This window comes from Microbacterium sp. G2-16M (genome assembly GCF_055809115.1).
In genome coordinates, this window is record NZ_CM147897.1 from 1,644,149 (window position 1) to 1,758,743 (window position 114,595).

Sequence of the window (114,595 nt, forward strand, 5' to 3'; positions counted from 1 at the left end):
CGCCTAGGTTCCAAGCCTGCGGGGGTCCCCTCGATGGGACGGCCGCCGGTGAGTGGCCGGTCCGGTCCGCCCTCCCGGTGGCCGAAGACCGGGGGCGTGTCAGCACCTGCCGGAACGAAACGGACCTCGACGAGCACCGCCCCGCCCACCCAGCGGGCCCCCTCTACGTCCACCCGGCAGTCCGGACCCACGCCACAGACGTCTGCACCAGCGAAACCTCGCCCACAGGGAAACACGGATGGAGGCAAATGATGAGCATCGCGGATGACGACACCCGGCCGGTGCGTCTGCCCCGGCGGTCTCGGCAGGGCATCGTCCTGGGCCTTGACGGCTGGCAGGTCAGCTGCCTGACGATCGCTGCGGCCGCGGCCCTGACCGGTGTGATCCGGCTCGGCCCGGTCGGACTGCTGGCGGCCGCCCCGGTCTACCTGTTGTTCGGCGCCGCCGCCCTGGTGACCGCCCACGGATTGACTGCACCGAAGATGGCGGGACTGTGGCTGTCCAAGCAGATCCGACACGCATCCGGCGCAACCCGGCATACGTACCGGCCAGAGCGAATCCAGCTGCAGGGCACGATCAACCTGCCGGGAACCCGTGCGTCGGTGCAGGTGTGGGACGTGGACGGGTTGGCCTCTTTGTACAGCCCGCACGAGCGCACCGTCTCGATCACCGCCGAGTTGGAGGTGCAGGGCTTCCTGATGAAGGATGTCCCGGAACGGTACGACCTGGCCGAACAGTGGGCGAAGGTGCTGGCCTCGTTTACCCAGCGCGCCGGGATCAAACGGGTCACGCTTCAGGAACGCACCACCCCCACGACGATCCGTGCCGCGCGCGAGCACTACCGGACAACGATTCGCCGGCTGCACATGGACACGACCATGCCCGCCGCGACGAACTACCAGCAGGTAATGGATGACGCGGAACGGTTCGCGGTCGCGCACCGCAACTACCTGACGCTGACGCTGGATCTGGTCGCGCTCGGTGCGCAGCTGAAGGCCCTCGGCGGCGGCAAGGACGCCATCCAGGCGGTCGCCGCAATCGAGGCCGGGAACGTGTCCGACGCGTTGCAGGCTGTGAAGATCAAAGTGCGCCGGTGGCTGACACCCCGCGATATCGCGGGGCTTGCGCGGACCGCTTTCGACCCGGACTTCCTCTCCATCGTGCAGAACCGCGACGAGGCGCACGCGGGCGTGGACCTGGCTGGGATAGGCCCGATGTTCCTGGAGGAGCCACGCCGGCGCAACGGCATCGTGATCACCGATTCCGGAGTACACACCACGATGTGGATCCACGAGTGGCCCCGATCGGACGCTGCCGTGGGCTTCATCTCCCCCATCGTGTTCGCGCGGCACCCGATCACGGGCGACGCTGTCACACACATCCTCTCGATCGTGCTCACCCCGGTGCCGGTGTCGAAAGCCCTCAAACGAATCCGGGATGAGAAGCGCATCTGGCGCGGTAACGAGCGGTTGCGTGCCCAGCGCGGCGCGGACGGATCCGCCGCCGATGAAGCCGACTGGCTGGCCTTGGAGAAGCAGGAACAGGAGATCGTCGCCGGGCAGGGCGAGTTCCGATACGGCGCGTACTTGACCGTCACCGCCGGGGACGAGGAAGCGCTGGACCAGTCCGTCGCCGGCGTGCGCAATGCGCTCTCGCGTGCCGGCATGGAGGCGCAGATTCTCTACTGCCAGCAGGCCGAGGCACTGATGGTCAACGCCCTCCCCCTGGGAATGGGCATGAAATGAGTCCCCGCCGCACCTTCACTGTGATCCCCGCGCAGCAGACCGCGGCCGAACGCCGCGCGATGCGCCAGCGGATCGCCGACGCCAGCACCCAAGAGCGTCCGCGGCGCACCCGCAAACGCGACCGACACCTGCCCGAACCGGCCGTCGCGGGCCCGTTCGGACCCGGCATCGTCCAGGGCGGCTACTGGAACCTCGCGAAGGTGACCATCCCCGCCCACCAGGCAACATCTCAGCCGCTGGCCGGCATCTACCCGTTCGTCGCGGACGCCGGCCTCGGCCACCGCGGCCCGATCGTCGGCGTCGACCTGAACGCCGACGCACTGTGGCACTTCTCCCCCTGGGAGGCGTACGCCGACACCTCCGAGCGGGGCGCGTTCTCCACCAACATCCTCGTGCTCGGCGCTTACCGGTCCGGCAAGAGCGCGCTCATCAAAATGCTCACCACCCGCTCACTGCCGTTCGGCCACCAAGTGGTGCTGCCCTCTGATTCGAAGGGCGAATGGGTGCGGGTTGCCGAGGCGGTCGGCGGCTCCGTGATCCGGCTCGGTGCCGGTGGCGGCGCCCGGTTGAACCCACTTGATCGAGGACCTCGTCGCAGCGGGTCCACCGACGACCAGCACGAGAAGATGGTCTCCCAACGGCGCGCCACGACACTGATCTCCCTGATCGAACAGGCAATGGGCGGCACCAAGCTCACCGCAGTCGAGCACGCCGCGATCCATCTCGCCCTCAACCGGGCCATCATCGACACCGGTGACGCGCCGACGCTACGGGAAGTGCATCGGCAACTCGAGCGGATCGCCGGCGGTGAGACCGGCGGTGACCCGGCCCTCATCCCGGCATCAGCGCAGCCGAGGTTCGTGCTGCGCCGGTTCGTGGACGGCGACCTGTCCGGTCTGTTCGAGGATGCTTCGACCGTCGCATTCGACGACGAGTCCCCGATGGTCGTCGTCGACACCAGTGAGCTGTTCGCCCGCGGCGACCTGGTCGCGCAGCTGACCCAGGTGTGTTCGACCGCATGGATTCAGGCGGTGATCTCAGACCGTGACGCGCACCGCGCTCGCTACGTCGTCCGTGAGGAGGGCTGGCGGGACATGAGCTCGCTGGCCGCGTTGCAGATGTATCAGCAGTGGTTGAAGCTGTCCCGGCATTACGGCATCAGCAACATCGTCATCCTGCACAAGATGGGTGACCTGGATGCCGTCGGCTCGGCCGGTTCTCAAGAACGCAATCTCGCGTATTCGATCGCCGGCGACATCGAGAACAAGTTCATCTTCCACATCAACCATCAGGAGCGGGGGCCACTGATCGACCGGTTGAGCGTGCCCCCGGGGCACGCCGAGATGGCCAGGCAACTGGACCGTGGACAGTTCCTCGCCTACGTCGGGCAGTACTCCTACCTGGTTGATGCGTTCGCCACGTCCACCGATTGGGAGCACGATCTGTTCGCCACGGACGAAGCCGTCCTGCCCACCGGATCCGACACCCCCGATCCGCTGCCGCTGCCGGATCGGGTCGGGGATGCGTGGCCGAACGACACCGGGCGGGACGCGCCGGACACCAGCATCGACGGATGGCTCAGCCCGGAGAGGGGAACCGCATGAACCCGTCAACAAGCACGATCCTGCATGCGATCGTGCATCAGAACACCGCCACCCTGGTCGACGTTGATGGCGTCGTCGAATCGTTCGACACCGATGACGGCGTCGACGTCCGCCAGGGGGTGGTCGCGTACGCCGCCCGGCAGGCGCAGCGAGATGGCCGGCCAGTGGAGCTGACCACGTCCGGGGACCGCGGCACGCACAGGCTCCTGGTGCACCCTGACGGGAACGTCCGCTCCCTCGATGACCAAGAAGAGCAGCCGGCCGCGCGGACCACGCACGTCGTTGCTTCCGTGGTGGATGCGCCCGAGCACACCCCAGCGACACGGGCCAGCGCTGCCAGTTCGGAGCGGGAATCCTTCATTCCGTCCGACACCGACCCGACGCTGGTCCCCTCCACCGGGCTGCGCGGAGCCCTCCGCCACGCCGGACTGAGGCTGCGCCCGTCGGAGGGGGACCTGGCCCGGCATGAACGGAATCGCACCGTGGCCGCGCACTGGCCCGGCCCCCGCACAGTCGCCGTCGTGAACGGCAAGGGCGGGGTGGGCAAGACACCGACTACGGCGATGCTCGCCGCGGTGTATGCGCGACAGGGCGGCGGGGCCGTGCTCGCGTTCGACAACAACGACACTCGAGGCACCCTCGGCTGGCGCACCGAACAAGCCCACCACGAGGCCACCATCCGCGATCTCCTCGCCGCAGTCCCCCGCCTCACGACCGCCCCTGCCAATGAGCTGGCCGGGTACGTACACCATCAGACCGAAGACCGGTACGACGTGCTCCGGTCCAACCCGCGAGTACTCTCCGCCGAGCAGCGCCTGACCGTCGCCGAGTTCGACGACCTGGTCGGGGCGGTGCTGCGCGCGTACCGTCTGGTCGTGTTCGACTCCGGCAATGACGAGTCCGCCGACCGGTGGCTGCGGATGGTCGACTGGGTAGGGCAGCTCGTTGTGCCCACCCTCGCCTCTCCTGAATCCGCTGAATCCGCCGCCCTGCTGCTGGAGGCCCTCGCGACCCGCGACGAACACTCCGCCATGCTTGCCGCCGGTGCGGTCGTCGTCATCACGCATGCCGAACCCGCCCGGCCGGCACAGACGCGTCGCCTGGTGGACACGTTCTCCCGGCTCGCGCACGCCGTCGCGGTGGTCCCGTTCGATCCGGCACTGAAGTCCGGGCCGCTGCGGTTCGGGATGCTGCGCCCGGCCACCCAGCAGGCGTGGACCCAGGCCGCAGCCTTCGTGTCCGGGAGGTTCTGAGAAGGAGACCATCATGGACATCACCTTGATCCGGGCAGCCGGCGTCGCACTCACCCTGGCCGCCGCAGCCGGTGCGACCTTCGCGCTGTACCGCCGGGGACGCCGCGGGCCCGGACCGGTGGCCGCCGCACTGACTTGGACCGCGGTCGGGGCGATCGGACTGACCAGCATCGCCGGCACCATCTGGGTGGACCCGGAACTGGTGTGGTTGGTCGGGCTGTTGGCTGCGGGATGCTGCCTCGCATCCGCCGCTGCTCTCGCGCTCGTGCGGCGCCGGGATCTGGCCGCTGCACGCCGGCGGGATGCCGAGCTGGGCTACCCTTCCCTGCCCACGACGCCGCCGGGTGGGTTGGTGTTGTCGGTAGGCGGGCTCCTCGCCGTCCTGACCTCGACCCTGCTGATCGCACCGTGGATGCTGGTGCTGGCCGGTACCGCAGGACTGCCCGCCGCGGCCGTGCTACCCGGGCTGGCCGCGAACGTGCTCCTGACTTCCCCGGTGCTGTGGGTCGCCCTGGCCGTGACCTACCGTGTGCATTCCCGCCGTGGCGCCGCCCGGTACCGGCTCCTCGACCGCGGCATCACACGCCGTGTTGCCGACGCCCACACCGACGGGTACCGGGACGGGTACACGCGCGGCCGCAACGATGGCTACTATCGCACCGGCTTCGGGACGGGCGGGGGCCGACCATGATTCGCGGAGGGTGGCCGGCAAAGGCCCTGGCGGCGGCGGTCGCCGGTGCCGGCATCCTCGCCCTGCTGACCGAGTTCGTGGCCGAACTGCTGACAAGCTGGGCCTGCGGGCAGCGACCCGCCCCACGCACGTTCCTGTCCGGACTGGTCCTATTCTTCTCCGGCCGTGCCACCGCGTACACCCCCGCGCCCGGCTGCGCGATGCCAGTGACCGGCATCCGTCTGGTCGATCTCGGCCTCCTGCTCGTCTTCGCCGCCGGGATCACCGCCGCCGCGATCGCCGTGCACCGGCACCGCCAGTCCGACGGCGGGTTCGTCCGGGAGATCACCACCCGGCCCGGGTTGGCCACCGGCACCGAGATCCGCCAGCACCTGTCTTCCGCGGCGGTCCTGCGCCGGGGCAAGCAGCTACGTCCAGGGCAGCACCCGGTGCGGCCCAGCGATGTCGGCTGGCGGGTTGGCCGCTCTCGCGGGCTGGACGTGTTCGTCTCGATCGAAGACTCCGTTGCCCTGGAGGGGCCACCGCGGGCCGGCAAGGGTTACCGGGTCCTGATCTCCGCGATCCTGGACTGGGCCGGCCCGCTGATCACCACCTCCACCAGCAATGACAACCTCACCGCGACGATGCGGATGCGCGCCCAACGCGGAGATGTCCACGTCTTCGACCCGCAGGGCCTGTCCGGGATGCGCGACACGCTGCAGATCTCCCCCATCGTCGGCTGCGAAGACCCGCTCGTGGCGGTCCAACGCGGGCAGGCCGTTGTCACCGGCACCGCACTGGGCTCCTCCACCACGAATCAGGAATGGGCCGACGTCGCCGGCACGGTGCTGTCTCGGCTGCTGCACGCCGCCGCCCTGTCCGAACGAACCGTCGCTGACCTGTACCAGTGGGGATCCACCCCCGCCCTCGCCCACACGGCCGTCGACATCCTCCGCTCTGATATCCGCGCCGCCTCCGGCTGGGCGGACGGGCTGGAAGCGATCCTGGTCGGGGACGAGAAACTGCTGTCCTCCACCTGGTTCGGCGTGCAAGCCGCCGTCGCTCCCCTGGCAATTCCGCAGATCCGGGAAGCCCTGATGCCCGCACACGGCGCCGGGTTTGACCCGCACGAATTCTTGCACGGCGAGAACACCCTCTACTTGATCGGGTCCGGGGCCGGTGCCGGCGCGATGGGCGGGTTCCTGTCCGCGATCCTCGACGACGTCGTCGAAGTCGCCCGCCGTCGTGCCCTCGCCTCCGAAGGCGCACGCCTTCCGCTGCCACTCGGACTGATCCTGGACGAGATCGCGAACATGTTCCGTTGGGCAGCCCTGCCCCGGGTCATGGCCGAAGGCGGCGGCCGCGGGATCTGCACCTTCGTCGTCCTGCAAGCCCTATCCCAGGCCGAGACCGCCTGGTCGCGGGCCGAGGCCGACACGATCTGGTCCGCCGCGACCGCGAAAGTGCTCCTCGGCGGCGCCTCGCACGTCCAGCATCTACACGACATCGAGGCGTTGCTGGGGACCCGGCAAGAACACCGCACCGAACAATCCTGGAACACCAGCCAGCCCGGCCACTCCACATCCGAACATCACGACCGAGTACCGCTGATGACCGTGGACGAGATCCGCCGGATGCCCCCGACCATGGGTCTGCTCGCGTACCGGAACCGCCGCGGGGTGGTCCTGGACCTGGCCGGATGGGACCGCCGCAGCGACGCCCGGCACATCAAAGCCGGCAAAGCCGCCACCGAGACCGAACAACGCGACGTCTTCGAGGCCGCCTACCGCGCTCGCGCCGCGGCATCCGCCGCGCCCGCGGTGCGAGAGGAAGATGCGTCATGAGCAACCGTCGCCGCCGCAGCTGGGCGAACGCGTACCGCACCGGCTACCTCAAATCGCCGACCTGGTTCACGCGTCGCGACCGGTGGTTCCGGGAACAGTGCGCGACCGGCATCCCCCTGGGGTGCGCCGCGTGCGGTCGCGCAGCAGCACCTGCTCAGCTCGAGCTGCACCATGTCGATTACCGGGGGGTGATCCGAGGGAATCGCGGGTGGATCTCGCGGGAACGCAGTCAGGACCTGGTGCCGCTGCATCCGCTCTGTCACGAACTGCTGCACCGGCTCATCGAACGTGACAAAGTTCTCGCCCGGATGCGCGGCCGCGGCGATGCGTCCCGACTGGCACTGCTCCGGTTGCAAGCGAAACTGACTCGTCTGGAGCAGCCGTCATGACCGACGACGACGCCGACACCACCCCGATCGAAGACTTGGTCGCGGCGCTGCGCCTGGATGAGTTCGATCCGCTGAACCGGCGCGGCGCGTCCGACGCGCTCGGCGCGCATCCGGTGAACTGGCGCGACCTGCCCGACGATCAGGCTCGGGAAGAATGGGACGCGCTGCGGGACTGGGTGCAGTGGGTCACGACCCGGTACGACATCCCCGAAGTGATCATCCCGGTCTGCTGGTGGCGGCACGGCGCACTCGTCGAAGAGCTCTCCGCCCTGCACACCGCCTGGGAAGCCGCGTTCGACCAGACCGACGCCGGGTTCGGCCCGGTCGGCTGGCATGAACGGTTCGCGATCGCCAAACCGCGTCTGAAGGCCGCCTACCCGGGCTCCTGCCTGAACGGGCATCAAGACCGCAAACCCCGCACCTGGGACGACGTCACCGACGAGGCGAAATGGGACGCGTGGACCGAACAGGCCCACGCCGGATAGAGCACCTGCGGGTGCACAACAGAAGGGAACGACACATGTCGACCAAGATCCCCCTCACCATCGAGGGGAACCTCACCAGCGACCCGGAGCCCGGCACGTCCGACTCCGGCGTCGAGTACACCAGGTTCAGCGTCGCCGTCAACGACCGACGACTGAACGAGACCACCGGCACGTGGGAAGACGCCGGCACCGTCTTCCACCGAGTCACCGCGTTCGGGCGCCAGTCCCGCAACATCGCCCAGTCTCTGCGCAAGGGCGACACCGTCCTCGTGGCGGGCGACCTGAAGTTCACCACCTTCATGGACAAGCAGACCGGCAACCCCCGCGAGTCGCGCGAGATCCTCGCCGACACCGTCGCCGCGTCGCTGAAGTACAGCGGAGTGGACGTCAACCGCGCCCCCCGAGTGAAGGGCCCCGCAGCTGACGCGACGGGGCCCACGTCCACGCCGGTGGTTCAGACCGACACGAACACTCACACGCTGAGCTGAACGAACAGCGAGTACCGCCAGGGTACGCGCCCGCCACGTGCGGCGCGACCCTGGCGGTGCCCCTTACATCAAGCGCCGGCCGTTTGTACGAGACGCTTGTCGCCCAACCTTATTCGGCTCCACAGTCCAACACCAGCATTGGCCTGCTCCGTGTACCGAGCGCCCGCTAACCTCAATACCTTTCAGTTAGCAGCGCGGGATGGTGCAGCGTGGCGGGTGCTGGGGTCGCGGCCATTGAGGCTAGACGACACCGGCATTCAGCAGTGCAAAGAGCTTCTCGAAGTTCTCGATTGTCGCGCTCTCGATGTGCTTGACGAACTCTTCCTGATTGTCAGTCAACGCGTGTGCAGGGAGGGCGTGATTAAATTTTGCATCCTCGAACGACTCGATCCGCGAGATGATCCTCCCACTGGTATCCGCGATGCCCTCGTAAGTCAGCTGTTTCCTGAATGCCCAGTTGTAGAGCTTCAGATAGTCACCGACCGCGAATAAGTCCTCAATATCGCCGTCCTTCGGCAGTGACTGGTCAATCTCGCCTACTGCGACGATCCGACTGGCTGGCACACCGTTTTCTTTGGCTGCGTTGCGTGTCCGCCCAAGAACCGACGCAGATTTCTCCCCGTCGACTAGAACTGATACATTCAGCCGGCGTCCCATGAGCGCGACGAAAGCGGGCATGTTTGTTATGCCTCCGACGGGAACTATTGCTAGTTTTGGGCTGAGTGGCGTCTTGCCGCTCCGCTCCATGTAGGCGCTCATCCGCATGAGGTAGATGAAGTCGCTGCTCCCCTCGACCAGTAGGTGCTGGCCCGAGCCGATGAAAAGATGCTGACTGATCGAGTAGCCCAGAGCCGACTCGACGGGGAGCACGGTGTCTCGGTCGGCCTTGAGGTTGACCCGGCTCACTTCGACACCCGCCTCCTGATTGGCGCGGGTCGCCTTGTCGTGGACAGTGCGAAGCTTTTCGTAAACAGTTGGGTCAACCATGAACTGCGAATGCGTCGTGTAGATCGTCTGCTTGGACGCTCCCAGCTCGTTGAAGATGTAGTTGACGAAGTCTTTCTGCGCTTCACCATGAAGGCTCGTCCCAGGTTCGTCGAGGAGAACGACCACTGGACTGTCAGTGTGCTGGTACTCGCTGAACGCAGAGAAGAAGGAAAAGAACCACTGGAACCCAGTCGAGCGCGTCGCGAAATTCGTCTCGACATTCCCGTGTCTGCCGTCGCGCAACTCGATCTTCAGGAATCGGTGATGCACCACCTCGTTCGTTTGCGGATCCATCACAGGAACGTTGTCGTCGCCGAAGACAACCTCCAGGTCCGTATTGGCGGTCCAATACTTGAAGACCTCCCGACTGAGATCCACCGCAGCGGCCTGGAGTTCCGCCTTCCGACTCTCGTAGTTGGTGTCGAGGAAATCGGACGGTTTCACGCCCGCATGGGCAAGCAGCGATACGACGGTTTGATTCTGTTCTTCGATGGCCCCTCCCTCGGTTAGATTCGCCGCGAGTTGGGTGAGGTCGGTTTCACCCGGAAGAACGCTGTAGTTTGAGAAGTAGAAGAATTTGGGAACGCGGGCGCGGAGCGCCGCGATCTGCTCCTTGTCCAGATGCCCGGTCTCCAATAGGTATCGGTACTTCTCAGCTATCGAAGCGAATCCGCTGACTGCCTTCGCACGAGTCGGTTCGGACTCCTTCAATCTCTTGGCAAGGTCCTTGCCCTTTGCGATGGCGGCGTCCAGTGTCGTCTCGGTCCTGAGAGCCTCAATTTCCTCAGCCGCGATGGACGCGTCCGTCGCGGCCGCTTCGACGACCATGTCGAGGTCCATCTCGAAGTACACCGCGTAAGTGTTGGCATAGTTCTTCGCCGCCATGAGTTTGGCGCCGAGGGGCAGTCGAGTTGGGAGAGCTCCATCGAGCGCATCCACATCATCCTGTTCCACCCGGAACTGAGCGACTACTGGCCGCGTGTCGACCTCCAGATTCGGGTTCTCCCGCCGATCGCGGGCCAACCGCCATCTGGGATACTCGGTCACCAGATCGAAACTTCGACTCTCACCGTTCGCGGGATCCAGCCGGTGCAGTGCCTTCAGTACCGTGGTCTTGCCAGACTCGTTCTTGCCGACCAGGCAGGTCACATCGTCTTCAATCTCGATTCGCTGAGGCTCTACAAAGTTCCGGAACTTCTGGACGGTCACTGCGACGAGTTTCACGGGCTCTCCTCCGACGCCTTGGAGTGACTCACTCTATCGAAAGCCGCCGACACTCGGTGCAGTGCACTACGCAGGATCACGGCGAGGATTCCCGTGTCGTGTCTCGGTACGCGGTTGACCCAACCCGAGCCTGAGGCCAGCATGAGAAGCAGTTACCATCTCATCGCAACACGGCTACGAGCCATCGCAACCGCTGATCGACCTGACCACCAACGAGAGGCCGCGCGCCGTGTCACAACGCAGCTCGATCACTGCAGCATTCCTTGTGTTGCTCCTCGGGTTCGGTGTCATGACTTTGATGCAGGCCGTCATGGGCACACAACCCGGACTCCGAGGCCTGGACAGTTACAGATCTGCGACATTCGGAGACGGCGCTCTCCTCCCTGTACTCACTTACACGCTGATGCGGGCAGTGCCACGGCCTCGACTGTGGCCACCGCGGGTGGCGCGCAACACCTGCTGGGCGGCACTCCTTGGAGCGGTGACGGGCGCAGCCACTCAGGCTCAGTGGCTAATGTCCCCGACGACACCACTGAACTGGACACTTCCTTCAACCCACCACTTCAATCTTGCCGGGTGGTACCACGCGGTGTTTCTCGTATCAGCGTGCGCGTTCTTTGCCGCAATGGCCACGGCGCTCTGGCTGCTCGCACACCGCGCCGCGCACCATGTTGCGCTCACCCGTCTCACGGGATTCCACATGCTTGGCGTCGTGATCCCGATCATCGCGTTTGCGGGCCTCCTCGGCCTTGACAACAACACTGGATCTGGGCACTTCACGCTCGGTCGAGCGGTCATCGTGGGCGCCTACGTGACCTTCGCCAGTCTCGCAGTCCTCGTTGGAGTGTCGTCAGCGCTGCACTGGCGTGGCCAGATTCGCGTCGCGTGGCTGGTCGTGTGCTCGCTACTGCCCGCCCTCGGGCTCATCCTCGCATTCTGGCCAACGACTTCCAGCCGCGATGGCCTGGAGTTCTTGGGAATCGTCGCACTCGGCGCGGCCATCGCGCTCGCCTCATACTCCACTGACGTCGACGGCCCTCCGGGCAAGCGTCTCGCCATATCAATTGGTTCGACCGCAGTCTTCCTGCCGCCAATTCTTGGCCCGCTCTGGGTCGGAGCTGGTTTCGCGAGTCTGTCCGTCTGGTCAATCGCCGCAACCACAGCCCTGACAATCGGATTTGTGGTTTCAATGCTGGCTTGCATCAGACAGCTCGACACGCGCTGGAGACGGTCAAATGTTCTCTACGACGCGGCGTCGATAGGAACAGTCATCCTCATCAGTCTTATCAGCTTCTATCTGTGGGGGACGCAACTTGCGACGAACCCTTACATTGGCACCATTATGGGACTGGTTGTTTCGACAGCGATTGTCTCTGCAGTTACGCCATGGGTCAAACACCGGTTCGGGCCAGTCATTGCCGCGGAGGAGGACGCAACTGAGATCCTCAGTGAAGTGTTGTCGCGGCGCAAGTGGAGTGCCTACCAAAGCATACTCGGGATCACAATCGCCGGTATTGCCATGCTTGTATTGTCCATTCAACAGACAACTTCATCCACCAACTGGCGCGCAGGCACAGTCTCACCAATGCAAGCTTCACTCATAGTGTTCTCCTCTATACTCCTCGTGGGAATATTTATCGCCATCTACGCCGCAGCGTTGATCCGAGGGAACTTCGGCCTAACGCTGACGATTATGTTTCTCGCGGCATGGGTCGCATCTCAAATTGTCATGGTAGTTATTGCACGACCGAGCGTCGGATTCATAGTGGTCGGCATATATTTTGCAACAGTTGTCGGGCTGTTCATCACGGAAGCCATTTCCGGAAACGTAGCCTACTTTATCGGTCGGAGCGCGACCCACAGAGTGAGAGTCATCGCATCCGCATGTGGGATCGCAAGTGGCGTTAGTACGTTCACGATGTTCGGCTCCTCGATGGCTTGGCAGAATTCGCTCACTCCCTCCTGGCTCGCATTCTGCGCCATGTCCATATCAGCCGTGGCCGTCCTGTGTCTGCCATGGGCGGCGACCCGCGCCGTGATGAATGGCGAATTCAGTGAAGCTAGCGGGCGACGCGTTGGTGGTGGAATTCTCCAAGATTCGTTCGTGAGCCTCTTGCTCGCAGTGCTCGTAGGGTGGATTCCAACGCTCCTTCTAACGCACGTCAGCGTCACAGCTGGATCGGTGCTCACGCTTTTAGGCTATATTGGGTTCCTCTCCGTGATCTTCTTCTATGTTATGAACAACAATGTCAAACATGTGAGGAACCAAGAGGACATGGCGGGCAAGACACCCGACAACGAAATTCTGGAACAATTGGCTGAGCTTCGACGACATTGCCGTCGCCAGAACCGTTTGGGTATCTTCGCATTAACCCCATTTCTGGGATACATAATTCTGTTTAGGCTGGCTCAGGGCAATGGTGATAGTCCAAGGACCGCGATTCGTGGTATGTACAGCGACCTCATTATCCCTGCGGCTCGCACCCCCCCCAGACGCACAAATATGAGAACTATGAGTCTCAAATGGGTTCGCTTCGGGATTCAGACCCCAATGACTCTTCCACCTTCCGCAATCTTGACGCCCGAAGCGATCGTACGAACCCTGTCGCCGTGCGGTCCGCGGGCCGCGCGACCGAGCTCGGACCGCGCCGCTCCCCGCGACTCGCTCAGGGTGGTCTCGATACCTGCTCGCATCAGCGTCTCTACGATGTGCCGTCCGGCAGCACCGTCTGTTCGTGCGACAACGAGAGCCTCATTGCGGACGCGGCCCCTGGTCATCCCGACGTAGAGGCCGGCAGCATCCACGCCTGGGCCCACTATGGCCGCGTGCGCGGTCTCGCCCTGGATGCCGTGGACTGTCGACGCGTATGCGAGCTGAACGTGCTCACTCGCGTACTGCAACGGGACGACACGCACGTCCGCGCTGTCGCTGATCGATGCGAGTGCCACGGACTGGTCGTCGATCCCGTCGACGATCCAGACTGCTCGGTTCTCTACCCCGGACACGGCATCGTTGTGCCGGGTCTGAACCACGTCACCGACAAGAAGTCGATCCTCGTTCCGCCCGACTGCCACCCGGTCTTCGCGCAGCTGTGCCAGCTGGATCCGCCGCTGCTGAATTGCCTCGCTGATGGCTGCGGCATCCGCATTCGTCGCCGTCACCAGCGCAACCCGCTGCCCCCGCCGCGCATAGTCGAAGTACGCCTCGACCATCGCGTCGCGTGCGGCAGCCTCGTGGTCAACCCGGTGGATGAGGCCGCGGCGGGCAAGCTCGGCCGCTAACGCAGCGGCTTCCTCCTTGGATGCCGGGTTGCGCATGCGAAGGGTGAGTGCGGCGTACTCGGGGTCGCGGAAGCGGTGCACCGCGGTCAGCTCGACGACCGCGCCGGAGCGGCATGCCATGCACGCCATCGCCCCGGCGTGACCGACCGGTCGTGCTTGCAGGTCATCACCCACCATCGCGATCCCACACTCAGTCTCGGCCGCAACAACTGCGAGCGCATTCGCGGCCTGCAGGTCGACCATGCCGGCTTCGTCGACCACGATCCGGTCACCGCGGGCGAGGGGGTACCGACGCGGACCGTCATAGGCGCGCCCTGTCGTCTCGTCGATGTCGCCGGGGCGGAGCCGCCACCAGATGTCGTTGCAAGCATCGTCGATGCGGTAGCGCCAGCCGTGGTCGATCAAAAGTGCGTGCAGGCTCGATGCGGCGGTCCCGATCTCGCGGGCCGCGACGGACGCTGCTTTCTTGGTCGGTGCGACCACCACCATCCGTCTGCTTTGCCTGGTCAGCGCGGCCTGTGCCACCCGGAGCATGGTGGTCTTGCCACTGCCGGCGGGCCCCGTGATGGTGACCAGACGGTGGGTTCCCCCGATCGCCGCCGCGGCGTCAGCCTGCCCCCGGTCGAGCCGGACGCGCGGGCCGAACGTGACGCGCACCAGTTTCGCGACAGCATCCGGCGGGATCGCAACCCCCGGCTCGTTGAGTGCCTCGAACCGTTCGGCGAGGTCGAGCTTGAGCGCCGCGGTCTGCGCCGACATGAGGTGTTTGATGTGCGCGGGCACATCGGGCTCATCCTGCAGCATGTCCACGGTGTCACGCAGCGCCCGCGCAACCACATCGTCGATCACCTCCTGCAGCAGCGCACGGTGGGCGCAGGCACCGGATGCTGCGACCGCGCGCATCGCGCCGGCACGGACATCCATCGGACTGAACCGCCCGCCGCACGAGGTGGAGCGCTTGTCAGCGTCCGCAACCGCGCGCGCCGCGAGCAGGTCACGATCCAGGTCGACGAGCAGTGTCGCGGCGGGCGACACTGGGCCGCGCACGGCAAGAGCGTGTGAGTCGAGGTGATGGATCTCGTCCCGGATCATCTCCTCCCAGGATGCCTCATCCACCTCGGCGGGCTTGTTCGGCCGCCCGTACGCCCACGCCCACCGGTCAATCTGCTGCAACACATCCGGACTGGGCTCCTGCCGCGGGTGATCATGCCGCCACTGCGCCAGGTGCCGTGCCCGGTTCGTTTCGATCTGATTCGCACGGCGCGACAGCGGGCGCACCAAATGTGCGAGCTGTGCGATCTCGCCGGAGTCGTCGAGCGTGTAGCCGTGCTCGGCGAGCGCTGCGGTCCACTCCGGGTCGGTGCGGGCGGCGAGCTCACCCTCCGCGTTGATGACCGTGTGCAGTTTCATCGCCACCCGCGAGTCCACGTTCGACCACTGCCCGTCCCGACCCTGCACCTTCACGTTCAGCCACAGGTGCCGGTGGATGTGCGGGTCCAGGGCGCGTGATCGGCGATGCTGTAGTTCGACGACCTCGATGCGGTGCAGAGATTCTCGGATGCGGCCACCGGCGCCGCGGCGCGCGTTGAGTTTGCGCTGCCACATCATGATGACTCGATCACGCAGTCGGTCCTGCATCGCCTCGAAGTCGGCGGCGAGTTCCGGATGGATGAGCGCTGCCAGGCTGAACGACTTCGGTGCGTTGGTCGTGCCATCCAGGATCAGGTCGGCATCCGGGGACTCCAGCCGGCGCCCGCGATGCTCGCCGGTGCTGGGGTCGTCGCCGTTGACCCAGCGGGTGAGCGCGGGTGCATCTAGCTGATCAGTCCGGATGATGCCGTTCGTGACTGTAAACCGCCTCACCGTCGCACGATCGCTGTACCGGGACAGAGCGTCGACGCCACTGGACTGCGCGAAGTGCGAATCGCATGTTCCCTCGAAGGCGTAGCTCAACGCCTGGCGCACGCCCTGCGACGCAACGCCTCGCTTCCAACGCTCGAGACCCCCACGCACACCATCACGATACGTCGAATTTGCGTAAGTGCGTCATGGTTACGTACACATCACTGAAAGTGCCTGCGTGCATCGACGTCAATCGACGTCGATGCACCAGTTCATCGCGTCTTTGGGATCTGAATAGACCTACGTCGCCGACACGCGCGGGTGCGGCCTGGCCAGGGTTCTGCTCGCCAACGGGCGGCACCGAGGCCACCAGTTCGGACCGAACCACGATCACGCTACATGGCCTCGCTACAGACGACCAGTGACGCGGCTGCTCACATTGAGACATCGATGCCTGCTGCCACGACCCGCAAGGCCTCCGGCAAACCTGGCATGTCATTGGGGTGGCCGTGCTCGATACTCTTGATTCTGGCTGTCAGGCCCACAGTGGCATGAAGATAGTATGTCGCCCATTGCTTACAGCTGTCGCAACGATGCCCGAGCAGGTATGGGCGAAGTGGTGCCATCAACTCCTTGGAATCCTTCACACGGATATAGAGGCTACCTCGCTCAATTTCAGCGTCGTCGACGACCATTGTTCGCACCGGCACGATTGGATGATCTCCGACGAGTGCGCGGTACTTGACCGTGTTGCGTTTGAGGATGCCATCCCAGCTCGAGTCGACGATCTCAACCAATTCGTAGTCGGCCAGGAAGCGTAGCCCGTGGACAAGGGTCTCGACATCGACGAGAAGCGTTGTTGCAAGAGCCTCCTCGTCGCCCGCTTCAAGTGTGTGAGCTTCGGCTCGCCGATAGTCCATCAAACGTTCGACAGCTCGCGCCACTGCTTCGTCCTCTTGGAACGTCCCGAGGTGAACGAGGAGCGAGTTGTCTGTCTGGCCGCCGCTAACCTTCCGCGCTATCTGCCCGAAGATCGTTGTCCATGTCGTGACGTAAGTCCTGTACTCGTCGCTGGCGCCATAGCGGCGTAGTTCAGGCAGATTGAGTCCCTCATTGCGGGCGACAGCGGCGGCGATGCAGCCGGCGAACGCGAGGATGTGCTCAAATCCATGTCGAATCTCTCGGAGCGTGTCCTGCGCTTCACCCCTACTCGCGATTGAGTCAATCGAACGCCAGCGGTATGCCACAGGGTACGGGTACAGTGTTCGAACTATGAAGTCGAAGTCATCAGCGCTCCGCGCGGCATCGACCCGCAGGCGACTATCACGGCCACGCTCGATGAGCGCTGCTCGTGCGGCCGTGGGTGACTCCAGAGCGAAGATCGAGTCAAGAGCATCCACTGCATCGTCGCCCCACTGTCTGAGAAGCCGGTGTGCCTCGGCAATGGATGCGACAGCCGCGAGGAGCGACTCCTCAGCGACAGGGATATAGAGCCCCTGCAGAATTGACCGCGTGAGCCAGAGCTTGGCCCCCGAAGCGACGACGAGCTCCTTTGCGAGATCTGAGCGCAGGTAACGCGATAGCAGAAGTCGCTCGCCCTCCGAGAGCTCGCGTTTTGGCCGAAGTATGAGCACATGGTGCAACGCATAAAGAGGTAGATCCTCGTGGGTCAGCTCGGCGACGCGGAGCCCCCGGAATCCGAGTAGTTGAAGGGAGCGCGAATGACGAAGTCGCCCTCCTGTAGGGGCAGAGGCCGCGTACGCGGCGGGTCGACAACCTGCGCGATCTCGAGACGGCCGCTCATCCCGATCGAGCGGGGAGTTACATATCGCTGTTGATTGGGGTCAGGGCGGTCGGCCACGGGGAGCGGTGAACCTGATGGCACCCGAATCTCGAACAGCTCACCGAGTGTCGTTCCATCGCCCCAGCTCCGCAGCTCTGCCGCGCGGGAGCGAAGCGCCGGGTCATAGTGCTGATACGTCAGTGGTGCGAAGGGGTCGATCCCGCCAAGGTGAACGAATCCCGCCCCCAGAGCTCCGCCGGGCATCTTCAACAGCCGCCTGATGTCCTCAAGCACGTCTTGCGGCCGCGAACTGCGTCGCGGCAGCCGAACGAACCGCGTCAAGCACGCGTCGGCGGCACGCTCGGCGTGAAGTACGACCAGAGCGACGAGGAAGGAAGGATGTACACCCTCGAGGACGTCGTGGGCCTCGAGGACGAAGAGCGAGCGCTTGTGTCGGAGGAGAGCCTCGCGGAAGCGGTCGGATCGGGTCAGGCTTGAGAGGCTTGTGATTGGTACCAGCAGCCCGAGTGGTTGCTCCGATATCTGAACCTGCTCGATGAGCGTCTGCCCGATCGCTGGCGCGAACGGACTCCGATCACGATCAATGCCCCATCGCGGGATTGCGAGCACTGGACCATCGCGGAGAGCGTGTGAGACTGACTGCACGAAGGTGTCGGCGCTCCATGCCAGCGGCTCTCCTGGAAGGCTATTAGCCGAGCGATGAGGGGCGCTCTCGTCAAGGGTCCGGAAGGCTTCGCCGAGAATTAGGCGTATCGCATCGGTCAGGAACGCTATGGGCCTGAGGGTAGGGGCTTGGTCGGCAGGATGCGATTTCCGGGTTTCGTCTGCCATGACTCCATTCTCACGCATCCAGTGTCGGTGGGCGAACACAGCCAACCTTTCGCGGCGAGGTGCTTTGCGATCTCCGCCTCGAGCGTGACTTCGAGGTGGGCCTCCGCAATCCCCGTCATACTCACGAGTCCATCGACAGCACTCACAGTGCGACGCATCCAGCACCTCTTCCGGTTCGTTCACGAAGTCGAACACGTACGTCGTCTCTTTGCCCGGGTGCGTGCGGTCCAGCCGCGACAGGGATGGCGTGTGTGTTCGCGACTCTCGTGCGTGACGCTGAGGTTCGCCGGAGAGCCGCGGTCGTTTCCGCGTGCGCATGTCGCGCGCTCATCGGGCTTGAACGCGCGACGGTCTACTGAGACAGCCAATCCGCTGCTGACGCGGACTTGCGGAGTTCAGCCAGCGAGAGTCGACGATGTTGCGCACAGCGACCGGTGTGCGCGCCCTTACCTCCGCTCCTCATTGGTCCAAGGGAGGCCTGCTCCGACGGTCGGGATGAACACCAGGCACCATCGTCGCCGGCAACTGACGGAAACCCTCCACCACGACGGTGCTACGCTGCCGCCGGCTCAGCCCTTGGCATCGTCGTCTGCGTCGATCCCTTCCGAGATCGCTGGTCCGTTCTCATCGACTTCAAAGCGAAGTTGGCCACGCATGAAGAGCGGGATCAGAACGGGCGCGCCGAACACGCGAGACGTGTTCGTCATCACCGCCTCGCGCAGATATGGGTAGAGCTGCATCAGCGCGACATTGTTGATGAACTCGTACGCGACTTCCTTCGGGATCCGCACCGGCCGATCGGCCGCGTACTCTGCGGACACATCGACGGATGCGTGGCCGCGCACGGTTTCGAGTTCGACGCGGACGCGCACACCGAACTCATTAAGGTGGTGCCGCGTCTGGAAGCCGAACTCGGCGTTTACATGGTCATCCTCGCCATCGAACTCTGACGCATCGCTCTCGCGAAGCTCGGTGTTCATCGAGTAGTAGGTGATGCCCGTGAGGTTTAGCGCCTCCACGAGGGACTCAATCGTCTCGACGTCGCCCGAGGACTCGAGTGCAGTCGCATCGGAAGGAGCGGTGTATGACTTGGTCACGCGACCCACTCGTTCTCCATCGGCGCTGACCACCCGCTACGCACAACTGGCTTGTCGCGGAGTCCGCTCTGGAAATTAAGGTGTTGCGTGTTGCGCCATCCCGAATGGTCAATGTCCTGGCCGCGATCGAGTTCGACTGCGTGATCGATGATCAACCCCAGCGCGTACGCGTAGCGTCGAATAGTGGACAGCCTGGGGTCGTTGTCCTGGCTCTCAAAGGCGGCAAGGCTTGGCTGCGTGATCCCCATCTTGCGCGCGAGCTCGGTCTGTGAGATGCCGCGGTGCTCGCGGAAGTTGCGGAGTTGCCAAAGCAGGTGGAGGTCATTTTCGGTCAGGATGCGTGCACGCCGCTCGTCCTTGGTCTCCTCGCCCATCCCCAGTGGGTCGATCGGAGCGGAACGTTGGGTGTGCGCCCGCCCAGATGCGTTCGCCATAGACTGCAGTCTATGGCGAACTTGGCGAGGCGCGCAAGCCCCACGTCGTAGGGTGCCCTTCGAAGAACCGTTCCGAGGCGATCGCGATCTCCACGTCCTGCGCTCCGGCGACATCCTCGCCATCGGTGTCTTTGTGGTGCATATGCAGCCCGACCACGGCGCTTCCGACCCCGTTCGTCTTCTTCATTTTCGACGGCTCCGCGTGGTAGATGCGGACGCGGACGACGCGCTCCTCGTAGTCGTCGACGGCATGAACGTGGCGGAGAAGCACCTCGAATACGTTCAGGCGCGTCTCCTTGCGCATGGGGCCCTTAAGATTCTTCAGCGGCCGCAACTCTCCACGCTCGAGCATGCGCATCGTCGCGCGGAACTCGCCCACGAATTGAGACTTCGCGTCGTCAGGCAGGCCAGACGAGTCGATGACGCGCCGAAAGGTATCGATCAAACGCTCGCCGGACGATGAGTACCAGTGGTAGAAGATCGGCGCGTACTGCGGTTGGCAGCAGATCGACGTCTCGCCAGAGTCCGGGTCGCCGAGTTGGCTCATAGCTTCACATCATAGGGGCGGGGTTACGCCGGCTCGCGTAGCTCAGCCAGGCTCGACGCGACGAGGCCCGGATCCGCACTCATCTTCCGCTCGACAATACCCAGGCGGCATACTCTCGACCACTGGCAGTGAACTTCACCCCCACAGCCCGAGGCGTCCATCGATGCGCGCAACCATGGCCCTCCGAGTGAACGACACGGAGGGTCAACGCGAGCGTGTGAGGTGGTCACCGCCGAGCGCGTTGCCCGGATAAGGATCGCTTGCTTAGCTTAGCCGGTGACAGGCAGATCCCTGGCCCAGGACGCACGACGACGAACAATGCGTCGCGCCAGCCCGTTGTCCTATCTCAGCGGAACGTCACTCGCTCGGACGGTTGCAAGGATCCCCGCGCTCTCGAGTTCGTCGCGGAGACCACGTTCGACGGTCGGACTCCAGATACGCGGACTGACGATGAGTTCAGTAACCGGAAGAGGCAGATGATCTTCTTGGGTCTTTAGATGTTCGAGCGCGACGTAGGGCGTGTCTCCGTAATCACCCCCACGGCTTCTGACATCGTCAAAAGCAAGCTCCGTCATGACGAGGTAGCGCACTTCTGCCTCGGCTCGAAACCGCCGATCTTTCATTCCCGCGATCAGGTGTGAGTACCACCAGCCATACCAGTCAGTGAGAATCTCGTTCTTCTGCGGGACCCAACCGAGCTTGCTCTGAATGTGGGCAGCTACCTGACGGAAGTACGATTCGATGCGAAGGTCCTTTTCAGCGTCGTCGTATGCGACGTTGCGCCAGGCGGGTGCCAAGCTTCTGATCTTCAGGTTATTTGGGAACGCTGGTCGATTTGTAGGAGGATACAAGATCGCGCGCGAGTCGAGCTGAATCGCGACGGGACCGTAGCGCTCGAACTGGCTGACGTCCTCAAGCTCGTTGCTGGCGGACAGCACGAAGAATCGATCTGCAGCAAACAACTCGTGGACCAGAGGTAGCAGGGAGTCGATGAGATCGCGGAGATCCAACTCATAGGAGGACGAGTTCGCCGCCCACCATTCCCTAACACGGTCGGCTCCGTGCGAGAGCTCGCGTGAGTCGTTCAAGTACATCGCGTTCGTCGCCCAGAACGTACCTGAGCCAAGAATGTTGACCGCGCTTTCCGGCGACGTGTAGTGGGCAACCACGCCTTGATGAGGCGTGGCTCCCCGATATTCGGGGATGTCGAACGTGAGACTGAAGCTGTCACCGGATTTGTACATCGTCCCCATTTCCACCACCGACGTGTGCGCGCGGTCGTCGCGGCCTACACAGCCTCGAGCGTAGCCCTCTAGTCCTCCTCTAGTGCTCCGCGAAGCGGTGGCCGTTCCCCTCGTCACCGTGCACTGAGATCGACTCGATGACGGTTCCAAATCATGCTCGTTCGCCTACACACGGTCCTCGACGATGCATAGGACCGACCCGCACCTCTGACGCCCGCGGACGAGCCCGTTGCGCGCAGTGCCCGCATATGGATCGTTTCGCGAGCACTGTGTTCAGCTCCGTTGCGTGCTCTGGCCAACCTACGCGACGGGTGCCGCTCGGCTGCATGGTGGGCCGAACGTCACGTGCGACCAGGCGTCCGGTGCGCGAACTTGTCGCCCGCCGACATGTTGATCGTCGTTGGTCTGGTGCTGCCCGTGGACCTCTCCTACTTCGTGCTTCGTCTTGCGGTCAATCATGCGATGGGCGGCGCACGCTATGACGAGTTCATCGAAGAGAATCGCCCTGGGGAAGACGAGGCAGGCGCCGGACATCACGAAGAGGGAACGGCATGCAAGGCGAGCGATTTGCCTGGCGTAGGCCACAGTGCGATCGCTCATCGGAGATGAGCCGCATCCACCTCCCACGTGCTCCGCGCGAGGTTTCCCGGGTCGCGCGCACCATCACCCCGCCGCTGCCATCCGCTCCGCTTCCCCACGCGTCTTCTCGTAGAGCCCCATCGCCACGAGCACGTTCACGAGCCCGGCGAAGTCGCCGTTCTGTAGCAGCGCTTTCATCGCGTTGCTGTGTCCGGCCGCTGATGCGTAGATCACGTCCTCCAACTCGGCGACGATCGTCGGCGAGGTCTCGAAGTCGATGGGCGTGTTGGCCATGGCCTCGGCCTGGATCTTCGGGTTGTCGACGATGTGTCGCATGATCGTCTCGGCCGCGCTGACGCCGCTGTTCTCGTCGACGTCGGTGCCGGCGAAGAGAGCGTTGATCTTGTCGATGACCTCTTGCAGCAGTCCGTACTTCGCCTCGCGGGGCTGTGCTGATCCGGCAGCTGTGATCCCTGCCAGCTCGCCCGAAGCACCCGTAGTCAAGCCCAACGACCGGGAATCAAGTTTGCGCAGCCGGTAGTGGGTGAGCACGATGTCGTCGGTGTTGATGGCGGCGGGGTCGGCATCCTGCCGCTCGATCACGCGACGGTATACACGCAGGAAGATCGCCCACTTCTCGATGTCGGTGTCGCCGTAGTCCATGATCTGCGACAAGAAGTCGTAGGCACGCACGAACGCGAAGACGGTGCCCCGGAACTCCTCGAGTCGCCCCTTCTCCAGCTCGTTCGCCGACTCTTCAGCGGCACGCCAGCGGTCCCAGAACACGTCGCGGGATGCCTTGATGTGCGAGTACAGCGTGTTGTGACTCGACTTGCTGAGCCAGGCATCCACGACCGCGTCGATGTCGTGCGCATCGATGATGTTCATGCTGCGCATTTTCGTGAGCATCGAGTGGATGATGTTCGGATCGCTGGGCTGGGTCAGCTCGGCATCCTCGTAGTACGTCTGGAACGCCGCGAGGACCTCGGCCGGGTCGTTGACGAAGTCGATGATGTAGGTGTTCTCCTTGCCGGGGATCACCCGGTTCAGGCGTGACAGGGTCTGCACGGCGGTGATGCCCGACAGCTTCTTGTCCACGTACATGCCGACCAGCAGAGGCTGGTCGAACCCGGTCTGGAACTTGTTCGCGACGATCATCACCTGGAACTCGTCACCCCCGAACGCGACCTCAAGCGAGCGCCCCTTCAGCGTCGGGTTCATCGAGGACTCGGTGAACTCCTCCGGTCCGGAGTCGGCATCCGTCACCGATCCTGAGAATGCGACGAGCGCCCCCAGCTCGCTGTCGAGCTTGTGCTCCTTCAGATACGCGTCGATGACGAGCTTGTAGCGCACAGCCTCTTTGCGGGAGCCGGTAACGACCATCGCTTTGGCGCGGCCGCCGAGCTCGCTGCGCACGTTGGTGCGGAAGTGCTCGACGATCACCGCGACCTTCTGCGCGATATTCGTGGGGTGCAAGCGCACCCAGCGCATGACCTCCGTGCCGGCCTTCGCGGTGTCGATCTCGACGTCGAGCCCGGTGGCGGTGTCGGTGTGGGCGAGGCTGAACGCGAGGTCGTAAGGGAGGTAATTCTTGAGCACGTCGAGGATAAAGCCCTCTTCGATCGCCTGCTTCATCGAGTACAGGTCGAACGCGCGCTTGACCCCGGTCGCGTCCTCACGCCCGAACAGCTCGACCGTCTTGCCCTTGGGCGTCGCAGTGAACGCGAGGAACGAGATCGTGCCGATCCCGACTTTGCGGGCCATCACGTCGGCGAGCACATCCTCCGCATCGATCGTCGCCCCATCGGTATCGGAGGCGTCCGGTGTTCCGGCGGTAAGGACCTGCTTGAGGGATGCCGCGGCCTCGCCGCTCTGCGAGGAGTGCGCCTCGTCGGCGATCACCGCGTACCGACGCCCGGCGAGGCCGGTGTCCTTCTCGATGACATCCAGCGCGTGCGGGAACGTCTGCAGCGTCACGCCGATGATCTGCTTGCCGGCCAGCAGCGCTTCGGCGAGCTGGGCGGACTTGGAAGCGTCGCCGCCGCGGGTGATCGGCTGGAACACGCCGGCGGTGGTCTCGAGCTGCTCGACCGCACGCTGCAGCTGCCCGTCCAGCACCTGCCGGTCCGAGACGACGATGACTCCGTCGAACACTTTCGCCCCGTCGGGGGCGTGCAGTTGCGCCATCCGGTGCGCGGTCCACGCGATCGAGTCGGTCTTGCCGGAGCCTGCCGAGTGCTGGATCAGGTAGTTGTTCCCGGGGCCGTCAACGAGCACGGCGCGTTCGAGCTTCGACACCGCCCGCCACTGGTGATAACGCGGGAAGCGCAGCGACCTCGCGTACGACTTCTTGCCGTCGATCGGGTCGGTCTTCTCCTCGAACCGGTAGTGCAGGAACCGGCCGATCAGGTCGAGCCACGTGCCCCGCTCCAGGATCTCCTCCCAGAAGTACGCGCTCGGGCTGGTACCTGCGATCGCCACATTGCCGGCGCCGTTATTGTTGCCGCGGTTGAATGGCAGGAACCGGGTGTTCGCCCCGTCGAGCTTCGTCGTCATGTGCACCTCTTCGTTCGTGACGACGAAGTGCACAAGCGCGCCCCGCCCGAACGTGAGCAGCGGCTCCCCCTCAGGCTTGCGGTCCTGCGCGTACTGCGTCAGGCCGGCGGCGAGGTTCTGCGTGAGGTCAGTCTTCAGCTCGACCGTTGACACCGGGATGCCGTTCACGAACAACACCAGATCTATGCGGTTCAGGTTCTTGCCCGAGTACGTCACCTGCCGCATCACCCGCAGGCGGTTCGCCGCGAACCGCTCGACCGTCTTCGGATTGAGGGATGTCGCGGGCCGCGCCTGAAACAGCACGAACTTGGCGTTCAGCACCCCGATCGACGCCTTGAGCACGCTGAGCGTGCCGCCGCCGTTCATCGGGTCAGTGGCCTGCATCGTCACGATGCGGTCGAGGATCTGCTTGCGCCCGAGATCGCGGGACGCCTCGCTCGCACCCGGCTTCACCAGCTTGTCGAGCTGCTTCGGCTGCGTCGCCTCCAGCCACGCGAACACGTCCGCGGGGAACAGCGCCCGCCCACGGTCGTAGCCGGAGTCGTCAGGCGAGTACTCCCAGCCGTGCGCGGCGAGGTACTCGCAGATCTCGGTCTCGAACGCGTCCTCGTGCTGAATCGCCACAGGTGTGTCTCCCCTTAATTGCTGACGATGGCCTCGGCCGCGTCAAGCAGCCGTCGGGCGTGAAGAACAAGGCGAGCCGCGTCCGCGTGCGTGGGCAGGCGATCGCCGTACGACTGGGCGGACTTGGCCGCCAAGAGAGTGTCCAGATGCTTGGCGGTTGCGGCGTTAGAGGCCACGCGCAGGGCCTCTAACGCATCCCGATGCGACTCGGAAGCTACCTTGTAACCGAGCACGTGACCGCAGATCGCGTCACTCGCCTCTATTCCCACGCTGACGGCGATCTCGGCAGCATGCTTCCACTCGTGCGGACTCGCACCGCCCAGCTGCAACTCCGCAGAGACGAGGCGCGTTTGCGCGTCCCTAAACCGGATACGCACTGCGGCGGCATCCATCGGCTGGCGCCTCGCACTCACGCGCGGAGTCATGCGACCTCCCCGGCCGAGGCGCGAAGCGCCGGCCCGAAAGCGAGGATGCCATCGGCGAGCACATTCGCGATCAGCGGATCATCCTCATCGATGCGCTGGGCCACCTCCGCGCGTTCCATCGAGTACACCTGTGCCTCATTGCCGGTGACCCGCTGCGCGTGACCGGCGAGCTGATAACTGAAGTCTGCGCGCACGTCTTCATCGATGCCGTCGGGATACGCCACAAACAGATCAAGGTCAGAGCCGACGGTGGACTCACGACGGGCGACAGACCCGTAGACGACCACAGTCAGGTCGAGTCCGTCGGGCACGTTGTCCGCACAGAAGTCCCGGATGCTGTCGAACGCCCGGGATCGTGCCGACAGGCCCCGCTCGACCGCAGACCACAGCACATGCTCACGATTGGCGCGATAGATGATCGCCGGCGGCCGGGTCTCAGCCGTCACCAGCCCCAGCTGTACGAAACCCGTCAGTGCCCGGTGCACGCTTGAGGTGGAACCGACACCAGCCAGAGCGTGCACCTGGCGACCGGAGAAACCAGAGTCGGTGCGCGCAAGCACACGCAACACGCCGGCCTCGACACCGGTCGTCAAGCCCTCCAACGGCTCACTCAGGTTCATGTGACGATAGTGACACAATTGTAACGAGTATGGAACGGTTGTGACGGGTGCGAACCGACGACACTATCGGCTGTCTCGCCTGACAACACTGTCAGGCCGCCCCGCGCACGTCGATCTTGCCCGTCACCGCAGCCGAGATGAGCGCCGCCCGGCGCTCCCGCGACAACGCAATCGCCTCGCGCGCGTCCGCGATGGCGGCATCGAGCTCGGCTGTCTCGTTCTTGAGAGCTTGAAGAGCCCGGCTCTGCGTCGCCTGGTCCGGCAAGTCCACCTTTATTCGCATCAGGTCTCGGACATTCACTCGGGGCGTCCGTACGGCACCAGAGTCACTATCCCCAATGCCTCGCAGTCTCAGCTTGATGGCTTCCAGCATCGGTGATGAATGCAACAGCTCGCCAACGTAGGCCGGAACATTCGACGGCGCGATTGTGAAGACCGCATAATCGGGGCTCACCATGCCTTGTTGCTCAGCGACTCCCACAGCGCCTTGAAAAGCGCGCATCCGATTGAGCACTACATTCCCAGGCTCAACGAGCTTGTATGCGGCAAAGCTCTCTGCTTGTGGTTCCTTGTCGTGCATCTCCGACCACGGCAACAAGCCTCGATGAATAGATACCGACATCAGTTCACGCTCTGCTGTGCCTACTCGCGAATCACTTTCCGACATGCCAAGCCCAAGCGGCGTTCCACCTTGAACAAAACCAACGTGCACGACTTCTTCAAAGTGAGCCGTGTAGACGACGGCACGCCGCTCGGCGAGCAGCCCGATGAGTTCCTCCTGATCCGCGATGAACGCGTCAATCTCCGCCGTCTCCCGGTCGAGGAAGTCCGAGATGAGCTTCGCGTCAGCAGGAGGCGGGGTCGGCACGCGGAGGTATCGCACGGTGTTTTGGCTGAGCCCCACACGCGTGACGCCAAGCGTGCGCGTCTGAAGCGTCGCCTTCGCGTAGCTCGAATCGAGCAGCCACTTCAGAAACTTTCCGTAGCGAGCATCCTTCGGTCGGTACGTAGACAGGTGGTAGCCGTACACCACGCCAGGCAACGCGCGGGGAACGTACGCAGAGATACCGATATCGTCTGCAGTCTCGGAGTCCTTCGTGAAGACCACATCGCCCGCGCGAACTGAGAAGTCCGAGATCTGGTAGACCGTCGCAGTCGCCTGCATGTAGTCAGTAGATGCGTGGATCTCATCGTTGTAGTACACGTCGGTGTAGTTGCACAGCCGAACCCTCGTTTGACCGTCAACGGAGTGCTTATCGACGGTGCTCGTCAGAACCCGCGCCAGTGTCACGGCTGGTTGTACGTTCCAAGCTGCCGGCACCTCACCTAGGAACAGCACGCCGCTGTTCTTGTACTCCGGATACGGCTTGAGGTCGGTCACACCTTGACCGCCTCGAGCCTCGTCCGAATGCGCCCCAGCACAGCCTCAAGGTCAGAGTCGATCTCTTCGAGCGAGCGCGGGGCCACGTACTGGTAGAAGTGGCGCGTGAACGGGATCTCGCAGCCTTCCTTGGTCTTGGACTCGTCGATCCAGGCATCCGGGGCGAACGGCTTGATCTCGCGCTCGAAGTAGTCGTGGATGTCTTCGCTCCACGGCACGTTCTCGCTGTCGCGGAGCGTGGGGTCGGGTTCGGAACGCTTCTTGGCATCAAGCACGATTGGGGCGTCCTCGTCGCGCTCGGACAATGCCGCGAGGAGGGCTTTGAACTGCGGCGCGGTGAGAGAGACTCCGGACCCAGCGAGGAGCGCCGAGACCCGCTTGCGGAAGGCGGGGAGGTCGGTAGTGGGCGTTTCGTCTCGCTCCGCTCGCTCAACGACCGGTTGCAGGTCAACCTTGGCAAGCGCCTTCACCTCGCAGGCGACGGCGAGGCGCTCGGGGGTGAGCGCCCAGTTCAGACGGAGGGGGCGCTCGACAGTGATGGTGCGGTAGAAGAAGTCGTGGACAGCGTAGGTCTTCGAGCGCGCAGCATCCGGTTCGCCTTCGTACAGCTTGACGATCGTGGCGATGTCGTCGGGTCCGAGTTCGTTGCGCTTGGATCCGAGACCCTTGCGCATCTTGCGGGACAGCTTCGTCCCGTCGATGAGCTGCACCTTCCCGACCCGCTCGGCGCTCTTTTTGGTCGACAGCACCCAGATGTAGGTGGCGATGCCGGTATTGTAGAACATGTCGGTCGGCAGCGCGATGATCGCTTCGAGCAGGTCGCGCTCGAGCACCCACTTGCGGATGTTCGACTCCCCCGACCCGGCACCGCCGGTGAACAGCGGACTGCCGTTGAGCACGATTGCCGCGCGACCGCCGCCGTCTTCGGCACTGCGCATCTTCGACACCAGATGCATGAGGAACAACATCGAGCCGTCCGAGACGCGCGGCAGCCCGGCACCGAACCGGCCAGCGTAGCCGCGCTGAGTGTGCTCCTCGGTGACGACCCGCTGCTGCTTCTTCCAGTCGACGCCGAACGGAGGATTCGACAGCCCGTAGTTGAACGTCTTGCCCACGTGACCGTCGTTGGTGAGGGTGTCACCGAAGAAGATGGCATCCACCGATTGGCCCTTCACCGTCATGTCTGCCTTGCAGATCGCGTACGACTGCGGGTTGATCTCCTGGCCGGCGAGAGTGAGCGTTGCGGTTGGATTCGCGCTGCGGATGTGGTCTTCAGCGACCGACAGCATCCCTCCCGTCCCCGCCGTCGGGTCGTACACCGACCGCACCACGTTGGCTTTGGCGAGGGTGTCGGACTCGGGGGCGAGCAGGATGTCGACCATCAGCTCGATCACATCGCGCGGGGTGAAGTGCTCACCGGCGGTCTCGTTGGATGCCTCCGCGAACTTGCGGATGAGCTCCTCGAAGATGTGCCCCATCTCTTCGTTCGGCACCGTCGCCGGTGAGAGATCGACGCCGGCGAACCGCTGGGTCACCAGGAACAGCAGGTCGTGTTCGTCGAGTTCTGCGATGCGCTCCGCGATCTTGTACTTGTCAAAGATGTCCTTGACGTTCTCGCTGAACCCGGTCACGTAATCGAGCAGGTTCGCGGCGAGGTTCTCGGAGTCGCCGAGCGCGGTCTTCAAGTCGAACTTCGACTCATTCCAGAACGAGTACTTGTGATCGGCCTTGTTGCGCAGCAGCGACGCGCGAACCGGGGTGCCGTCGGCCGCTGCCTGCTCGACAGCCGCGAACACCGCCTGCTTCGTTGGAGCGAGCACTGCATCCAGCCGGCGGAGCACGGTGAACGGCAGGATGATGTCGCCGTACTGGTGGGCCTTGAAGCTGCCCCGCAGCAGGTCCGCGATCGACCAGATGAACGTGGCATGGTTGTTACTCAAGTCGTGCTGCTCCTCATCCATCCCCTACCGCGGAAGTCTATTCGGGCGCAGAGACACCCTGGTTCACGTGACCGACGGCGAATCTCGCCCCGCCTCTCGATCTGCCACTCCGACGGACCCCGGAAGTCGTGCTTGTAGGTCGGCGAGGTTGAGTCGAAGCCGCGACTGGATCCGGCCGAGAACTGGTGAACCCGACGGCAGCGGGAGTGCCGGCACGACATCGCTGAGGGCGATGTGATGCAGCTCACCAAGCGTTGCGTCGAGTGTTCGGCCTGCGGCCGCGTCCGATGTCACTGCCTCCGTCACCCGGCGGAGCTCGCTAATCCACTCGGCGGCGGCACGACCCGGCGGCGGCGCAGACGCCGCCGCCGTGAAATCCCCAGCGCGATCGGCCCCCAGCGGGAGTTCTCGTCCTGTGCTGTCAAGGATGCGCACGTCTGTGTCGTTGCGGATCGATCTGATCAAGTCGGCCACGTCCGCGATTCCCTGATCGACGTCGGCGAGGAGGTGCCCGGTCTCAGCTACGCGGCCTCTTCTCAACTGTCGCGCCGTCAATGCGAGCAGACTCTCGGCCCGGGATGTCGCAACGACGACGATGCCCGTCTTGAATCCGGAGCGGCGGAACGAGCGGAGCATGGACTCGACTGCGGTCGCTGACTCGAACCGGTCTTCAAGGATGAGCGAGACCTTGTGGTCCCGCGCATGCGCCAGTGCCTTCGCCATCCAGCCGCGAACGACCTCGCTCGGCGTGTTCGCGTCACGAAAGACATTCAGGTCGCGTGCTCGCAGAGCGACGGTCGAACCGCGGTCGTCGGCGGCTAATAGTGAGCCGGCTGCCCGTGATGAGCCGCTTCCGGATTGGCCGACGAGCAGGATCAATCGCGGTTCCGCCTGGTCTGTTTCTACGCCGTTGAACAGGAACGGGCGGATCTCGTGGTCGAAGATCTCGTCGGCTCGGTCAGCCATCGTCCGCCTCCATGGCGCGCACGCGCGTCAGCTCGGCAGCGAGGCGGCGGGTCTGCGCGTCGATGGCCTTGCGGTCGAACCCGTCGACCGCGAGCGTCTCGCGCCGCACAGTGGCGGCCTGGTCCCGCGCGGCTCCCGCACTGTCGTCGCCCCGTCGCGTTACCGCCATCAGAAGTGTCTGCACGGCGACGGTGAGGTCGCGCATCTCTTCGTACGCGACGATGTCGCCGGGGCGCCACGATCCCATTGGCCGTCTCGGCGCGGGGCTGCGATCGCTCATCGTGCCCCTTTCCGAGGTGGTTCCTCGGGGCAGTCTACGACGGCGTCACAGCGGTGCTACCGATCACGGCCGGGCTGCTACCGATCGGCCGGCTTCCCGCCGCGATATCCCTGCCCGGCGATGATGGTCTGCGCTCGATCGAGCGTGATGCCGATCTTCTCCGCCGAGGCAGCAGCAGCGAGCAGGGCATCGACTGCCAATGCGACCTTCTGCACGGGGTCTGTGTGGTCGTCTTCATAGACGTCGTAGTGCGCGAGGGAGCGTCCGAGCCCGCGTGCGAGCTGCTGCAGGGCCTGCCCGAGCGCGTACCCGCCGGCGTATTTGAGGGTGCCGAGCGCCTGGTAGACCACGGGCGCGGGCATCCCGGCATCCGGCGTCGCCGCGTCGTTGCCGACGGCCCAGATCGCATCGTGCACGGTGCTGGCGTGCCGCACGATCTCAGGCAGCTGTTCGTCGAGCACGGCACTCACCGCCCGCGGGCCGCGGTGGCCGCTGGGGTATGCAACTGCTCGTTGCCGGCGCCGGGGGCCACCGAGCGGTTGCGGATCGTGCGGGCACGGTTGGTGTACATGCGCAGCAGCTCGGTGCCCAGTTGCGGGGGAAGGTCTTGAATGGGTGTGCCGATGCGGTCGGCGGCTTGTTCGGTCGCCGCCCACGCCCAGAGCACTTGGTGGTCGCTGAGCTGGTCGATTTCCAGCCCGTACGCGGCGGTGATGATGTGCCGGGCGATGCTCGCGTATGCGGCGGGCGTCGGTGTGATCTCTATCGATTGCATGGGCGTTCTCCTTCACTCAGCACCCTGGGGGCAGCTGCCCGCTCACGCGGCGGCAGCTGGCGGTCAAGGGTGCGGCGGTAGCCGCATCGCGAAGCGACGCGCAGCGCCCTTGACGGGCGGATGCCGGTGCGTATCCTCTCGGCACCCCAGGGCGCCCCGTTCGCTGCCCGATCTCACCAGATCGCAACGGATAGCGAAGGGACCGCGGGGTCAGTCCTCGAGGGGGGAGAGTGGCTGGTCCGGGTCGTCGAGGGCGTGCAGGCGGAAGGCCGCTGACGTCGATGCCGCCTTGGACTCGGGCGACTCGAGGGCGTTCAGGTCTTGCACGAACAGGTGCCGGTTCTGCTCCGGGTCCATGATCAGCATCCGGATGCGGTGCGCGAATCCGGCTTGCAATCCCGGCGACAGGGACTGCAGCGGTCGCATGCACCAGGCGACATCCTCGTCGACCGTCCAGCCGGGCAGGTCGGCGCGCTTGTTCGGGTAGTAAGTGAAGGCTGCGTAGGCGACGCGCGTGATCGCCGCTTCGATCTGGGACCGGTCGAGCATGGCGGGCTCCTCCTGCGAGACGGGCGGGTACCCGTCTTGGCTCAATGATGCGTGTGTTCGGGCTCCGGGGCGCGGATGCCTCGCTGAACGCGGTTGGTCTGGTCATCTGCCGACACTCCTTCCGGGCACCGTCCCTGGGACAACGTGCGGGACGGCGAGCGAATCGTGGAACGGGTCGCGACGCGCCGGCGCTTGACGGAGCCGGTTGTTGATCTCCTTGGCGATGGCATCCATCTGGGCCTCTTCCGATACCCGCCCGGACTCGGGCGGGTGCGGGGTGACGGACGCGTCGCTGTCGGCGATTCGGTATGCACGCCGTGCCGCAGCGCACTCCTCGCGCCATGCCGCGAGAAGTCCGGGCGGGGTGGCCCGCCCGTGCTGCTCACGGATGCGGGCGAGCTGTGCGGGCGGGTAGGTGCGCGTGAAGAACTCATCCGCTTCGACCTCTGCCGCCGCCAGCTCGTCCGCCGACAGCCGGTAGAGGCGGCGCGGCGGGAGCCCAGCCTTGACGCGGCGGCGTTCGCGCCGTGCCCATTCCCGGTTGTATGCGGCGTGGCGGCGCTTGACCTCCGGGTCCATTCTCTTGGCGTGCTGCTTCTGCGCGATCTCATCTCGGTGCGACTGCCGGTAGGCGCGGCCCCACTTTGCTTGCCCGTCAGGGTCCAGCCGGCGCCGCTCCTTCGCGCGTGCGGCGATCGCCTCGCGGTTGCGCAGGTAGTAGTCGTGGTTGATCTGGCGTCGGCGCTCGGGATGCTCCTGCGCCCAACGCTTTCCCCGGGCGGTGGCATCCTGCGGGTGCTCCCGCGCCCACTCCCGGGCCCGTTCCCGAGACTGCGCCCGCGTCTGTTCGACGCGTGCGCGCTCGGCGGCAGCTCGACGCCGAGACTCGGCCCGCTCGCGCTCGCGCACCCCGCGGGTCATCTCCCGGTCCACGGCGCGGGCACGCGCACTGTCTCGTTCCCAGCGTTGCAGGAGCACCGGTGGCGTGCCCGCCTCGGCGAGCACCGCGGCCCGCAGCTCGGACGTGACCTCGCGCGCGAAGAAGGCGTCTGCTGCCGCGTTGGAGGCGCGGACACTCATGTCAGCCGTCCTGGTCGGGGCCGGTGCCGTGCCGGGTGGTGCTCTCCAGCCACGCCACGACATCATCCAGCACGTACAGCACGGCCTTGCCTGCCTTGCGGTAGCGGGGGCCTTTGCCCTCGTGCCGCCAGAGCGCGAGCTTGCCCTTGTTCAGAGTCGGCAGGGCCTGTGCGAGCTCGTCCGGGGTCAGGTAGCGGTGGGCGAGACCCGTGCTCACTTCGGTGTCCATCATGAGCCTCCAATTGCGTATGTTCGACTGACTTTGACACAGGTGTACTCGCTGTGATTTACTTTGTCAAGCATCAGCAATAGCAGAAGCGCGACGCGGAGAGGCAGACTGAGGAGGTGAAGATCGACGTGCGTACCCCCGAAGGCAAGCCCGTACGGTGGCAGGACGCCACCATGCCCATCGGGACCGCGTTGCGCATCGTGCCCCGATTCCGAGTGGATGCCGAAGATGACAAGACCCGACTCGGCAACCGGCTCGACGTCGAATACGACCAGGCCGAAGGTCGGTTCCTGGTGCGTGAGATCGCGACGCGGTCTCTGGATGGCGGAGAGATCACCGGGTCCGAGATGCGGCAAGTCCGGGTCGCCGAGATCCTCCAGGCCGCCTCTCCACACTGCGTCGCGTTCACCCTCGACGACGACACGGCCGAGCCCACGGTCACCGCAGCCGACGTCGCCAAGACTGACGGGCGGCTGCTGCCGGCATGGCTGGCCTCCACCGTTACCGCCGCGATCACCGATCGGCGCCTGGGCGAACCAGCCCGCACCGAGCTGCGCGAGGCCCGGTTAGACGCCATCCAGCTCGTCTACGGGGTCGCCGCCCTCACCGGGCAGCCGCCCGCGAAGGCGATCGAGCAGGAACTCGGCATGACGCCCCGGACCGCGGTGCATTGGATCCGCCAGGCCCGCAACGCCGGCCGGCTCGAGGGGCTCGGATACGCAGCCGCTCGACCGGCTCGTGGGTAGCATCCATCCATACCAGACCAAGGCCGGCAAACGGTACTCCGTCCGCTACCGCAAGCCTGATGGAACGAACGCAAACAAGCGCGGCTTCCTGCGCAAGACGGATGCTGAGTTGTATGCAGCATCGATCGCCGTCGAGATCGGTCGCGGCGACTACATCGACCCAACTCTCGCGACGATCACACTGGCTGAACTCGGAACTGCGTGGATCGCAGAACAACAGCTGTCGATGAAGCCGTCCAGCTACCGCTCGCTCGACTCAGCGTGGCGGATCCATGTGGCGCCCAAGTGGGGAAGCTGGCGGGTTGGAATGATCCGCCACAGTGATGTCCGGCAATGGGTCTCCGCTCTCGGCGAATCGCGAAGTGCGACCACCGTGATCCGAGCGCACGGGGTACTCGCCGGCGTACTCGACATTGCGGTCAGAGACCGCCGTCTCTCCCAGAACCCCGCTCGGGGCGTCCCGCTCCCAAGGAAGGGCCGGAAGCCCCGCGCGTATCTGAATCACGCCCAAGTAGAAGCGCTGGCTGCCGAGGCCCGCTTCCCGGAACTGGTTCTCTTCCTTGCCTACACCGGCGCACGGTGGGGTGAGGCCACGGGACTCCGTGTACGGCACATCGACCTACGGCGTCATCGGGTTCTTATCGAAGAGAACGCTGTGATGGTCGGTGGCGCGATTCACGTCGGGACGCCCAAGACTCATGCGATGAGGACCGTCCCGTACCCGCCCTTCCTGCACGAGTTCATGGCAGCCCGGGTCATGCTGCGGCGGCCGGATGAGCTGATCTTCGGGGATGGCGAGCTACATCTCATCCTTCCAAATTCGCAGAAGGGCTGGTTCGTGGGAGCTGTCCGACGCTGTATGAAGGCAGATCCGAGCTTCCCGCGGATCACTCCCCACGACCTCAGACACACGACGGCAAGCCTGGCGATCAGCGCCGGTGCGAACGTAAAGGCGATCCAACGCATGCTGGGGCATGCCTCCGCGGCCATGACCCTCGATACGTATGCAGATCTGTTTGACGACGATCTTGACGCAGTTTCAGACGCGTTGGATAAGGCTCGTTCCAGTTCGTTCGTTCCCAAATTGTTCCCACAAACACCCGCCGAGGAATAACCAAAGCCCCAGCATCCGCTGAATCATGCGGAGGTTGGGGCCTTGGACTTTGGCGGTGACGGTGGGATTTGAACCCACGGTAGGGGGTTACCCTACACAACTTTTCGAGAGTTGCACCTTCGGCCGCTCGGACACGTCACCGCCGTCAAGTGTACGTGACGAAGCCGCGCTCGCCAATCCGAGCGCCCGCCTCCCTCACCAGGCGGCGGCGACCTCGGCGTGCGTGCGCAGGATCCCCTCGGTGCTGCCCTCCGGGGCGCGGCCGATGCCGCACTCCGTCGCCACCCCGAACGTCGTGACGTGCTGCCGGGCTGCGGCGATCCTGCGCTCGGCACCCTCGGCGCCGTCCTCCCGGTGCACCAGGCCCAGGTACAGCTCGGTGTCGCCGAGCTCCAGGCCGGCCAGCGGCGCATAGTACGCGTCGTCATCGCGCTCGATCGGCACGGGCAGGTGGATCCAGTCGATGCGCCGAGCGGATGCCGCCGCCAGCGCGTTCGCGAAGCGCACGAGGTTGCCCGCGTCGGCGGGCTCGACGAAGTGCTTCTCGGCCACGTCGCCGTAGCAGAGGTGGAAACCGACCTCGACATCGTCCGGGACCCGGTCGGCCTGCTCGGCCGAGCGCGACGTCAGGCCGTCCCACACATCGCCGTCCCACCACGGGGCGGCGCTGACGCCCTCGATCATCCCGAACTCCACCGCGTTGTCCCATTGGATCGCGAGGTCCTCATGCGGGATCGTCCCGAGGATCTCATCGAGCTCGCGGTACATCGCCGCCCGGTACACCGGCTCGATGCCGGCACGCTGCTCGGCCGGGAAGAACGCCCCGACGACGGCGAGCGGCGTCGGCAGCGACACCTGGAAGCGCGTGCCCGCCGGCACGACGCCCTCCCCCCGCAGCCGGGTGAAGATCGCGTACGAGTCGATCGCCGCCGACGCGTACCCGAGCGGCGGCAGCCGCAGCGACGCCGGGTCGACGCCGTCGGCGATGCGCAGCGGGCGGGCATCCAGCATCCGCAGCGGAATGCGCTCCGCGCCGACGCGCTCGATCCCCTCCGCCTGCCCGAGGATGTCGGGCTGGAACATGATCCAGTGGAAGCGCGGCCCGCACTCCCCATCGGGAATGCGCTTCAGGTGGGGGCCGAGGATGCCGGCGGCCCGGCGAATGGTGGTCTCGGCGTCGTTGTAGTTGACGCTGCCGACCAGATGTGCGCCCTGAGGCTGAGCCATGATGCTCCTTCACAAGACCGGGAGCCAGGCGACTCCCGGGGCGGACGGGGAGTCGCAGCCAGTGCCCTCCAGGGGCGCGAGGCCTCGCATCAGCGCTGCGAACAGGTCAAGAATGCCACACTGGTGCCATGAGCGTGATCGAGAACTCCAAGCTGACGGTCGTCGGTGCCGGCAGCGTCGGATCCAGCACCGCCTATGCCGCGCTCATCCGCGGATCCGCGCGGCACATCGCGCTGTACGACATCGCACGCGAGCGGGCCGAGGCCGAGGTGCTCGACCTCGCGCACGGCACCCAGTTCACCGGCTCGAGCGACATCGTCGGCGGCAGCGACATCTCGGTGGTCGAGGGGTCGCACGTGGTGGTGATCACGGCCGGGGCGAAGCAGGATCCGGGCCAGACGCGGATGGACCTGGCCGCGGTGAACGCCCGCATCCTCGCCACGATGATGCCGCAGCTGCTCGAGGTCGCCCCGAAGGCGATCTACGTCATCGTCACCAATCCGTGCGACGTGCTGACCGTGCTCGCGCAGGAGGCGACCGGCCTTCCCCCCGAGCGGATCTTCGCCTCCGGCACGGTGCTGGACACGTCCCGCCTGCGGTGGCTCCTGGCCCGGCGCGCCGGTGTCTCGACCGCCAGCGTGCACGCGCACATCGTCGGCGAGCACGGTGACACGCAGTTCCCGCTGTGGTCGCAGGCCACGATCGGATCGGTGCCGATCCTGGACTGGCGGCCCGCCGACGCCGACCCGTTCACCGAGGGCGAGCTGGCCGAGATCGCCGACGACGTGCGGGATGCCGCGTACACGGTCATCCGCGGCAAGGGCGCGACCAACTATGCGATCGGGCTGTCCAGCGCACGGATCGTGGAGGCGGTCCTGAACGACGAGCACGCGCTCATGCCGGTCTCGACGGTGCTCGACGGTGTGCAGGGCGTGAGCGGAGTGGCGCTGTCGGTGCCCTCGATCGTGAGCGCCTCCGGCGCGGTGCCGATCCGCGAGACATCCTTCTCGGATCGCGAGCGTGAGCTGTTCGCACGCTCCGCGGGCGCTCTGCGCGAGGCGGCCGACGCGCTGCGCTGACATCGGATGTCGCCGGCCCGGCCTAGCCTGGACGCATGGCCACCAAGCAACCCACAGCCTCCCCGTATCGCTGCACGGAGTGCGGGTGGACGACGCTGAAGTGGGTCGGCCGCTGCGGCGAGTGCCAGCAGTGGGGCACGGTCGTCGAGGCATCCGAATCCACCGGCCTGGCGGCGCGCCGCATCACCGCAGCCGCCCCCGCGGCCGGGCGCCGGGCACGCCCCATCACGATGATCGACACCGCCTCGACCCCGCGACGCACGAGCGGCGTGGGCGAGTTCGACCGGGTGCTGGGCGGCGGCGTGGTCCCCGGCGCGGCGATCCTGCTGTCCGGCGAGCCCGGTGTGGGCAAGTCGACGCTGCTGCTCGAAGTCGCCGCGCAGTCCGCGCGCGCGGGGCGACGCGTGCTCTACGCCAGCGGCGAGGAGTCCACCGCACAGGTGCGCCTGCGGGCGGAGCGGACGGGCGCGTTGCACGACGAGCTGTTCCTGGCGGCCGAGACCGACCTGGCCACCATCCTCGGCCATGTCGACGAGGTCGAGCCCGAGCTGCTCATCGTCGACTCGGTGCAGACGGTCTCGTCGGCCCTGTCGGACGGACTGGCCGGCCACCCGAGTCAGGTGCGCGAAGTGGCCGCGACGCTCATCCGCGTCGCGAAGGACCGCGCGCTGCCGATCATCATCGTCGGCCATGTGACCAAGGACGGCTCGATCGCCGGGCCGCGCATCCTCGAGCACCTGGTCGATGTGGTGTGCCACTTCGAAGGCGACCGCCAGACCGCGCTGCGCTTCCTGCGCACGCTGAAGAACCGGTTCGGCCCCACCGACGAGGTGGGATGCTTCGACATGACCGGCGCCGGCATCGAAGAGGTGCCCGACCCCAGCCGGCTGTTCCTGGGCAGCGGCAAGCCCGTCGCCGGCACGTGCGTGACGATCGCGCTCGAGGGGCGGCGCGCGCTGCCGGTCGAGGTGCAGGCGCTCACGGTGCCCACCGCTGCGCCGAACCCGCGCCGCGTCGTCAGCGGGGTGGACGGCGCCCGTGTCGCCATGATCCTCGCCCTGCTGCAGAAGCGGACCGGCGTGGATCTGTCCAAGCAGGACGTGTACGTGTCCACGGTCGGCGGGGTGCGGCTCGTCGAGCCCGCCGCCGACCTGGCCATCGCGATCGCGATCGCGACCGCGCTGCGCGACCAGGCGGTGCGGCACGACGTCGCCGCGGTGGGCGAGCTGAGCCTGTCCGGCGAGATCCGACCGGTCACCCAGTCCGCGCAGCGCCGGGGCGAGGCCGGCCGACTCGGCTACCGCACGGTGATCGACGACGGCGCCCAGTCCATCGCCCGCGCGCTGAACATGGTCGCCGCGACCGCGATGGCTCCGACATCCGCGAACGACGATGTCCCCGAGTTCTGAGTCGTGGGCCGGCGGCAGGAGGCTGGTCGGTGCCGGCTGTCAGGCGTCCAGCGCCGCGATGAGGTCGTCCGGCGACGCCTGCATCGGATGCGGTCCGGCGATGTCGAAGAACACCGTGGTGATCTCGTCGCGGTGGGCCGCCAGGAACGCCCGCAGCCAGGCCGGCGAGTGCAGCCCGACCGCCGGCGGCAGGGTGGCCGGCTTGTGCGTCGCGTCGCTGAAGAGCAGCAGTGCGACGTCCCCCGACTCCGGGTCGCGATACGTCCACACCTCGCCCGAGTCGCGTGGGTCGTCCGGTGCGCCGGGCCGCATCAGCGGCACGACGGTCGGCCCGTGCCGGAGGGCGAAGGCCACCGCCGCCATGTCCTGCGTCTGCAGCGCGTCGGCCAGCGAGGTGTTGCGGAAGTCGAGGGGCTTGGGGGGACGCTTCTTGCCGGATGCCACGACTCCAGCGTAGTCGGGACGGAAAAGGGCCCCCTCGAGTCGCTCATTGGGGACTGGACGACACGAGAGGGCCCGCACGCTGCAACGGCGGTCGGGGACTCGCTGGGGACGAGCCGTTCAGCTGCTGGGGACAGCTCCACCGCGCCTATGCGCAACGTATGCCTACAGTGTAAGGGAAATCCGATTCCAGCCGCTGTCCCCCTTTTGGGGGACAGCTCTCCACAGCGTCGGCGCAGATCAGTACAGCTGGAAGAGGGCGTCGTCGATCGATTCGATCCCGCCGATCGAGACGGTCAGGTGGTAGGTCGCACCACCACCGGGCGCCTTCGGCCGGTTCTTCGCCTCGCAGGTCGCGACCGATGATCGGGTGCGGTCCCACGTGATCGGCTTGGCGCTGGCCACCTTCTGCCCGGCCTTCAGCAGCACCACCATGTCGCTCGGCTCGGTCTGACAGTCGGTCGACTGCCACCAGGTGTCGCTGCCGCTGGTGATCGCGAACGTCTGCGCGCTCGTGCCGACATTGAGGGTGCACGCGGCCGATCCCGTATTGGTCAGCTCGATCGACAGTTTCGGGTCCTGCCCGGATGCATAGCTGCTCTTGTCGGTGACGGCGGTCACGGCGACGTCGTTCGCGCTGCACGGCTTGGCGGATGCCGCCGGTCCGGCGCTCGCCTTCGCGCTCGAGGTCGCACCCGGCGTCGGCGACGCACTCCCCCGGGTGCCGGTCGGCGTCGCCGACGGTGTGGCCCCGCTGGTGTTCTGCACCGACGGCAGCAGCGGGTCTGCCGACTGGGTCGCGGCATCCTTGTTCCCCTGCTCTGCGCTCCCCCGCCACGGCTGCGCGATCAGCACCCACACCACGGCCACCACGATGACCAGCAGCACGAGCAGCACCAGGAGGCGCCGGCGTCGATAGACGGCGGGCGAGTGACGGCGGTGGGGTGTGCTCACGGTGTCAGGGTAAGTCGCCGGCCGCCCCCGCACCGGGAGGGCGCGCCCGAGCCCAGGTCGATCACAGCGGGAGGGACCGGGCTCACAGCAGCTTGATCATGCGCGTGTTCCCCAGGGTGTTGGGCTTGACGTGCGCGAGGTCGAGGAACTCGGCGACACCGGCATCCGGGCTACGCAGCAGCTGGGCGTACACGTCCGGATCGACGATCTGCTCGCCGATCGGCGTGAAGCCGTGCCGGGTGAAGAACGACACCTCGAAGGTGAGGCAGAACAGCCGCGACAGTCCGAGGTCGATCGCCCGGGCCTCCAGCACCTCGACGATCCGACCGCCGATCCCCTCATGGAGCCGGTCCTCGCGCACCAGCAGGGTGCGCACCTCGCCGATGTCGCGCCAGATCACGTGCAGGGCGCCGCATCCGATCACCGCGCCGTCATGCTCGGCGACCACGAACTCCTGCACCGCCTCGAACAGCGACACCAGCTCCTTGCCGAGCAGGATGCGCCGATCCACCAAGGGGGCCAGCAGCCCGTGGATCGCCTGGACGTCGGCGGTGCGGGCGGGGCGGATGACGATCTCGGTCACTCGCCCAGCCTACGACCGACCCGCCCGGCGACCCGGGAGGACGGGGCGGTGCCAGGCTGGGCCGGCGTCAGTCGCTCAGCGCCGTGCCCCGCATGGTGAACCAGCCGAACGCCTCGTCGATGCGGGCGAGGAGATCTTCGTCGTCCCCGACCAGCCACTGCTCGTACGAGGCGAGGCACATGCCCAGACATGTCCAGCCGATCGCACGCGGACGGAAGGCGTCGGGCGACTCGCCCAGGCGCCGCGCGGCGTAGTCGACAACGACCTGCCGCCAGTCCGCGTAGCGCAGCGAGGAGTGCGCGATCAGGCTCGGCACCGTCAGGATCAGGCGCATCCGCTCGCGGTGGAACGGGATCTCCTCCTCCGGAAACCGATTGAACTCGATGACGGCTTCGTGCAGCGCGTCCATGAGCGCGACGGAGTCGCCGAGCGCGTCGAGGTGGGCGGCCATCTTCGCGAGGAGTTCGTCGAAGCTGCCCCAGGCCAGGTCGTTCTTGGATGCGTAGTAGCGGAAGAACGTTCTCCGACCGATCCTGGCGGCGCGGGCGATCTCATCGACCGTGGTCTCGTCGAAGCCGTTCGCCAGGAACAGCTCCAGGGCGATATGGCTCAGCTCGTCGCGCGATGTCGACGGCGATCGGCCGCCGCGGGACCGCCGATCAGCGGCTCCAGAGGCGCTCTCCGCCAGATTCTCATCCACGAGCTCTTCCAATCGGCACTCGGTGTCACTACTATCGTCCCCAACAGCGAGATCCGTCGACGACGACAGATATCCGCGGAAGGAGCATCGCATGGAAAGGGAGACCTTGGCCGGCGAAGCGCTCCGGTCTGATCAGAAAATCGTAGACCCAGTCCTGCGCGGCCTGCCTGCGGACCGCGCGCTGATCCCGACATCCACGCCGACCGGCGTCGGGCGTCACGAGGAGGGCGAACGCATCGACCCCCGCTGAGCTCCGCCGTCTGTGGCACCCGCGACACCCGGGTGTCGGGGCGAGGTGCGTCACGAGGGGCGCCGATTCGGCGCGCCCGCAGACAGAAAGGAACCCACGATGGGACTTCTCGATGGAAAGGTCGTGCTCGTCACGGGCGGCTCGCGCGGTCAGGGCCGCGCGCACGCCGTCACCAGCGCACGGGAGGGCGCAGATGTCGTGATCGTCGACACGCTCGACCAGATCGGATCGGTCGCCTACCCGATGGCACAGCAGGCCGACTTCGACGAGACGGTGCAGCAGGTCGAAGCCCTCGACCGCCGGATCGTGCCGGTCGTCGGCGATGTGCGCAAGCAGGCCGACCTGGACCACGCCGTCGCCGAGGGGATCGCCGCACTCGGCAAGATCGACGTGCTGATCGCCAACGCCGGCATCTTCTCACTCGCCCCGGCGCACGAGCTGACCGACGAGATGTGGGATGACATGATCGCGGTGAACCTCACTGGCGTCTGGAAGTCCGCCAAGGCGGTGCTGCCGCACATGATGGAGCGCGGCAGCGGTTCGATCGTGATGACGTCCTCGATCAACGGCCTCGAGCCGGGCGTCAACTACGTGCACTACTGCGCGGCGAAGTTCGGCGTGGTCGGGATCATGAAGACCCTCGCGCTGGAGTATGCCCGACACGGCATCCGGGTGAACTCCGTGCACCCGGGCGCGATCCTCACTCCGATGACCAGCTGGCAGGGCGCATGGGACATGATGTCGGGCAAGCCGGCCGGCGAGGGCACCGAGGCCGACATGCTCGAAGCGGGCTACTCGTTCCACGCGCTGAAGGGCGCCGGCTTCCTCTCGCCGCAGCGGATCGCTGACGCCGCGCTCTGGCTGAACTCCGATCTGGCCGCCGCCGTCACCGGCATCTCGGTGCCGGTGGATGCCGGGCACCTGCTGCAGCCCGGATACAACCCCGACCCCGTCAAGTGACGGTGTCGCCCACGAAGGAAGGATCCCGATCATGGGAAGAGTAGAAGGCAAGGTCGCTTTCATCACCGGAGCGGCGCGCGGCCAGGGTCGCAGCCACGCCATCCGGCTGGCGCAGGAGGGGGCCGACATCATCGCGGTCGATCTTCTCGAGGACATCCCAGGCGCCCCGTATGCGCGGGCGACCGAGGAGGATCTCGCCGAGACGGTGAGCCAGGTCGAGGCGCTGGACCGGCGGATCGTCGCCACCAAGGCCGATGTGCGCGACTACGCGGGGCTCAAGCAGGCCGTCGATGACGGGGTGGCCCAGCTCGGCCGCCTCGACATCGTCTCGGCCAACGCGGGCATCTCCACGCAGATGGCACCGGCAGACGAGCTCGGCGAGGACATGTGGCAGAACATGATCGCCACGAACCTCACCGGCGTGTGGCACACGGCCAAGGCCGCCATCCCGCACCTGAAGGCCGGTGGTCGCGGCGGGGCGATCGTGCTGACCAGCTCGGATGCGGGCCTGTTCGCGTTCCCGAACATCGCCCACTACGTCTCGGCCAAGCACGGTGTGGTGGGTCTGATGCGCACGCTGGCACTCGAGCTGGCGCCGGACATGATCCGGGTCAACAGCATCCATCCCACCCAGGTGGATACGCCGATGATCAAGAACCCGCGGGTGTACGGCCTGTTCGTCGGCAAGGAGGAGGGCACCCTGGAGGAGTTCCTTCCGGTCTCCCAGGCGATGAACGCGCTGCCCATCCCCTGGGTGGAGGCCGTGGACATCTCCAACGCGCTGCTGTGGCTCGCCTCCGACGAGGCACGCTATGTCACCGGCGTCGCCCTGCCGGTGGACGCGGGCGCGGCGATCAAGTGAGCGGCGGCGATCCGGCGCAGCTCGCCGAGAGCCGGAAGCGGATAGCCGCCCGCATCGTCGGCCGAGATCGTGAGCTCGAACTCACGCTCGCGGCCGTCGATGCCGGCCGCGACATCGTGCTGGAAGGTCCGCCCGGCACCAGCAAGACGACGATCCTGTCCGCGATCACCTCGGAGTGGGGCATCCCGCTCCTGTTCGTGGAGGGCAATGCCGACCTCACCCCGTCGAAGCTGGTCGGCCATCATAATCCGGCCCGCGTGCTGCGCGAGGACTACTCCGCCGACAACTTCGTGCCGGGCCCGCTCGTGGAGGCCATGCAGCAGGGTGGCTTCCTCTACATCGAGGAGTTCAACCGTGCACCGGAGGACACCTTGAACACGCTGCTGACGGCGATGGCCGACCGGTCGATCGCGGTGCCGAGGGTCGGCCGGATTCGCGCCGAGCCCACGTTCCGCGTGATCGCGTCGATGAACCCGTACGACAACGTCGGGACAACGCGCCTGTCCACGAGCGTGCACGATCGGCTGAACCGGCTCGCCGTGGGCTATCAGGATGCGGATGCCGAGGAGCGCATCGTCGCATTGCGCTCCGGGGTGTCCGACCCGCTCGGCGAGCGCCTCATCCGTGATGCGGTCGCTCTCACGCGCGCCACGCGCGAACACGACGACGTGCGGCAGGGCTCGAGCGTCCGCGGCGCCATCGACACGGTGCTGGTGGCGACCCGACTCGCCCGGCTGCGCGGGGTGGATGACCCGGATGCCGCGGGCTACCCGGAACTGGTCTTCGATGCGATGGTCGTGGCACTGTCGGGGCGGATCCACCTGGATGAGGCGGCCGAGACCACCCCGGAGCAGGTGCTGCGGGAGATCTGGGAGGACCGATTCATCCTGGAGCCGCACCAGGCCGCGCCCGGCTGAAGGGAGATCGCGGCCGACTCGCCGCTCCGCCGCAGCAGGCGCAGCACGCGCACCCCGGGCACGCCGCTGCGGCGCCGCCCGAAGGAGCTGGACGCCGCCCCGACCGCATTCGAGGTGAGCGGCGATGAGGGCGGCCTCGTCCTGCGCGCCACGCGCACCGGTCGAGGCGCGAGGACGGTCGCGGCGCCGCGCGGGCAGGCGCGCGCCGAGACCGACGAGGTCGGCACGGTCGTGCCGCTTCCCGCCGACGGCGCACCCCCCGACCCGGTCGTGCGTGAGATCGCGCAGCAGATCGCGACCCGATTGTCGGTGGCCCACGCTCGCCACGACGTCACCGCACGTCGCGGCATCGGCGAGCTGGACAGCATCCCCTACCGGGGCACCTCGGACGAGATCGACCTGGACCGCACGATCGAGGTGCTCGCCGAACGACCCGTCCCCGACGATGAGGACATCATCGTTCGCGAGCGCCTGCGCACGAAGCGCTCGGTCGTGCTGCTGGTGGATGTCTCCGGGTCGATGCGCGGTGAGCGGATCAAGACGGCTGCTTCCACGGTGGGTGCGCTGTCGGCACAGCTGCAGCACGACGCTCTCGGCGTGATCGCGTTCTGGTCCGACGCCGCGATCCTCCTCCCGCTCGGTGCGCCCGTCTCGCCGACGTCGCTGCTGGATGACATCCTGCGCCTGCCGGCGCGCGGACTGACGAACGTGGCGTTCCCGCTCGAGCTGGCCGCGACGCAGCTCGCACGGATGCCGGCGCGCGATGCGCGGGTGGTGCTGCTGTCGGACTGCGTACACAACGCCGGACCGGACCCACGCCCCCTCGCCGCGCGTCTCCCGCGCCTGGATGTGCTGCTGGATGCCAGTGGTGAGCAGGACGTGCAGCTCGGGCGCGAGCTTTCGGCACGCGGTCGGGGCACCTGCCGCATCATCCACGGGTACCGCGATGTCGCACCCGCGCTCGGCCAGATGTTCCGCACATGAAATCCGAAATGCCCTTCTATATGACACTCAGTGCCAATAGACTGTGCGGGATGCGACGACGCATCATCCCATGACACGGAGGTCATCATGACAGGACGCCTCGAAGGCAAAGTCGCCTTCATCACCGGAGCCGCACGCGGCCAGGGTCGCGCGCACGCGGTCCGCCTGGCCCAGGAGGGTGCCGACATCATCGCCGTCGACCTCGCCGGCCATCTCGACCACGTTCCCTACGACTCCCCCACTCCGGCCGACCTCGACGAGACAGTGCGCCAGGTCGAGGCGCTGGATCGACGCATCGTCGCCGCGATCGCCGACGTCCGCGACATCGACGCGCTGCGCGCGGCGGCGGATAGGGGCGTGGCCGAGTTCGGACGGCTCGACGTCATCGTCGCGAACGCCGGCATCTGCATCCCCGAGGCCTGGGACACCATCACACCCGAGACCTTCCGGGTCACCATCGACACCAACGTGGTCGGCGTCTGGAATACCGTCATGGCCGGCGCGCACCACATCATCGACGGCGGACGCGGCGGATCCATCATCCTGACCAGCTCCTACGCGGGCAAGAAGATGCAGCCCTTCATGGTGCACTACACGGCGAGCAAGCACGCCGTGACGGGAATGACCCGCGCGTTCGCGGCCGAACTCGGTCCGCACAGCATCCGGGTCAACAGCGTCCACCCCGGCGGCGTGAACACGCCGATGGGCTCCGGCAACATGGTCGAGGCGATCACGAAGGCCGGCGAGACGAACCCGGCGCTGAATGCGATGGGCACCCCGTTCCTGCCGATCTGGGCCGCCGAACCGGAGGACATCGCCAACGCCGTCGCGTTCCTCGCCTCCGACGACGCCCGTCTGATCACCGCCGAGCACGTGAGCATCGACCAGGGCGCTCACACCTTCTGAGCCCGCGCTCCGCGCAGAGAGGATCGCATATGTACTGGCCGTGGAAGCAGAACCCGTGGTTCGAGACCGTGCTGGAGGCCCAGCGCCGGGCCAAACGGCGGCTGCCGCCGTCCGTCTACGCCGCACTGGTGGCCGGATCGGAGCGCGGCAAGACCCCCGCCGACAACACCGACGCGTTCGCCGAGCTGGAGTTCGCGCCTCATGTGGCCGGCCACCAGCCCGAACGTGACCTGTCCACGACCGTCCTCGGCATCCCGATCTCGCTGCCGGTGTTGATCTCGCCGACCGGGGTGCAGGCCGTGCACCCCGACGGTGAGGTCGCGGTCGCGCGTGCCGCGGCGGCACGCGGCACGATCATGGGGCTGAGCTCGTTCGCCAGCAAGCCGGTGGAAGAGGTCGTCGAGGCCAATCCGAACACGTTCTTCCAGATGTACTGGACCGGCTCGAAGGAGTCGATGATCCAGCGCATGGACCGGGCGCGGGAGGCAGGCGCCAAGGCGCTGATCGCCACGCTGGATTGGTCGTTCTCGGTCGGCCGCGACTGGGGCAGCCCCTCGATCCCGGACAAGATGGATCTGAAGGCGATGGTCCAGTTCGCGCCGGAGGGCATCATCCGCCCGAAGTGGCTGATGGAATGGGCCAAGCACGGCATCCCGGATCTGAGCGTGCCCAACCTGCAGCCGCCGGGCGGCGAGGCGCCCACCTTCTTCGGCGCGTACGGCGAGTGGATGCAGACGCCGCCGCCGAGCTGGGAGGACGTGGCGTGGCTGCGCGAGGAGTGGGGCGGCCCGTTCCTCCTCAAGGGCATCACCCGGGTCGATGACGCCAAGCGCGCCGTCGACATCGGAGCGAACGCCATCTCTGTCTCCAACCACGGTGGCAACAACCTCGACACCACGCCGGCCACGATCCGCTGTCTCGGCCCGGTCGCGGACGCGGTCGGCGACCAGCTCGAGGTGCTGCTGGACGGCGGCGTCCGCCGTGGCGGCGACGTCGCCAAGGCGCTCGCGCTCGGTGCCCGGGCCGTCATGATCGGCCGCGCCTACCTGTGGGGTCTGGCCGCGAACGGCCAGACCGGGGTCGAGAACGTCCTCGACCTGATGCGGATGGGCCTGGACTCCGCCGTGCTCGGGCTCGGACACTCCTCGATCGGCGAGCTCGGCCGTGCCGACCTCTGGATCCCGCAGGGCTTCGAGCGCACGCTCGGGGCGCCCAAGCCGGCACCCCGACCGCGCCGCGCGCCGGCCCGCACATCGGCGGGGATCACCGCACCCTAGGCGCAAGCGGCTTGACGACGAAGAGCGGATGCCGCGCGGCATCCGCTCTTCGTCGTTCAGTCGCTACGCGCCGGCGATGATGTCCGGCGTCGCCTCGATCTGGTTCTGCGCACCGACGCCGACCGCGATCCGCTCGCCGCGGGGACCGTGCTCGAACGCGAACTCGCCGTCCTCGACGTCCACCTTGATGTGGTCGCCGGTGTTGAGCTCGCCGTGCAGGATCCGCTCGGACAGCTGGTCCTCGATCTCGCGCTGCATGGCGCGGCGCAGCGGGCGGGCACCCAGCGCGGGGTCGAATCCGACCTCGATCAGCTTGTCCTTGGCGGCGTCGGTCAGCTCCACCGTCATGTCGCGGTCGAGCAGTCGCTCGTCCAGCTGCTTGACGAACAGGCCGACGATCTGCCGCAGCTCCATCTTGTCCAGCTGCGGGAACACGATGATGTCGTCGACGCGGTTCAGGAACTCGGGCTTGAAGTGACGCTTCAGCTCCTCGTTGACCTTCCCCTTCATCCGCTCGTAGGTGGTCGTGGTGTCACCCTCGACCTGGAAGCCCACCGGTCCGCCGGCGATCGCCGACGAGCCGAGGTTCGTCGTCATGATGATCACCGTGTTCTTGAAGTCGATCACCCGACCCTGGCCGTCGGTCAGACGACCTTCCTCCAGGATCTGCAGGAGCGAGTTGAAGATGTCGGGGTGGGCCTTCTCGATCTCGTCGAACAGCACCACCGAGAACGGCTTGCGGCGCACCTTCTCGGTGAGCTGGCCGCCCTCTTCGAATCCGACGAATCCCGGAGGGGCGCCGAACAGCCGCGAGACGGTGTGCTTCTCGCCGAACTCGCTCATGTCCAGCGAGATCAGCGCGCCCTCGTCGTCGAACAGGAACTCGGCGAGCGCCTTTGCCAGCTCGGTCTTGCCGACGCCGGTGGGGCCGGCGAAGATGAACGAGCCGGAGGGGCGCTTCGGGTCCTTCAGCCCGGCGCGCTGACGGCGGATCGTGCGCGAGAGCGCGGCGATCGCCTCGTCCTGGCCGATGACCCGCTGGTGCAGCGCCTTCTCCATGAAGACCAGGCGCGAGCTCTCCTCTTCGGTGAGCTTGAACACCGGGATGCCGGTGGCCTGGGCGAGCACCTCGGCGATCAGGCCCTCGTCCACGACCGCGTGGGTCGCGACATCCCCGCTGCGCCACTGCTTCTCCAGGCGGAGGCGCTCGGCCAGCAGCGACTTCTCCTCGTCGCGCAGCGAGGCTGCCTTCTCGAAGTCCTGATCCTCGCTGGCGGCCTCCTTGTGCGTGCGCACGTCGGCGATCTTGTCGTCGAGTTCGCGCAGCTCGGGCGGGCTGGACAGGATCGACAGGCGCAGGCGGGCGCCGGCCTCGTCGATCAGGTCGATGGCCTTGTCCGGCAGGAAGCGGTCGGCCACGTACCGGTCGGCGAGGTTCGCGGCGGCCACGAGCGCGCCGTCGGTGATCTGCACCTTGTGGTGCGCCTCGTACCGGTCGCGCAGTCCCTTCAGGATGTTGATGGTGTGCGGCAGCGTCGGCTCGGCGACCTGGATCGGCTGGAAGCGGCGCTCGAGCGCAGCATCCTTCTCGAAGTGCTTGCGGTACTCGTCCAGCGTGGTCGCCCCGATCGTCTGCAGCTCCCCGCGGGCCAGCAGGGGCTTCAGGATGGATGCCGCGTCGATCGCGCCCTCGGCGGCACCGGCGCCGACGAGCGTGTGGATCTCGTCGATGAACACGATGATGTCGCCGCGGGTGCGGATCTCCTTGGTGACCTTCTTCAGCCGCTCCTCGAAGTCACCGCGGTAGCGCGAGCCGGCGATCAGCGAGCCGAGGTCGAGCGAGTACAGCTGCTTGTCCTTCAGCGTCTCGGGCACGTCGCCCTTCACGATCGCCTGGGCCAGACCCTCGACCACGGCGGTCTTGCCGACGCCGGGCTCGCCGATCAGGACGGGGTTGTTCTTGGAGCGGCGGGAGAGGATCTGCATGACCCGCTCGATCTCCTTCTCGCGCCCGATGACCGGGTCGAGCTTGTTGTCGCGGGCCGCCTGGGTGAGGTTGCGGCCGAACTGGTCGAGCACCTGCGATCCGCCCTGCGCGGTGGCGCCGGGATCGTGCGCGGCGCCCGAGACGGCGGCCGGCTCCTTGCCCTGGTAGCCGCTCAGCAGCTGGATGACCTGCTGACGCACCTTGTTCAGGTCGGCGCCGAGCTTGACCAGCACCTGGGCGGCGACACCCTCGCCCTCGCGGATGAGGCCGAGCAGGATGTGCTCGGTGCCGATGTAGTTGTGGCCCAGCTGCAGCGCCTCGCGCAGCGACAGCTCGAGCACCTTCTTGGCGCGCGGCGTGAACGGGATGTGGCCGGTCGGCTGCTGCTGACCCTGGCCGATGATGTCCTGCACCTGCTCGCGCACGGCATCCAGGGAGATGCCGAGCGACTCGAGCGCCTTGGCAGCGACGCCCTCCCCCTCGTGGATCAGCCCCAGGAGGATGTGCTCGGTGCCGATGTAGTTGTGGTTGAGCATCTTCGCCTCTTCTTGGGCGAGCACAACCACACGACGGGCACGGTCGGTGAATCTCTCGAACATCTCTGACTCCTCCGGGCGCTCACCTCTGGCGCCTTGCATCGAGCGTAACGAGAGGGCGGATGCTTCTCGGCGGTGTTCGCCGTCGGCATAGCGTCACGGAGCTCGCCGAGCGCTGGACTGCGAGGTCGGCGAGCTGCTCGTGCGCGCCGATTGAGCTGCGGCGGTGCTTCGGTCGTCACGAACTGCGACGTGCGGCATCCGCAGCCCTCAGATCGTGACGACCGAATGGCAGCCCGCAGCGGCCCGGAATCACCGCGTGCGCTGCGCGATCGCCGCACGGACACGCGCGATCATGGTCGCCGGATGTGCGAACAGCAGTGTCCGCGTCACCCGAATCACGCGCCATCCCTCATCTTCGAGGCGCGCCAGACGGTCGACGTCGTGCTCCCATTGCTGGCCATCGTTGTGATGTGTCCCGTCATATTCGATGGCGATCTTCCACTCCGGATACGCCATGTCGACGCGAGCGACGAACCGGCCATGGCTGTCGAAGACGTCGTGGTCGAGGACGGGCTCGGGCAGGCCGGCATCGACGAGGGTGAGGCGGGTCCACGTCTCGGTCCGGGATGCTGCACCCGTGCGCACCCGAGCCAGAGCGTCACGGAGTTCGGTGATCCCCCGTCGCCGCCCGGCATGAACCGCTGCGGCGAGCTGATCGATCGTCGCCGAGGGAGGCGGGACGTCCTCCCAGGACCGAGAGTGCGGCGGGCGCTGCACGCGCACGAAGTGGTCGGCGATCGCGACGAGGTCATATGGATGCGGCAGCTGTCCTGCGAGCATCGCCCAGGTCGACGCCGGTGAGGTGAGTCGCAGTCCCGAGACAGGATGAGTCACTGTCCAGACGAGACCAGGCCGGATCGCATGACCTCGGATCCCGGCGCCGCGCGGCGCGCGGTCCGGCCAGAACACGCCCACCTCGAGGACGTCCGGATCGAACGCCGGACGAGGCTGCTCGGGATCCCGATCGGCGGCGAGCAGGCCGCGTGGGACGGGAGCGTCCCACAGCACCGCTGCGCTCAGTCCGCAGAAGAATGCCGACGTCGACATGACGGGCGCGTACTGGGCAGCACGCTCGTGCACCCGCCGCACTTCGGCTGTGCGGGGATATGCGCGTTTCGCGTCTTCATCCTCGTCGACGATCAGTTGAGCGCCGAGCACCGACCGCACGCCGTGGAAGGGTCGATGCAGGTCGTCGGCGCGTAGTCGCGAGTCAGCCACTCCGGCGCGGAGCGCCGCCCCGACGCCGAATGCGGCGCCCAAGCCGGGAGGGAGCTCACCGCGTGCCATGACGCCACGCTGGCACAAGTCGCGGAAGCCACGATGAAGTTATCCACAGGCCGCCCCTCAGGGCGCTCAGTCGTCACGAACTGTCACCGACAGCGTCACCGGCCGCAGTTCGTGACGACTGAGAAACGGCCCCGGCGCTCGGTCGTCACGAATTGCAGCTGACAGCATCCCGAAGTCACAGTTCGTGACGACCGAACGGCCGGCCATGGCCTACCCGCAAAGCCCACCCCACAGGCGGCATCCGTTCCGATCCGGGCGAGAAGTTGCCACACTGGGGTCATGGCGCTGCACATCACGGCCGATCCGGCCGCCGACGAACTGCTCACGGACAACCCGCTGGCCCTGCTGATCGGGATGCTGCTGGATCAGCAGGTCGCGATGGAGACCGCGTTCTCGGGGCCGCTCAAGCTGCGCGAGCGCATCGGGGCAGTGGATGCCGCCACCATCGCCGACGCCGATCCCGAGTCGCTCGTCGAGGCGTTCCGGCAGACACCGGCGATCCACCGGTATCCGGGGTCGATGGCGGCGCGGGTCCAGTCGCTGTGCCAGCGGATCGAGCAGGACTGGGACGGTGACGCGAGTGCGATCTGGACGCGCGACGCACCCACCGGCGCCGAGGTCTACGCACGGCTGCGGGCGCTGCCCGGCTTCGGCGAGCAGAAGGCCAAGATCTTCCTGGCCCTGCTGGGCAAGCAATGCGGCTTCGACGGCGATGGATGGCGCGAGGCATCCGCCCCGTACAGCGAGGACGGATCGCACCGCAGCGTCGCCGACATCACGAGCCCCGAGTCGCTGACGCGGGTCCGCGAGTTCAAGCGCGAGATGAAGGCCTCTGCGAAAGCGGCGAAGCAGCCGGGCTGACGGCGGGCATCCAACTGCCACCCCTCGCTCCGGACGCCGCGGTGCCCTAGCCTGTGAGCACAGGGAGGTCAGTGCCATGGGCGAGAAGATCGTGGTGGGGGTCGCGGCCGCTCCGGTGGCCGTGCGCACCGTCGACTGGGCGGCACGCCGCGCCGCGGCGCTCGGCCAGGAGCTCGAGCTGCTGACGATCGTCGGCGGGGCCGTCGGCTCGGTCGGCGAAGACAGCATCGTGGAGGGCGCGCACGAAGCGGCGGCACGGATGCTGCAGCAGCACGCCGAGCGTGCGCAGACCGCCGGGGCGTCGGTGACGACCCGGGTCGAACGCGGCAATCCGGTCGCGGTGCTCGTCGAGGCATCCGCCGAGGCCGGTCTGCTCGTCATCGGCAGCGACTTCGGCGGGCCGGATGCGCAGCCGCGGGGCGCGCACGGCATCCGGATCACGGCGGCCGCGCACTGCCCGGTCGTGGTGGTCCCCGACATCGACGTGGACGGACGCTCGGGCGTGGTGGTCGGCACGGACGGATCGGATGTCTCGGCCGACGCCGTGCGGTTCGCCGCTGCCGAGGCATCCCGGCTCGGCGAGCCGCTGACCGCGGTCAGCGTGTGGACGCCGATGCCGATCCCGGGGCCGATCAGCGGGTATCCCGAGCCGTACCTGGACGGCATGCAGGATGTCACGGCCGAGATCCTCCGCAACGCACTGGTCGAGGTGCGGGCCGAGCATCCGGACCTTCAGATCATTGAGCAGGTGGAGTGCGGGTACCCGTCGACGGTGATCACCGGCCTCGCCGAGAACGCCCGCCTCGCGGTGGTCGGCAGCCACGGGCGGGGCGCGATCGCACGACTGCTGCTCGGCTCGATCAGCCACGAGGTGCTCGCCCGGCTCGCGACGGTCACGGCGATCCTGCGCTGACGGCAACGACCGCCCGCGCCCTCAGCCCCGCGCGCGCAGCTCGCGCTTGAGCAGCTTGCCGCTCTGGTTCCGCGGCAGCTCGTCGACGAACTCGACGCGCTTGGGCACCTTGAACGGCGCGATCATCCCCTTCACATGTGCGATGAGCTCCTCGGGCCGCACGTCGGCACCGTCACGGCGCACGACGAACGCGGTGATCGCCTCGATCCAGCGCTCGTCGGGCATGCCGACCACGGCGACCTCCGCGACGGCCTCGTGCGTGTACAGCGCGTCTTCGACCTCGCGCGAGGCGACCAGGATGCCGCCGGTGTTGATGACGTCCTTGATCCGGTCGACGACGGTGATGAAGCCCTGCGCGTCGCGCGTCGCGAGGTCGCCGGAGTGGAACCAGCCGTCGCGGAACGCCTCGGCCGTCGCGTCCGGGTCGTTCCAGTACCCGTCACACAGCTGCGGCGAGCGGTACAGCACCTCTCCCGGCTCGTCGGCCGCGACATCCCGGCCCTCGGCATCCACCACCCGTGCCGCCACGAAGAACACCGGCCGGCCGCACGATGCGGGGCGCTCGTCGTGCTCTTCGGGACGCAGCACGGTCGCCAGCGGCGCGACCTCGGACTGGCCGAAGCAGTTGTAGAAGCCGAGGTCGGGGTACCGCTCGCGCAGGCGCTGCAGCACCGTGACCGGCATGATCGATGCTCCGTACTGCGCCTTCGTCAGCGACGAGAGGTCGCGGGTGTCGAGATCGGGGTGGTTGGCCAGCGGCACCCACACCGTCGGGGCCAGGAACAGCGACCCGATGCGCTCGGACTCGACGCGCTCGAGGATCTCGGGCACCACCGGCGCACCCAGGAGCGTGATCGTCGCGCCGATCGACAGGTACGGGAGCATGAACACGTGCATCGCGGCCGAGTGGTACAGCGGCATGCAGATCAGCGGCCGGTCCTCGGGGGTGAAGTCCAGCGCGAGCAGGCACGAGACGTACTCGCTCACCAGCGCTCCGTGGCTCATCATCGCGCCCTTGGGGCGGGATGTCGTGCCCGATGTGAACAGCAGCTGCACGAGTTCGGATCCGTCCACATCGTCGTCGAACGACGGAACGGGGCCGTCGGACGCGGCCTCCAGCAGCGATCCCACCCCGTCGCGCAGCGGGACGACCTCATCGATCCCCAGCTCGGCGCATACCGGGGCGGATGCCTCGGCCAGCGCCGGGTCGACGAGCACGAGCCGCGCGCCCGAGAGCTCGAGCAGGTACTTCAGCTCGCCGCCGCGCAGCGCGTAGTTGATCGGCACGTGCACGAGACCTGCGCGGGCGCAGGCGAGGAAGCCGATCAGATACGCGTCCGAGTTCGTGCCGTAGGCGGCGACGCGATCACCGCGCTCTGCACCGCGCGCGAGCAGCCAGGCTGCGGCACGCGAGACCGCGTCGTCGAGGTCGCGGTAGGTCCAGGCCCTGTCCTCGAAGGTCAGCGCGGTGCGGGCGGGAGTACGGGCGGCGCTGCGGCGGAGGACGCCGTCGACGCTGTCGGCGCGGGGGTTCATGTGGGAAGCCTAGTGCGCGGGATGCCGGAGCCGGCCGCGCCGCCACGGTGACGGACCCGCTCTCGCATCGAGTGTCGTACCCTGCTTCTACTCTGGATCGTATGGAAAGACATCGGGATCAGGAGAGAGTGTCGCCATCTGCTGCTCAGTCGCTGATCCGCGAGAGCGGTTCGAGTGTCGCACGCCCTCACTACTCTGGGAGGATGAGCAGCGTCGAGGTCGGGCAGGAGGAATGGTTCCCTCCCGTCCTCGTCGACGAGGATGCCGCGCTGGCCGCATACGACGACTATGTCGCCGCCCAGCCCGGCTCGGACTGGGGTGATGAGCTGATCTCGTCGGGGGCGGTGCACGACCGCGAGGTGGACGCTTTCGAGGCCGCCGCGCAGGTCGCGCGCGGTGCGACGGCACAGCTGTACGCGGCGTGCGCGCGCGTGATCGCCGACGCGATGGCCTACCCCGACGCGTGGTGCGGTCCCGACCCGACGAGGGATCCGGCCTGGCGCGACCCGCGGGATCGGACGATCGCCCAGGTGCGGGCATCCCGGGCCGAGTTCGCCGAGCGGGCCGCGGTGTGCGACCTGGCCGTGCGGGTGCACGTCTCCGAACGCACCATCCGGGCCCGGGCCGACACCGCCCGCATCCTGCAGGAACGCTGCCCCCGCACCTGGGCGGCCTTCTGCGACGGACTCCTGGACGAGCGCAACGCCGACACCGCCGCCGACCTGGCGATCACCCTCCCCGCCGATGACCCCGAGACCTGGGAGACGTTCGACCAGCGCGCCGCCGACACCGGGCAGAAGCTGCCGGTGGGCAAGTTCCGCACCTGGGCGCGGGCGCTGCGCGAGCGGCTGCATCCCGAGTCGATCGATGCCCGGCACGAGCGGGCCGCCGAAGACCGGCGCATCTGGACGCGGCCCGAGCTGGACGGAATGGCCGACCTCGGGATCCACGGCCCGGCCGCCGACGTCCACGCTGCCGACACCCGCGTCGACCGGATCGCCCGTCACCTGCACGAGCAGGAAGGTGAGACCCGCACTCTGGCGCAGCTCCGTGCCGACGTGGCCCTCGCCCTCCTGAACGGCGCCACCGTCGACGGAGCCGCCACCGGTGCCGCCGCAGGAAGGCCGGCGGTCGCGATCACCGTCCCGGTGATGACCCTGCTCGGTCGGTCGGATGAGCCGGCGATCCTGGACGGATTCGGACCCATCGACCTGAACACGGCGAAGAAGCTCGCCGGGGATGCGTCCTCGTGGGTGCGCATCCTCACCCACCCCGTGGATGGCACGGTCCTGGACGTGGATCGCACCACATACCGGATCCCGAAGGCCCTGCGCCGCTGGTTGGGCATCCGCGACAAGGTCTGCGCCTTCCCGGGCTGCGGTCGCCTCGCCCGGGACTGCGACATCGACCACAGGACCGAGTGGCAGCACGGCGGGAAGACCGCCGCCGACAACGCCGGGCCGTTGTGCGAACATCACCACGTGGTGAAGACCGAGACGCTGTGGCAGCCCCACACCGATCCCGATAGCGGGGCCACCTGGTGGGTGTCGCCGACGGCGAAGGTCACCGACGCCGACCCGCCGCCTTGGTGACGCCCCGGTGGTGGTACGCCTCTCTACGCGCCCTTCAGCCGCTCCGCGAGGTACTGCTCGACCGCCGTCAGCGGAACGCGCTCCTGCGCCATGCTGTCGCGATCGCGCACCGTGACGGCGTCGTCGTCGAGTGAGTCGAAGTCGACGGTCACGCAGAACGGGGTGCCGACCTCGTCCTGCCGACGGTAGCGACGGCCGATGGCGCCCGCATCGTCGAAGTCGGTGTTCCACCCGTGGCCGCGCAGCGTCTCGGCCAGCTGCCGCGCCATCGGCGACAGCCTCTCGTTGCGACTCAGCGGCAGCACGGCGACCTTGACCGGCGCCAGCCGCGGGTCGAGCTTCAGGACCGTGCGGGTGTCGGTGCCGCCCTTGGCGTTGGGCGCCTCCTCTTCCCGGTAGGCGTCCACCAGGAACGCCATCATCGCCCGGGTCAGGCCGAACGAGGGCTCGATCACATACGGCAGATACTTCTCGCCCGAGGCCTGATCGAAGTACGTGAGCGACTGGCCCGAGGCATCCGTGTGGTTCTTCAGGTCGAAGTCGGTGCGATCGGCCACCCCCATCAGCTCGCCCCACTCCTTGCCGATGAAGCCGAAGCGGTACTCCAGGTCGATGGTGGCGTGCGAGTAGTGCGCGCGGTCCTCTTCGGGCACGTCGAAGCGGCGCATGTTGTCGGGGTCCAGGCCGAGGTCGGTGAACCAGTTCCAGCATTCCTCGACCCAGTGCTCGAACCACTGGCCGGCATCGGCCGGCGGGACGAAGTACTCGATCTCCATCTGCTCGAACTCGCGCGTGCGGAAGATGAAGTTGCCGGGGGTGATCTCGTTGCGGAACGCCTTGCCGACCTGCCCGACGCCGAACGGCGGCTTCTTGCGCGAGGTCTGCACGACGTTGGCGAAGTTGATGAAGATGCCCTGCGCGGTCTCGGGCCGCAGGTACTGCAGTCCGGACTCATCGTCGACCACACCCAGGTAGGTCTTCATCAGACCCGAGAACGCCTTCGGCTCGGTGTACCGGCCCTTCGTGCCGCAGTTCGGGCATGGCACGTCGGCGAGACCGTTCTCTGCCGTGCGGCCCTTGCGCGCCTCGAAGTCCTCGATGAGCGTGTCGGCACGGAACCGCTTGTGGCACTGCAGACACTCCACCAGCGGATCGGTGAACGTCGTGAGGTGTCCGGATGCCTCCCACACCCGCTTCGGCAGGATCACCGACGAGTCCAAGCCGACCATGTCGCCGCGCCCGCGGACGAACGTCTGCCACCACTGCCTGCGGATGTTCTCCTTCAGCTCGGTGCCGAGTGGGCCGTAGTCCCATGCCGAGCGAGAGCCGCCGTAGATCTCACCAGCCTGGAACACGAACCCGCGATGACGGGCGAGGGCGATGACTTTGTCGAGGCGCGACGGCTCGGCCATGGTGGCTCCAATGGTCGGAAAGAAAGGAGGATGCCGCAAAGCTGCGGCATCCTCGATTCTATCGGCGCGGGGCAGACGCCCCGCCGGGCCTCACTTGATGAACGGGATCGTCATCGGGTACGAGTAGTACTCGCCCCTGTTCGCCTTCACTGCGGCGATGATCGAGAACACGATGTTCACGATCCAGGCGGCCAGCATGATGAGCAGTCCGATGAAGATGAACGCCGTGATCCAGCCGACGATCCAGGCGATCAGCAGCGTGAGCTGGAAGTTCAGCGCCGTCTTGGTGTGCGCGTTGATGAACGGGCCGCGGTCCTTCAGGACGAGGTACCCGATCAGTGCCGGGATGAACTCGAAGAAGATGCCGCCGATGTGCACGAGCGTCGCCCAGAGCTTCTCGTCGGACGGGTTCATCGGCTGGGGCCCCTGCGCGTAGCCGCCGGGCGGCGGGACCGGCGGACCCTGCGGCGGAACGGGCGGCTGCTGAGGAGGAATCGGCGGTGTGCTCACGGGCATGAGCCTAGGGGGTAACTATGCGCGGGCGCCAGAGGCGGAGCAGAGCGACGATGACAATTGTCATGGCGTTGGATGCCCCGGTCCACGCAGACTGGAGGCATGGCCAAGCCCCTCATGATCGACGACGACGCCCTGGACGACCTCGAGCGCGAGCTCATGGGCCGCGCCCGAGGGCGCGTGCTCGAGATCGGCGCCGGCCGCGGCGAGAACTTCGGCGCGTTCCGGCCCGACATCGCGTGGCACGGCCTCGAACCCGATGCCGAACGGCGTGCGGAACTCGCGCGGCGCGCCCGCGAGTGGGGTCACGAGGCGTCGCCGATGGATGCCGTGGCCGAGCAGCTGCCGTTGGGTGAGGCATCCGTCGACACCGTCGTCGCGACGTACGTGCTGTGCACCGTGACGGATGTCGAGACCGCCGTCGCGGAGGCGCGGCGCGTGCTCACGCCCGGCGGCCGGGTCCTGCTGGTCGAGCATGTGCTCGCGCCGCACAGCGCGACGATGCGCGGGCTGCAGCATGTGGCGACGCCGTTCACGAAGCGCTGGTGCGGCGGATGCCACCAGGACCGCGATCCGCTGCCCGCGCTGCGGGCGGCCGGGTTCACCGACGTCGAGGTGCGCCACCGTCGTGTGCACGACCGGCCGCTGCCGCCGGAATCGATCCTTCTGTACGAGGGGGTTGCGCCGCGGTAGCAAGGCGCCCGTCACACCGGCCGGGCACCCGCACCGGAATGCCCGGTTCTTCGCTCACCTCGGCCAGGTCCCTGAGCGAGCGCAGCGCCAGGTCCCTGAGCGAGCGCAGCCCCCCAGGTCCCTGAGCGAGCGCAGCCCCCCAGGTCCCTGAGCGAGCGCAGCCCCAGGACCCTGAGCGAGCGCAGCGAGACGAAGGGCCGATACCCGCCCACAACCCCGCACGCTTCGTCTCGGTCGCTGCGCTCCCTCGCTCAGCGAGCTGCCATTCTCCGCGCCCCTGAGCGAGCGCAGCCCCCCAGGTCCCTGAGCGAGCGCAGCGAGACGAAGGGCCCGGAAGCTCCTTCAGCGCCGCAGCTCGACCCGATCGACGGTGAACTCGTCGAGTGCGGCGGGGTCGATCTGGATGCCCAGCCCCGGACCGGTCGGCACCGCGATGTGCCCGTCCTCGAGCACGGCCGGCTCGGTGACGATGTCGCGGGCGTAGAACCGGCTCGACGCGGACACGTCCCCGGGCAGCGTGAAGCCGGGCAGCGCGGCCAGGGCTGCGTTGGCGGCACGGCCGATTCCCGTCTCGAGCATCCCGCCGCACCACACCGGCACCCCAGCATCCCGACACAGATCGTGGATGCGGACGGCCTCGAGATACCCGCCGATCCGGCCGGCCTTGATGTTGATGACGGAAGTCGCTTCCAGCGCGAGCGCGTCGCCCGCGGCCTTGGCCGAGGTGATCGACTCGTCCAGGCAGATCGGCGTGCGCAGCCGCCGCGCGAGAGTCGCGTGGTCGACGATGTCGTCCTCGGCCAGCGGCTGTTCGATCAGCAGCAGGTCGAAGCGATCCAGCTCGGCGAGCGTGTCGACATCGGCGAGCGTGTAGGCCGAGTTGGCGTCGACCTGCAGCGGGATCGCGCCGAATGCATCGCGCACGGCGGCGGTCTCGGCGACATCCCGACCGGGCTTGATCTTGATCTTGATCCGCACGTAGCCCTCGTCGAGGTACCCGCGCACGGTGTCCACGAGGGTGGCCGCATCGCGCTGGATTCCCACCGATACGCCGGAGGGCACGCGGTCGCGGACCGCGCCGAGGTACTCGCCGAGCGGACGGCCTTCCGTGCGCAGCGCAGCATCCAGCACCGCCAGCTCGATGCCGGCCTTGGCCATCCGATGCCCGATGAACGGGTCGAGGATGCCGGCGACCTGCTCGGGTGCGACGGTGTGCGCATCCAGCAGCGCCGGGACGAGGAAGCGCTGGGCGACATCCCACGCGCCGTGCGTGTATTCACTGGAGTACAGCGGAGCGTGCTGCGTGACGATCTCGCCCCAGCCGTCGCCGTCGCCGGTGAGGGCGCGCACGACGATCACCTCGCGCACCGACTCGGTGCCGAACGACGTCGTGAACGGGGCGACCAGCGGGATGTGCAGGACGCGCAGCTCGAACCCCTCGAGGGCGATGGATGCCGCGGGGCGGGCGATGGGCATGGCCCCAGGCTATCCCCGGTCAGAGCATCGGCATCCAGTGGGGTCAGGGACCAGGTCCGGACAGGGCATCAGGCCCGGTCAGGGCATCGGCATCCAGTGCGGGATGCGCAGCGCCTGGTCGCGCACCGGGCGGAACGTCGAGCGGCGCCGGTCGTGACGGTGCAGTGTGCGGTGGAGCATCCGGCGGAGCACGCGGACCGGCTGGGTCGTGGCATCCATCTGCAGCTCCCCTCCTCGGCGGTATGGCTTGCCGGGAAGAGGAGGATGCTGCTCACGCAGATACACACCGTCGGCGCGCGGCGTGGTGTTCGTCAGCGGGCGGCGCGGCGGGCGACGCTGTGCGGCGGCGTCAGCGGGCGACGCTGCGGGCGCCGAACTCGCGCCCGTCCGGGTCGTCCTCGCGACGCGGGCGCAGCCCCCCGGGGGCCGGCCAGGGCAGTTCGAATCGGGTCACGGGCACGTCGATCGCACCGAAGTCATCGGTCTGCACGACGACGTGGTCGGGCGTGACCTCGACCATCCGCACGCGCAGGGGCGGGGCATCCGCGCGGTCCAGCATCCAGATGTCGGCGAGCCAGCCGATCCCGCGGCGCTCGAGGACGGCCTCGGCGTCCAGCCAGTCGATCGGCTCGGACGCGTCCCGCCCGAGCAGGTCGACGGCAACCCAGTCGTCTCCGGCCGGCCGGATCCACCCGACCAGCTCGCCGTCGTCGCGACGGTGTTCGGTCCAGTCTGCAGGGAGCATCCGCCCACCCTACCGGCGCCCGGCGACGACAACCTCGGCGAACCGAAGACAACCTCGGCGGACCGGCGACAACCTCGGCGAACCGAGGACAACCTCGGCGAACCAAGGACAACCTCGGCGGCGGGGGTCAGGGGCGGGTGAAGAGGTAGCCGCGATCGTCGGCGAAGCCGGCGGCGACCAGGCCGTCCCCCAGGTGTCCGAGGAACTCCTCGCGCACGCGCCGGCGCCAGGCTGCGGCATCCTCCGGCGATCTCGCCCGCACGGCCTCGATGTCCGGCGGCACGGCCACCGTCGCCTCCACCCGATCCGGTTCGGGCGTCGGCGCCGGCGGCGCCGCCAGCGCCCACGAGACCAGCAGCCGATCCGACTCGTCGCCGCGGTTCACGCCGTCGTCCATCGGGCCGTACTGGTTCACCAGGTACTCCGACACCCGGGTGCCCAGCACGCGCAGGTTGAAGTGCGCGTTGCGGGCCACCAGCGGATCGAACGTCCAGGTGATGTGCCCGACGCCGCGCGCGAGCGCCCACTCGCGCTGGTGCAGTTTGAGGGCTCGGCCGAGCTCGTGTCCGCGATGCGAGGGCAGGATGCCGGTGATGTGCGAATGCATCGACCGGGCCGACGGCTGCTCGAAGAACGCCACCGACGCGCCGATCATCCGCTCGCCGTCGTACAGTCCGACCGCGTAGTTGCCGGAGTGCGCGAGCGCCCGCAGCAGGTTCGCCGGCATGCCGCTGCGGTCACCGCCCCACACTTCGCCCAGCACCGCCGAGGCGGCGAACACCTGCTCGATCGTGTCGAGGGGGCGGATGCGGATGCCTGCCGGCAGCGCGTACTCCTGTGCCATGAGCCCAGTTTCGCACCGCGGTGAGCACGCGGGAAGGGGAGCGACAGGACCGGCGACGGCCCGACCGATAGCCTGGATCGGTGAACCGGGACGAGGACAGCAGAAGACGCCTCACCCGGATGCCGCGGCAAGGGGCGATCGTCGCGGTCCTCGCGATCGCGGGCCTGGCCTCGTCGTTCATGTTCACCCTGGTCGTGCCGATCCAGGCCAAGCTGCCCGAACTCCTGCACGCCAGTCGCGAGGACACCGCCTGGGTGGTCACCGCGACGCTCGTGGCCGCCGCCGTCATGACGCCGATCGCCGGACGCCTGGGCGACATGTACGGCAAGCGCCGGATCGTCCTTGTGCTGCTGGCCGTGCTGGTGCTCGGCTCGGTCATCGCCGCGGTCTCTCCCGGGATCATCGGCGTGGTGATCGGCCGCACGCTGCAGGGCGCGGTGACCGGCGTGATCCCGCTGGGCATCTCGATCCTGCGCGATGTGCTGCACGAGGATCGGGTGGATCCGGCGATCGCGCTGATCAGCGCGACGCTCGGCGTCGGTGCCGCCCTGGGTCTGCCCATCAGCGCCCTGATCACCGAGCACAGCGACTGGCACGTGCTGTTCTGGATGGCGGCGGCCCTGGGCGCGGTCGTGTTCGGCCTCGTCCTGTGGATCGTGCCGGTCAGCGTGCTGCGCACCGCCGGCCGCTTCGACTACGTCGGCGCCGTCGGGCTCGCGATCGGCCTGGTCGGCGTGCTGCTGGCGATCTCGCGCGGGAACGAGTGGGGCTGGGCCTCGCCGCCGGTGCTGGTCTGCGGAATCGGCGGTCTCGTGCTGCTGCTGGCCTGGGGCTGGTACGAACTGCGCATCGACGACCCGCTGCTCGACCTGCGCGTGGCCGCGCGACGCCCGGTGCTGCTGACGAACATCGCCTCGGTGGCGATGGGGTTCGCGCTGTTCGGCTCGAACGTCATCTACCCGCAGATCCTCGAGCTGCCGGTGGGCACCAGCTCGGGGTTCGGGCTGTCGCTGGTGGCGGCGAGCCTGGTGGTGATGCCGTCCGGCCTGGTGATGATGGTGCTCTCGCCGTTCTCCGGGCGCCTCGCGCGCGCGTTCGGGCCGCGGCTGCTCCTGCTGCTGGGGGCCGTGGCGCTGATCGCCGCCTACGGCTACACCCTCGTGTTCTCCACCGAGGTGTGGCAGATCCTCGTGGCCAACATCCTGATCGGCGTGGGCATCGGTTTCGGCTACGCGGCGATGCCGATGCTGATCATGCGCTCGGTGCCACCGGCCGCGTTCCAGCTGTCGTTCGTGCTCGGCGGGGCCGCCGCGCTGGCCGCGCTGCTGGTGGCGCTGTTCATCCCCGCCGCACGCGACGCCCAGGAGCGGCATCCGTCCCTGCCGGAATAGGGCCCGCGCGAACGGGGCATCCCGGTTACCGTGGAATCCATGAGCACGCCGGAGAAGTCCGCGCCGACCGCGCATGGCAGTTCTGACACCCGGTTCTTCGGGCAGCCGTGGGCCCTGGCCCACGTGTTCGGGGTGGAGATGTGGGAGCGGTTCAGCTTCTACGGCATGCAGGGCATCCTGCTCATCTACCTGTACTACTCGGTCGCCGACGGCGGGCTGGGGCTCGATCAAGGCGTGGCCGGCGGCATCGTCGGCGCCTACGGCGGCGCCGTGTATCTGTCCACCGTGCTGGGGGCGTGGATCGCAGACCGGATGCTGGGGTCCGAGCGGGTGCTGTTCTACAGCGCGATCGTCATCATGGCCGGGCACCTCGCGCTCGCCCTGGTCCCGGGCCTTATCGGCGTCGGGATCGGGCTGGTGCTGGTCGCGGTCGGCTCGGGCGGGCTCAAGGCCAACGCGACCTCGGTGGTCGGCACCCTCTACTCGCCGGAGGACACCCGGCGAGACGCCGGCTTCTCGCTGTTCTACCTGGGCATCAACCTGGGCGCGTTCCTCGGTCCGATCCTGACCGGGCTGCTGCAGTCCACGATCGGCTTCCACTGGGGCTTCGGACTGGCCGCCTTCGGCATGGCGCTCGGCCTCGTCCAGTACTCGTTCGGCCGGCGGCAGCTGCCCGCCGAGGCCAGTCACGTGGCCAATCCCCTGCCCAGGAGCGGATACCGCTGGGTGTGGATCGTCGCCGCGGCGGCGATCGTGCTGATCGTCGTGCTGGTGCTGGTCCGCGTCATCCGCGCCGACAACCTGTCGACCATCGTCATCCTGGCCACCGTGGCCGCCGCGATCGCCTATTTCGCGGTGATCCTGTCCAGCCGGCGCATCGACGCCACCGAGCGGTCGCGAGTGTGGGCGTTCCTGCCGCTGTTCATCACGAGCGTGGCGTTCTGGTCGCTCTACCAGCAGCAGTTCACGGTGCTGACGGTGTACTCCGACCAGCGCCTGGACCGGAGTCTGTTCGGATGGGAGATGCCGGTCTCGTGGGTGCAGTCGATCAACCCGGTCTTCATCATCATCCTGTCCGGCGTGTTCGCCGCGATCTGGACCAAGCTGGGCAGACGCCAGCCGTCCACCCCGGTGAAGTTCGCGCTGGCGGCGATCATCATGGGCGGCGCGTTCCTGCTCTTCCTGCCGTTCGCGGACGGCGGGCCCAACTCGACGCCGCTGCTGGCGATCGTCGGGATCCTGTTCGTGTTCACCGTCGCCGAGCTGCTGCTGTCGCCGGTCGGGCTGTCGGTGACGACCAAGCTCGCCCCGGCCGCCTTCCACACCCAGATGGTCGCGCTGTTCTTCCTCTCCGTGGCGCTGGGCACAGCGATCTCGGGGTGGCTCGTGCAGTTCTACGACCCGAAGAACGAAGTCCCGTACTTCGCCATTCTCGGCGGCATCGCCATCCTCGTCGGGATCGGCCTGGGCCTGGCCGCCAAGCCCGTGCTGGCGCTGATGCGGGGAGTGCGCTGAGGCGCACTGTCAACCCCCTCGTCACACGCGGCCGGCGGCATAGCGTCGCACGCACGACGAAGGGAGACGCAGATGTCGACAGGAGCATTCCCACCCCCGATCCCGATGGGCGACGACGACCCTGAGGCCGGGGCGATGCGGGAGGACGACGACGGCGACGAGGTCCTCGATGAGGACGCAAACGACGACCTCATCGACAGCGCCGAGGCCGACCGCCTCGCCGTCGAGGGTGAGGACGACGAGTTCGACTAGCCTCGGCGGACCGAGGTTCACTCCTCGAGCGCGACGATGCCGAGCAGACGGAGGAGTTCGGCGCGCTCGTCCGCGGACAATCCGGCCGTGAGGGGCGTCGTGGCGGCGTCCAGCGCGGCCGCTGCCGCCACGGCGAGCCGCCGACCCGAGCGGGTCGCGCGGATGAGCGTCACCCGACGGTCCGCCGCATCGGGCACCCGCTCGACCGACCCGCGCTCGGTGAGTTGGTCGACGAGGCGCAGCACCCGACTCGGGTCGAGGCACAGGATCCGGCCCAGCTCACGTTGTGACCGGGGCGAAACGGACGCCAGCTCGAGCAGGGCATAGGGCTTGATCGAGAGGTCGAAGGGGGCCAGGGCCGCGTCCGAGGCCTTGGCCGCGAGGTACGAGAAGCGCGACGCGAGGAAGCCCGGGTTGCCTCTGAGGGCGCCGATCCGTTCTTCCACTGCTGTCGATTCCACGTTCGTTCAGACCCCCGGACCGAAGTCTAACCGTGGCCGCGCCGGTGCCCACGCGGAGGATGAGGCCATTCTCATCTCGTTGTTTCGAACAATCATTGTCAGAAACAACGACCTCTCCCTACACTCGGTATCGTCGGCCGCAACGTCGCGGACGACGTGACCGCCTCGGTGCGCGCTGTCGCATCACGGCAGAGTGGAGAGGATCCGCATGTCCGTCAACACGAAATGCACATGCTCATCGCGCCTCGCAGGGGCGGGAGGCCGTCGATGAGAACGCGACTGCGCTCCACCGCCCTGGTCGCCGCGGCAGCGGCGACGCTCCTGGTGGGCATCGGCATCGGGCCCGCCGTCTCGGCCTCCACCTCGCCCTCCGGCGCACACCCCGGACACAGCGCCCACCACGATCAGCGACCCGTTCAGGCACACCCGAGCGGGCTGGAGGAGTGCGCGGGCCTCGCCGACTTCAGCTACCCGAACACCACGATCGACTCGGTCGCCACGGTGGCGGCCGGAGTGCTCAGCAACGGCGGCGAGCCGATCGGCGCCCACTGCCTCGTGAAGGGCCGGATGAACCAGAGGGTCAGTCCGGTCGATGGCCAGCCCTACGCGATCGGCTTCGAGATGCGCCTGCCCACCGGCTGGAGCGGCCGCTATCTCTACCAGGCCAACGGCGGCATCGACGGCAGCGTCGCGACCGCGATCGGCGGAGTGGGCGGCGGGGAGAGCGGCCTGCAGATGGGCATGGCCGTGATCAGCTCGGACGCCGGCCACACCGGCAGCCAGAACCCCACCTTCGGCCTCGACCCGCAGGCGCGGCTCGATTACGGCTATCAGGCGGTCGGCACATTGACCCCGATGGCCAAGGCGCTCGTCGCCGCCGCCTACGGCCGCGGTCCTGACGTCTCGTACATGACCGGCGGCTCCAACGGCGGCCGGCACACGATGGTCGGGGCGGCCCGGTACGCCGACGAGTACGACGGCTTCCTCGCGGTCTCTCCCGGGTTCGATCTGCCGCAGGCCGCCGTCGCCCAGCTCTGGGGCGCTCAGCAGTGGGCCACCGTCGCCACCGAGCACGACCTGAACTCCGCGTTCACCCCCGCCGAACGGCAGACGGTCGCGCAGGCGATCCTGGCCGCGTGCGATCGCCTCGACGGCCTCAAGGACGGCATGGTGCAGGCATCGCAGAAGTGTCAGAGGGTCTTCTCCGTGGCTCGGGACGTTCCGACCTGTGACTCGGGACGCGACGGCACCTGCCTGACACGCGCGCAGAAGAACGTGGTCGCCAAGGTCTTCGCCGGCGCGAAGACGAGCACGGGCAAGAAGATCTATGCGTCCTTCCCCTACGACCCCGGCCTGGCACAGTCGGGATGGGCGGGGTGGAAGTTCTCCTCCTCGATCAGCAACCGCGACCCGGCCGCGATGGGGTACGTGTTCACGTCACCGCCCGACGCCCCGGCCCTGGACGACTTCTACGACTACGCGCTGACCGTCGACATCGATCGGATCGCCGCATCCATCTATCAGACGAGCGGAATCTACACCGAGAGCGCGATGCAGTTCATGACGCCGCCGCAGCCGACGAAGCTCGACACCCTGCGCGACAACGGCGGCAAGATGATCGTGATCCACGGCGCGGCCGACGGCGTCTTCTCGCCGGACGACACAGCCCGGTGGTACGACAGCCTCGACAAGCGGTACAAGGGCAAGGCCGGACAGTTCGTGCGGTACTTCGAAGTGCCCGGCATGGGCCATGTGCGCGGAGGCCCGGCCACCGATCAGTACCGGGCGCTCGCGGCGCTCATCGACTGGGTCGAGCGCGGTGACGCGCCGGACCGCCTCGTCGCGACCGTGAACCCGTCCAACCCCGAGCTGCCGTCGGGGTGGTCGCTGGACCGCAGCCGCCCGCTCTGCGTGTACCCGGCGGTGGCGACCTACCGCAAGGGCGACCCGGATGCCGCGTCCAGCTTCGCCTGCAAGCAGGACAACTCGAACGGGCATCGAGGGAAGGGCGGGAGCAGTCGCTGACGCTGCCCATCGTCCGAGCGAGCAGACGGCCGGCCTCACGGATGCATGAGGTCGGCCGTCTGCTCGTCGACGATCACGACAGACGGGCCGGTCAGGCCCGCTCAGCCGCGATCGATCGGATCAGCGCGTGCTGCCGGCGCAGCTGGTCGGGCGCTCGGTACAGCTCACGGTGCCCTTCGTACTCGCTGGAGAACCATCCGCTGTATCCGGCGTCGAGCGCGACGTCGAGGATCTCGCGCCACGGGATGTAGTGGTCGACCAGCTCGTCGTCGACCTCGTAGAACTTCGCCTGGAAGTACACCACGTGCTCCATCACGTCGGCGAGGTCCGACACCGGCACGAACGGCACCTCCGGCGGGCGTGCGCTGCCAGTGCCCATCTGGAACGCGGCGCTCCCGCCACGGCGCGCGTACCGCTGCACGTCGAACACGCCGGTGTCGATGAGGAGGCCGAACTGCTCGGTGCCGGTGCGCTCCTTGAACTCGAGGTACTCCTCGACCACCGGCGACTTGATGACCGTCGGCCAGTGGATCTCGGGGCAGATCACGATGCCGAGCTCGGCGGCGAGGTCGAGGTTGCGCTGGACGGCGTCGGCCCAGATCGGGTCGACCCGCAGATCCTCGCTGATGACGCCGATCTTCGGCCGCAGATACGAGAAGCCGAGCCGGCCGGCCAGCCGGAGGTCGAGCTCCAACTGCGCCGCGCCCTCGGCGACGGTCATCGACCGGCCGGGAAACCGGCGGGTGTCCAGCCACGAGCCGTACAGCGTCGGGGTGAGACCCAGGCGTTCGTTGCGCGAGAACCAGGCATCGATCCACGCGGTGGACGGGTTCGGGTAGTCCCGGATGTGCCCTTCGCCGAGGATCTCGAGACCAGTCGCGCCGAGATCGGCGACATCCTCGATGCAGTCCTCGACCGTCATCGTCACACCGAGGTCCTCGGTGTAGCTGTACAGCGACACGCCGAGCCCGAAGGGCAGGTTGTCGGTGCTCATCGGACGATCACCACCTTCCGCTTCGCGGTCCAGATCGAGGGCTGCAGCTCCTCGGGGATGTACGACATGCGCACGCGGAGCACGAACGTCACGTCGTGGATGCCGCGGCTCAGGCCACCGGGCTTGGAAACCGTCAGCACGGCCGGCTCGTCCATCGGCCAGCGTGCGTCGGTGGACGCGCGCAGTTCGGCGAATGAATAGTCGCCGGTCGGCAGCGACCAGCGGATGCCCTCGCCATCGAACTCCTCACCGTCCACGACGACGGTGGGCTCGTCGAGCAGACTCGCCCACATGCCTCGGTAGTACGGGCTGCGCACGCGCAGCTGGAAGCCCGTGGGGGCTTGCTCGGGTCCGACGTTGCGGAACCCGGCTGCTTGGATCAGCGGTTCTTCGAGCATGTTCTTCCTTTCGTGTCCATCACGCAGATGCGTGGGTGAGGTCCTCGACCGCCTGCCGCGCGCCACGCACAGCGAGTGCGACGCTGGTCAGGGTGGGGTTCATCGTGTTGGCGGTGGGGATCAGCCCATTGCCGCCGACGACGAGGTTCTCGTACCCCCAGACCCGGGAGTACGGGTCGGCGACCGAGGTGTCGTCATCGGCCTCCCCCATCCGCATGGTGCCCATGTAGTGCAGGCTCGACCCGTTGGGCAGCAGACGCGGGTCGGCTACGAACGTGCCCAGCGCGTTCCCGGCGCGGCGCAGCATCCCTGTCGCGAATTCGATCTCCTTGTCTTCGCTGTCGGTGAGGGCGTACTCGATCGTCATGTTGGGCAGGGCGCGGTAGTCGAGCTCGTCATCGTCGAAGCGCACGCCGTCCTCGACGCGCGGGTGCTTGCGCACCCCGTAGCCCATGTTCACGTAACCCCACCGGTTGCCCGAGGCGGGGTGCTCCGGGTCGAGGGGGAACGGCGGGTTCTCGGCATACATGACCTGCAGCGAGATCGGGTGATCGGGTTCGGAGAACGGGATGCGGTTGACCGCCCCGACCGGATCGGCGGGGTTCTGTGCGCGGCGGGCGAGCTCACGCCCCAGCTCGTCGTCGGTGACGAGGCGCGACATCCGTTCGCCGTCCAGTGCCACGGTGCCGATCACGACGTGATGCTCGGTGAGGTAGCGGCCGAGCGCGCGAGGACGGATGCCCGACGCCCACAGCAGCTGCGGCGACCGGAACGCGTCGGCGGCGACCACCACGAGGTCGGCGGGGACGAACTCCTGCTCGTGCGTGCGCAGATCCTCGACCGTCACCCCGGTCACGCGCGTGCCGTCGCGCTCGATGCGACGTACGAAAGCGAGGTCGCGCAGCGTGAACCGCGCTGCTTCGGGCGTGCCCGATTCGATCAGGGGTCCGAGGACCACGTCGGCGCCCGCCCAACGCATCGAGCCGTCCGGTTGGGGATCGCCGGCGACGGGCAGTGTGCTCGGACCGTAGCCGTCCGGCAGCATCCCCTCGAATGCGTCGGCCAGCAGCGTGCTGATCGCGGTCGAGATCGCCGAGTCGGCGAACGCGTTGTGCTGCACGTGCAGCAGACGCTCCGCATCGGCGATGAGCTCGTCCCACTCGGCATCGGGGATGAACGGGATGCGTTCGCTGAACGAGGGGGCGGGTGTCGCGCACGTCCAGTGGGCGCCCATGCCGCCGACGTTCGTCGATGCGGCGGCGGCCGGGAACTGCTCGGCGTGCGCGGCTCCCGGGGCGCCGAAATCGAGCAGATGGGTGCCGCCCCGTGCGGTGAACATCCCCTCCACGACGACGCCTTCCGGAATGCCGAGCGATGCGCGGTGCTCTCCCGCCTGAGGACCCTGCGACCGCTCGCGCGCCGTCGCCTTCGCGACGGGGTCGACGATGTTGCGGACGCTCTCTCCCGGTGTCTCGGTCAGCTGCGGCCCCGCCTCGAACATGACGACGCGGGCGTCGGGCACCCGTTCGAGCAGCACGCGGGCGTAGGCGGACCCGATCGGTCCGCTGCCGACGATGGCGATGGTGGGCGATGTTGTCATCGGGTGCTCCTCACAGGATGCCGCGGCGCAGCCACGGGAACGTCGGGATGTTCGTCGGAGAGCCGGCCGGGCGGCAGCAGCAGCGAAGCCACGATGCCGACCGCATAGGTCGCCGCCAGCGACAGGAAGATCGGGGCGAACACGTCGCGGTACAGCTGTGCGATCTGCGTCTGATCGGCAGCGGATGCCGCATGCACGACCGCCGGCGTCAGAGAGGCCGCGTCGAGCCCGGGCGGGAGCCCGCCCGCGACGGCGAAGCCGATGACGCCGCCGATCAGGGCGGTCGCCACCGTGGCGCCGACCTGGCGGACCAGATTCACGGTCGCCGTCACCGTGCCGGTCTCACCCGGAGGTGCGGCGCTCTGCACGACGGCCACGATCAGGCTCATGAACGCCCCCGTGCCCAGCCCCACGATCGCCATCACGAGCATCGGCACCCACAGCGGCAGGCCGACCGGCAGGATCGCCATCACGGCCAGGCCCGCCGCGCCGAGGATCGTGCCCACCAGCGGGAAGACCCGATAATGACCGGTCCGGCTCGCCATCCAACCGGTCGTCAGATTGCTCACCAGCATCCCGAACACCGTTGCGATCGGCACGAATCCCGAGACGGTCGCGCTGGTGCGATACGCCATCTGGAAATAGGTGGGCAGATAGGCGGTGATCGAGAACAGCCCGATGCCGACGATGGCCGAGATCACGATGCCCGTGGCGATCGTGCGGTCGGCGAAGTGGCGCAGCGGGACGATCGGATGAGCCGCACGCAGCTCGATGACGAGGAACGCGGCAAGGCACACGGCCGCGATTGCGAACGCCACGAGGGCGGCGACCGTCTGCTGCGTGTCGACGACCCACGTCACGGCGAGCACGAGCGCGACGATCCCGCCCGTCAGGGTCGCCGATCCGGCGACGTCGAACCGGGAGCGCCCGCCGCCGGGGATGTGCGGCACGGCGATGACGGCCAGCACGAACGCGACGATGCCGACCGGCGCATTGACCCAGAACACCCACTGCCAGCTCCAGTAGTCGGTGATGAGCCCGCCGATGACCGGCCCGACGAGGATCGCGACGGGGAACGCGGCGCCGATCACCGCCATGTACTTCGGACGCTGCCGGGGCGTGGTCGTCTCGGCGATGATCGTCTGCGACATCAGCTGGAGGCCGGCAGAGCTCATCCCCTGCACGACGCGCGCGATGATGAGCCAGAGCATCGACGGCGCGAACCCGCACCCGATGGACGAGGCGATGAAGACGACCATCGAACCGAGGAAGACCGCCCGCGGCCCGATCATGTCGCCGACCTTGCCGAGCACCGGCAGCAGCACCGTGCTGGCGAGTGTGTATCCGACGACGATCCAGCTCATCTGCTCGAGCGCGCCGAGCTGTCCGGCCACAGTGGCCAGGGCGGTCGAGACGACGGTGTTGTCCAGCGCCCCGAGGAACGAGACGGTCAACAGCGAGATGACGAGGAAGCGGAACCTCAGCGGCGAGAGTGGCATGATTCAGTCACCCGAACGACCGGGCCGTCGACGCGACGGTGTGTGTCCCGGGACGCGGCAGCGCGGCCGGGATCGGGCTCCGCGAGGAACCCCGACGTCACGTCTATTCTAGACGTTCTTCGGTGCGAAAGCAACAGAAGTGGACCGCCTGCGTGCACGCGTCCGCTCACGCGCACGCGGCAGCTCGGGCACCGCGACCTGCGGGCCGACCGCCCCCGACAGCTCGCCGATGCCCTCGATCACCATGCGCACGACGTCGCCGGTGGCCAGCGGGGGCGGGGTCAGGGCGCCGTTGCGGCCCCACAGCTCTCCCAGGCATCCGCCGTTGCCGACCGTGCCCGACCCGAGCACGTCGCCGGGGACGACCCGCGAGTTGCGCGACGCGTAGGCGACGAGCTCGGGCAGCGGCCAGCCCATGTTCGAGATCAGGTCCTCGCCGAGCAGCTCGTCGTTCACGTAGACCTCGGCGCGGACGGCGAGGAACCCGTCCTCGTCCAGGTACGGCTCGAGCTCGTCCGCGGTGACGATCCACGGCCCCAGGCTCATGCCGAAGTCCTTGCCCTTGGCCGGGCCCAGGCGGACCTTCATCTCGCGGCCCTGCAGGTCGCGGGCCGACCAGTCGTTCATGATCGTGTAGCCGAAGATGACGGATGCCGCATCCTGCGCACTCAGGTTCGCCTGGCCGATTCCGGGGACGGCGCCGACGATGACGGCCAGCTCGAGCTCGAAGTCGAGGCGCTCGGTCACCGGCGGCGAGACGGGCTCGTCGGGGCCGAGCACGGTGTGGGGGTTGGTGAAGTAGAACGTCGGTGCCTGGTACCACTCGGGCGCGACGTCGCTCTTGCCCTCGACGCCGGCGCTGACGCCCTCGACGTGCTCCTCGAACGCCACAAAGTCCCGGATCGCGGCCGGCACCAGGGGTGCGAGCAGGCGCACCTGCGACAGCGGCGTGCCTGCGGCATCCCGCACGCGCGTGTGCAACTCGCCGGTCGCGCCCAACCCTCGGGCGAGGATGTCGGCGACGGTCAGTCCGTCCGGGAAGGGCACGACCCGATCGCCGATGACGAAGCCTTCGTAGACAGCACCGGGCGCTTCGTCTCGTCGCTGCGCTCCTCGCTCAGCGACCTGATTCTGCCAACGTGCGATCCTCATGCGTGCACCTCCAGCGGACGTCCGCCGTTGTAGTCGTACATATCCTGCCAGGCGGCGGCGAAATCGGGCTCGACGCCGTCCAGCTCGGCCAGCGCTCGGCGCAGGTTGCCGGCGATGCGCTCGGGCTCGAGGAGACCGGCGAACCCGCCGAGGTCGAGCCCGCGCGCCGCCTGCAGCGCGGTCACGCCGCGCTCATGCGCGTCCCGGGCCGCGTCGATCAGGAACCGCAGGTAGTCGGCGACGGGCTCGAGCAGCTCCGGTCCGCCGACGGCGCCGTGTCCCGGCACGACGACCTCCGGCCGCAGCGCCGCCATCTGCTCGAGCGCACCCAGCCAGCCGGCCGGCGAGCCGGACAGTGCGAACGGGGTGCCGCCGCTGAACACCAGATCACCCGTGAACAGCACGCGCTCTTCGGGGAGCCAGACGTAGGCGTCACCCTGGGTGTGCGCAGGCGTTCCGGGGTGGCGCACGTCGATGCGCCGGCTGTCCGGGGTGAGGGTGACGCCGGTGTCGAAGACGACGGTGGGCAGCCTCGGCCGGACGTCGCCCTGCTCGAACGGTTCGAAGATGTGCGGGGCGAGCGGATGCGGCTGCCTCAGGTCGTCGGCGACGGTGCGATGCGCGATGATCTCGACCTCGCCCAGGAGCGACGCGCCGTTGCAGTGGTCGGGATGCGAGTGGGTCAGCACCAGGCGGCGGATCGGCGCCGCGACCCCGGCGGCCGCCTTCAGATAGTCGCGGGTGCGCCGCTCGGTCGAGGTGACGTCGACGCTGGTCGCGCCGTCCGCGCTGTCGATCAGGCCCATGTTGTTGACCATCCAGCCGCCGTCGGGCTGGACATACGCCCAGACGCCGTCGGCGACCTGCTGCATCATCGGTTCGTCGGTCATGTCCACGTTCCTCGTCCCTCGGCCGGTCACGCGCGCATGCGCGAAGCCAGCAGTTCGTCGGCGGTCCCTGTCAGAATGCGCTGCGTCACGTCATCGGGCAGTCCTGCTCCCCGGACGAATCCGACCGGATCTTCCGGCCCCATGTCGAACGGGAAGTCGCTGCCCAGCACGACCTGGCTGGGGCCGGCGACCTCGATCAGGTGCCGCAGCACGGACGGATCGTGCACCACGGTGTCGAACCAGATGCGCTTCAGGTACGACGACGGCTCGTGCGTGCAGCCGCGCGCGTCCGGTCGCACCCGCCACGCGTGGTCGGAGCGTCCGATCGACGTGGGCAGGTAGCCGCCGCCGTGCGCGGCGACGATCCTCAGGCCCGGATGCCGGTCGAGCACGCCCGCGAAGATCAGGTGCGACAGCGCCACCGCGTTCTCCACCGGCTGGCCGACGGTGTTGGCCAGGTAGAACCGGTCGAGCCGCTCGTCGAGGCTGCAGCCGAACGGGTGCAGGAACACGATCGCGCCGAGCTGGGCCGCACGCGCCCAGAACGGCTCGAGCCGCTCGTCGGACAGCTCGACGTCACCGGCGAACGAGGAGATCTCCACCCCGGCAAGTCCCCGCCCGAGCACCGCGTCGTCCAGGCACTCCACGATGCGCGCCGGATGCTGCAGCGGCACCAGCCCGAGCCCGGTCAGCCGCTCCGGCGCCGCCGCGACATGCTCGGCGACCAGCCGGTTCGTCTCGCACGCCACCCAGACGGCCAGCTGCTCCCCCGCCCACGGATAGAAGTGGTTCGGCGAGGCGCTCACCCACTGCCGGTCCACGCCCTGCTCGTCCATGGCGGCGAGCCGAACGCGCACGTCGGTGAGCTTCGGGATGCGCGCACCGACCATCGGGCCCGAGACGGCCTGGCTGGCGGCGCCGTTGCGGACCGCATCCAGCGCCTCCGCCGCCGCGAACCCCTCCGGGTCACGGCGTCGCACCTCGTCCTGCAGGGCCGGCAGCAGGACGTGGGCGTGGACGTCGGTGACGCTCATGCCGGCTGCGCCATCTGCTGCGCGATGCCGAAGATCAGCCCACCCATGTCGGCGTCGCGGACACCGTCGATCTGCCACTGTCCGAGCTGCACGGAGGCGTCGACCACCGCCTGCGCGCGGGGCAGGCGGCGCGCGTGGAACTCATCCCAGACCGCCTGGTCGACGGCATCCCGACCGATCAGGAGCTCGGTCAGCACGACCGCGTCTTCCAGCCCCTGCGCGGCGCCCTGCGCGATGGTCGGCGGGCACGAGTGCGCGGCGTCGCCGATGATGACCACTCGGCCGCGGTTCCACGGGGCCTCCACCACGTGCTGGGTGAACCAGGTGTGGTTGACGTGGGCGCCGGCGGCGAGGTCGGTGCGGATCGACTCCCACGGGCCGCCGTACGCCATCGACTCGCCGAGCATGATCTGCGTCGCCTCGGCGTCGCTCACCCCCGACCGGTCCTGCGCCTTCTCGACGAGGATCGCGTACATGGTGCCGGGGCCGGTCGGCGTGTACCCGGCGATGTAGACGGGGCCGCCGTAGTACAGCTCGGTGCGCACCACCTCGGCGGGACGCGACACGAACGCGCGCCAGATCCCCATGCCGGTGGACTGCGGCTCGGTGTCGATGCCGATGAGCCGGCGCACCGCCGAGTGCAGTCCGTCGGCGCCGATGACCAGGTCGAAGCGTCCGACGGGCGCCTCGTCGACGACGACCTCGACCTGGTCACCGGTGTCGTCGATGCCGGTGACGGTGCTTCCGAACCGAAAGCGCACGCCCGCCCGCTCGGCGTGCGCGAGCATGATCCCCGCCAGGTCGGGGCGGTACATGCCCATGCCCGCCGGGTAGTCGGGACCGCCGGTCTTCACGTCCGGCAGCTCGGCCACCACCGGGGCGGTCGGGCCGGGGGCGCGCAGGGTGAGGCCCTCGAACGGGAAGCCGGCGGCGCGCACGTCCTCCCACACGCCGAGCGCATCCAACGCCCGCAGGGCGTTGCCCTGCAGCGTGATGCCCGAGCCGAGTGCGCTCAGCTCGGGCTTGGCCTCGAAGACGTCGACCTCGACACCGGCCTTCGCCAGCTGGATCGCGGCGGCAAGGCCCGCCACACCGGCGCCGACGACGGCGACCGTGGAGACTGCGGTCATCTCAGAACCTCTCTGTTCTCTGTTCGTGAAGGGGTGCGTCAGCTTGTCGCGTGCGGGTCGGCGACGCAGCGGACGATCTGGGTGCCCAGGCCCTGGATGCTGCCGGTCATCACGTCACCATCCTGCAGGAACCGGCGCCAGTGCTGGCCGTTGCCGGCCGGACTGCCGGTGAGCAGCAGGTCGCCGGGCAGCAGCGGCATCGTCTGCGACGCACCCGAGATCAGTGCGGGGATGTCGAACAGCAGATCGGTGGTCGAGGCATCCTGCATCACCTGCCCGTTCAGCTCCAGCCGCACGCTCAGGTCCGCGCCGTCGACGAACGAGGACGGCACGAGGAACGGACCGGTCGGCAGGAACCCGGGGGCGTTCTTGGCGCGGTACCAGTCGGTGCCGATCTCCTTCATGTCCTTGCGGAACACGAGGTCGCGGGTGGTGATGTCGTTGCAGATCGTGTAGCCGGCCACGTGGTCCATCGCCTCGTCGCGCGAGACGCGGAACGCCTCACGGCCGATCACGACGGCCAGCTCCAGCTCCCAGTCGTGCACCTCGCTGTAGTCGGGCAGCACGAGTGGGACGTCGTCGCCGACCACGCACGCGGGCAGGCCGATGAAGAAGTACGGCTCGCCGTGCGCGGCGCGCTCGTCCATCAGCTGCGCGGCGAATGCGCGGGCCTCGTCCGGAGTCCGGTCGGAATTCTGGGTCAGGCCCGCGGCGACCAGCTCGATGACGTGCTGCCGGTAGTTCGCCCCGGTCTGCAGCACCTGACGCGGCGTCACCGGAGCCGTCAGCACGGCGTCGGCCAGCGGCATCCATTCGCCGTCCGCCTCGGCGAGCGCGGCGATCCGGTCCCAGTCGGGCGCGGCGAGGAACGCGTTCAGATCCGCGGCGCCCAGCTCGTCCGAGCGCAGGTCGCGGATCTTCTGGCCCGTCACCAGCGCCGTGCGCACGGCGTCGCCGTCGCGCCGGCGCGCCAGTGCGAACGGGACCTCGAGGCCGTCCGTGGGCACGATCAGCCCTGCCCGTGCTTCGCGTACGGGTTCAGCAGCGCGCCCTTGATCTCGTCTGGCACGCCCTCTTCGGTGGCACTCGGGCCGTCGGCGGGCGGGAACGACTCGGTCATCGACATCGGCATCGCGCCGTTGCGGTAGAAGTTGTTCGAGCCCTGCGACGGATGCCAGGTGTTGGCCTCCCAGTCGGGCACGTAGTTGCGGTACCCGCCGGTGTTCAGCTCGATGCGCAGGGTGGAGGGCTCGCGGTAGTAGAGGAAGTTCTGCTCGCCGATGCCGTGGATGGACGGGCCGTACTCGATGGCGACGCCGTTCTCCAGGAGCACGTCGGCGGCGATCAGCAGCTCCTCGCGCGTGTCCACCCAGAATGCGTAGTGGTTGATGCGTCCGGCGGCGCTGGATCCGTCGAGGACGACGCCGAGGTCGTGCGACTTCTCGTTCGTGGTGAGCACCGAGAACACCGAGATCGGCGCCTCGTCGAGCTCGGTGCGCGCCATGTGCCGGAAGCCGAGCACCTCGCTGTACCAGGCGGTGAAGGCGTCGACGTCGCTGGCCGCGATCGTGACGTGGTCGAGCTGGCGCGGGGCGCCGGCGACCTTGCTGCGGGTGGAGGGCCGGTCCGGGTAGACGGATGCCTCGGCTCCGGCGGCCTGGTGGCGCGTGACGTCCCAGTGCAGGGTCATCGAGTGGCCCCACGGTCCGGTGAACCGGTAGGCGCGGCCGATCTTGTGCACCTCGACCCACTCGCCGGTCACGCCGGCGGCCTCGATGCGGCGCACGGCCTCGTCGAGCGCCTCGGCGCTGGAGGTGCGCCAGGCCATCGTGGCCATGGACGGCTGGTCGCCGGGAGTCACCACGACCGAGTAGGCGTAGTAGTCACCCCAGCAGCGCAGGTAGACGGCGCCGTCGATGCGGTCGACGACGGTCAGACCGACCTGCTCCTCGTAGAAGCGGACGGAGGCCTCGACGTCAGGGCTCGTCACCGCGACGTAGGAGAGGTGGGACAGCAGCGTGCTCATCTTCGAACCTTTCTGAGGGGGCTCGGTCGTCTGCCCCGGATTCCAGTGTGGCCGCACCTGCACGCATCAGGGAAGCGGATTCTGCCTATGCCGCAAATCAGGCATGTTTATGCTTTGCGTTGGGGCGGCCCCGCCGCGAGCGCCTTCGCGAGCCCCACGTCGTGGGCGAAGTCTGCCAGGTCGGTAGGACGCGCACCGCTGATCAGGGCGTCCATCGCACGTCGGACCGCCAGCCGGCGGCGGGACTCCCAGCGAGTGGGGACATCCACCTCTCCAGCCGCGTCGGCGCGGGACACGCGCACCGCCCTGCCCAGGGCGACGACCACCTCGGTGCGCACTGCGCCGAGGGCGAGTGCGGCCACGCGAGCGCCGCCGTCCGCATGTCCGTCCGCCAGGACGGTGGCCGTCAGCGTCGCGACCGCTGCACCCGCATCGAACAACCCGAGGGAGCCGTGGCGGGTCCCGGTCGCGGCGCGCAGGCGAAGGGGAACGGATGAGAGCACGCGCACCCAGCCGATCGCATCGACGACGACCGCGCTGAGAGAGGCAGCGGGTGCGGCGCACCGCACCGTGTACAGCGGCGCCGGTTCGTCACGGCGAGCATCGTCGGCGGCGTCGGGCCGCAGGCGCGCGCGATCGAGCAGGATCGGAACATCCCGTGCGCGGCTGACCACACCGTCCAGATCGGCGGGCGACACCGGGATCGGGTCGACGACGATGACCGCCGCTGCTCCGTCGGCGGCGGCGAGTGCCGCCGCCGGCCATCCGCGGGCACCGCGGACGACGACGACGGCTCCCGCAGGGTGGGTACCCAGGCGAGCGCGCAGCGGCAGTTCGGCGACCGGGGCGGCGATGTCGACGGACCCGTCGCTGAAGACGTCGACGCGGTCTTCCCGCGCGATCACGACTCGGACCCCGCCCGAACGGCCTGCGCCGCGGCATCCGCGATGTCGATCGCGTAATGCGCATCGGCCAGGATCTCGTCGTACTCGACAGGTTCTGCACCGTCCATCGCTGCGGCGAGCGCCCGCCACTCCGAGACGTATCCGTCCTCCGCACTGCGGGGATACTCGGTCACCTTCCCGTCCACCGTCGTCACCCGGACCCCTGCACTGCCCGCGTGCACGAATGCGGGCGGAAAGGCGACCTCGAGCTCGTCATCGGAGGTGCCGATGGTCATCCGCCACAGCGCATCGGGCCCGTCGGGGAGCATCACGGCGGCCAGTTGCACGAGCACGCCGCTTGCGATCAGGCCGATCGCATATCCGATCGGCGGCACAGGACGGGCATATGCGACCTCGGCGATCCGCGGAGCAAGGTCGCGCAGGGCAGGCAGATCGTGGATGCCGAGCCCAAGGACCAGACGTCGCACCGCGGCAGCCGCGAACTCCGGATCGCCCCAGTCAGGGTGCCGTCCACCCTCGGAGCCGCCTGCCGGCTCGAGCTCGGTCACGACATCGTGGTAGCGGCCGTTGGGCGGGAGCGCGAGCGTGACCGAGACGGTGCGCACCCGACCCTCCATCGCGACGAGGTGGTGTTTGGCCCGGGTCCACGCGGGGTCGAAGTGGTGATTGGTGCCGACCACCAGCGTGGTGCCCGTCCGGCGGCAGGCCTCGATCACGGCGTCTGCATCTGCGGATGTCTCGGCGATCGGCTTCTCGCAGAAGATGACCCGCTTGCCCGCGGCGACAGCCGCCAGGATCTGCTCGGCGTGCCGTGCCGGCGGACTGCAGATCGCGACGACGGTGACGGCGGGATCGGCAAGGACATCCCCGGCGCCGGTCGACGCGCGCGCGCCGCTTCCAGCGGCGAGCGCGGCGGCCCGTCCGCTGCCGCCGTCGGCGATGTGCACGACGGCGAAGCGACGTGAGAGCCGGGCGATCGTGGGAAGGTGGAGCGCACCTACGCCCGGGCCCGCTCCGATCATGCCGACACCGGCGACCATCGCATCTTCTCCTCCGGGGAACTTACGTCTGAAGCATACCTAAGTTTGACGGTTCGGAAGCGTTGAACCGGTCTGTTGTGTCAGAATCGACCTATGGCCACCGAGTCCACCCTCCGCTTCGGCGCTCAGACCGATGAGGTCACGAGCCTGCTGCGTATCGTCAACATGGTCCGCACCGGCGAGGCGACCACCCGCCCCGAGATCGGTCGGGTCACCGGGCTCGGTCGCGGTGTCGTCACGCAGCGCGTCGAGCAGGCGATCGAGATGGGCTTTCTGGAGGACGGCGAGTTCGGACCGTCCTCCGGCGGTCGCGCGCCGCGCACCCTTCAGTTCCGTTCGGACCAGGCGCGGATCATCGTCTGTGCCCTGGGCGCGCTGCACATCCACGTCGGCATCGCGGCGCTCGAGGGCGACATCCTGGACCAGACGCACCAGGACTGGGACATCGCCCGAGGGCCGGCCGAGACGATGGACACCGTCATGGAACTCATCGACGAGCTCCTCGCCCGCAACACCGATCTCCCGGTCTGGGCCGTCACCGTCGGCATCCCCGGACCGGTGGACTTCGACAGTGGACGCCCGGTGGCCCCGCCGATCATGCCCGGCTGGAACGGCTTCGATGTCCGCCGTCGCTTCGAGCAGCGCTTCGATGCGCCCGTCTGGGTCGACAACGACGTCAACCTGCTCGCGCTGAGCGAGCGCGCCCGGCGCAACGGCGAGCACGTCGATCTCATCTACTGCAAGGTCGGCTCGGGTATCGGTGCGGGGCTGCTCTCTCAGGGCCGCATCCACCGCGGCGCGAATGGTGCGGCCGGTGACATCGGACACGTGCGGGTGCGGGACTCGGATGCCCCGTGCCGGTGCGGCAAGACCGGGTGCCTGGAGGCCGTCGCCGGAGGCTGGGCGCTGGTGCGCGAGGCCGAGCAGGCGATAGCGGACGGCGCCACCGGGTTCCTCGCACGCGCGGCAGCCGACGGTGAGGCTCCTACTCCGGAACGGATCGCACGCGCAGCGGAGGACGGGGACGCTCTGGCCATCTCACTCGTCCAGCGCTCGGCGCGGGTCGTCGGCGAATCGATCGCCGCGCTCGTGAACATGTTCAACCCGGGTGTGATCGTGATCGGCGGCGCCGTGGCGGCGGCCGGCGAGCTGTTCCTCGCCGAGGTGCGCCAGCGCGTGTATGAGCTGTCGCTGCCGCTGGCGACGCGCGATCTCACGATCGTGAACTCGATGGACGACGAGCGTGAGCCGCTGCGTGGCGGCGCGGAACTCGCGCGGGAACAGCTGTTCGAGGCCACCTTCCCCCGCTGGTTCGCCGGGGGGCGCCCGACCATCGAGGCGGTGCGCGGCACGCCGATCTCGGCCTGATCGCCTCCGCGACGTCCGTCAGCACGCCGGGGCGATCAGTGCACAGCCGAAGCGTTCCGCATCAAGCCCGGAGATGCTCGGAGAGGAAGCGGACGGCGCGCGCGAGCTGGGGTGCCGCGTCGACGCCGTCGAAGCCATGGCCCGCGCCCGGGACCACCACCAACTCGACTGACGCGCCGACGCCGGTCAGTGCCGAGGCGAGCAGTTCGCTCTGCTGGACCGGCACCACGGTGTCGCGGTCGCCATGAGCGAGGAGGAACGGCGGCGCATCCGCCCGCACGTGCGAGGTCGGAGAGGCGATTCGGCGTGTTTCGTCGACCGGGAGCGGCGACCCGTCCAGCAGGATGTGGATCGGGGACGGCGGCAGCTCGCCGTGCAACGCGAGCAGGTCCCGCCTCACCGCTTCGGGCATCCCCTCCGAACCGGTCGGCATCGTGTGCAGGTCCGTGACGGGAAAGAAGCAGACCGCCGCCGAGACCGTCGTCGCTCCCGTTCGAACGCCGACGGTCCCCTCGAACTCGGGCTCCGTCGTCAGAGCGCACAGCGCCGCCAGATGACCGCCGGCGGACTCCCCCCACACGGCGATCCGCTCGGAATCGAGTGCGAGGCTGGTCGCGAAGTGCCTCAGGTAGCGAAGCGCCGCCTTGGCGTCATGGAGCTGCGCGGGGAATGACAGTTCGCCGAGATGGCGGTAGTCGATCGAGGCGACCGCGATCCCGGCATCCACCAGCAGCTGGGCAACCGAACCCGGCGGCCAGCCGGCAGGAAGGCGGTCGCGCGCGCCGAACAGCCATGCGCCGCCGTGGATCCATAGAACGACGGGAGCCGGGTCGTCGGGGGTCGCATCCTGTGGTACGTGGACGTCCATCCGCAGCTCGCGATATCCGGATTCGATGGCGTACGTGACTCCCACGAACGAGCGCGTCCGGCGCGGGGGCGGGGCTTGCACATGGGGAGGCAGGAATGCAGGGAATCCCGCTCCCCGCCCGGCGTCTCCCGCGTCCTCAGAACCGCCGTCCACGGCGTCAGGCCTTCGTCGAGAACGCCGCGTCGAAGGCGGCGGCCGGCGGTGTGATCGCGTTCAGACCGCGCACGAACTGCAGCGCCTCCGGCGCTCCCTGCAGCCGGTCCATCCCCGCGTCCTCCCACTCCACGCTCGTCGGGCCCGTGTAGCCGATGGCGTTGAGGGCCCGGAAGATCGGCTCCCACGGCACCTCGCCGTGGCCGGTGGAGACGAACGTCCAGCCGCGACGCGGGTTCGCCCACGGCAGGTGCGAGCCGAGCACTCCGTTGCGGCCGTCCAGGTTCGTCACCGACTCCTTCACATGCACGTGGAAGACGTGCTCGGCGAAGTCGAGGACGAACGCCACCGGGTCGAGCTGCTGCCACATGAAGTGGGACGGGTCGAAGTTGAACCCGAACGACTCGCGATGCCCGATCGCCTCCAGCGTCGCCTTCGCCGTCCAGTAGTCGTACGCGATCTCGGACGGATGCGGTTCGAGTGCGAACCGCACGCCCTCCTGCTCGAACACGTCGAGGATCGGGTTCCAGCGATCGGCGAAGTCCCGGTATCCGGCCGCGATCATCTCATCGGATGCCGGCGGAAACATCGCCACGTACTTCCAGATCGATGACCCGGTGAACCCGGTGACCGTCTTCACGCCGAGTCGGGCAGCGAGCCGGGCGGTGTTCTTCAGCTCTTCGGCGGCGCGCCGGCGCACACCCTCCGGGTCGCCGTCGCCCCACACCGAATCGGGCAGGATGTCGCGGTGCCGCTGGTCGATCGGGTCATCGCAGACCGCCTGACCCTTCAGGTGGTTCGAAATCGTCCACACCTTCAGACCGTTGCGCTCGAGCACGTCCAGCTTGCCCGCGATATACGCCTCGTCGTCCCAGCGATCGGGGTCCAGATGGTCGCCCCAGCACGCGATCTCGAGACCGTCGTATCCCCACTCGCCCGCGAGGCGGCACACCTCTTCGAACGGCAGGTCGGCCCACTGGCCGGTGAACAGGGTGATCGGACGTGTCATAGCGCTTCTCCTTCGAATTCAGACGCGCACGTGCGAACCCGTGCGCTCCCATGCCGAGTCCCGCGCCGCGCTGCGCTCCACGGCAGCCAGGACGCGCTGCACGCTGAGCCCCTCCGCGAATGTCGGATGCGGGTCGAGACCGTCGTGGATCGCGGCCACCAGGTCGACCACCTGGTGCACGAACCCGTGCTCGTAGCCGAGCATATGACCGGTCGGCCACCAGGCGCCGAGATACGGATGCTGCGGCTCGGTCACGAGGATCTTCGTGAAACCCTGGCGGTCGGCCGGAGCAGTCCGGTCATAGAACTGCAGGCTGTTCAGGTCTTCGAGATCGAACGCGAGAGCCCCCTTGTCACCCGAGACTTCCACCGTGAGCGCGTTCTTCCGGCCCGTCGCGAACCGGGTCGCCTCGAACGAGACGAGGGCACCGTCGGTCAGTCGCCCGGTGAAGATCGCCGTGTCGTCCACGGTGACCTCGCCGTACCCCTCGCCCGCAACCCCAGACAGCCCCGACCCCGCCCCGAGCAGCGGACGCCGCTTGACGATCGTCTCCACCGTGCCCGTCACGGACTCGACGCGCTGCCCCGTGACGAACTGCGTCATGTCGATGATGTGCGCGCCGATGTCGCCCAGCGCGCCCGAACCGGCGTGCTCCTTCTGCAGCCGCCAGGCGAGGGGCGCCTCGGGATCGACCAGCCAGTCCTGGCGGTACGCGGCCCGCACCTGCCGCACCGTGCCGACCACGCCCTGTGCGATGAGATCGCGCAGGAACGCCACCGCCGGCACACGGCGGTAGGTGAAGCCCACCATCGCCTTCGCGCCGCGCCCGGCGGCCCGCTCGGCCGCCTCGACCATCGCCTCGGCCTCGGCGACCGAGTTGGCCAGGGGCTTCTCGCACAGCACGTGCTTGCCCGCCTCCAGCGCCGCGATCGCGATCTCGGCATGAGAGTCGCCCGGGGTGACGACGTCGATGATGTCGATGTCGTCGCGGGCGATGACTTCGCGCCAGTCCGTGGCCGATTCCGCCCAGCCCCAGTGCGCGGCCGCCTGAGCGACGGCATCCGCGTTCCGGCCGACCAGCACGGCCATCTCGATGTCTTCGCCCAGATCGAACACCGCGGGCGCCTGCCGCCATCCGACCGAGTGCGCGGCCCCCATGAAGCCGTACCCGATCATGGCCACCCGCAGCGTCATGCGAGCACCGCCCTGTCGCTGCGCGCCGGGCTCAGCCATCGAGCCAATTGCGGACGCGCCGTGGCGGCGTCGGTCACCATGCGACTGCCGGCCGAGATCGCGGCTGAGCGCTGGACGGCCTGCTCACCGGCGACGGTCTCGAACGACGACTGCCAGTGGTTCCAGTGCCAGCCTTCGTACTCGCTCGAGATCGCCCCGTCGTAGCCGTTCTCGACGAGCAGCCGGATGAGGTCGCGCACCGGGACCGAGGGTTCTTCGCCGGACTCGTCGATGCCGAAGAACTTGCCGTGCACGTGCCGGACCCACGGCATGATCTCGAGCCAGTCGTCGACGGGCGCCGGTCCGAACAGACCCGTGCCGTTGATGCCGAAGTCGATGCCGAGATCGGGTCGCCCGTTCTCGGCACCCAGCGCGATGAATCGGCCGAACCTCTGCCCGTGCTCGTCCTGATCGGCAGGCGGCCCCGCCTGGAAGAACTCGTCCCACAGTGCGACGACTTCGGCGAGCAGTTCGTCCGACGCTCCCCGGCGCCGGTATGCCTCCAGGAGCGACGGCGCGAAGCCGATGGTGGTGGCGCCCCAGTCCATCGTGAAGCCGAGGAACGGCGAGCCGATCTTCTCGTAGCGGTCACGCAGTGCGCGGATGCGCGGGTGCGACGCGTATTGATCGGCATGCACCTCGAGCGCGAGCGTCACGCCATGAGCCTCGCCGATCGGCGCCAGTCGCTCCATCGAGTCGGGCTCGAGCGAGATCTGGACCCGCGCGATCGGGAAACCGAGCTTTGCCGCCGCCTCGATCTGCCGGCGCATGTACTCGATCAGCTCGTCCTGGTTCAGCATCCGATCACGATGGATGCCGATGTCGGCGTTGATCGCGAGCGAGGTCTGCACGAGTCCGGCCTCGTCGATCAGGTCGCGGAACCGCCCTGCGAACGCATCGTCGACGACGGGGAACCCGCGCAGGCTCGAGAATCCGACCATCTCCAGGCCGGGGCCGTACCCGTCGGCGCCGACTTTGCGGATCAGGCCCTCGAGATCGTACTCGCGCCCGTGGAACGCACGCGTGAAGCTGTAGAGCGTCACGCCCTGGATGGGGGCTCCGCCGGTCATGCCGCCAGCTCCGATCCCTGAGCGCGACGAGCGGTCATCGTCTTGCTGTCGTGCTCTTCGATGTGGAGCACCTCATCGGCGCCGATCACGATGTACGGGATGTAGACGGTCAACCCGACGTCCACCCGGTGTTCCACGTCGGGCACGACCGGGAGGTCTGCGGACAGCACCGCCGAGTCGACCGGGAACCACCACTCGTCGGTGTCGTCCACCATCTCGGCGAACGTGAAGGTCCGCCCGTTCATCTGCCAGCGCAGCGACTCGGCCGGAGCTGCCACACCGTCGACGGCGAGAGTCGCGCCGGCGATGCAGGACGCCGGAAGCGCCCGATACCAGGGGATTCGGACCTCGACGGCGACACGCGCGCCGTCGGTGCTGAGCGTGCCCTGCTCGATGATGCGATCCGGGATCACAGTGCCCTCCTCGGCCTTTGTCTCTGTTTCTGCAGTCTAATGTGGGTTTTCGACATAAGCAACAGCATCAGCTCAGCCGATCGGCGATCCGCCGCGCCCCGCGCACGGCGAGCGCGACCGATGTGAGGGTGGGATTGCAGGCAGTCGCCGTCGGGATGACGCCGTTGCCCGCGACGAAGACTCCCGGCGCTTCCCACACCTCGCTGTCGGGGCTGCAGACGCTGCGGCCGTCGTCGACGCTCCCCATCCGCACCGTGCCCTGATAGTGCAGCGATGCGCCGGTCGGCATGGTGAACGGGTGCTCGTCGATCGGCTCGCCCACTGCACGGCCCCATCGAACGATCTGCGCGCGGGCGCGGTCCAGCACTTCGCGGTCCCGTTCGGTGAGCCGGTAGTGGATGCGCATCGCCGGCATGCCGTATGGGTCGAGCCGGTTCGTCGCGAACTCGACGCGGTCGTCCCATTGCAGGTCCTTGGCCGTGAACAGGCCGAGCCCGACGATCGACCCGGGAGCGGCCGGGTCGTCCTCCGCGAGCGGCACGGGTGAAGCATCCAGCTGCATGATCTGGCCGTGGAACGGCTCGGCATCGGTGAACGGCACCCACGACACCCCGCTCTGCCGGCTGAGCGCGCCGCCCACGACATCGTGCACGTCCGACTGGCCGGCTGCGGCCGCCGCCCGCGCATCGCCCGAGTCGCGGATGCGCGCGGCGAACACCACCTGCGACTGGTCGTTCAGCATCCGGCCCAGCGCTGCGGGTCGGATGCCGGAGGCCCACAGCACCTGGGGAGTGCGCAGGGCATCCGCGGCGACCACGACGAAGCGGGCATCGACCCGTTGGCTGTCTCCGGTGAGCAGGTCGCGGACCTCGACACCGGCCGCTCGCCCCCCCTCGGACAGCACGCGCGTCACCAGGGACTGGTCGTAGAGGGCAAAGTGCGGGTTGTCACGGGTGACGTCGCCGAGCACGACGTCGGATCCCGACCAGACCAGTCCGCCGTCGCTGCGGCGGTGCACGGCCAGCGGCATCCGCTGCACGCGCCGCTCCGGCCGGCGGCCGTCATCCACCGCCTCGCCGAGCCGTTCGCGGACGAGGTCCGTGTACGGCGCCCCGTCGAACGCGTCCGTGGTCACCCCGAGCAGGCGGTCGCCCTCGTCGAGCAGCTCGTCCAGATCGGAGAGGAAGTCGATGCGCTCGCTCTCGCCGGGCCGAGGGCAGGCGCCGGTCCAGTGCGCCCCCATTCCCCCGACGTTGCTCGAGAACGCCGCCACCGGCATCCCGTCCTCGCCCGGCTCCTGGAAGCCTTCGTCCAGCAGGTACGTGCCCGGTCGGGCCATCCGAGTGCCGGCCTTCACCTCGCCCGGACCGCTCACCGTCGCGGCGCCTGCGCCCGGACCCTCGGACGCGCGCTGGGCGGCGGCACGCGCTGCCGGGTCGACGATGTTCTTCACATGGGCCCCGAACGGCTCCGAAACAGTGGGGCCGACCTCGAACATCGCGACGGTCGCACCGGGTGCCCGCTCGCTGAGGATGCGGGCGTAGGCGGCGCCGGTCGGGCCGCTGCCCACGATCGCGACGTCGACCTGTGCAGGAAAGCGGGGCGTGGACTGGATCATGGTTCTCCTGTGCGGAACGTCTGATGGGCGGCGGGCGGCGCGACGGTCGCTCATGCGCGCACCTGACTGACAGGTGCGATGGTGACCGGGCCGAGCAGCCCGCTGGGGTCTTGTTGGGCGAATGCCGAGAAGAAGTCGGGATGCGCCTTGGCGAGGGTGTTCGTCACCTCGACCTCGAGGGTGCCGCCGTGCACGAGCGCCCCGGCGGGGATGTCGAAGGTGTAGGGCGGGGCGATCCGGGTGCCGAGATCGACTCCGTCCAGCCGGACACGCGCGATCTCGTGCACCGCGCCCAGGTCGAGCCGGTGCGGCTGGTCCGCCCACCCGTGGTCGAGAGAAGCGGTGTACCGGGCGGTGCCGCTGAAGCGCGGCAGCTGGTCGGGATCGCTGAGCGGTCGCAGCCGGTCCAGGGTGCGCCACCGAGCGAACGCCGGGTATTCGGCGGCGGTGGCAAGCTCCACCTCCCAGCGCTCGGCAATCGGTGCCGGGTCGCCGATCCGCACGAACGGACCGACCTCGAGTCCGGCCCAGGCGGCCTCCTCCCCCACGATCAGCACGGTGGCGGCACCGGGCACCAGTGCCACATCGACGGCGGTGCCGCCGGCGGTCGGGCGACTGGGCACGGCTGTCAGGCGCGCCGCGAAGGCGTCGAAGGCGACGACCTGGCCGGCCCTGGGCAGAGTGAGGGTCGTGCGCACGGTCTCGGACACCGACTCGTTGACGAGCATCACGACATCCACGTCGCCGTGGTCGATCCGCAGCACCCGCAGCGTCGGCGCCGGGGCGATGCTGCGCACGGCCCGCGCCGTCCGTCCGGCGACGACCTCGGCGAGCGCGCGCTGCGGCGCCGGACGGAATCGCGCGCGCAGCGCCTCCGGATCGCCGCCTTCGACCCGCGGGACATCGTCGACGAACACGACGGGCACCCCGGCGGAGTCGAGGCGCAGCAGGTGGGCGGCGAGGCCCTCCGGCAGGTGGTCGCTGCCGGGCACGACGAGGACGTCGTACTCCTCGCCGCTCAGCGTGAGCATCGATCCGTCTGCGGCGGCGGCGGACAGCGCGTCGCCGGGCACGATGTCGGCGTCCAGCTGCGCCTCGGCGAGCAGCCGCAGCGGCCGCTCGCACGGCTGGGCGGATCCCAGCCACTCGGCTTCCGCGTGGTAGAGAACGGCGACCGGCGCGATGTGGCGGCCCCCCTGCAGCAGATGACTCAGGCGGTTCGTGTAATCGCTGAGCAGGCGCTGGTGCGGGTACTGCGGATTCTGCCCACGGGCGTAGAAGTGCGGCGGACAGTCCGGGTCGGGGAACGGCGCCGGCGAGAACGCATGCGGCACGACGTGCGTGACTCCGCGCACGAGCAGATGGTTCGTGAGCCAGGTGAACAGCCGCAGCCCCGCATACCAGCCGTAGGCGCCGATCGTCTCGCACATCGACCGGCCCTGCGTGCGGGGGTCGAGGTGCGCGGCAGAGGAGGCCAGCTTCGCCAGGCCGAAGTGGAAGAACTCGCCGTCCGAGTGACCCACCATGTTCGCGACGGGGCCGCGGGCGAACCCCGGCACGACCTGGGCGCCGATGATGTCCACACCCGGCATGTCCTGCCCTGCCATCGCCCGGAAGTAGTGCCCGGCACCCGGGCCGAGACGGGCGTGCGCGCCGTTGTCCTCGATCACGTGCCCGATGTACTCGACGCCGCGCGCCCGGCACCAGTCGCCGAGGCGCTGGGAGAAGTTCTCGGAGTAGAGCCGGGACACCGCATCCATGAATGCGTATCGCACGCGGCGCTCCGCGCCGCCGGCCGCGTTCCACAGCAGTGGAAGGGCAGCCATCGCGTCGGGGCCGAGCGCGCCGGTCAAGGCGTCGTGCACGCCCTCGTTCCACGGCAGCGGCATCGGCCTGCCCAGGCCGGACTGGACGTTGAACGTGTCGGGGTCGTTGTACAGACCCGGTTCGTCGCTGAAGAAGCCCGCGATGGTGGTGCCGAACTCGGAGCCGTACCGGGCGTGGATGCGCTCGTGGACGCTGTCGATGAGCAGCTGCGTCGAGGCCGGGTTCAGGTAGTCGATGTGGTCCGCGTGCCGCGCGCTGCCGCCGTCCGCGGTGCAGGAGAGGAAGAAGACGCGCCACCACCCGTCGGGGATGTCCCAGTGCAGGATGCCGTCGGAGATGCGGTCGGTCAGTTCGACCGGATCGCCGGAGAGATCGTGCCCGTCCTCCGCCCGGCGGTAGGCGACCACGCGCAGCAGCGCACCTGGATCCTGTTCGGCGGCAGGGCCCCAGAACTGTCGGCGCTCGACGATGAGCGAGGCGCCGGGTGCGGGGCCGACGACGTCGGTGTGCCGCTCGGTGAGGAACCGGCGGCGCAGTGCGGGCGTGGCATCCCGTACGGCGCCTCCGGCGTGGCCGGTCGGGAAGGTGTCGTCGTCGAAGAACCACACCTTCATGCCGCGGCGCCGGGCGATCTCGAGCACGGCGTCGACATCGCGCCACCAGCCGTCTCCCAGGAAGTCTGGGTGCGGACGTGCCTCCAGCACCACCGCGCCGATCCCGGCATCCCCGATCCGCTCCATCTCTTCACGCACGGTGTCGGTGCCGGTGCCCTTCTGCCAGAACAGCGGCATGATCGCGTTCGGCACGGGGCCGAGGACGGCGTCGTGGAGGCGTGTCAGCGTCATGCGGCGCGCTCCGTGGTGACCGCAAGGCGTGCGTGGAGCTGCGAGGTGCCGTCGTCCACCCAGATGGCGAAGTCGCCGGGTTCGAGGACGCGCCGCTCGTCCTCCGTCCAGAAGCTCAGGTCGTCGGCGTCGAGCCGGAACGAGACGATCGTGGCCTCGCCGGGCACCAGGCCGACGCGGGTGAACCCGCGCAGGCGCCGCACCGGCTGGGTCGTGCTCGCCAGCTCGTCACGCACGAAGAGCATGATGACGTCGTCGCCGGCGACCGATCCCGTGTTCTCGACCCGGACGCGCACGTCGATGCCCGCTCCGGCCTCGAGGTCGGCGACGGTGATCATCTCATCGATCCGGAGGTCGGCGAGGGAGAAGGTCGTGTAGCTGAGGCCGTCCCCGAACCCGAAGCGGGGGCCGAGAGGAAGGTCGACATACTTCGAGGTGTAATAGTCGCCGAGGTTGTCGGGGCCGGCGAACTCCGGGTTCGGGTCGTCCTTGATCCGCCCGCCCGTGCGCGGCGGCCGACCGGTGCTTTCGTGGTCGTGGTGGAGGGGCAGCTGACCGACCGCACGCGGGAAGGTCATGGGCACTCGTCCACCGGGATTCACCCGCCCGGACAGCGCGTCCGCGATCGCAGCCGGTCCCTCCACACCGAGGTGCCAGCTCACCAGCAGTGCGTCGACATCCTCGACCCAGTCCTCCGCGACCAGCGGCCGGCCGGTGCCCAGCACCACGGCCACGGGTGTGCCGGTGGCCGCCACGGCGCGGATCAGCCGCACCTGGGCGGCGGGCAGAGTGATGTCGGCCCGCGAGCTCGCCTCGCCGCTGAGCGTGCTGGGCTCCCCCAGCGCGAGCACGACGATGTCGGAGCCCGCGGCGTGGTGGACCGCCTCGGCGATCTGGTCGTCGGTCGCCTCGAAGAACCCCGCGCCCTCGACGACCTTCAGCGCAGCATCCGGCATCGTGGCCGCGAGTGCGTCGGCGACGGTCTGCGCGACCGGTGTGGCGAAGTGCTGGACCCATGCGCCCAGGTGGTCGGTGCTGCGCGCATAGGGCCCGGCGAGCAGCACCCGCGCGTCACCTCGGACCGGCAGAGCGCCCGTTTCGTTGCGCAGCAGCACAAGACAGCGCTCGGCCGCCGCGCGCGCCGCGGCGCGGTGGACCTCCGGCGTCGACGAGATCGCGCGCGACTCGTCGACGTACGGCTCGTCGAACAGCCCGAGCCGCTCCTTCAAAGTCAGGATGCGGCGGACGGCGTCGTCGACGCGCGCCGGCGACACCTCCTCCGGCGTCAGGAGAGCGGTCCCGTCGGCGTCGACGAGCGGCGTGCCGCCCATCACGACATCCACCCCCGCCTCGATCGCGAGCGCGACGGCGGCGCGCTCGTCGGCCGCGACACCGTGATCGACCAGCTGGGCGACGCCGTCGGCGTCACCGACCACGACGCCGTCGAACCCCCACTCGTCCTTGAGCACTCCCGTCAGCAATCCGGGATTCGCATGCATCGGCGTGCCGTTGAGCGCGTTGAAGGATGCCATCACCGACGCGGCGCCGGCGGCGACGCCGACGCGGAACGTCTCCAAGTACGTCTCGCGCAGGCGGCGGCGAGACATGTCGGTCGTGTTGTAGTCGCGGCCCGCCTCGGCGGCGCCGTAGGCGACGAAGTGCTTGAGGCATGAGGCGACGACATCCGGGCGCGACAGCTCGTCCCGCTGATATCCCTCGACCTTGGCCTGGGCGAACCGGCTGGACAGGAAGACGTCTTCGCCGAACCCCTCCACGACCCGACCCCAGCGCGCGTCTCGGGTCACGTCGACCATCGGCGAGAAGGTCCAGTTCACCCCGTTGGCCCGAGCTTCCGCTGCAGAGGTGCGGGCGTCGGCCGTCGCGACGGCGGGGTCGAAGCTCGCCGCCTGCGCGAGCGGGGTCGGGAAGATCGTGAATTGGCCGTGCACCACGTCGAGCGCGATCAGCAGCGGGATGCCGAGCTCGGACTCCTCGACGGCGATACGCTGCAACGCGTTGGCGGCCGCTGCGCTGGGCGGCCAGAACTGCGCGCCGATGCCCCGGCGGGCGAGGTCGTGCTGTTCGGTCGGGTCCCGGCGCCACAGGATCTGCAGCTGGAAGAGCTTCTGCTGCCAGGTCATGCGCGACAGCAGCGCCTCGACGCGGGCGCTCACGAGCCCACCTCCTCGGCGAGCGGACGGTACCGGAACGACCGGAACCCGACGGCACCCTCACCCACCGAGAACAGCGCCGGCCGCAGGCTCTTGAGATCGTTCATCGTGGCGGAGTGATACCCCTCCGTGTCGTAGCGAACCCCGTGCCGGGTCCACTCCTCGCCGGGGCGTCGGTACCAGCCGGTCACGATGTGGTGGTCGTTGCGCAGGCGGAGTTGGATGGTGTCTCCCGGCTGGGCCGGTGCACGGAAGTGGGTGCGGATGCCGCCGGCGTAGCTGATGAGGCTCGTCCCATCCCAGCCCATTCCGCAGAACATCCGGGGGTTGAAGTACAAGAGCATTCCGCCGATCGCCCCGGACGACACCTCGAGTTCCACGTCGATCTCGTACGCGCGGTCCATCGACCAGGTGGTCATCGGCGACGAGTCGGCCGGCGTCGATCCCGCAGCACGCAGGGTCAGCCCCTTCGGGCCGAACTCCGCTCGTGACGTCTCGTCGCGGGACGGGTTGTCGAAGACCCACCGCTCGCCCCAGCACGGCGCGGCGAAGTCGTCGTCCGGCGCCGGGACGGCGACCGGTGTCACACCGTCGGCGGGCATGGCCAGGGTCGCGCCCAGATCGACGGCGGGTGCGGTCGGCCAGTCGTCGTCGGTCCAGACGATGGGCTCGAGCAGGGCTTGGCGTCCGAGAGTCCGGTAGTCCTTCGCGTAGCCGTGCGACAGCATCCACCAGGAGCCGTCCGCAGCGTCGAGGATGGTCGCGTGCCCCCGTGACCACCAGGCCTCGTCGGCGGACCAGGTCCGGGCGACCGGATTGTGCGGGGAGTTCTGCCATGGTCCGAGCACACTGCGCGAGCGGGCGACGATCACCATGTGGCCGGTCGCGGGACCCCCGGTGCCCCCGACCGCGCTGACGAGGTAGAACCAGTCGCCGCGGCGGAAGAACTTCGGCCCCTCGAGCGAGTATGCCTCGGTGATCCACTCGTCCGGGTACCGCCAGCCGTCGTACGCCTGCTCCAGCTCGGTCACCGCGCGCAGACCGTCGGCGTCCAGGCGGCATCGCCGGATGCCGTTCACGAACAGGTATCGTTCGCCGTCCTCGCCGACGACGTGCCCGGGGTCGATGGCACCGGTGATCCCGGTGAAGACCGGCTCGCTCCACGGCCCTTCCGGGCTGTCCGCGGTGATCACCCAGATCTGCGGCTCGGCGATGGCGTCGGACCAGGGACTGGGGATGAACGGGATGTAGATGTAGTACCGGCCGCCGTGCTGGACCAGGTCGGGTGCGAACACCGTGGAGAGCGGCTCGGCCAGCGCGCACGTGACGAACGTCCAGTTCACCAGGTCCGGCGAGCACCAGATCGTCAGCCCCGGCGCGGCGTCGAAGGACGAGTAGGTCAGGTAATACCGGTCGTCGACCCGCAGCACGCTGGGATCAGGTCGGTCGCCGGGCAGGACGGGGTTGCAGAAGGTGCCGTCGCCGAGATCCGCCGGCATGCGGTTGGTCATCACCCCCACCGGTCACCCCTTGAGCCCGCCGGCGAAGCCCTGGATGAAGCGCTTCTGGGCGAACAGGTAGAACGCGAGGATCGGGATCATCGACACCAGCACGATCGCGAAGATCTTGTTCCACTGCGAGACGAGGGAGCCGATGAAGTAGTACATCGTGACCGGCAGCGTCTGACTGGACGAACCGCCCAGGAAGATGAGCGCCGTGAAGAAGTCGTTCCACACGATCAGCCCGGCCAGGATCGCCACGGTGCCGGTCGCCGGCGACATGAGCGGGAGCACGATGCGGAAGAAGATCTGCGTCCGGCTGGCGCCGTCGATGGCCGCCGCTTCTTCGTACTCGGTGCCCAGGCCGCGGAAGAAGCCGGCGTAGAGGAAGATCGACAGCGGCAGCAGCATCCCGGTGTACAGGATGATCATGCCCCAGATGCTGCCGGTGAGCCCGAGAGCGCGCGCGCCGATGTACAGCGGCACAGTTCCCAGCTGCGTCGGCAGCACGATGGCGACGAGGAACAGATAATAGACGGCCTTGCTCCATCGGCGCGTGCTGCGCGAGAGGACATACCCGGTCAGAGCACCCAGCAGGACGAGACCGAAGATCGAGCCCACGGTCATGATGACGCTGTTGACGAGCCCCATGATGATGTTGCTGTTGCCCTGCGCGGTGAACAGCTCGGTGAAGTTGCCGAAATCGGGATTCGTCGACGGCGCCACCGGCGAGGTCGAGAACATGTCGTCGTCTGATTTGAACGCCGTGATCACCAGGAAGTAGAACGGGATGAGGAAGATCGCCGCGACGATCCACAGCGATATCTCGCGCACGAGGGTGAGTGTCGTGTATCGGAACATGCGTCAGTCCTCCGGATTCCCTGCGCTGACGCGCTGCTGGATGACGGCGAACACGAGGATGATCACGGTCAGTACGACGGCGAGTGCCGCGCCGTACCCGAAATTGCCGAGGGTGAAGGCCTGTTTGTAGACCTCGGTGGCCAGTGTCGCCGTCGCGCCGGCGGGCCCCGTCCCCGTCAAAGCCATGATCTGATCGAAGATGCGCAGGCCGTTGACCAGTCCCAGCGTTGTCGCGATGGCGACCGCGGGGCGCAGCGCGGGGAGAGTGACATGCCAGAAGCGCTGCCCCGTCGTCGCACCGTCGATGGCGGCGGCCTCCTCGATCTCGACAGGCACCGCAGCCAGGCCCGCCATGTAGATCACCATGGAGAATCCCGTCTGCTGCCACACGACCACCAGCAGGACTGTCCAGATCGCGAAGGTCGGATCGCCCGTCCACGCCCGCGTCAGATCATCCAGCCCGATGCTGCGTAGGAAGACGTTGAGCGGTCCCTTGTAGTCGAAGATGAATTTCCACACGTACGAGACGGCCAGCGGGCTGAGCACCACGGGCATGAAGAAGAGCGTCCGCAGCACATAGCGGGTCTTGACCATGCGGTTGAGGCCGACGGCGATCAGTATTCCGAGCACGTTCGTGAGGATCACGGATCCGAACGCGAGGAAGAGAGTGTTTCCGACCGCGAGGAGCTTGCTGGGGTCTTGGAAGATCTTGCGGAAGTTGTCGAACCCGATCCAGTGGAAGGATCCGAGTCCCGACCAGTCCGTGAATGCGAACACTCCCCCGGCGGTCGTGGCCGCGTAGTGGATGCCGAGGACCATGAGGATCCCGGGGAGCGCCCACCACCAGTGCCCGAACTGAAGCAGTCCTGCGCGGCGCGGCCGGGCGGTGCCGCGGGCGGGACGGCGGGTCCGCTTCCGTGGCAGCACGACCCGTTCGGTCTCCGACTCTGTCATCGTCATCATCGCATCTCGACTCATTCGACGGGCAGCCGTGGTGCGGGCATCCACCTCGCCCGCACCACGGCTTCGGTCATCCGGTCAGTTTCCCCAGGCCGCGTCCATGCTCGCGAGGACCTGATCGACGGTCTTCTGACCGGTCAGCAGACCCTGGACGCCCGAGCCGAGCGCGTCGTACACGGCCGCCTGAGGCCAGCTCGTGTTCGGCATGGGCGTGAAGGCGCCGTCGTTGAGCACCTTCTCCACCGGGGCGTAGACCGAGTCGGCGAGGTCGAGATCCCCGTAGCCCGCGGCCGGGAGCGTCCCCTGTGCGTCGGCGAACGCCTTCGACTGCTCGGGCTGGGCCATCCAATCGAGGAACTTCTGGGCGGCGACCTTGTTCTTCGAGTTCGCCGAGATCGAGTACGAGAACGTGGAGCTGGCGATTCCGTAGGCCGCGTCCGAGGAGGAGGCCGGCGGGAAGGCCTGAACGACGAACTTGGCGTGTCCGCCTGCGGCGGTGTTGATCTCGGTGGCAGCCCCGCTCGGACCGAACATGCTCAGGCCGTCACCGTGTGAGAGGCCGTTCGTGATCGCGTCGAACCCGGCGCCCTCGGCGCCCTTCTGGAAGCACCCGGCCTTGTTGAGCTGAACGATCGTGTCCAGGGTGTCCTTCCACCCCGCCGAATCGGCGAACGTCACGTCCCCGGCGATGCGCTTGTCGTTCCAGTCAGGGTCGGCCGAGTAGACGCGGGTCGCCGCGATCGTGACCGCCATGATCCCGGTGTTGGCCGGCACCGACCCGGCGACGATGAACAGCGATTTGCCCTGGGCCTTCAGATCCGCGCACGCCGAGAGCATGCCGGCCAGATCGCTCGGGTACGCGACCCCCGGCATCTCGTTGAAGATGTTCCCGACGAAGGAGATGTCCAGCGCCTGTCCGTAGGTCTTGCCATCCACGACGAACTGACTGTCGGCACCGGCGGGGATCAGCTTCTTCGCGGTGTCATCCAGCGGTGCCAGCAGTCCCGCCTTCGCCAGCGTCACCACGCTGTACGCCTGTCCGACTCCGGGAGCGCTGACGAAGACGTCGGAGGCGTTGCCCGCTTGCAGCTGCGTGCGGATCGCCTGGTCGTAGCTTTCGCCCGGCAGGTGGTTGATGGTGATCTTGACGTCGGAGTTCTCGTCCATGTACTTCTTGGCGAGCTTCTCGTAGCCGGTCTCGACCTTGTTCGCCTCGGGGAACGAGAGAGAGAACGCTTGCGTGTCCTTGGTGTCATCGCTGTTCCCCGTCGATCCGGAACAGCCCGCGAGGACGAGCGCACCTGCGACCGCGATGGCGAAGATGCCGTTGCGGGCGGCACGAGAGCGGCGTTGCTGTGTCATGTCGGGCCTTTCTGACTTCGTTGTCGGCGACTCATCGGGCGAGACACCGTGCTGTGTCATCAGTATGGCGCCGATGTGCTAGAAACGCACATTAGTTCCTTCGATATGCGACATAAGCGGTGTCTCGCGTTCATCGGTCGAGCAGCGCGACGACCTCCGGCGCGGCGAGGACGGCGAAGGCGACGCTCGTGAGCGTGGGATTGGTGGTGGTCGCCGTCGGGATCAATCCGTTGCCGCCGAGGAACAGATTCCTCATTCCCCAGACCCGCGAATGAGGGTCCACGACCGAGGCCGCCCCGCCGTCGTCGCCCATCCGCACGGTGCCCTTGTAATGAAGCGACGTGCCCGCCGGCATGAGGCGCGGTTCGCCGCCGGGGATGAACCGGCCCAGCCGCTGTGCGACAGCGCGCAGGTCGGCCGCAGCACGGTCTGCCTCGACCCGCTCGCGATCGGTCACTTCGTACTCGATCTCGATCAGCGGCATCCCCCATCCATCACACTCGGTGTCCGAGAAGGTCACCCTGTCCTCGGCGCGAGGGAACTTGCGCACCCCGTTCCCCATGGCCACGTAGCGCGCCGCCCCCACCCGCACGGCCGTCTCGTCGACGGGGAAGGGCGCGTGTGCCATGTGCATCAGCTGCGTGCGATACGGGTGGGCGTCGCGCGTGTACGGGATGCCGATGGTCGACGCCGTCGGATCCTTCACCAGATCCTCGACCGGAGTATCGATGCCGGCTCGCTCGAGCACCTCGTCGCTGAGGGCGACGACGCTGTACACCAGGACATGCTCGGTGAGGTATCGCCCCAGGGCGGGCGGGCGGATCCCGGACGCCCACAGCAGCTGCGGCGTCTGGAATGCATTGGCCGCCACGACCACGACCCTCGCCGTGATCGCGTCCCGCTCCCCTGTCCGCAGGTCGACGACCTCCGCCCCCACGACCTCATCGCCGTCCGTGAGCAGCCGCCGCGCGAGGGTCTCGGCGCGCAGCGTCACCGGCGCGTCGCCGAGGATCGTGTCGGCACCGCCCCACCGGATGGAGCCGTCCGGCTGCGGCAGCGCGGACATGGGCAGCGGTGCCGGCCCTCTGCCAGGCGGGAGCACATCCGTGAAGTGCTCGCTCAGCATGTCGACGAGCGCACGTCCGTAGGGGTTCTCCGGGAGCGTGGTCACCGCCATGATCCGCTCCGCCTCGTCGAGAGCGGCATCCAGCACCGCGTCGGCCAGGAAGGGCACTCGTTCGTCGTCGTTGGGACGCGGTGTCGCGCAGGTCCAGTGCACCCCCATCCCTCCCACGCAGCTCGAGAGCGCCGCCGCCGGCATGCCGGCCTGATGGCCCGGGGACGCGAGATACGTTCCCCCGGGCGAGACGATGGTTCCCTCGATGTGCAGGGGTCGCCCCTCGTCCCCGGAGGTGCTTCCCGCCGGACCCTCGGAGCGGACGCGCGCTTCATCCCGGTCTGCGGTCGGAAGATTCCGCACGTTCGTCCCGGGCGGATCGGACACCCGAGGGCCGAGTTCGACAATCGTGATGCCGGTGCCGGGCCGGAGTTCCGTGATGAGTCGTGCGAATGCCGCGCCCACCGGCCCACTGCCGATGATCAGCACGTCGGTCTCGGAGGTCATCGCGCACCTCCGGACAGGATCCGCCGCTCGAGTTGAAGGTGTCGCTCATGCTGCTCATACGCGTCGTCGTTGTGGAACGCGTGGCCCTCGTACTCAGACATCAGCACGCCCTCGAACCCGGACTCGATGATCGCGCCGAGGAGCCGTTCCATCGGGATGGTGGGATCGGCCAGGTCCGCCGTGACGTGGTAGAACTTCGAGTGGAAGTAGTGGGTCCGCTCCAGGAGGGTCACGAACCCGTCGATGTCCGCGGGGCCGAACGACAGGTAGCCGAAGAAGTCGGCGATCGCCATCCTCTCCGCGGGTCCGCCGCCGAGTGAGGCGACCTCGGCGGCCAGCTCGGCCTCGGACAGTCCACAGTGGCGTCGGGCGATGATGTGCTCGAGCAGCTCGGGCGTCGCCCCTTCCCGCACATAGCGCTCCAGCGCAGGAGCGGCGGGGCGCTCGATGAAGCATCCGAAATCCGGAACGAAGCCCAGTCGAGGGCTGTCGATGCGCTCGAATTCGGCGAGCATCGCCTGGATGTCCGGGTCACTCGGCCGGGAGGGTGCGTGCACCTCGATCCCCACATTCACGTCGTACTGGTCGGCGAGCATCGCGGCCAGGGGCATCAGGTGCACCGGGATCGCCCCCGCGCGCAGGTATGCGCATCCGAGTTCGCGAGCCGTCATCAGGTCGGCGGTCAGATCGAGGATGTAGTCCTCGTCCGTCGGCATGTGTCCGGTGATGCGGCCCACATCCGCATAGCCGCCGTAGCTGAACGGCGAGGCGCCGTATCGCTCTGCGGCCGTGAGCACCCGGTCGATCTCTTCACGTTCGGGCCGCGGGTAGTGGTCGAAGAAGACGGCACCCACGATCTCGAAGCGGCGCACCCCCAGCCGCTGCACCTCGGCGAGACAGTCCTCGACACCGTAGCCGGGATCCTCGACATAACGCTGATTGAACCCGTAGAGCGAGATGGCCTGCTCGATGCGTGCAGAGCTCATGCCGCCTCCTCCAGGGTGAGCGTCCGGGCAGCCGACCCGTCGATCATCCCCCAGACCCCGGGGGCGAACTGCATGTACACCGAACGGAGGATGAGCGTCACCTCGACACGATGTTCTCCGGCAGCGAGCCCGCCGTTGTAGACGAGCACGCGCAGGGGTCGTTTGAGCGACCAGAACTCGGTGAAGGCTCCACCCAGCTGCGAGAGCGGGAAGAGCTTGCGGTTGTACTCGAACAGCAGCAGGTGATCTGCGACGCGCTCCTCATCGACGGTGAGCTCGAATCGCTCCACGGCCGACAGCGGCAGGCCGCGATAGTAGTTCAGCCCGACCTCGAGTGCGAAGCCGACCGGCCCTTCAGCCAGCCGCAGGGCGGTCAGACTCCCCGGCCGGAGCACGCTCCCCTCGTATGGCAGTCTCAGGTACGTCGTCGCCATGGTCATCCTCCTCGATGAAACCGTAATAGCATTACAGTATCAGCAGTCTCGAAGAGGAGAGCATGATGTCCCCACAACTTCCCATCGCCGTACTGGGGGGCGGACCGGCCGGAATGGCGGCAGCGCTCAGCCTGATCACGGCAGGCCACCGCGCCGTGATCTACGAGCGCTATCGCGAGGCCCGGCCGGCCGGCAACATCCTCAATCTCTGGCCCCCGCCGATCAAGGCGCTGGCGGCGATGGGCGTGGACGTCGAAGATCTCGGCGCACCCTGCCACACGACGTTTCGCAATGCGAAGGGGCGGGTGCGCGCCGACGTGCGGATCCCACCGGATGTCGTCGAGCGATTCGGCGGCGGCTTCATCGGGATGCTGCGGCCCGACCTCTACCGGCGGATGCTCGCCGCACTCCCCGACGACGTCCTGCAGACGAATCGGACGGTCGTCGGCATCGACGACCACGGCGACGGCGTCACGCTCAGCTTCGCCGACGGCGAGTCCGTCCAGGCGCCGGTCCTGGTCGGCGCCGACGGCATCGACTCCACGGTGCGACACCATCTGTTCGGCGATGTCCGCAAGCGCCCGCACGATCTCCACATCATCGGCGGGTTCACCTTCGTCGCCGACATCCCAGCCGAGCGCAACGAAGTGGTCCTCACCCACAACCGCACCACGCAGGGCACGTACACGTCGATCCGCAGCCAGGGACGATCGGGCTTCCAATGGTGGGTGCTCGAGGCCTGGCCGGACGACCGCCCGGCTCCGGATGATCTGAAGGGCCACGCGGCGAGACTGGCCAGCGGGTTTCCGAGTCCGCTTCCCGAACTGGTCGCGGCGACACCCGTCGAAAGCCTGCAGCGCTGGCCGATCCGCGACATCCCGCCGCTGAAGCGATGGTCGCGCGGACGCATCACCCTCGCCGGCGACGCGGCGCATGCCACCAGTCCGTACGCCGCTTACGGCGCGGGCATGTCGATCTGCGACGGGTACTTCCTCGGCCGGCATCTGGCGGGAGTCGATCTCTCCGACACGGCAGCGGTCGAGCGCGCACTCGTGGCGTACGAGACGCCGCGGATCCCGCACACTTGTGAGCAGGTGCAGTCGGCATACATGCTGGGCAAGCTCTTCCATCACGCGCCCCGAGCACTGCGTCCGCTGCGTGATCTGGTCCTGGACCACACGCCGCTGCTGCAGAAGCAGGTCGGCGAACGGAACCCGCGCGAGATCGTCGCCCAGCTCGACGAGATGGGTGACGGTATCCTGGCCTCCTTGTGACCAGCCAGACCGACCCGACCACCCCGGTGCGGGAACCGCTCCAGGCGCGCAGCCGCGCCTCCTGGGAGCGGGTGCTGGCCGCCGGACGAGCACTGCTCGAAGAGGGCGGGTACGAAGCCCTCACGATCAACGAGGTGTGCCGCCGGGCCCATGTCGCGCCGCCGTCCATCTATGCGCGCGTCGACGGACGGGTGGAGCTGTTCCGCGCTGTCTATGAGCGCACGATGCACGAGGTCGTGGCCACCGAGGACGAGCTGTTCGCCGGGGCTTCCGGCAGCGTGGCGGACGCGATCGCGGCGACGGCAGGGGTGTTCGAGCGGCACTCCGCCCTGCTGCGCGCGATCATCCATCGGGCGGTCGACGACCCCTGGCTCCTGCAGCACGGTGCGGTGATGTCGCGGCGCCTGCAGGAGCGGGTGAGTGCAACCCTTCCGATCGAGGACGCGGAGCTGGCATCCTCGATCGCGCGACTGGTGTACACGGAGTGCGCGTTCCGAACGATGTACGGCCCCGCATTCTGGAGCGAGACGGGCGAGACGCTGGAGGAATTCGCCACACGGATCACCATCCTGGTGCAGCGGATCCTCGCCGCCCCATCGCCCTGATGGATACAGCCTGGCATTCGCATCCACCCGACGGATACAATGGGCGGTGTTCCGTCACCCGTCCTGAGGATCACATCGCCGTGACCGACCACGTTCTGCTCTCGCGTCTCGACCTCAATCTGCTGGTCTCCCTGGACGCACTGCTCACCGAGCGCAGCGTCACGCGAGCCGCCGAGCGACTTCACCTGAGCCAGCCGGCGCTGAGCGCATCGCTCGCGCGGCTGCGCACGCACTTCGGCGACCCGATCCTCGCGCGGCGCGGCAACACCTACGAGCTGACGCCGTTCGCGCTCCGACTGATCGACCACACCACCACGGCCCTGGACGCCGCGCGCCGCGTGTTCGAGAGCCAGGCCGCGTGGGAGCCCACCGAGTCCACCCGCGAGTTCTCCGTGTACGGCTCGGACCACGCCTTCGCCACGATCGGCACCGTCGTGACCCGGCTGGCGGCTGAGCGCGCCCCGGGCGTGCGCTTCCGCTTCCTGCTGCATACGCCCACCGTGGTCGAGGATGCTGCGAACCGGCTTCGATCGGCGGACACCATGATCATCCCGCACGGCTTCCTCAGCGATCTGCCGTACGCGGATCTCTGGCGCGACGGCTGGGTCGCGGTCGTTGCGGATGCCAATGATGCGGTCGGCGACGAGCTGACGATGGAGAACCTGCGCACGCTGCCGTTCGTGATGACGTATGCCTCCCGCAGCGCATTCACCTCGGTCGGACGGCAGATCCAGCAGCTCGGTGTCGAACCGCGGGTCGACGTGGTGGTGGAGAGCTTCCTCGCGCTGCCGCATTTCGTCGTCGGCAGCCGCCGGGTGGGTCTGATCCAGTCCGCCCTCGTGCCGCTGGCGCGACAGGTCGGCGGGGTGCGCATCGTGCGCCTGCCGTTCGCAGCGACGCCCTTGGTGAACGCACTCTGGTGGCACCCGGTGCATACCCGGGACCCGGAGCACGCGTGGATGCGAGAGCTCTTCATCGAAGCGGGTCGCATCGTCGAGGAGGGCGTTCAGGCGGCCGCGGAAGCCGCCTGACGCACTCGCTCCCTCTCGTCCGGGCAGCTAACTAACTCGGCAGCCGGAGCAGCCGTACGCGGACGACGCCGATCCCATCGGTCGGCAGGAGTTCGAGCCTTTCGTCGCCGTTCAGCGCGAGCCCGGGCATCCATCGACCGTCGATGAACGACCCTGCGCGGACCGCGTCGATCTCGACGGTCGCATCGTCGTGGAAGAAATCGAGGGTGATCCCCTCTCCGATGACGAGGAAGGTGTCGTCTTCCTCGGCCACCACCAGTGCCAGCGGGCGGGTGTCGTGCGGCGCGGCGATGCGTGCGCCGGGAACGGTCTCGGCCGGCGGTTCGGCCGCCGGCGGCAGCTGCGTCACGCCGATGTCCAGCAGCATCCGGCCGAACAGCTGCCTCGTGCCGTGCGCGACCAGGCGGAATCCGCCCAGCGACACCTCGGCCGACTCGATTCCGGGCTCGAGCACGATGCCCGCGAGGCGACGGTCGCGCTGTGCGCCCGCGAGCGTCTCCTCGAGCTGCCGGAGAAGCCCGAGCAGCTGCGAGGTCTGTCCGCCGACACGGGCGTCGTCGATGCCGAACGCCGACCAGCCCAGGGCGCCGGCGGCGAGCGCCAGCACGGCGTCGCCGGCCTGCAGCCGGCACTCCGGAACGAACAGGGGGTGACCGCCGGCCGCGTAGGCGGAGGCGACGGACGCCGCATCATCGATGTAGATGTCGGGGCTGAGCATCGACAGCGTCGGCGCTGCCACACGCCACACATCCAGCACCCGTGCACCGGGTCCGCCGCTGGGGTACTGACCCGCCCGGTCCTGCCCGGGTTGCGGGCCGAGCCACGCATTGACGTAGAACGGCACCGGCCACACTGCCGCACCACGGCTCGCGAGCGCTTCGACGTACGTCCCGAACGCCCATGCCATGAAGATCTCTTCGGACTCCCATCCGACCCCGAGAACCTCGGCCCACGATCCCTTCCGTCGGCCTCCGGCTGCGTGCCAGAGGCGGCCGACGGCCGAGTCTTCGGCCGCACCGCCGGCGAACGCGATGAACTCCGCGGGTACCGGCGCATTCCACGCGGCTTCGGCGAGATCGGACCGGTCGCGGCTGTCGGCCAGCAGACCCACCTCGTTCTCGATCTGCACCAGCGCTATCCGGTCGCGGAGCGGATGCCGGGCGATGAACGACATCAGCGCCTCGAACGCGCGCGCGTCGGCGTCGCGCAGGTCTGGGGCGAACACGCTCAGGACGGGCTTGTGCGTCGCGCCCTCGTACGTGAACGCGGGGCGGATGCCGCCTCCGACCCGGGCGCGCGGGAATCGCACCGGGTCGGCGCGCACCCAGCTCGGGGCGTATGTCGACCCGGCGTTCTTGAAGGCGCCGAACCAGAGGAGCACGAGCCGGAGATCGTGTGCGTCGGCCTCGGTCAGCATCGCGTCCACGAGCGCGAAGTCGAATCCGCCCTCGACCGGCTCGCTCAGGTCCCAGTACGCCGGAGCGATGACCGTGTTGCCGCCCATGTCGCGGGCATGGCGGAATGAGCGGGCGATGCCCTCCGGGCTCGATGCAGACGAGTTGTGCACCTGCCCGCCGAGCAGGAGCGCGGGCCGGCCGTCGTGCTCGAGGGCTCCGTCGGCGATGCGCCAGCGTGGGTCGTTCATGAGTGCCTCCATCGGGTGAGTCGGTCTGCGCCGTCCGGCCTCGGCTCGGCATGCGTGGCCCGCGCTACTCGGCCCAGATCATCGACATCCGGCCGACCTCGGGCTCGGCTCCCCAGGTGCGCTGCCTCCCCAGCAGCTCGAGCTGATCCGGGCGCGACGAGATGACGAGGATCCAGTCTTCCTCGGGGCCGGCCGTCGGGGCGGTGAAGGGGATCGGTGCATCGGTCCGCGACACGTCGAACGCCGCATGGGCGAATCCGCCGGTGCGGGGGTCGAACCAGACGCCGCGGTATGCGGCATCCGCCTGAAGCCGCGTGAGGTCGACCGTCTCGGTGCCGCCGTCCGTGAGGTAGACGATGGCGAACGTCCCGTCACGGTCGACGGCCGCCTGCCGATGACCGTCGACGCAGTCGTCATCGCAGACCGCGTCGTGGGCGAGGATCGACTGCGCGGGAACCCAACGATCGACATCCATCGTTTCGACGAAGCCGCGCAGCACGCCCATCTGCGACGCGCCCGGGTGGGCCAGCGCCTCGAACCAGGTGGCATCGAGGACCTCGTTGCGCTCCTTCTCGGAGATCATGCACCAGACGGACGCATGGCCATAGGTGTGCCCGAAGGCGCCCGCGAGCAGATTCCAGTACGCCCGCATCCGGACGATCCAGTCGCCGTGCAGCGGGTGCAGCTGCGGCCAGTTCATCGGCATCCGCTCGTACGCGGGCTCGGCATCGAGCACGGGCAGCGTCCGCCCGCGCTCGAATTCGCGGCGCACGGCCGTGTAGCTGCGGGTGGAACGCCCGTGGCCGGACTGGAGGGTGATGAAGTCGATCCACACGTCCTCATCGGTCCAGTAGGACATCGTCGAGTACTCGCCGGTCTCCATCTCGAAGCAGGTGTGGTAGGTGATCAGCACCTGCTCCCACGCCGCGGACGGCACGTTCCAGTGGCAGACCTGGCCGGTGCTGCCCTCGGCGACCCCCTCCGCGAGGGCCCGCCAGACTCCGCGGTAGTCGACGCCCTTGTGCACGGGCTGCCGGTCGCCGCCCAAGGACCAGATGATGTTGGTGCGGTCGCGGTAGCGCGCCCCGATCCACCGTCCGAACGCGTGGGCGTTCGATTCTGTCACGGTCTTGGGAAAGGTCGCCCCGCCCCAGTTCTCGCCGACGACCAGCTGGCCCCACACCGGCAGCAGCAGCACATACAGACCCCGCTGTCCGGCCAGGTCCAGCATCCGGTCCAGGTACCGGAAATACGCTTCGTTCGGGCGGCTCAGATCGCCCTCGATCAGGGCCGGCTCACCCGACGGGCTGCGCATCTCGACGTCGCGTTCGGGGTCGAGCGCCACCATCTGCACGGCGGTGAAGCCCTGAGCGCGGCGCCGCTGCAGGTAGTACGCCGCGTCATCCCACTTCAGTCGCTGCGGCAGTGTCCACGCGGTGTCGGCCAGGTAGAAGAACGGGTCGCCCGACGCGGTCTCCAGACGACGCCGGTCGGCCGAGACCCGCAGCCGTTGCAGCGGGGCCCCCTCCGGCGTCATGCCTGCCGTCCGCGGTCGGCGATCCACCGCTCGATCACGGCGAGCGTGCGGTGGGCGGCCGGGTCGGCGGGCTCGTTGATGTGCGCGTGGTCGGCGCCCGGCTCGACGTGGAGCGTGACGTCGACGTGCGCGTCCCGCAGCTGCCCGGCGAACGCCTCACCCGAGGGCCGCAGCCCGTCGTGCTCGCACACCACGATCAGGGTCGGCGGAAAGCCGTCGCCTGTTCCGTTGCCGGCGAATGCGTGCGGATCGGCGAGTGCCTCCGGAGAGCCGGCGTAGTTCAGAGAGATCTGCGTCAGCGGTGATGCCGGGTCGGGCAGCTCGCCCGGGTGCTCGCCCGACGGGTGGGCGACCGGGTAGACGAGGACGAGTCCGGCCGGCAGCGGCACGGCGGAATCGCGGAGCCGTCCGGTGACCGCCGACGTCAGCGCCCCGCCGGCGCTCGCGCCGCCCAGCAGCAGCGCATCGGCGCCGACGCCCAGCAGGTCTTGAGCGTGCGCCCGCGCGAACTGCCAGGCAGCGATGACGTCGTCGCCCGGGACCGGGTGGTGCGTCTCGCCGAGGCACTTCGTGTAGTCCACCGCGAGGACCGGGATGCCGCGACTGGCCAGTTCGAGTGCGACCCAGTTCGACTCGGGCATATCCAGATACCCGCCGATGAAGGCGCCGCCGTGCACCCACACCAGAGCGCTGCCGGATGCCGGGGCCGTGGCATCCCGGTAGGCACGCGCGGGCTGGGACCCGTGCGCGCTCTCGACGACCAGGTCGCGAGTGGTCACGTCGGCCAGCCGCGGGAACCGGCGCTTCAGGGACGCGGTGTCGATGTCGGGACGAGGGTCGGCAGGTTCGCCGTGCTCTCGCAGCCAGCGCAGAGCCTCGGGGAACGGCATCGCCCGGAAGTCGACCTCGGTGTCGTCGGTCATGCGGTCCTCCTCGTCAGGCGGGCTGGCGCAGCGATTGCATCGTGGATCGGATGAGGTCGTGCTGGCGCCGCACGAGCACGAGCGGGTCGACCTCGCCGAGCTCGGCGAACGCATGACCTTCCCACTCGCTGGACCAGTAGCCGCGGTAGCCGCCCTCGACGAACACGCGGACGAGCTCGGGGTAGTCGATCGCCGGCTCCTGCCCGTGCTCGTCGATGTCGTAGAACTTCGCGTGCACGTGCAGGATCTGCGGCATGATGTCGGCCCACTCGCCCGGGTCGACGTGGCCGTGCATGTTGAATGCGAGGTGGGCGAACGAGCCGAGGCGGCCGGGGTCGAAGTCGCGGCCGCGGAGGTAGCCGATGAACTCCTCCTGCCGCTCGCGCATCGGGGCATCCGTCGCCCAGATGCGCTGCAGCGTCGTCAGTGCCTCGTCGTCCAGCCCGGCGCGCTGCACGGCGCGCAGGAGGGTCGGTGACATGGCGTGCATGGTCGCGGAGAAATCGGCGACGAAGCCCAGCAGCGGCGAGTCGAGCTCGGCGTACGTCTCGCGCACCCGGAGGATCTCGGGAGCGTTCGGGCCCATGGGTGCATGGATCTCGTAGGCGAGCTTCAGGTCGAGATCTTCGGCGACCGGCAGCAGCCGACGCAGCAGGTCGGGCTTGGCGGACTGGATGCGCACCAGCGGGAAGCCGAGCTTGCGCGCACCCTCGAACATCAGCTTGGAGAACTCGAACTCGTCGTCGGGCGTCATGTCGCGGTCCCGACGCCGCCCCATGTCGAGGTTCGCTCCGAAAGCGCTCTCGTCGAAGCCGTGGCGGTCGAACGCCGCCCGCCAGGTGCGCACGAATTCGTCAGAGACGTGCGGGTAGGTGGGCACCATCTGCGAGGCGACGATCTCGATCCCCGGCCCGATGCCGAGTTCGGCGACCCGGTCGAGCAGTCCATCGAAGTCGAACCAGCCCGCGCGGAACTCGGCGCTGGCCGAGTAGAGGGTGAGCCCGAGCCGGAACGGGTCGCCCTCGGTGGCGGGCGGCGGCGCGACATCCGAGACCAGGGCCGGAGTCGCGGCATCCCGATCCCCGGTGATGAGCGTGAGCGTCTGATGGACGATGTTCGGCACGTAGACGCCCGGGCCGCCGTCCTGGCCCGGCGCGATCTGCATGTACGGCAGGCGCAGCTCCCCGTGGACGGTCACCTCGTGCTGCTCGGCCGGCGAGAAGGGCGTCTCGCGCCGGGCGATGAGCAGGGGGTGCTCCTGCAGGTACCAGAGCACGTCGCTCTGTGCCGGCAGGTCGGCGATCGCGTAGCGGGTTCCGTCGAGCTCGAAGACGAGATCCTCCGCCGGCACCTCGACGCCGTCGACGGTGAGGCGGATCGTGCTCACCGAGGACAGCCAGAGGCTGCGATACCACGGGATCGTCAGGCTCAGGGCGAAACCCTCCGGGTGGACCCGGAGGCTGTCCGGCGTGATCAGTCCGTTGGGCATCATCGCTCCTTCTCTGAGGTGTGTCAGCAGGCTACCGCATTTGTCTGTTTAATGCATAAGTTGGCGGGATACCGGCAATTCAGCCCCGAGCTCATGGCGGACATACCAGGCATTGAGCATCGCGAGCTCGGCGGGCTGACCGCTGTGATCGCTCTCCACCACGACCCATCCGGCATAGTCGTGTGCACGCAGGGCGCCGACGAAGGCCGGCACGTCGACCCTGCCGCCCTCGGCGCCGAGCTCGCAGATCCATCGTTCGATCCGACGACCCCCGCCCCCCTGCAGCATGGACTGCTCGGCGCCCGGGGTGAGGTACTCCTCGCCCGTGTCGGCGTGCAGAGCGTCCTTGAGGTGCACGTGCGTCACGCGGGCGGCGTTGTCCCGGTAGAACGCGACCGGGTCCAGCCCCGCGATCACCATCTCCGCGGTGTCGACCGCGACGCCGACCAGCTCGGGGTCGGTCGCGTCGAGGAAGACATCCCACTGCTCACGGGTGCGGATCCCGCCCAGGCAGTCGTAGTGAACGGCCACGCCCACGCCCGCCTCACGGGCGCGCTCGCCGACGCGATTCCACAACGAGGCCACCCGACGCACGGCCTGGTCGTCGAGCGGACCGGTCATCCACGCGGACGGTGCCGGCCGCACGACCAGCTGCTCGGCGCCCATCGACGACAGGAACGAGACGAACGGCGCCGCCGCCGCCACGATCCGGTCGTGCTGGGACGGGTCGACGGTCATCAGGAACGCGTATCCCTCCTCCTCGACCGGGACACCCGGATCCCAGAAGACGCTCGAGATCCCGCCGATGGACGCACGGCCGAGGAAGCGGGCGAACCCGCCTGCATCGCCGTGATTGGCCAGGATCACCTCGGGCCGTCCGATGTTGTCCCACCGGCCGCCCATCCCGCTGGCCAGCTCGACGTGATCGAACCCGAGCGCCGAGACGGTCTTCAGCGCACGCAGCTGCTCATCGTGCCTGACGAAGACGTCCATTCGGTAGTTCCACTGGTTCAGCGCGTACGACCAGCGCAAAGTGTCGCTCATCGCGCGACCTCCCTCTCGGCCTCTGCCCGCACCTGTTCGAGCACATTGTCGATGTACCACTTCGCCACACACGTCGCTTCGGCGTAGGTGCCGCCGAACGTGTCGGCCTTGTCATGCTCGACCGTGAGCCACCCGTCGTATCCGGACGTGACGATCTCGCGCATGAGAGCCGGGAAATCGACGAGACCGCCGTCGGTGCCCATCTCGTAGAACCAGCGGTCGACGCCGGGCGCCATGAGCTCGGGGTCGGGCGGCGTGCGGTACGCCTCGTGCAGGTCGACATCGTGCGTGTCCTTGAAGTGGAAACCGGAGCAGCGGTCGCGGTAGTCACGGAACATCTGCACCGGATCGACGCCCGCGATCGTGTGCTGAGCCGTGTCGCAGAAGAAGAACACCGTCTCGGGGTCGGCGTATTCGAAGAACAGGTCGAGCTGCTCGCGGGTGCGGATCGCGCCCCAGAACTCGAAGTGGCACGTCGTCTTCATTCCGTGCCGCAGCGTCATCTCGCCCACCCGCGACCAGAGCTCGGCGATCGCCTTGATCTTGTCGTCGGTGACCGGCGCCGTCTGGTGGAACGTGCTCGAAGGCATCACGATGAAGTTCTCCACGGCAAGGCCGTCCAGCTGCCGCACCGTCTTCTCGCAGTCCGCGAAGACCCGTTCATGCGTGCTGCGCTCATGCGGCGAGGTGTACTCCGTCGCCGACGGGTAGGCGGTGAACACGCCGGTGATCTTCTCCATGCCGACATCGCGCAGGCGCTGTTCGAAGTTCGCGAGCGACCCGTACATGCCCACGAGTGCCGGCAGGTAGAAGAAGAACGTGTCGAAGCCGGTGAAGCCGGCGGCGGCCAGCTGCTTCAGGTAGCGGTCCATGTGGGCGCGGTTGAACTGCGGCGGGAGCGGGCCCTGCGGCGTCTGCGTCACCCAGTGATCCATGTAGGACCATTTCGGCCATGCCATCTCGTGCTCCTCCGCTCAGGCCGTCGCGGCGATGTCGCGGATGTACGCGGTGGATGCCGCGGACTCCTGCGTCGGGTAGTACTCCAGGCCGATCGGCCCGTCGTATCCGGATGCGCGCAGGATCCGCAGCGCCGCCGGCCAGTCGATCGCGCCGCTGCCGGGCTCGCCGCGGCCCGGCGCGTCCGCGATCTGCACGTAGCGGACGAGGTCGCCGGCGGCGGCGAGTTCGGCGGCCACATCCTCGCCCTCGACCGTGGAGTGATACAGGTCGTAGAGCACGCCGAAGAACTCGGAGTCCACGCCGCGGGCCACGTACGCCGATTCGGAGGTGCGGTCCAGCAACGAGCCCGGGTGGTCCACCCGGACGTTGACGGCCTCGAGCACGAGGGTGATGTCGGACCCGTCGATCTGCGCGACGGCCTTCCGGTAGATCTCGATCAGCTCATCCAGCTGGGTCTGCCGCTTGCTGCCGCCGAACCCGGTGCCGCTGCCCACGACGATCCGGGGACAGCCCAGGTCGTGGGCGATCGCGACCCCCTCGTCGAGCTTCCGGTAGAACTCGGAGTGGTCGCGCGGCGGGATCATGAACTGGGTGCGCGGCTCGCTCAGCTGCGCGGTCAGCTGCGTCCCGGTCTCGTCCAGGGCCGCCTTCAGCGCCGGGATGTCCTTGGGCGTGGCCGGTGCGTCCACGCCGGTCGGACCCCACATCTCGACGGCGGTGAACCCGGCCGCCGCGGCGGCGCGGACGCGGTCGTGATAGTCGCCGGCTTCGGTGAACAGCAGCTCGATGTTCGGTGCGAGTCGGTAGGGCATGGTGTTCTCTCTCTGTCGGGTCGACGTCACTCGGCGGGCGGGGCGCTTCGCCATCGAAGCGCGGGGCGACCGTAGCACGAATCCTTACTTCTTCGTAAGTTTTAAATCCTGACTCGGGCAAAGGTATTCATATGGTTGGATGCTGTCATGGGTACGCGCGCCGACGGATACGTGACCGGGCGCGCCCGCCGGGAGCGCATCATCGACGCGGCGATCGAGGCGTTCGGCCAGTCGGGGTTCCACAACGCCACCCTCGCGGACATCGCCGAGGCCTGCGGCATCTCGCGACCGGGCCTGCTCCACCATTTCGACAGCAAAGAGGCCCTGCTCACCGCGGTGCTCGAGCGCCGGGATGCCGTCGACCGCGCCGCCTTCGACGCGGCCGTCGCAGCCTCGACCTCGCCCCTGCAGGCCCTGGTCGATATGACCGCGGACAACGCACGGACCGGCGGCCTGATGGCTCTGTACGCGATGCTGTCGGCCGAGGCCACCAATCCGCGGCATCCGGCCCACGACTATTTCGCCCAGCTCTACCGCACCCTCGCCGAGGACCTGGGTTCGGCATTGGAGGGGATGCAGCGGTCGGGACGCCTCGACCCCAGCCTGCGACCGATCAGCTTGGCCCGCGAACTGCTCGCACTCAAGGACGGGCTGTCTCTTCAGGCCCTGCTGGGTCCCGGTGAGATCGATGCGGCCACCGCGCTGGCCGCCGCCATCAGACGTCTCACCGGGGTGGAGCTGACTCCACCCCGGTGAGCCGCCGGCGACGATCGTCACCGCGCCGGCAGAAGGGACGGGGTCATTCCTCCACGGCGACCGGGGTCGGCCGGCGCCCGTTCACGATCAGCGTCGCGATCGCGAACACCGCCGCGACCACGCCCACCACGGCGACACCGGTGGCAAGGCCGCCGACCGCCGCCGAGATCGCGCCCATCAGGATCGGGGTGAGGAACTGCCCGAGGTAGAACGACGCCGTCCACCATCCGGTGACCCGTCCGCGCTCCTCGAACCGAGCCGTGGTCACCGCCCAGGTCAGCAGTGAGGGCAGCAGCAGGCCCGACCCGAACGAGGCGATGATCGCGCCGACGATCACGCCCGGCAGAGCCGGCACCAGCCCGACCACGATCATGCCGACGGCCTGGAAGCCGAAGGCGATCGGCAGCAGCCGCACCGGACGCACGACCGCGAGCCGGGCGAACAGCAGGCCGCCGATCGCAGTGGCCAGGGATGCCACGGCCGCGACGGCGCCGATGACGCCCGTGTTGCCGGCCGAGATGCCGGTGCCCACCACGAGGTAGCTGACCTCGATGATCAGCACGTAGAACGCGAACCCGCCGAACAGCGTCACCAGCAGCGGTGCCATGATCCGACGCCACGGGACGCGGGCGCGCTCGCCGGTGGCCACATGTGCGTCGGTGGGGTCGGCTCCCGGCTCCCACAGCGAGAACAGCATCGGGATGGCGATGATCACACCGGCCAGGTACACCCAGAACGGCACGTGCCAGCCGCCGGCGCCCAGAGCGCCGCCGATCACGATGAACGCCGTGGCCGCCAGGGTCGTGGTCACGGTCTGCAGGCCGAGGTAGCGGTTGCGGCGCTTCTCCTCGTGGAAGTAGTCGACGATCAGCGTCGTGCACACCGTCATGATGGCGGCCTCGCACACGCCGACCAGGACCCGGCTCACGAGGATCTCGGTGAGGCCCTCCAGCCAGACCGGCGCGGTGCCCACCAGCGAATAGATCACGAGGGCGCCGATCAGCAGCTTCTTCCGGCCCAGGCGGTCGACGATCTGTCCGGCGAAGGGGGCGAACAGCGCGATCATCAGCGCCGGGATCGCCACGATCATCGGCACGAGCACCTCGGCGCCGGGCTCCTTCGCGAAATGCTCCGACAGCTGCGGCAGCACCGGTGTGATCAGCACCGATCCGAGCACGGGCATGCAGCTGCCCGCCAGCAGCAGGACGGCCTGCCACACCCCTGCCCGTCGGGTGCGGGCTCCCAGCGTTTCAGTCATGTGCCTC

At 68.1% G+C, this 114,595-nt stretch carries 104 protein-coding genes and 1 tRNA gene (1 of these 105 only partly in view); 34 read left to right on the top strand and 71 right to left on the bottom strand.

What is annotated here, in order from left to right; genetic code table 11:
• The 9 genes in view from AC0L6F_RS07815 to AC0L6F_RS07855 are tightly spaced (at most 35 nt apart) and all read left to right on the top strand, a layout consistent with a single transcriptional unit that may run on beyond the window.
• A protein-coding gene (locus AC0L6F_RS07815) for a hypothetical protein (protein WP_473539816.1) crosses the window boundary here: on the top strand, positions 1-252 show its 3' portion. 1,215 nt of this gene lie to the left of the window's left edge; 252 of the gene's 1,467 nt are visible here — the last part of the coding sequence; its start codon lies beyond the left edge, outside the window; it ends in the stop codon at positions 250-252.
• Complete coding sequence (locus AC0L6F_RS07820; protein WP_473539818.1) at positions 252-1,745, top strand: SCO6880 family protein; 1,494 nt, start codon at positions 252-254, stop codon at positions 1,743-1,745. The genes AC0L6F_RS07815 and AC0L6F_RS07820 overlap by 1 nt, the downstream gene beginning before the upstream one ends.
• Positions 1,742-3,349 carry a hypothetical protein gene (locus AC0L6F_RS07825; RefSeq protein WP_473539820.1) on the top strand — a complete coding sequence of 536 codons (1,608 nt, stop codon included), beginning with the start codon at positions 1,742-1,744 and terminating at the stop codon, positions 3,347-3,349. The genes AC0L6F_RS07820 and AC0L6F_RS07825 overlap by 4 nt, the downstream gene beginning before the upstream one ends.
• On the top strand, positions 3,346-4,602 hold the full coding sequence (locus AC0L6F_RS07830) for a MinD/ParA family ATP-binding protein (RefSeq protein WP_473539821.1): 1,257 nt from the start codon (positions 3,346-3,348) through the stop codon (positions 4,600-4,602). Before AC0L6F_RS07825 ends, AC0L6F_RS07830 begins: the two co-directional genes overlap by 4 nt.
• 13 nt (positions 4,603-4,615) lie before the next feature.
• Positions 4,616-5,293 (top strand): hypothetical protein, encoded by a 678-nt coding sequence (locus AC0L6F_RS07835; RefSeq protein WP_473539823.1) that lies wholly within the window; start codon positions 4,616-4,618, stop codon positions 5,291-5,293.
• Positions 5,290-7,116 (top strand): type IV secretory system conjugative DNA transfer family protein, encoded by a 1,827-nt coding sequence (locus tag AC0L6F_RS07840; protein ID WP_473539824.1) that lies wholly within the window; start codon positions 5,290-5,292, stop codon positions 7,114-7,116. The genes AC0L6F_RS07835 and AC0L6F_RS07840 overlap by 4 nt, the downstream gene beginning before the upstream one ends.
• Positions 7,113-7,505 (top strand): hypothetical protein, encoded by a 393-nt coding sequence (locus AC0L6F_RS07845; RefSeq protein ID WP_473539825.1) that lies wholly within the window; start codon positions 7,113-7,115, stop codon positions 7,503-7,505. The genes AC0L6F_RS07840 and AC0L6F_RS07845 overlap by 4 nt, the downstream gene beginning before the upstream one ends.
• A complete protein-coding gene (locus AC0L6F_RS07850) occupies positions 7,502-7,990 on the top strand; it encodes a hypothetical protein (RefSeq protein ID WP_473539827.1) in 489 nt (162 codons plus the stop codon). The genes AC0L6F_RS07845 and AC0L6F_RS07850 overlap by 4 nt, the downstream gene beginning before the upstream one ends.
• A 35-nt stretch (positions 7,991-8,025) precedes the next feature.
• A complete protein-coding gene (locus AC0L6F_RS07855; RefSeq protein ID WP_473539828.1) occupies positions 8,026-8,478 on the top strand; it encodes a single-stranded DNA-binding protein in 453 nt (150 codons plus the stop codon).
• Between the two features lie 240 nt (positions 8,479-8,718).
• On the opposite strand, the gene AC0L6F_RS07860 is transcribed toward AC0L6F_RS07855, so the two are convergent.
• The 8 genes from AC0L6F_RS07860 to AC0L6F_RS07895 all read right to left on the bottom strand — a co-directional run bounded on the left by AC0L6F_RS07860 (position 8,719) and on the right by AC0L6F_RS07895 (position 21,785).
• The gene (locus tag AC0L6F_RS07860) at positions 8,719-10,689 is read right to left on the bottom strand and encodes an AAA family ATPase (protein WP_473539829.1); all 1,971 of its coding nucleotides are present in this window, start codon (positions 10,687-10,689) and stop codon (positions 8,719-8,721) included.
• 2,541 nt (positions 10,690-13,230) lie between these two features.
• Positions 13,231-15,984, bottom strand: a complete 2,754-nt coding sequence (locus AC0L6F_RS07865) for an AAA family ATPase (RefSeq protein WP_473539831.1) — start codon at positions 15,982-15,984, stop codon at positions 13,231-13,233.
• A gap of 263 nt (positions 15,985-16,247) precedes the next feature.
• Complete coding sequence (locus tag AC0L6F_RS07870; protein ID WP_473539832.1) at positions 16,248-17,447, bottom strand: hypothetical protein; 1,200 nt, start codon at positions 17,445-17,447, stop codon at positions 16,248-16,250.
• Positions 17,448-17,482: 35 nt separating this feature from the next.
• A complete protein-coding gene (locus AC0L6F_RS07875) occupies positions 17,483-18,448 on the bottom strand; it encodes a hypothetical protein (protein WP_473539833.1) in 966 nt (321 codons plus the stop codon).
• A gap of 569 nt (positions 18,449-19,017) precedes the next feature.
• On the bottom strand, positions 19,018-19,545 hold the full coding sequence (locus tag AC0L6F_RS07880) for a hypothetical protein (RefSeq protein WP_473539834.1): 528 nt from the start codon (positions 19,543-19,545) through the stop codon (positions 19,018-19,020).
• Positions 19,542-19,979 carry a helix-turn-helix domain-containing protein gene (locus tag AC0L6F_RS07885; RefSeq protein WP_473539835.1) on the bottom strand — a complete coding sequence of 146 codons (438 nt, stop codon included), beginning with the start codon at positions 19,977-19,979 and terminating at the stop codon, positions 19,542-19,544. The genes AC0L6F_RS07880 and AC0L6F_RS07885 overlap by 4 nt, the downstream gene beginning before the upstream one ends.
• A gap of 10 nt (positions 19,980-19,989) precedes the next feature.
• Positions 19,990-20,526 (bottom strand): hypothetical protein, encoded by a 537-nt coding sequence (locus tag AC0L6F_RS07890; RefSeq protein WP_473539836.1) that lies wholly within the window; start codon positions 20,524-20,526, stop codon positions 19,990-19,992.
• A 341-nt stretch (positions 20,527-20,867) separates the two neighbouring features.
• Positions 20,868-21,785 carry a hypothetical protein gene (locus tag AC0L6F_RS07895; protein ID WP_473539837.1) on the bottom strand — a complete coding sequence of 306 codons (918 nt, stop codon included), beginning with the start codon at positions 21,783-21,785 and terminating at the stop codon, positions 20,868-20,870.
• 372 nt (positions 21,786-22,157) lie between these two features.
• Between AC0L6F_RS07895 and AC0L6F_RS07900 the strand changes: the two genes are divergently transcribed.
• Positions 22,158-22,379, top strand: coding sequence for a hypothetical protein (locus tag AC0L6F_RS07900; RefSeq protein ID WP_473539839.1), 222 nt, complete (start codon positions 22,158-22,160; stop codon positions 22,377-22,379).
• 54 nt (positions 22,380-22,433) lie between these two features.
• Here the strand turns inward: AC0L6F_RS07900 and AC0L6F_RS07905 are convergent, their stop codons facing one another.
• The 12 genes from AC0L6F_RS07905 to AC0L6F_RS07960 form a co-directional block, all read right to left on the bottom strand.
• Positions 22,434-25,529, bottom strand: a complete 3,096-nt coding sequence (locus AC0L6F_RS07905; RefSeq protein ID WP_473539840.1) for a type I restriction endonuclease subunit R — start codon at positions 25,527-25,529, stop codon at positions 22,434-22,436.
• A 14-nt stretch (positions 25,530-25,543) separates the two neighbouring features.
• On the bottom strand, positions 25,544-25,921 hold the full coding sequence (locus AC0L6F_RS07910) for a hypothetical protein (RefSeq protein ID WP_473539841.1): 378 nt from the start codon (positions 25,919-25,921) through the stop codon (positions 25,544-25,546).
• Positions 25,922-25,950: 29 nt separating this feature from the next.
• On the bottom strand, positions 25,951-26,574 hold the full coding sequence (locus AC0L6F_RS07915) for a nucleotidyltransferase domain-containing protein (RefSeq protein ID WP_473539842.1): 624 nt from the start codon (positions 26,572-26,574) through the stop codon (positions 25,951-25,953).
• Positions 26,575-26,665: 91 nt separating this feature from the next.
• The gene (locus AC0L6F_RS07920) at positions 26,666-27,955 is read right to left on the bottom strand and encodes a restriction endonuclease subunit S (protein ID WP_473539844.1); all 1,290 of its coding nucleotides are present in this window, start codon (positions 27,953-27,955) and stop codon (positions 26,666-26,668) included.
• The gene (locus AC0L6F_RS07925; RefSeq protein WP_473539845.1) at positions 27,952-29,916 is read right to left on the bottom strand and encodes a type I restriction-modification system subunit M; all 1,965 of its coding nucleotides are present in this window, start codon (positions 29,914-29,916) and stop codon (positions 27,952-27,954) included. Before AC0L6F_RS07925 ends, AC0L6F_RS07920 begins: the two co-directional genes overlap by 4 nt.
• A gap of 42 nt (positions 29,917-29,958) precedes the next feature.
• Positions 29,959-30,861 carry a zeta toxin family protein gene (locus AC0L6F_RS07930; protein ID WP_473539846.1) on the bottom strand — a complete coding sequence of 301 codons (903 nt, stop codon included), beginning with the start codon at positions 30,859-30,861 and terminating at the stop codon, positions 29,959-29,961.
• Entirely contained in the window at positions 30,854-31,141 is a 288-nt protein-coding gene (locus AC0L6F_RS07935) for a hypothetical protein (protein ID WP_473539847.1), read from the bottom strand. Before AC0L6F_RS07935 ends, AC0L6F_RS07930 begins: the two co-directional genes overlap by 8 nt.
• A gap of 77 nt (positions 31,142-31,218) precedes the next feature.
• Positions 31,219-31,602: a hypothetical protein gene (locus AC0L6F_RS07940; protein ID WP_473539848.1), complete on the bottom strand. Its 384-nt coding sequence runs from the start codon at positions 31,600-31,602 to the stop codon at positions 31,219-31,221.
• 5 nt (positions 31,603-31,607) lie between these two features.
• Complete coding sequence (locus AC0L6F_RS07945) at positions 31,608-31,916, bottom strand: hypothetical protein (RefSeq protein WP_473539850.1); 309 nt, start codon at positions 31,914-31,916, stop codon at positions 31,608-31,610.
• 210 nt (positions 31,917-32,126) lie between these two features.
• Positions 32,127-32,465 (bottom strand): hypothetical protein, encoded by a 339-nt coding sequence (locus tag AC0L6F_RS07950; protein ID WP_473539851.1) that lies wholly within the window; start codon positions 32,463-32,465, stop codon positions 32,127-32,129.
• Positions 32,466-32,567: 102 nt separating this feature from the next.
• Positions 32,568-33,545 (bottom strand): hypothetical protein, encoded by a 978-nt coding sequence (locus AC0L6F_RS07955; RefSeq protein ID WP_473539852.1) that lies wholly within the window; start codon positions 33,543-33,545, stop codon positions 32,568-32,570.
• Position 33,546: 1 nt separating this feature from the next.
• Positions 33,547-33,777 carry a helix-turn-helix transcriptional regulator gene (locus AC0L6F_RS07960; protein WP_473539853.1) on the bottom strand — a complete coding sequence of 77 codons (231 nt, stop codon included), beginning with the start codon at positions 33,775-33,777 and terminating at the stop codon, positions 33,547-33,549.
• A 113-nt stretch (positions 33,778-33,890) separates the two neighbouring features.
• On the opposite strand from AC0L6F_RS07960, the gene AC0L6F_RS07965 reads away from it, so the two are divergent.
• A complete protein-coding gene (locus tag AC0L6F_RS07965) occupies positions 33,891-34,520 on the top strand; it encodes a hypothetical protein (RefSeq protein WP_473539854.1) in 630 nt (209 codons plus the stop codon).
• Positions 34,513-35,634, top strand: coding sequence for a tyrosine-type recombinase/integrase (locus AC0L6F_RS07970; RefSeq protein ID WP_473539855.1), 1,122 nt, complete (start codon positions 34,513-34,515; stop codon positions 35,632-35,634). Before AC0L6F_RS07965 ends, AC0L6F_RS07970 begins: the two co-directional genes overlap by 8 nt.
• 50 nt (positions 35,635-35,684) lie before the next feature.
• Here AC0L6F_RS07970 and AC0L6F_RS07975 read toward each other — a convergent pair.
• Together AC0L6F_RS07975 and AC0L6F_RS07980 are read right to left on the bottom strand one after the other, a co-directional pair.
• Positions 35,685-35,775: transfer RNA gene (locus AC0L6F_RS07975), tRNA-Ser, on the bottom strand.
• Positions 35,776-35,829: 54 nt separating this feature from the next.
• Entirely contained in the window at positions 35,830-36,861 is a 1,032-nt protein-coding gene (locus AC0L6F_RS07980) for a hypothetical protein (RefSeq protein ID WP_473539856.1), read from the bottom strand.
• Between the two features lie 128 nt (positions 36,862-36,989).
• Between AC0L6F_RS07980 and AC0L6F_RS07985 the strand changes: the two genes are divergently transcribed.
• Both AC0L6F_RS07985 and radA read left to right on the top strand, forming a co-directional pair.
• Positions 36,990-37,940 carry an L-lactate dehydrogenase gene (locus tag AC0L6F_RS07985; protein ID WP_473539857.1) on the top strand — a complete coding sequence of 317 codons (951 nt, stop codon included), beginning with the start codon at positions 36,990-36,992 and terminating at the stop codon, positions 37,938-37,940.
• A gap of 35 nt (positions 37,941-37,975) precedes the next feature.
• Entirely contained in the window at positions 37,976-39,349 is a 1,374-nt protein-coding gene (radA, locus tag AC0L6F_RS07990; RefSeq protein WP_274636044.1) for a DNA repair protein RadA, read from the top strand.
• Positions 39,350-39,388: 39 nt separating this feature from the next.
• On the opposite strand, the gene AC0L6F_RS07995 is transcribed toward radA, so the two are convergent.
• From AC0L6F_RS07995 to mftR, 4 genes are all read right to left on the bottom strand, one after another.
• Positions 39,389-39,793: a dehydrogenase gene (locus AC0L6F_RS07995; protein ID WP_473539858.1), complete on the bottom strand. Its 405-nt coding sequence runs from the start codon at positions 39,791-39,793 to the stop codon at positions 39,389-39,391.
• Between the two features lie 237 nt (positions 39,794-40,030).
• Positions 40,031-40,744 (bottom strand): hypothetical protein, encoded by a 714-nt coding sequence (locus AC0L6F_RS08000; RefSeq protein ID WP_473539859.1) that lies wholly within the window; start codon positions 40,742-40,744, stop codon positions 40,031-40,033.
• A gap of 82 nt (positions 40,745-40,826) precedes the next feature.
• Positions 40,827-41,327 carry an amino-acid N-acetyltransferase gene (locus AC0L6F_RS08005; protein ID WP_473539860.1) on the bottom strand — a complete coding sequence of 167 codons (501 nt, stop codon included), beginning with the start codon at positions 41,325-41,327 and terminating at the stop codon, positions 40,827-40,829.
• Positions 41,328-41,394: 67 nt separating this feature from the next.
• Positions 41,395-42,027 (bottom strand): mycofactocin system transcriptional regulator, encoded by a 633-nt coding sequence (mftR, locus tag AC0L6F_RS08010; RefSeq protein WP_473539862.1) that lies wholly within the window; start codon positions 42,025-42,027, stop codon positions 41,395-41,397.
• Positions 42,028-42,118: 91 nt separating this feature from the next.
• Between mftR and AC0L6F_RS08015 the strand changes: the two genes are divergently transcribed.
• The 7 genes from AC0L6F_RS08015 to mftD all read left to right on the top strand — a co-directional run bounded on the left by AC0L6F_RS08015 (position 42,119) and on the right by mftD (position 48,183).
• A complete protein-coding gene (locus tag AC0L6F_RS08015) occupies positions 42,119-42,277 on the top strand; it encodes a hypothetical protein (protein ID WP_259612744.1) in 159 nt (52 codons plus the stop codon).
• Positions 42,278-42,376: 99 nt separating this feature from the next.
• A complete protein-coding gene (locus tag AC0L6F_RS08020; protein WP_473539863.1) occupies positions 42,377-43,237 on the top strand; it encodes a mycofactocin-coupled SDR family oxidoreductase in 861 nt (286 codons plus the stop codon).
• Positions 43,238-43,268: 31 nt separating this feature from the next.
• Positions 43,269-44,099 (top strand): mycofactocin-coupled SDR family oxidoreductase, encoded by an 831-nt coding sequence (locus tag AC0L6F_RS08025; protein ID WP_259612745.1) that lies wholly within the window; start codon positions 43,269-43,271, stop codon positions 44,097-44,099.
• Positions 44,096-45,016 carry an AAA family ATPase gene (locus tag AC0L6F_RS08030; RefSeq protein WP_473539864.1) on the top strand — a complete coding sequence of 307 codons (921 nt, stop codon included), beginning with the start codon at positions 44,096-44,098 and terminating at the stop codon, positions 45,014-45,016. The genes AC0L6F_RS08025 and AC0L6F_RS08030 overlap by 4 nt, the downstream gene beginning before the upstream one ends.
• A 114-nt stretch (positions 45,017-45,130) precedes the next feature.
• A complete protein-coding gene (locus AC0L6F_RS08035; protein WP_473539865.1) occupies positions 45,131-46,000 on the top strand; it encodes a vWA domain-containing protein in 870 nt (289 codons plus the stop codon).
• An 87-nt stretch (positions 46,001-46,087) separates the two neighbouring features.
• Positions 46,088-46,906, top strand: coding sequence for a mycofactocin-coupled SDR family oxidoreductase (locus AC0L6F_RS08040; RefSeq protein WP_473539866.1), 819 nt, complete (start codon positions 46,088-46,090; stop codon positions 46,904-46,906).
• Between the two features lie 29 nt (positions 46,907-46,935).
• Positions 46,936-48,183, top strand: a complete 1,248-nt coding sequence (mftD, locus tag AC0L6F_RS08045) for a pre-mycofactocin synthase MftD (RefSeq protein WP_473539867.1) — start codon at positions 46,936-46,938, stop codon at positions 48,181-48,183.
• A 63-nt stretch (positions 48,184-48,246) separates the two neighbouring features.
• On the opposite strand, the gene AC0L6F_RS08050 is transcribed toward mftD, so the two are convergent.
• Complete coding sequence (locus AC0L6F_RS08050) at positions 48,247-50,769, bottom strand: ATP-dependent Clp protease ATP-binding subunit (protein WP_274636053.1); 2,523 nt, start codon at positions 50,767-50,769, stop codon at positions 48,247-48,249.
• Positions 50,770-51,018: 249 nt separating this feature from the next.
• Positions 51,019-52,056, bottom strand: a complete 1,038-nt coding sequence (locus AC0L6F_RS08055; protein WP_473539868.1) for an endonuclease domain-containing protein — start codon at positions 52,054-52,056, stop codon at positions 51,019-51,021.
• 279 nt (positions 52,057-52,335) lie between these two features.
• Between AC0L6F_RS08055 and AC0L6F_RS08060 the strand changes: the two genes are divergently transcribed.
• Positions 52,336-52,917 (top strand): HhH-GPD-type base excision DNA repair protein, encoded by a 582-nt coding sequence (locus AC0L6F_RS08060; protein WP_473539869.1) that lies wholly within the window; start codon positions 52,336-52,338, stop codon positions 52,915-52,917.
• 76 nt (positions 52,918-52,993) lie between these two features.
• A complete protein-coding gene (locus AC0L6F_RS08065) occupies positions 52,994-53,830 on the top strand; it encodes a universal stress protein (protein WP_473539870.1) in 837 nt (278 codons plus the stop codon).
• A gap of 21 nt (positions 53,831-53,851) precedes the next feature.
• Here AC0L6F_RS08065 and AC0L6F_RS08070 read toward each other — a convergent pair whose 3' ends face one another.
• Positions 53,852-55,366: a fatty acyl-CoA synthetase gene (locus AC0L6F_RS08070; protein WP_259612754.1), complete on the bottom strand. Its 1,515-nt coding sequence runs from the start codon at positions 55,364-55,366 to the stop codon at positions 53,852-53,854.
• A gap of 203 nt (positions 55,367-55,569) precedes the next feature.
• Between AC0L6F_RS08070 and AC0L6F_RS08075 the strand changes: the two genes are divergently transcribed.
• Entirely contained in the window at positions 55,570-56,958 is a 1,389-nt protein-coding gene (locus tag AC0L6F_RS08075; protein ID WP_473539871.1) for an HNH endonuclease signature motif containing protein, read from the top strand.
• Between the two features lie 23 nt (positions 56,959-56,981).
• Here the strand turns inward: AC0L6F_RS08075 and AC0L6F_RS08080 are convergent, their stop codons facing one another.
• Positions 56,982-58,370 carry a glycine--tRNA ligase gene (locus AC0L6F_RS08080; protein WP_473539873.1) on the bottom strand — a complete coding sequence of 463 codons (1,389 nt, stop codon included), beginning with the start codon at positions 58,368-58,370 and terminating at the stop codon, positions 56,982-56,984.
• Between the two features lie 90 nt (positions 58,371-58,460).
• Positions 58,461-58,880, bottom strand: coding sequence for a DUF4870 domain-containing protein (locus AC0L6F_RS08085; RefSeq protein WP_435526255.1), 420 nt, complete (start codon positions 58,878-58,880; stop codon positions 58,461-58,463).
• Positions 58,881-58,985: 105 nt separating this feature from the next.
• On the opposite strand from AC0L6F_RS08085, the gene AC0L6F_RS08090 reads away from it, so the two are divergent.
• Positions 58,986-59,576 carry a class I SAM-dependent methyltransferase gene (locus AC0L6F_RS08090; protein ID WP_473539874.1) on the top strand — a complete coding sequence of 197 codons (591 nt, stop codon included), beginning with the start codon at positions 58,986-58,988 and terminating at the stop codon, positions 59,574-59,576.
• A gap of 342 nt (positions 59,577-59,918) precedes the next feature.
• On the opposite strand, the gene menC is transcribed toward AC0L6F_RS08090, so the two are convergent.
• The 4 genes from menC to AC0L6F_RS08110 all read right to left on the bottom strand — a co-directional run bounded on the left by menC (position 59,919) and on the right by AC0L6F_RS08110 (position 62,641).
• On the bottom strand, positions 59,919-61,052 hold the full coding sequence (gene menC, locus AC0L6F_RS08095) for an o-succinylbenzoate synthase (RefSeq protein ID WP_473539875.1): 1,134 nt from the start codon (positions 61,050-61,052) through the stop codon (positions 59,919-59,921).
• Between the two features lie 78 nt (positions 61,053-61,130).
• The gene (locus AC0L6F_RS08100) at positions 61,131-61,271 is read right to left on the bottom strand and encodes a hypothetical protein (protein WP_473539876.1); all 141 of its coding nucleotides are present in this window, start codon (positions 61,269-61,271) and stop codon (positions 61,131-61,133) included.
• A 130-nt stretch (positions 61,272-61,401) separates the two neighbouring features.
• Entirely contained in the window at positions 61,402-61,797 is a 396-nt protein-coding gene (locus tag AC0L6F_RS08105; RefSeq protein ID WP_473539877.1) for a hypothetical protein, read from the bottom strand.
• A gap of 127 nt (positions 61,798-61,924) precedes the next feature.
• Positions 61,925-62,641, bottom strand: a complete 717-nt coding sequence (locus AC0L6F_RS08110; protein ID WP_473539878.1) for a GNAT family N-acetyltransferase — start codon at positions 62,639-62,641, stop codon at positions 61,925-61,927.
• 119 nt (positions 62,642-62,760) lie between these two features.
• On the opposite strand from AC0L6F_RS08110, the gene AC0L6F_RS08115 reads away from it, so the two are divergent.
• The 3 genes from AC0L6F_RS08115 (at position 62,761) to AC0L6F_RS08125 (ending at position 65,799) form a co-directional block, all read left to right on the top strand.
• Complete coding sequence (locus AC0L6F_RS08115) at positions 62,761-64,032, top strand: MFS transporter (RefSeq protein ID WP_473539879.1); 1,272 nt, start codon at positions 62,761-62,763, stop codon at positions 64,030-64,032.
• A gap of 39 nt (positions 64,033-64,071) precedes the next feature.
• Positions 64,072-65,547 carry a peptide MFS transporter gene (locus tag AC0L6F_RS08120; protein ID WP_473539880.1) on the top strand — a complete coding sequence of 492 codons (1,476 nt, stop codon included), beginning with the start codon at positions 64,072-64,074 and terminating at the stop codon, positions 65,545-65,547.
• A gap of 105 nt (positions 65,548-65,652) precedes the next feature.
• Complete coding sequence (locus AC0L6F_RS08125; RefSeq protein ID WP_473539881.1) at positions 65,653-65,799, top strand: hypothetical protein; 147 nt, start codon at positions 65,653-65,655, stop codon at positions 65,797-65,799.
• Between the two features lie 17 nt (positions 65,800-65,816).
• On the opposite strand, the gene AC0L6F_RS08130 is transcribed toward AC0L6F_RS08125, so the two are convergent.
• Complete coding sequence (locus AC0L6F_RS08130; protein WP_473539883.1) at positions 65,817-66,245, bottom strand: MarR family winged helix-turn-helix transcriptional regulator; 429 nt, start codon at positions 66,243-66,245, stop codon at positions 65,817-65,819.
• Between the two features lie 282 nt (positions 66,246-66,527).
• Between AC0L6F_RS08130 and AC0L6F_RS08135 the strand changes: the two genes are divergently transcribed.
• Complete coding sequence (locus tag AC0L6F_RS08135) at positions 66,528-68,285, top strand: tannase/feruloyl esterase family alpha/beta hydrolase (protein WP_473539884.1); 1,758 nt, start codon at positions 66,528-66,530, stop codon at positions 68,283-68,285.
• Between the two features lie 91 nt (positions 68,286-68,376).
• Here AC0L6F_RS08135 and AC0L6F_RS08140 read toward each other — a convergent pair whose 3' ends face one another.
• From AC0L6F_RS08140 to AC0L6F_RS08195, 12 genes are all read right to left on the bottom strand, one after another.
• Positions 68,377-69,279 carry a sugar phosphate isomerase/epimerase family protein gene (locus AC0L6F_RS08140; protein ID WP_473539885.1) on the bottom strand — a complete coding sequence of 301 codons (903 nt, stop codon included), beginning with the start codon at positions 69,277-69,279 and terminating at the stop codon, positions 68,377-68,379.
• On the bottom strand, positions 69,276-69,677 hold the full coding sequence (locus tag AC0L6F_RS08145; RefSeq protein ID WP_274636073.1) for a C-glycoside deglycosidase beta subunit domain-containing protein: 402 nt from the start codon (positions 69,675-69,677) through the stop codon (positions 69,276-69,278). The genes AC0L6F_RS08140 and AC0L6F_RS08145 overlap by 4 nt, the downstream gene beginning before the upstream one ends.
• A gap of 19 nt (positions 69,678-69,696) precedes the next feature.
• Positions 69,697-71,277, bottom strand: a complete 1,581-nt coding sequence (locus AC0L6F_RS08150; RefSeq protein WP_473539886.1) for a GMC oxidoreductase — start codon at positions 71,275-71,277, stop codon at positions 69,697-69,699.
• Complete coding sequence (locus AC0L6F_RS08155; protein ID WP_473539887.1) at positions 71,274-72,776, bottom strand: MDR family MFS transporter; 1,503 nt, start codon at positions 72,774-72,776, stop codon at positions 71,274-71,276. Before AC0L6F_RS08155 ends, AC0L6F_RS08150 begins: the two co-directional genes overlap by 4 nt.
• A gap of 108 nt (positions 72,777-72,884) precedes the next feature.
• A complete protein-coding gene (locus AC0L6F_RS08160; protein WP_473539888.1) occupies positions 72,885-73,928 on the bottom strand; it encodes a fumarylacetoacetate hydrolase family protein in 1,044 nt (347 codons plus the stop codon).
• Positions 73,925-74,818 (bottom strand): MBL fold metallo-hydrolase, encoded by an 894-nt coding sequence (locus AC0L6F_RS08165; protein WP_473539889.1) that lies wholly within the window; start codon positions 74,816-74,818, stop codon positions 73,925-73,927. The genes AC0L6F_RS08160 and AC0L6F_RS08165 overlap by 4 nt, the downstream gene beginning before the upstream one ends.
• 26 nt (positions 74,819-74,844) lie before the next feature.
• Positions 74,845-75,852, bottom strand: a complete 1,008-nt coding sequence (locus AC0L6F_RS08170; protein ID WP_473539891.1) for an amidohydrolase family protein — start codon at positions 75,850-75,852, stop codon at positions 74,845-74,847.
• Positions 75,849-76,982: an FAD-dependent oxidoreductase gene (locus tag AC0L6F_RS08175; protein WP_473539892.1), complete on the bottom strand. Its 1,134-nt coding sequence runs from the start codon at positions 76,980-76,982 to the stop codon at positions 75,849-75,851. Before AC0L6F_RS08175 ends, AC0L6F_RS08170 begins: the two co-directional genes overlap by 4 nt.
• A gap of 38 nt (positions 76,983-77,020) precedes the next feature.
• Entirely contained in the window at positions 77,021-77,989 is a 969-nt protein-coding gene (locus AC0L6F_RS08180; RefSeq protein ID WP_473539893.1) for a fumarylacetoacetate hydrolase family protein, read from the bottom strand.
• A 2-nt stretch (positions 77,990-77,991) separates the two neighbouring features.
• Positions 77,992-79,008, bottom strand: coding sequence for a VOC family protein (locus tag AC0L6F_RS08185; protein WP_473539894.1), 1,017 nt, complete (start codon positions 79,006-79,008; stop codon positions 77,992-77,994).
• A 107-nt stretch (positions 79,009-79,115) separates the two neighbouring features.
• Positions 79,116-79,913 carry a hypothetical protein gene (locus AC0L6F_RS08190; protein WP_473539895.1) on the bottom strand — a complete coding sequence of 266 codons (798 nt, stop codon included), beginning with the start codon at positions 79,911-79,913 and terminating at the stop codon, positions 79,116-79,118.
• The gene (locus tag AC0L6F_RS08195) at positions 79,910-80,953 is read right to left on the bottom strand and encodes a Gfo/Idh/MocA family protein (RefSeq protein ID WP_473539896.1); all 1,044 of its coding nucleotides are present in this window, start codon (positions 80,951-80,953) and stop codon (positions 79,910-79,912) included. Before AC0L6F_RS08195 ends, AC0L6F_RS08190 begins: the two co-directional genes overlap by 4 nt.
• Before the next feature lie 93 nt (positions 80,954-81,046).
• On the opposite strand from AC0L6F_RS08195, the gene AC0L6F_RS08200 reads away from it, so the two are divergent.
• The gene (locus AC0L6F_RS08200) at positions 81,047-82,321 is read left to right on the top strand and encodes an ROK family protein (protein WP_274636084.1); all 1,275 of its coding nucleotides are present in this window, start codon (positions 81,047-81,049) and stop codon (positions 82,319-82,321) included.
• Between the two features lie 61 nt (positions 82,322-82,382).
• Here AC0L6F_RS08200 and AC0L6F_RS08205 read toward each other — a convergent pair whose 3' ends face one another.
• The 15 genes from AC0L6F_RS08205 to AC0L6F_RS08275 all read right to left on the bottom strand — a co-directional run bounded on the left by AC0L6F_RS08205 (position 82,383) and on the right by AC0L6F_RS08275 (position 101,254).
• A complete protein-coding gene (locus tag AC0L6F_RS08205; protein WP_473539897.1) occupies positions 82,383-83,234 on the bottom strand; it encodes an alpha/beta hydrolase fold domain-containing protein in 852 nt (283 codons plus the stop codon).
• A gap of 112 nt (positions 83,235-83,346) precedes the next feature.
• Positions 83,347-84,351 (bottom strand): sugar phosphate isomerase/epimerase family protein, encoded by a 1,005-nt coding sequence (locus AC0L6F_RS08210; RefSeq protein WP_274636086.1) that lies wholly within the window; start codon positions 84,349-84,351, stop codon positions 83,347-83,349.
• Between the two features lie 18 nt (positions 84,352-84,369).
• Positions 84,370-85,527 (bottom strand): Gfo/Idh/MocA family protein, encoded by a 1,158-nt coding sequence (locus AC0L6F_RS08215; RefSeq protein WP_473539978.1) that lies wholly within the window; start codon positions 85,525-85,527, stop codon positions 84,370-84,372.
• A 14-nt stretch (positions 85,528-85,541) separates the two neighbouring features.
• Positions 85,542-86,654, bottom strand: a complete 1,113-nt coding sequence (locus tag AC0L6F_RS08220; RefSeq protein ID WP_274636088.1) for a TIM barrel protein — start codon at positions 86,652-86,654, stop codon at positions 85,542-85,544.
• Positions 86,651-87,067, bottom strand: coding sequence for a C-glycoside deglycosidase beta subunit domain-containing protein (locus AC0L6F_RS08225; RefSeq protein ID WP_274636089.1), 417 nt, complete (start codon positions 87,065-87,067; stop codon positions 86,651-86,653). Before AC0L6F_RS08225 ends, AC0L6F_RS08220 begins: the two co-directional genes overlap by 4 nt.
• Positions 87,068-87,134: 67 nt before the next feature.
• Positions 87,135-88,685, bottom strand: a complete 1,551-nt coding sequence (locus tag AC0L6F_RS08230) for a GMC oxidoreductase (RefSeq protein WP_473539899.1) — start codon at positions 88,683-88,685, stop codon at positions 87,135-87,137.
• A 50-nt stretch (positions 88,686-88,735) separates the two neighbouring features.
• On the bottom strand, positions 88,736-91,357 hold the full coding sequence (locus AC0L6F_RS08235) for a glycosyl hydrolase family 2 protein (protein ID WP_473539900.1): 2,622 nt from the start codon (positions 91,355-91,357) through the stop codon (positions 88,736-88,738).
• Positions 91,354-93,531, bottom strand: a complete 2,178-nt coding sequence (locus tag AC0L6F_RS08240) for a glycoside hydrolase family 3 N-terminal domain-containing protein (protein WP_473539901.1) — start codon at positions 93,529-93,531, stop codon at positions 91,354-91,356. The genes AC0L6F_RS08235 and AC0L6F_RS08240 overlap by 4 nt, the downstream gene beginning before the upstream one ends.
• Positions 93,528-95,039: a family 43 glycosylhydrolase gene (locus AC0L6F_RS08245; RefSeq protein WP_473539979.1), complete on the bottom strand. Its 1,512-nt coding sequence runs from the start codon at positions 95,037-95,039 to the stop codon at positions 93,528-93,530. The genes AC0L6F_RS08240 and AC0L6F_RS08245 overlap by 4 nt, the downstream gene beginning before the upstream one ends.
• A gap of 12 nt (positions 95,040-95,051) precedes the next feature.
• The gene (locus AC0L6F_RS08250) at positions 95,052-95,888 is read right to left on the bottom strand and encodes a carbohydrate ABC transporter permease (RefSeq protein WP_274636094.1); all 837 of its coding nucleotides are present in this window, start codon (positions 95,886-95,888) and stop codon (positions 95,052-95,054) included.
• A 3-nt stretch (positions 95,889-95,891) separates the two neighbouring features.
• Positions 95,892-96,842: a carbohydrate ABC transporter permease gene (locus tag AC0L6F_RS08255; RefSeq protein ID WP_473539902.1), complete on the bottom strand. Its 951-nt coding sequence runs from the start codon at positions 96,840-96,842 to the stop codon at positions 95,892-95,894.
• A gap of 84 nt (positions 96,843-96,926) precedes the next feature.
• Positions 96,927-98,210, bottom strand: coding sequence for an ABC transporter substrate-binding protein (locus AC0L6F_RS08260; protein ID WP_473539904.1), 1,284 nt, complete (start codon positions 98,208-98,210; stop codon positions 96,927-96,929).
• 130 nt (positions 98,211-98,340) lie between these two features.
• Complete coding sequence (locus tag AC0L6F_RS08265; protein WP_473539905.1) at positions 98,341-99,834, bottom strand: GMC oxidoreductase; 1,494 nt, start codon at positions 99,832-99,834, stop codon at positions 98,341-98,343.
• Positions 99,831-100,820 carry a hypothetical protein gene (locus AC0L6F_RS08270; protein ID WP_473539906.1) on the bottom strand — a complete coding sequence of 330 codons (990 nt, stop codon included), beginning with the start codon at positions 100,818-100,820 and terminating at the stop codon, positions 99,831-99,833. The genes AC0L6F_RS08265 and AC0L6F_RS08270 overlap by 4 nt, the downstream gene beginning before the upstream one ends.
• Complete coding sequence (locus tag AC0L6F_RS08275) at positions 100,817-101,254, bottom strand: C-glycoside deglycosidase beta subunit domain-containing protein (RefSeq protein ID WP_473539907.1); 438 nt, start codon at positions 101,252-101,254, stop codon at positions 100,817-100,819. The genes AC0L6F_RS08270 and AC0L6F_RS08275 overlap by 4 nt, the downstream gene beginning before the upstream one ends.
• A gap of 65 nt (positions 101,255-101,319) precedes the next feature.
• Between AC0L6F_RS08275 and AC0L6F_RS08280 the strand changes: the two genes are divergently transcribed.
• The 3 genes from AC0L6F_RS08280 to AC0L6F_RS08290 all read left to right on the top strand — a co-directional run bounded on the left by AC0L6F_RS08280 (position 101,320) and on the right by AC0L6F_RS08290 (position 104,164).
• Entirely contained in the window at positions 101,320-102,528 is a 1,209-nt protein-coding gene (locus AC0L6F_RS08280; protein WP_473539908.1) for an FAD-dependent oxidoreductase, read from the top strand.
• On the top strand, positions 102,525-103,133 hold the full coding sequence (locus AC0L6F_RS08285) for a TetR/AcrR family transcriptional regulator (protein ID WP_473539909.1): 609 nt from the start codon (positions 102,525-102,527) through the stop codon (positions 103,131-103,133). Before AC0L6F_RS08280 ends, AC0L6F_RS08285 begins: the two co-directional genes overlap by 4 nt.
• Positions 103,134-103,213: 80 nt before the next feature.
• Complete coding sequence (locus AC0L6F_RS08290) at positions 103,214-104,164, top strand: LysR family transcriptional regulator (RefSeq protein WP_473539910.1); 951 nt, start codon at positions 103,214-103,216, stop codon at positions 104,162-104,164.
• A 31-nt stretch (positions 104,165-104,195) separates the two neighbouring features.
• Here the strand turns inward: AC0L6F_RS08290 and AC0L6F_RS08295 are convergent, their stop codons facing one another.
• The 7 genes from AC0L6F_RS08295 to AC0L6F_RS08325 form a co-directional block, all read right to left on the bottom strand.
• Entirely contained in the window at positions 104,196-105,809 is a 1,614-nt protein-coding gene (locus AC0L6F_RS08295; protein ID WP_274636103.1) for a DUF5597 domain-containing protein, read from the bottom strand.
• A gap of 64 nt (positions 105,810-105,873) precedes the next feature.
• Positions 105,874-107,346 (bottom strand): glycoside hydrolase family 140 protein, encoded by a 1,473-nt coding sequence (locus AC0L6F_RS08300; protein ID WP_473539911.1) that lies wholly within the window; start codon positions 107,344-107,346, stop codon positions 105,874-105,876.
• Complete coding sequence (locus tag AC0L6F_RS08305; protein ID WP_473539912.1) at positions 107,343-108,269, bottom strand: alpha/beta hydrolase; 927 nt, start codon at positions 108,267-108,269, stop codon at positions 107,343-107,345. The genes AC0L6F_RS08300 and AC0L6F_RS08305 overlap by 4 nt, the downstream gene beginning before the upstream one ends.
• A 13-nt stretch (positions 108,270-108,282) precedes the next feature.
• The gene (locus AC0L6F_RS08310; protein ID WP_473539914.1) at positions 108,283-109,758 is read right to left on the bottom strand and encodes a C-glycoside deglycosidase beta subunit domain-containing protein; all 1,476 of its coding nucleotides are present in this window, start codon (positions 109,756-109,758) and stop codon (positions 108,283-108,285) included.
• A 48-nt stretch (positions 109,759-109,806) separates the two neighbouring features.
• A complete protein-coding gene (locus tag AC0L6F_RS08315; protein ID WP_473539915.1) occupies positions 109,807-110,802 on the bottom strand; it encodes a sugar phosphate isomerase/epimerase family protein in 996 nt (331 codons plus the stop codon).
• Positions 110,799-111,761, bottom strand: coding sequence for a sugar phosphate isomerase/epimerase family protein (locus AC0L6F_RS08320; RefSeq protein WP_473539916.1), 963 nt, complete (start codon positions 111,759-111,761; stop codon positions 110,799-110,801). The genes AC0L6F_RS08315 and AC0L6F_RS08320 overlap by 4 nt, the downstream gene beginning before the upstream one ends.
• A 15-nt stretch (positions 111,762-111,776) precedes the next feature.
• Positions 111,777-112,574: a TIM barrel protein gene (locus AC0L6F_RS08325; protein ID WP_473539917.1), complete on the bottom strand. Its 798-nt coding sequence runs from the start codon at positions 112,572-112,574 to the stop codon at positions 111,777-111,779.
• A 147-nt stretch (positions 112,575-112,721) separates the two neighbouring features.
• On the opposite strand from AC0L6F_RS08325, the gene AC0L6F_RS08330 reads away from it, so the two are divergent.
• Positions 112,722-113,330, top strand: coding sequence for a TetR/AcrR family transcriptional regulator (locus tag AC0L6F_RS08330; RefSeq protein WP_473537474.1), 609 nt, complete (start codon positions 112,722-112,724; stop codon positions 113,328-113,330).
• 43 nt (positions 113,331-113,373) lie between these two features.
• On the opposite strand, the gene AC0L6F_RS08335 is transcribed toward AC0L6F_RS08330, so the two are convergent.
• Positions 113,374-114,588, bottom strand: coding sequence for an MFS transporter (locus tag AC0L6F_RS08335; RefSeq protein ID WP_473537475.1), 1,215 nt, complete (start codon positions 114,586-114,588; stop codon positions 113,374-113,376).
• Between the last annotated feature and the right edge of the window lie 7 nt (positions 114,589-114,595).

Excerpts from the sequence above, each read along its gene's own strand:
- AC0L6F_RS08145 (WP_274636073.1), bottom strand. The coding sequence starts at position 69,677 with ATGCTCGAAGAACCGCTGATCCAAGCAGCCGGGTTCCGCAACGTCGGA.
- AC0L6F_RS08215 (WP_473539978.1), bottom strand. The coding sequence starts at position 85,527 with ATGATCGGGTACGGCTTCATGGGGGCCGCGCACTCGGTCGGATGGCGG.
- AC0L6F_RS08230 (WP_473539899.1), bottom strand. The coding sequence starts at position 88,685 with ATGATCCAGTCCACGCCCCGCTTTCCTGCACAGGTCGACGTCGCGATC.
- AC0L6F_RS08250 (WP_274636094.1), bottom strand. The coding sequence starts at position 95,888 with ATGTTCCGATACACGACACTCACCCTCGTGCGCGAGATATCGCTGTGG.
- AC0L6F_RS08185 (WP_473539894.1), bottom strand. The coding sequence starts at position 79,008 with ATGAGCACGCTGCTGTCCCACCTCTCCTACGTCGCGGTGACGAGCCCT.
- AC0L6F_RS07825 (WP_473539820.1), top strand. The coding sequence starts at position 1,742 with ATGAGTCCCCGCCGCACCTTCACTGTGATCCCCGCGCAGCAGACCGCG.
- AC0L6F_RS08295 (WP_274636103.1), bottom strand. The coding sequence starts at position 105,809 with ATGAACGACCCACGCTGGCGCATCGCCGACGGAGCCCTCGAGCACGAC.
- AC0L6F_RS08015 (WP_259612744.1), top strand. The coding sequence starts at position 42,119 with ATGGAAAGGGAGACCTTGGCCGGCGAAGCGCTCCGGTCTGATCAGAAA.
- AC0L6F_RS08175 (WP_473539892.1), bottom strand. The coding sequence starts at position 76,982 with ATGACCGCAGTCTCCACGGTCGCCGTCGTCGGCGCCGGTGTGGCGGGC.
- AC0L6F_RS08170 (WP_473539891.1), bottom strand. The coding sequence starts at position 75,852 with ATGAGCGTCACCGACGTCCACGCCCACGTCCTGCTGCCGGCCCTGCAG.
- AC0L6F_RS08040 (WP_473539866.1), top strand. The coding sequence starts at position 46,088 with ATGACAGGACGCCTCGAAGGCAAAGTCGCCTTCATCACCGGAGCCGCA.
- AC0L6F_RS07960 (WP_473539853.1), bottom strand. The coding sequence starts at position 33,777 with ATGATGGACACCGAAGTGAGCACGGGTCTCGCCCACCGCTACCTGACC.
- AC0L6F_RS07980 (WP_473539856.1), bottom strand. The coding sequence starts at position 36,861 with ATGGCTCAGCCTCAGGGCGCACATCTGGTCGGCAGCGTCAACTACAAC.
- AC0L6F_RS08265 (WP_473539905.1), bottom strand. The coding sequence starts at position 99,834 with ATGACCTCCGAGACCGACGTGCTGATCATCGGCAGTGGGCCGGTGGGC.
- AC0L6F_RS08080 (WP_473539873.1), bottom strand. The coding sequence starts at position 58,370 with ATGGCCGAGCCGTCGCGCCTCGACAAAGTCATCGCCCTCGCCCGTCAT.
- AC0L6F_RS08160 (WP_473539888.1), bottom strand. The coding sequence starts at position 73,928 with ATGAGGATCGCACGTTGGCAGAATCAGGTCGCTGAGCGAGGAGCGCAG.
- AC0L6F_RS08325 (WP_473539917.1), bottom strand. The coding sequence starts at position 112,574 with ATGCCCTACCGACTCGCACCGAACATCGAGCTGCTGTTCACCGAAGCC.
- AC0L6F_RS07950 (WP_473539851.1), bottom strand. The coding sequence starts at position 32,465 with ATGCTCGACCGGTCCCAGATCGAAGCGGCGATCACGCGCGTCGCCTAC.
- AC0L6F_RS07935 (WP_473539847.1), bottom strand. The coding sequence starts at position 31,141 with ATGAGCGATCGCAGCCCCGCGCCGAGACGGCCAATGGGATCGTGGCGC.
- AC0L6F_RS08090 (WP_473539874.1), top strand. The coding sequence starts at position 58,986 with ATGGCCAAGCCCCTCATGATCGACGACGACGCCCTGGACGACCTCGAG.
- AC0L6F_RS08220 (WP_274636088.1), bottom strand. The coding sequence starts at position 86,654 with ATGACCGGCGGAGCCCCCATCCAGGGCGTGACGCTCTACAGCTTCACG.
- AC0L6F_RS08330 (WP_473537474.1), top strand. The coding sequence starts at position 112,722 with ATGGGTACGCGCGCCGACGGATACGTGACCGGGCGCGCCCGCCGGGAG.
- AC0L6F_RS08245 (WP_473539979.1), bottom strand. The coding sequence starts at position 95,039 with ATGACCAACCGCATGCCGGCGGATCTCGGCGACGGCACCTTCTGCAAC.
- AC0L6F_RS08110 (WP_473539878.1), bottom strand. The coding sequence starts at position 62,641 with ATGGCACAGGAGTACGCGCTGCCGGCAGGCATCCGCATCCGCCCCCTC.
- AC0L6F_RS07835 (WP_473539823.1), top strand. The coding sequence starts at position 4,616 with ATGGACATCACCTTGATCCGGGCAGCCGGCGTCGCACTCACCCTGGCC.
- AC0L6F_RS08125 (WP_473539881.1), top strand. The coding sequence starts at position 65,653 with ATGGGCGACGACGACCCTGAGGCCGGGGCGATGCGGGAGGACGACGAC.
- AC0L6F_RS07985 (WP_473539857.1), top strand. The coding sequence starts at position 36,990 with ATGAGCGTGATCGAGAACTCCAAGCTGACGGTCGTCGGTGCCGGCAGC.
- AC0L6F_RS07875 (WP_473539833.1), bottom strand. The coding sequence starts at position 18,448 with ATGGCAGACGAAACCCGGAAATCGCATCCTGCCGACCAAGCCCCTACC.
- AC0L6F_RS08165 (WP_473539889.1), bottom strand. The coding sequence starts at position 74,818 with ATGACCGACGAACCGATGATGCAGCAGGTCGCCGACGGCGTCTGGGCG.
- AC0L6F_RS08070 (WP_259612754.1), bottom strand. The coding sequence starts at position 55,366 with ATGAACCCCCGCGCCGACAGCGTCGACGGCGTCCTCCGCCGCAGCGCC.
- AC0L6F_RS08105 (WP_473539877.1), bottom strand. The coding sequence starts at position 61,797 with ATGCTCCCTGCAGACTGGACCGAACACCGTCGCGACGACGGCGAGCTG.
- AC0L6F_RS08300 (WP_473539911.1), bottom strand. The coding sequence starts at position 107,346 with ATGACGCCGGAGGGGGCCCCGCTGCAACGGCTGCGGGTCTCGGCCGAC.
- AC0L6F_RS07845 (WP_473539825.1), top strand. The coding sequence starts at position 7,113 with ATGAGCAACCGTCGCCGCCGCAGCTGGGCGAACGCGTACCGCACCGGC.
- AC0L6F_RS08315 (WP_473539915.1), bottom strand. The coding sequence starts at position 110,802 with ATGAGCGACACTTTGCGCTGGTCGTACGCGCTGAACCAGTGGAACTAC.
- AC0L6F_RS08320 (WP_473539916.1), bottom strand. The coding sequence starts at position 111,761 with ATGGCATGGCCGAAATGGTCCTACATGGATCACTGGGTGACGCAGACG.
- AC0L6F_RS07830 (WP_473539821.1), top strand. The coding sequence starts at position 3,346 with ATGAACCCGTCAACAAGCACGATCCTGCATGCGATCGTGCATCAGAAC.
- AC0L6F_RS08100 (WP_473539876.1), bottom strand. The coding sequence starts at position 61,271 with ATGGATGCCACGACCCAGCCGGTCCGCGTGCTCCGCCGGATGCTCCAC.
- AC0L6F_RS08275 (WP_473539907.1), bottom strand. The coding sequence starts at position 101,254 with ATGGCGACGACGTACCTGAGACTGCCATACGAGGGGAGCGTGCTCCGG.
- AC0L6F_RS08120 (WP_473539880.1), top strand. The coding sequence starts at position 64,072 with ATGAGCACGCCGGAGAAGTCCGCGCCGACCGCGCATGGCAGTTCTGAC.
- AC0L6F_RS07925 (WP_473539845.1), bottom strand. The coding sequence starts at position 29,916 with ATGGATGAGGAGCAGCACGACTTGAGTAACAACCATGCCACGTTCATC.
- AC0L6F_RS07855 (WP_473539828.1), top strand. The coding sequence starts at position 8,026 with ATGTCGACCAAGATCCCCCTCACCATCGAGGGGAACCTCACCAGCGAC.
- AC0L6F_RS08335 (WP_473537475.1), bottom strand. The coding sequence starts at position 114,588 with ATGACTGAAACGCTGGGAGCCCGCACCCGACGGGCAGGGGTGTGGCAG.
- AC0L6F_RS07900 (WP_473539839.1), top strand. The coding sequence starts at position 22,158 with ATGTTGATCGTCGTTGGTCTGGTGCTGCCCGTGGACCTCTCCTACTTC.
- radA (WP_274636044.1), top strand. The coding sequence starts at position 37,976 with ATGGCCACCAAGCAACCCACAGCCTCCCCGTATCGCTGCACGGAGTGC.
- AC0L6F_RS08150 (WP_473539886.1), bottom strand. The coding sequence starts at position 71,277 with ATGACAACATCGCCCACCATCGCCATCGTCGGCAGCGGACCGATCGGG.
- AC0L6F_RS07930 (WP_473539846.1), bottom strand. The coding sequence starts at position 30,861 with ATGGCTGACCGAGCCGACGAGATCTTCGACCACGAGATCCGCCCGTTC.
- AC0L6F_RS07945 (WP_473539850.1), bottom strand. The coding sequence starts at position 31,916 with ATGCAATCGATAGAGATCACACCGACGCCCGCCGCATACGCGAGCATC.
- AC0L6F_RS08115 (WP_473539879.1), top strand. The coding sequence starts at position 62,761 with ATGCCGCGGCAAGGGGCGATCGTCGCGGTCCTCGCGATCGCGGGCCTG.
- AC0L6F_RS08260 (WP_473539904.1), bottom strand. The coding sequence starts at position 98,210 with ATGACACAGCAACGCCGCTCTCGTGCCGCCCGCAACGGCATCTTCGCC.
- AC0L6F_RS08055 (WP_473539868.1), bottom strand. The coding sequence starts at position 52,056 with ATGGCACGCGGTGAGCTCCCTCCCGGCTTGGGCGCCGCATTCGGCGTC.
- AC0L6F_RS08235 (WP_473539900.1), bottom strand. The coding sequence starts at position 91,357 with ATGACGCTGACACGCCTCCACGACGCCGTCCTCGGCCCCGTGCCGAAC.
- AC0L6F_RS07890 (WP_473539836.1), bottom strand. The coding sequence starts at position 20,526 with ATGAGCCAACTCGGCGACCCGGACTCTGGCGAGACGTCGATCTGCTGC.
- mftD (WP_473539867.1), top strand. The coding sequence starts at position 46,936 with ATGTACTGGCCGTGGAAGCAGAACCCGTGGTTCGAGACCGTGCTGGAG.
- AC0L6F_RS07840 (WP_473539824.1), top strand. The coding sequence starts at position 5,290 with ATGATTCGCGGAGGGTGGCCGGCAAAGGCCCTGGCGGCGGCGGTCGCC.
- AC0L6F_RS08195 (WP_473539896.1), bottom strand. The coding sequence starts at position 80,953 with ATGGTCGCCGGTGTCGGCATGATCGGAGCGGGCCCGGGCGTAGGTGCG.
- AC0L6F_RS08155 (WP_473539887.1), bottom strand. The coding sequence starts at position 72,776 with ATGCCACTCTCGCCGCTGAGGTTCCGCTTCCTCGTCATCTCGCTGTTG.
- AC0L6F_RS08305 (WP_473539912.1), bottom strand. The coding sequence starts at position 108,269 with ATGACCGACGACACCGAGGTCGACTTCCGGGCGATGCCGTTCCCCGAG.
- AC0L6F_RS07910 (WP_473539841.1), bottom strand. The coding sequence starts at position 25,921 with ATGGATGCCGCCGCAGTGCGTATCCGGTTTAGGGACGCGCAAACGCGC.
- AC0L6F_RS08135 (WP_473539884.1), top strand. The coding sequence starts at position 66,528 with ATGAGAACGCGACTGCGCTCCACCGCCCTGGTCGCCGCGGCAGCGGCG.
- AC0L6F_RS08310 (WP_473539914.1), bottom strand. The coding sequence starts at position 109,758 with ATGCCCAACGGACTGATCACGCCGGACAGCCTCCGGGTCCACCCGGAG.
- AC0L6F_RS08255 (WP_473539902.1), bottom strand. The coding sequence starts at position 96,842 with ATGACAGAGTCGGAGACCGAACGGGTCGTGCTGCCACGGAAGCGGACC.
- AC0L6F_RS08270 (WP_473539906.1), bottom strand. The coding sequence starts at position 100,820 with ATGAGCTCTGCACGCATCGAGCAGGCCATCTCGCTCTACGGGTTCAAT.
- menC (WP_473539875.1), bottom strand. The coding sequence starts at position 61,052 with ATGCCCATCGCCCGCCCCGCGGCATCCATCGCCCTCGAGGGGTTCGAG.
- AC0L6F_RS07820 (WP_473539818.1), top strand. The coding sequence starts at position 252 with ATGAGCATCGCGGATGACGACACCCGGCCGGTGCGTCTGCCCCGGCGG.
- AC0L6F_RS08280 (WP_473539908.1), top strand. The coding sequence starts at position 101,320 with ATGTCCCCACAACTTCCCATCGCCGTACTGGGGGGCGGACCGGCCGGA.
- AC0L6F_RS07915 (WP_473539842.1), bottom strand. The coding sequence starts at position 26,574 with ATGAACCTGAGTGAGCCGTTGGAGGGCTTGACGACCGGTGTCGAGGCC.
- AC0L6F_RS08025 (WP_259612745.1), top strand. The coding sequence starts at position 43,269 with ATGGGAAGAGTAGAAGGCAAGGTCGCTTTCATCACCGGAGCGGCGCGC.
- AC0L6F_RS08210 (WP_274636086.1), bottom strand. The coding sequence starts at position 84,351 with ATGACACGTCCGATCACCCTGTTCACCGGCCAGTGGGCCGACCTGCCG.
- AC0L6F_RS08020 (WP_473539863.1), top strand. The coding sequence starts at position 42,377 with ATGGGACTTCTCGATGGAAAGGTCGTGCTCGTCACGGGCGGCTCGCGC.
- AC0L6F_RS08060 (WP_473539869.1), top strand. The coding sequence starts at position 52,336 with ATGGCGCTGCACATCACGGCCGATCCGGCCGCCGACGAACTGCTCACG.
- AC0L6F_RS08075 (WP_473539871.1), top strand. The coding sequence starts at position 55,570 with ATGAGCAGCGTCGAGGTCGGGCAGGAGGAATGGTTCCCTCCCGTCCTC.
- AC0L6F_RS07885 (WP_473539835.1), bottom strand. The coding sequence starts at position 19,979 with ATGGCGAACGCATCTGGGCGGGCGCACACCCAACGTTCCGCTCCGATC.
- AC0L6F_RS07955 (WP_473539852.1), bottom strand. The coding sequence starts at position 33,545 with ATGAGTGTCCGCGCCTCCAACGCGGCAGCAGACGCCTTCTTCGCGCGC.
- AC0L6F_RS08050 (WP_274636053.1), bottom strand. The coding sequence starts at position 50,769 with ATGTTCGAGAGATTCACCGACCGTGCCCGTCGTGTGGTTGTGCTCGCC.
- AC0L6F_RS07850 (WP_473539827.1), top strand. The coding sequence starts at position 7,502 with ATGACCGACGACGACGCCGACACCACCCCGATCGAAGACTTGGTCGCG.
- AC0L6F_RS08200 (WP_274636084.1), top strand. The coding sequence starts at position 81,047 with ATGGCCACCGAGTCCACCCTCCGCTTCGGCGCTCAGACCGATGAGGTC.
- AC0L6F_RS08065 (WP_473539870.1), top strand. The coding sequence starts at position 52,994 with ATGGGCGAGAAGATCGTGGTGGGGGTCGCGGCCGCTCCGGTGGCCGTG.
- AC0L6F_RS08140 (WP_473539885.1), bottom strand. The coding sequence starts at position 69,279 with ATGAGCACCGACAACCTGCCCTTCGGGCTCGGCGTGTCGCTGTACAGC.